85 protein-coding genes, 1 pseudogene and 2 riboswitches are annotated in these 86280 nt (G+C 72.2%); of the genes and pseudogenes, 48 read left to right on the top strand and 38 right to left on the bottom strand.

Going from position 1 to position 86280, the window contains the following annotated elements; genetic code table 11:
• Together FHG89_RS12735 and FHG89_RS12730 are read right to left on the bottom strand one after the other, a co-directional pair.
• Positions 1-744 (bottom strand): polysaccharide deacetylase family protein (locus FHG89_RS12735; protein ID WP_139584592.1); only part of this gene is annotated, 744 nt, incomplete at its 3' end.
• A gap of 393 nt (positions 745-1137) precedes the next feature.
• Positions 1138-1734 (bottom strand): hypothetical protein, encoded by a 597-nt coding sequence (locus tag FHG89_RS12730; RefSeq protein WP_244295399.1) that lies wholly within the window; start codon positions 1732-1734, stop codon positions 1138-1140.
• 252 nt (positions 1735-1986) lie between these two features.
• Here FHG89_RS12730 and FHG89_RS12725 point away from each other — a divergent pair, with 252 nt between their 5' ends.
• A complete protein-coding gene (locus tag FHG89_RS12725) occupies positions 1987-7593 on the top strand; it encodes a GH92 family glycosyl hydrolase (protein WP_139584591.1) in 5607 nt (1868 codons plus the stop codon).
• 201 nt (positions 7594-7794) lie between these two features.
• Here the strand turns inward: FHG89_RS12725 and FHG89_RS12720 are convergent, their stop codons facing one another.
• Genes FHG89_RS12720 through FHG89_RS12710 form a run of 3 tightly spaced genes read right to left on the bottom strand, consistent with a single transcriptional unit; the run spans position 7795 to position 9352 of the window.
• Positions 7795-8388, bottom strand: coding sequence for a histidine phosphatase family protein (locus FHG89_RS12720; RefSeq protein WP_139584590.1), 594 nt, complete (start codon positions 8386-8388; stop codon positions 7795-7797).
• Positions 8385-9158 (bottom strand): CbtA family protein, encoded by a 774-nt coding sequence (locus FHG89_RS12715; protein WP_244295398.1) that lies wholly within the window; start codon positions 9156-9158, stop codon positions 8385-8387. The genes FHG89_RS12720 and FHG89_RS12715 overlap by 4 nt, the downstream gene beginning before the upstream one ends.
• A complete protein-coding gene (locus FHG89_RS12710; RefSeq protein ID WP_139584589.1) occupies positions 9149-9352 on the bottom strand; it encodes a CbtB domain-containing protein in 204 nt (67 codons plus the stop codon). The genes FHG89_RS12715 and FHG89_RS12710 overlap by 10 nt, the downstream gene beginning before the upstream one ends.
• Before the next feature lie 58 nt (positions 9353-9410).
• Positions 9411-9489, bottom strand: a riboswitch (cobalamin riboswitch).
• 281 nt (positions 9490-9770) lie between these two features.
• Between FHG89_RS12710 and FHG89_RS12705 the strand changes: the two genes are divergently transcribed.
• The 5 genes from FHG89_RS12705 (at position 9771) to FHG89_RS12685 (ending at position 14994) form a co-directional block, all read left to right on the top strand.
• Positions 9771-10649, top strand: coding sequence for an amidohydrolase family protein (locus tag FHG89_RS12705; RefSeq protein WP_139584588.1), 879 nt, complete (start codon positions 9771-9773; stop codon positions 10647-10649).
• 435 nt (positions 10650-11084) lie between these two features.
• Entirely contained in the window at positions 11085-12092 is a 1008-nt protein-coding gene (locus tag FHG89_RS12700; protein ID WP_139584587.1) for an ABC transporter permease, read from the top strand.
• 40 nt (positions 12093-12132) lie between these two features.
• Positions 12133-13185, top strand: coding sequence for an ABC transporter substrate-binding protein (locus FHG89_RS12695; RefSeq protein WP_139584586.1), 1053 nt, complete (start codon positions 12133-12135; stop codon positions 13183-13185).
• Positions 13185-13997, top strand: coding sequence for an ATP-binding cassette domain-containing protein (locus FHG89_RS12690; RefSeq protein WP_139584585.1), 813 nt, complete (start codon positions 13185-13187; stop codon positions 13995-13997). The genes FHG89_RS12695 and FHG89_RS12690 overlap by 1 nt, the downstream gene beginning before the upstream one ends.
• A 34-nt stretch (positions 13998-14031) precedes the next feature.
• The gene (locus tag FHG89_RS12685; RefSeq protein WP_139584584.1) at positions 14032-14994 is read left to right on the top strand and encodes an aldo/keto reductase; all 963 of its coding nucleotides are present in this window, start codon (positions 14032-14034) and stop codon (positions 14992-14994) included.
• A gap of 10 nt (positions 14995-15004) precedes the next feature.
• Here FHG89_RS12685 and FHG89_RS12680 read toward each other — a convergent pair whose 3' ends face one another.
• The 3 genes from FHG89_RS12680 to FHG89_RS12670 all read right to left on the bottom strand — a co-directional run bounded on the left by FHG89_RS12680 (position 15005) and on the right by FHG89_RS12670 (position 18524).
• Entirely contained in the window at positions 15005-15727 is a 723-nt protein-coding gene (locus tag FHG89_RS12680) for a FadR/GntR family transcriptional regulator (protein ID WP_139584583.1), read from the bottom strand.
• A gap of 13 nt (positions 15728-15740) precedes the next feature.
• Positions 15741-17135, bottom strand: coding sequence for an enolase C-terminal domain-like protein (locus FHG89_RS12675; protein ID WP_139584582.1), 1395 nt, complete (start codon positions 17133-17135; stop codon positions 15741-15743).
• Between the two features lie 288 nt (positions 17136-17423).
• Positions 17424-18524, bottom strand: coding sequence for an ROK family transcriptional regulator (locus FHG89_RS12670; protein WP_139584581.1), 1101 nt, complete (start codon positions 18522-18524; stop codon positions 17424-17426).
• A 41-nt stretch (positions 18525-18565) separates the two neighbouring features.
• Between FHG89_RS12670 and FHG89_RS12665 the strand changes: the two genes are divergently transcribed.
• From FHG89_RS12665 to FHG89_RS12645, 5 genes are all read left to right on the top strand, one after another.
• Positions 18566-19792, top strand: coding sequence for an MFS transporter (locus FHG89_RS12665; protein WP_139584580.1), 1227 nt, complete (start codon positions 18566-18568; stop codon positions 19790-19792).
• A 75-nt stretch (positions 19793-19867) separates the two neighbouring features.
• Positions 19868-20084, top strand: a riboswitch (cobalamin riboswitch).
• 193 nt (positions 20085-20277) lie between these two features.
• Positions 20278-22596, top strand: a complete 2319-nt coding sequence (locus FHG89_RS12660; protein ID WP_244295402.1) for a ribonucleoside-diphosphate reductase subunit alpha — start codon at positions 20278-20280, stop codon at positions 22594-22596.
• 38 nt (positions 22597-22634) lie between these two features.
• Complete coding sequence (locus FHG89_RS12655) at positions 22635-23630, top strand: ribonucleotide-diphosphate reductase subunit beta (protein WP_139584601.1); 996 nt, start codon at positions 22635-22637, stop codon at positions 23628-23630.
• Between the two features lie 196 nt (positions 23631-23826).
• The gene (locus tag FHG89_RS33690) at positions 23827-24825 is read left to right on the top strand and encodes an SRPBCC family protein (RefSeq protein WP_244295397.1); all 999 of its coding nucleotides are present in this window, start codon (positions 23827-23829) and stop codon (positions 24823-24825) included.
• Complete coding sequence (locus FHG89_RS12645) at positions 24822-25997, top strand: zinc-dependent alcohol dehydrogenase (protein WP_139584577.1); 1176 nt, start codon at positions 24822-24824, stop codon at positions 25995-25997. Before FHG89_RS33690 ends, FHG89_RS12645 begins: the two co-directional genes overlap by 4 nt.
• Before the next feature lie 194 nt (positions 25998-26191).
• Here the strand turns inward: FHG89_RS12645 and FHG89_RS12640 are convergent, their stop codons facing one another.
• Positions 26192-27349: a glutathione-independent formaldehyde dehydrogenase gene (locus FHG89_RS12640; RefSeq protein ID WP_139584576.1), complete on the bottom strand. Its 1158-nt coding sequence runs from the start codon at positions 27347-27349 to the stop codon at positions 26192-26194.
• 157 nt (positions 27350-27506) lie between these two features.
• Between FHG89_RS12640 and FHG89_RS12635 the strand changes: the two genes are divergently transcribed.
• Positions 27507-28187: a TMEM175 family protein gene (locus FHG89_RS12635; RefSeq protein ID WP_208760948.1), complete on the top strand. Its 681-nt coding sequence runs from the start codon at positions 27507-27509 to the stop codon at positions 28185-28187.
• A gap of 145 nt (positions 28188-28332) precedes the next feature.
• Here FHG89_RS12635 and FHG89_RS12630 read toward each other — a convergent pair whose 3' ends face one another.
• Positions 28333-29175, bottom strand: a complete 843-nt coding sequence (locus FHG89_RS12630; protein ID WP_139584575.1) for an aldo/keto reductase — start codon at positions 29173-29175, stop codon at positions 28333-28335.
• Positions 29176-29414: 239 nt separating this feature from the next.
• Here FHG89_RS12630 and FHG89_RS12625 point away from each other — a divergent pair, with 239 nt between their 5' ends.
• The 5 genes from FHG89_RS12625 (at position 29415) to FHG89_RS12605 (ending at position 33223) form a co-directional block, all read left to right on the top strand.
• On the top strand, positions 29415-29996 hold the full coding sequence (locus tag FHG89_RS12625) for a type 1 glutamine amidotransferase domain-containing protein (protein WP_139584574.1): 582 nt from the start codon (positions 29415-29417) through the stop codon (positions 29994-29996).
• A gap of 155 nt (positions 29997-30151) precedes the next feature.
• A complete protein-coding gene (locus FHG89_RS12620) occupies positions 30152-30808 on the top strand; it encodes a DUF1345 domain-containing protein (protein ID WP_208760947.1) in 657 nt (218 codons plus the stop codon).
• A 195-nt stretch (positions 30809-31003) separates the two neighbouring features.
• Positions 31004-32017: a mechanosensitive ion channel family protein gene (locus FHG89_RS12615; protein WP_244295396.1), complete on the top strand. Its 1014-nt coding sequence runs from the start codon at positions 31004-31006 to the stop codon at positions 32015-32017.
• Positions 32018-32168: 151 nt separating this feature from the next.
• Positions 32169-32501, top strand: a complete 333-nt coding sequence (locus FHG89_RS12610) for a hypothetical protein (protein ID WP_139584572.1) — start codon at positions 32169-32171, stop codon at positions 32499-32501.
• A 125-nt stretch (positions 32502-32626) separates the two neighbouring features.
• Positions 32627-33223 carry a hypothetical protein gene (locus FHG89_RS12605; protein WP_139584571.1) on the top strand — a complete coding sequence of 199 codons (597 nt, stop codon included), beginning with the start codon at positions 32627-32629 and terminating at the stop codon, positions 33221-33223.
• Between the two features lie 43 nt (positions 33224-33266).
• On the opposite strand, the gene FHG89_RS34125 is transcribed toward FHG89_RS12605, so the two are convergent.
• From FHG89_RS34125 to FHG89_RS12575, 7 genes are all read right to left on the bottom strand, one after another.
• Positions 33267-33398 (bottom strand): hypothetical protein, encoded by a 132-nt coding sequence (locus FHG89_RS34125; protein ID WP_280116064.1) that lies wholly within the window; start codon positions 33396-33398, stop codon positions 33267-33269.
• A gap of 41 nt (positions 33399-33439) precedes the next feature.
• Positions 33440-34135 carry a cellulose binding domain-containing protein gene (locus FHG89_RS12600; RefSeq protein ID WP_139584570.1) on the bottom strand — a complete coding sequence of 232 codons (696 nt, stop codon included), beginning with the start codon at positions 34133-34135 and terminating at the stop codon, positions 33440-33442.
• Between the two features lie 91 nt (positions 34136-34226).
• Positions 34227-34610 carry a DUF742 domain-containing protein gene (locus tag FHG89_RS12595; protein WP_425280171.1) on the bottom strand — a complete coding sequence of 128 codons (384 nt, stop codon included), beginning with the start codon at positions 34608-34610 and terminating at the stop codon, positions 34227-34229.
• Positions 34585-35034: a roadblock/LC7 domain-containing protein gene (locus tag FHG89_RS12590; protein WP_139584568.1), complete on the bottom strand. Its 450-nt coding sequence runs from the start codon at positions 35032-35034 to the stop codon at positions 34585-34587. Before FHG89_RS12590 ends, FHG89_RS12595 begins: the two co-directional genes overlap by 26 nt.
• Positions 35031-36929, bottom strand: coding sequence for a sensor histidine kinase (locus FHG89_RS12585; protein ID WP_139584567.1), 1899 nt, complete (start codon positions 36927-36929; stop codon positions 35031-35033). The genes FHG89_RS12590 and FHG89_RS12585 overlap by 4 nt, the downstream gene beginning before the upstream one ends.
• Positions 36926-39502 carry a helix-turn-helix transcriptional regulator gene (locus FHG89_RS12580; RefSeq protein ID WP_208760946.1) on the bottom strand — a complete coding sequence of 859 codons (2577 nt, stop codon included), beginning with the start codon at positions 39500-39502 and terminating at the stop codon, positions 36926-36928. Before FHG89_RS12580 ends, FHG89_RS12585 begins: the two co-directional genes overlap by 4 nt.
• A gap of 5 nt (positions 39503-39507) precedes the next feature.
• Positions 39508-40776 (bottom strand): Hsp70 family protein, encoded by a 1269-nt coding sequence (locus FHG89_RS12575; protein ID WP_167517399.1) that lies wholly within the window; start codon positions 40774-40776, stop codon positions 39508-39510.
• 287 nt (positions 40777-41063) lie between these two features.
• Here FHG89_RS12575 and FHG89_RS12570 point away from each other — a divergent pair, with 287 nt between their 5' ends.
• From FHG89_RS12570 to FHG89_RS12540, 7 genes and pseudogenes are all read left to right on the top strand, one after another.
• The gene (locus FHG89_RS12570) at positions 41064-41957 is read left to right on the top strand and encodes an IniB N-terminal domain-containing protein (protein WP_139584565.1); all 894 of its coding nucleotides are present in this window, start codon (positions 41064-41066) and stop codon (positions 41955-41957) included.
• A gap of 115 nt (positions 41958-42072) precedes the next feature.
• The gene (locus tag FHG89_RS12565; RefSeq protein WP_139584564.1) at positions 42073-43920 is read left to right on the top strand and encodes a dynamin family protein; all 1848 of its coding nucleotides are present in this window, start codon (positions 42073-42075) and stop codon (positions 43918-43920) included.
• Positions 43917-45377, top strand: a complete 1461-nt coding sequence (locus tag FHG89_RS12560) for a P-loop NTPase family protein (RefSeq protein WP_208760945.1) — start codon at positions 43917-43919, stop codon at positions 45375-45377. The genes FHG89_RS12565 and FHG89_RS12560 overlap by 4 nt, the downstream gene beginning before the upstream one ends.
• Positions 45378-45457: 80 nt before the next feature.
• On the top strand, positions 45458-45727 hold the full coding sequence (locus FHG89_RS12555) for a metal-sensitive transcriptional regulator (protein WP_139584563.1): 270 nt from the start codon (positions 45458-45460) through the stop codon (positions 45725-45727).
• A 152-nt stretch (positions 45728-45879) separates the two neighbouring features.
• Positions 45880-47280 (top strand): MBL fold metallo-hydrolase, encoded by a 1401-nt coding sequence (locus FHG89_RS12550; protein WP_139584562.1) that lies wholly within the window; start codon positions 45880-45882, stop codon positions 47278-47280.
• A gap of 15 nt (positions 47281-47295) precedes the next feature.
• On the top strand, positions 47296-47892 hold the full coding sequence (locus tag FHG89_RS12545) for a rhodanese-like domain-containing protein (RefSeq protein ID WP_139584561.1): 597 nt from the start codon (positions 47296-47298) through the stop codon (positions 47890-47892).
• Positions 47889-48647, top strand: a pseudogene (locus tag FHG89_RS12540) (sulfite exporter TauE/SafE family protein); the annotation flags it as partial. The gene FHG89_RS12545 and the pseudogene FHG89_RS12540, both read left to right, overlap by 4 nt.
• 20 nt (positions 48648-48667) lie before the next feature.
• Here FHG89_RS12540 and FHG89_RS34420 read toward each other — a convergent pair.
• The 3 genes from FHG89_RS34420 to FHG89_RS12525 form a co-directional block, all read right to left on the bottom strand.
• Positions 48668-48985 carry a hypothetical protein gene (locus FHG89_RS34420; protein ID WP_208760944.1) on the bottom strand — a complete coding sequence of 106 codons (318 nt, stop codon included), beginning with the start codon at positions 48983-48985 and terminating at the stop codon, positions 48668-48670.
• Between the two features lie 106 nt (positions 48986-49091).
• A complete protein-coding gene (locus FHG89_RS12530; RefSeq protein ID WP_139584559.1) occupies positions 49092-49445 on the bottom strand; it encodes a TraR/DksA family transcriptional regulator in 354 nt (117 codons plus the stop codon).
• A gap of 43 nt (positions 49446-49488) precedes the next feature.
• Complete coding sequence (locus FHG89_RS12525) at positions 49489-50394, bottom strand: ion transporter (protein WP_139584558.1); 906 nt, start codon at positions 50392-50394, stop codon at positions 49489-49491.
• Positions 50395-50531: 137 nt separating this feature from the next.
• Here FHG89_RS12525 and FHG89_RS12520 point away from each other — a divergent pair, with 137 nt between their 5' ends.
• Positions 50532-51107 carry a DinB family protein gene (locus FHG89_RS12520; RefSeq protein WP_139584557.1) on the top strand — a complete coding sequence of 192 codons (576 nt, stop codon included), beginning with the start codon at positions 50532-50534 and terminating at the stop codon, positions 51105-51107.
• A gap of 56 nt (positions 51108-51163) precedes the next feature.
• Here FHG89_RS12520 and FHG89_RS12515 read toward each other — a convergent pair whose 3' ends face one another.
• Positions 51164-52021 (bottom strand): SDR family oxidoreductase, encoded by an 858-nt coding sequence (locus FHG89_RS12515; protein WP_139584556.1) that lies wholly within the window; start codon positions 52019-52021, stop codon positions 51164-51166.
• Between the two features lie 97 nt (positions 52022-52118).
• On the opposite strand from FHG89_RS12515, the gene FHG89_RS12510 reads away from it, so the two are divergent.
• Positions 52119-52505: a winged helix-turn-helix transcriptional regulator gene (locus FHG89_RS12510; RefSeq protein ID WP_139584596.1), complete on the top strand. Its 387-nt coding sequence runs from the start codon at positions 52119-52121 to the stop codon at positions 52503-52505.
• Here the strand turns inward: FHG89_RS12510 and FHG89_RS12505 are convergent.
• On the bottom strand, positions 52502-53449 hold the full coding sequence (locus FHG89_RS12505) for a DMT family transporter (RefSeq protein ID WP_139584555.1): 948 nt from the start codon (positions 53447-53449) through the stop codon (positions 52502-52504). The genes FHG89_RS12510 and FHG89_RS12505 overlap by 4 nt on opposite strands.
• Between FHG89_RS12505 and FHG89_RS12500 the strand changes: the two genes are divergently transcribed.
• Positions 53448-54854: an aminotransferase-like domain-containing protein gene (locus tag FHG89_RS12500; RefSeq protein ID WP_139584554.1), complete on the top strand. Its 1407-nt coding sequence runs from the start codon at positions 53448-53450 to the stop codon at positions 54852-54854. The two genes, FHG89_RS12505 and FHG89_RS12500, sit on opposite strands and share 2 nt — an antisense overlap.
• On the opposite strand, the gene FHG89_RS12495 is transcribed toward FHG89_RS12500, so the two are convergent.
• Positions 54851-55492, bottom strand: a complete 642-nt coding sequence (locus tag FHG89_RS12495) for a DUF6624 domain-containing protein (RefSeq protein WP_139584553.1) — start codon at positions 55490-55492, stop codon at positions 54851-54853. The genes FHG89_RS12500 and FHG89_RS12495 overlap by 4 nt on opposite strands.
• Positions 55493-55549: 57 nt before the next feature.
• On the bottom strand, positions 55550-55759 hold the full coding sequence (locus FHG89_RS32920; RefSeq protein WP_167517398.1) for a hypothetical protein: 210 nt from the start codon (positions 55757-55759) through the stop codon (positions 55550-55552).
• A gap of 77 nt (positions 55760-55836) precedes the next feature.
• Here FHG89_RS32920 and FHG89_RS12490 point away from each other — a divergent pair, with 77 nt between their 5' ends.
• Positions 55837-57345 carry a CehA/McbA family metallohydrolase domain-containing protein gene (locus tag FHG89_RS12490; protein WP_139584552.1) on the top strand — a complete coding sequence of 503 codons (1509 nt, stop codon included), beginning with the start codon at positions 55837-55839 and terminating at the stop codon, positions 57343-57345.
• 94 nt (positions 57346-57439) lie between these two features.
• Here the strand turns inward: FHG89_RS12490 and FHG89_RS12485 are convergent, their stop codons facing one another.
• A complete protein-coding gene (locus FHG89_RS12485) occupies positions 57440-58006 on the bottom strand; it encodes a MarR family winged helix-turn-helix transcriptional regulator (RefSeq protein ID WP_244295395.1) in 567 nt (188 codons plus the stop codon).
• Positions 58007-58108: 102 nt separating this feature from the next.
• Between FHG89_RS12485 and FHG89_RS12480 the strand changes: the two genes are divergently transcribed.
• The 3 genes from FHG89_RS12480 to FHG89_RS12470 are packed head-to-tail and all read left to right on the top strand — an operon-like array spanning position 58109 to position 61573.
• Entirely contained in the window at positions 58109-59674 is a 1566-nt protein-coding gene (locus tag FHG89_RS12480) for an LLM class flavin-dependent oxidoreductase (protein WP_139584550.1), read from the top strand.
• A gap of 49 nt (positions 59675-59723) precedes the next feature.
• On the top strand, positions 59724-60320 hold the full coding sequence (locus FHG89_RS12475) for an ArsR/SmtB family transcription factor (protein ID WP_139584549.1): 597 nt from the start codon (positions 59724-59726) through the stop codon (positions 60318-60320).
• Complete coding sequence (locus FHG89_RS12470) at positions 60317-61573, top strand: MFS transporter (protein ID WP_139584548.1); 1257 nt, start codon at positions 60317-60319, stop codon at positions 61571-61573. Before FHG89_RS12475 ends, FHG89_RS12470 begins: the two co-directional genes overlap by 4 nt.
• Positions 61574-61580: 7 nt before the next feature.
• Here the strand turns inward: FHG89_RS12470 and FHG89_RS12465 are convergent, their stop codons facing one another.
• The gene (locus FHG89_RS12465) at positions 61581-62276 is read right to left on the bottom strand and encodes an alpha/beta fold hydrolase (protein WP_139584547.1); all 696 of its coding nucleotides are present in this window, start codon (positions 62274-62276) and stop codon (positions 61581-61583) included.
• A 218-nt stretch (positions 62277-62494) separates the two neighbouring features.
• Positions 62495-62905, bottom strand: coding sequence for an MmcQ/YjbR family DNA-binding protein (locus tag FHG89_RS12455; RefSeq protein ID WP_139584546.1), 411 nt, complete (start codon positions 62903-62905; stop codon positions 62495-62497).
• Between the two features lie 140 nt (positions 62906-63045).
• Between FHG89_RS12455 and FHG89_RS12450 the strand changes: the two genes are divergently transcribed.
• Complete coding sequence (locus FHG89_RS12450; RefSeq protein WP_139584545.1) at positions 63046-64848, top strand: acyl-CoA dehydrogenase; 1803 nt, start codon at positions 63046-63048, stop codon at positions 64846-64848.
• Between the two features lie 16 nt (positions 64849-64864).
• Here FHG89_RS12450 and FHG89_RS32915 read toward each other — a convergent pair whose 3' ends face one another.
• Complete coding sequence (locus tag FHG89_RS32915; RefSeq protein WP_167517397.1) at positions 64865-65041, bottom strand: hypothetical protein; 177 nt, start codon at positions 65039-65041, stop codon at positions 64865-64867.
• Between the two features lie 91 nt (positions 65042-65132).
• Positions 65133-65846 (bottom strand): spermidine synthase, encoded by a 714-nt coding sequence (locus tag FHG89_RS12445; protein ID WP_139584544.1) that lies wholly within the window; start codon positions 65844-65846, stop codon positions 65133-65135.
• Between the two features lie 127 nt (positions 65847-65973).
• Between FHG89_RS12445 and eccB the strand changes: the two genes are divergently transcribed.
• Positions 65974-67359 carry a type VII secretion protein EccB gene (gene eccB, locus FHG89_RS12440; RefSeq protein WP_139584543.1) on the top strand — a complete coding sequence of 462 codons (1386 nt, stop codon included), beginning with the start codon at positions 65974-65976 and terminating at the stop codon, positions 67357-67359.
• Between the two features lie 12 nt (positions 67360-67371).
• Here the strand turns inward: eccB and FHG89_RS12435 are convergent, their stop codons facing one another.
• From FHG89_RS12435 to FHG89_RS12420, 4 genes are all read right to left on the bottom strand, one after another.
• On the bottom strand, positions 67372-67977 hold the full coding sequence (locus tag FHG89_RS12435; RefSeq protein WP_139584542.1) for a class I SAM-dependent methyltransferase: 606 nt from the start codon (positions 67975-67977) through the stop codon (positions 67372-67374).
• 73 nt (positions 67978-68050) lie between these two features.
• Complete coding sequence (locus FHG89_RS12430) at positions 68051-68917, bottom strand: carbohydrate ABC transporter permease (protein WP_139584541.1); 867 nt, start codon at positions 68915-68917, stop codon at positions 68051-68053.
• The gene (locus FHG89_RS12425; RefSeq protein ID WP_139584540.1) at positions 68917-69873 is read right to left on the bottom strand and encodes a carbohydrate ABC transporter permease; all 957 of its coding nucleotides are present in this window, start codon (positions 69871-69873) and stop codon (positions 68917-68919) included. The genes FHG89_RS12430 and FHG89_RS12425 overlap by 1 nt, the downstream gene beginning before the upstream one ends.
• Entirely contained in the window at positions 69870-71264 is a 1395-nt protein-coding gene (locus FHG89_RS12420) for an ABC transporter substrate-binding protein (protein WP_139584539.1), read from the bottom strand. The genes FHG89_RS12425 and FHG89_RS12420 overlap by 4 nt, the downstream gene beginning before the upstream one ends.
• Before the next feature lie 115 nt (positions 71265-71379).
• Here FHG89_RS12420 and FHG89_RS12415 point away from each other — a divergent pair, with 115 nt between their 5' ends.
• From FHG89_RS12415 to FHG89_RS12395, 5 genes are all read left to right on the top strand, one after another.
• Positions 71380-72417: a zinc-dependent alcohol dehydrogenase gene (locus FHG89_RS12415; RefSeq protein WP_139584538.1), complete on the top strand. Its 1038-nt coding sequence runs from the start codon at positions 71380-71382 to the stop codon at positions 72415-72417.
• Complete coding sequence (locus tag FHG89_RS12410) at positions 72418-73239, top strand: sugar phosphate isomerase/epimerase family protein (RefSeq protein ID WP_139584537.1); 822 nt, start codon at positions 72418-72420, stop codon at positions 73237-73239.
• 38 nt (positions 73240-73277) lie between these two features.
• Positions 73278-74612 (top strand): MGH1-like glycoside hydrolase domain-containing protein, encoded by a 1335-nt coding sequence (locus tag FHG89_RS12405; RefSeq protein ID WP_139584595.1) that lies wholly within the window; start codon positions 73278-73280, stop codon positions 74610-74612.
• Positions 74613-74668: 56 nt separating this feature from the next.
• Entirely contained in the window at positions 74669-75067 is a 399-nt protein-coding gene (locus FHG89_RS12400; RefSeq protein WP_139584536.1) for an NUDIX hydrolase, read from the top strand.
• A 61-nt stretch (positions 75068-75128) separates the two neighbouring features.
• Positions 75129-75536: a DUF2267 domain-containing protein gene (locus FHG89_RS12395; RefSeq protein ID WP_167517396.1), complete on the top strand. Its 408-nt coding sequence runs from the start codon at positions 75129-75131 to the stop codon at positions 75534-75536.
• 81 nt (positions 75537-75617) lie between these two features.
• Here FHG89_RS12395 and FHG89_RS12390 read toward each other — a convergent pair whose 3' ends face one another.
• The gene (locus FHG89_RS12390) at positions 75618-75950 is read right to left on the bottom strand and encodes a hypothetical protein (protein ID WP_139584534.1); all 333 of its coding nucleotides are present in this window, start codon (positions 75948-75950) and stop codon (positions 75618-75620) included.
• 210 nt (positions 75951-76160) lie between these two features.
• Between FHG89_RS12390 and FHG89_RS12385 the strand changes: the two genes are divergently transcribed.
• Genes FHG89_RS12385 through FHG89_RS12375 form a run of 3 tightly spaced genes read left to right on the top strand, consistent with a single transcriptional unit; the run spans position 76161 to position 77547 of the window.
• Positions 76161-76928 (top strand): DUF5753 domain-containing protein, encoded by a 768-nt coding sequence (locus FHG89_RS12385; protein WP_139584533.1) that lies wholly within the window; start codon positions 76161-76163, stop codon positions 76926-76928.
• The gene (locus FHG89_RS12380; protein WP_139584532.1) at positions 76919-77110 is read left to right on the top strand and encodes a DUF397 domain-containing protein; all 192 of its coding nucleotides are present in this window, start codon (positions 76919-76921) and stop codon (positions 77108-77110) included. Before FHG89_RS12385 ends, FHG89_RS12380 begins: the two co-directional genes overlap by 10 nt.
• Before the next feature lie 20 nt (positions 77111-77130).
• On the top strand, positions 77131-77547 hold the full coding sequence (locus FHG89_RS12375; RefSeq protein ID WP_139584531.1) for an NUDIX hydrolase: 417 nt from the start codon (positions 77131-77133) through the stop codon (positions 77545-77547).
• An 83-nt stretch (positions 77548-77630) separates the two neighbouring features.
• On the opposite strand, the gene FHG89_RS12370 is transcribed toward FHG89_RS12375, so the two are convergent.
• On the bottom strand, positions 77631-78869 hold the full coding sequence (locus FHG89_RS12370) for a hypothetical protein (protein WP_139584530.1): 1239 nt from the start codon (positions 78867-78869) through the stop codon (positions 77631-77633).
• Positions 78870-78895: 26 nt separating this feature from the next.
• The gene (locus FHG89_RS12365) at positions 78896-79411 is read right to left on the bottom strand and encodes an NUDIX hydrolase (RefSeq protein WP_139584529.1); all 516 of its coding nucleotides are present in this window, start codon (positions 79409-79411) and stop codon (positions 78896-78898) included.
• Between the two features lie 63 nt (positions 79412-79474).
• Here FHG89_RS12365 and FHG89_RS12360 point away from each other — a divergent pair, with 63 nt between their 5' ends.
• Positions 79475-79966: a type II toxin-antitoxin system PemK/MazF family toxin gene (locus FHG89_RS12360; protein ID WP_139584528.1), complete on the top strand. Its 492-nt coding sequence runs from the start codon at positions 79475-79477 to the stop codon at positions 79964-79966.
• Positions 79967-79973: 7 nt separating this feature from the next.
• Here the strand turns inward: FHG89_RS12360 and FHG89_RS12355 are convergent, their stop codons facing one another.
• Entirely contained in the window at positions 79974-80624 is a 651-nt protein-coding gene (locus tag FHG89_RS12355; RefSeq protein WP_139584527.1) for a flavodoxin family protein, read from the bottom strand.
• Positions 80625-80823: 199 nt separating this feature from the next.
• On the opposite strand from FHG89_RS12355, the gene FHG89_RS12350 reads away from it, so the two are divergent.
• A complete protein-coding gene (locus FHG89_RS12350) occupies positions 80824-81813 on the top strand; it encodes a phosphotransferase (RefSeq protein WP_139584526.1) in 990 nt (329 codons plus the stop codon).
• Positions 81814-81831: 18 nt separating this feature from the next.
• On the opposite strand, the gene FHG89_RS12345 is transcribed toward FHG89_RS12350, so the two are convergent.
• Complete coding sequence (locus tag FHG89_RS12345; RefSeq protein WP_139584594.1) at positions 81832-82482, bottom strand: GGDEF domain-containing protein; 651 nt, start codon at positions 82480-82482, stop codon at positions 81832-81834.
• 265 nt (positions 82483-82747) lie between these two features.
• Between FHG89_RS12345 and FHG89_RS12340 the strand changes: the two genes are divergently transcribed.
• From FHG89_RS12340 to FHG89_RS12320, 5 genes are all read left to right on the top strand, one after another.
• Positions 82748-82987 (top strand): DUF397 domain-containing protein, encoded by a 240-nt coding sequence (locus FHG89_RS12340; RefSeq protein ID WP_139584525.1) that lies wholly within the window; start codon positions 82748-82750, stop codon positions 82985-82987.
• Positions 82988-83113: 126 nt separating this feature from the next.
• On the top strand, positions 83114-84001 hold the full coding sequence (locus tag FHG89_RS12335) for a helix-turn-helix domain-containing protein (RefSeq protein ID WP_139584524.1): 888 nt from the start codon (positions 83114-83116) through the stop codon (positions 83999-84001).
• Between the two features lie 130 nt (positions 84002-84131).
• Entirely contained in the window at positions 84132-85175 is a 1044-nt protein-coding gene (locus FHG89_RS12330) for a LacI family DNA-binding transcriptional regulator (protein WP_244295394.1), read from the top strand.
• Between the two features lie 2 nt (positions 85176-85177).
• On the top strand, positions 85178-85372 hold the full coding sequence (locus FHG89_RS12325; protein ID WP_208760943.1) for a hypothetical protein: 195 nt from the start codon (positions 85178-85180) through the stop codon (positions 85370-85372).
• Positions 85373-85465: 93 nt separating this feature from the next.
• The coding region (locus tag FHG89_RS12320) for a serine/threonine-protein kinase (RefSeq protein ID WP_139584522.1) at positions 85466-86280 on the top strand (815 nt) is incomplete at its 3' end.

Raw genomic sequence — 86280 nt, 5'->3', positions numbered from 1 at the left:
GGGCGGTGGGGTGGTGCCGCCGGTGGGCGGGGTGGTGCCGTCGGGCGCGACCGCGCGTCCGGTGGACGGCGAGATCATTCCGGGGCACAGGTTGCGGCTGGTGAGGTTGGCCATGATCTGCGGAATGGCGTCGCGGGTGTTCTGGATCCCGTCGTGCATGAGGATGGCCTGCCCGCTCTGCAGCCGGCTGGCGTTGGACACGATCTGGCTGACGCTGGCGCCGTTCCAGTCCTGGGAGTCGACGTCCCAGATCACCTGCCGCATCCCGAGCGACGAGGCGACGGACTGGAGGGTGCCGTTGGTCTCCCCGTACGGCGGGCGGAACAACTGCGGCCGGCTGCCGGTGGCCGACTGGATCGCCGAGCTCGTCTGGGACAGGTCGGACTGCATCTGCGACTGGCTCATCGAGGTCATGTGCGAGTGGTTCCAGCTGTGGTTGCCGACCCACATGCCGGCGGCCACCTGGGCCTGCGCCGCCGACCTGTTGTTCTGCACGTTCTGCCCGACGTTGAACATCGTTGCCCGGACGCCGTTGGCGCGCAGCACGTTCAGCAGCGCGCTGGTGCTGCCGGTCGGTCCGTCGTCGAAGGTCAGCCCGACGTAACCGTTGCAGGTGGCGGCGCTCGACGGGGTGGCGGTGGCGGCGATGACGACGCCGCAGGTCGCGACGGCGGTGGCGAGGACGGCGAGCGCCGCGCGAAGTCGCTTCAGCCCTCCGACCGTGCCAGCGGAGACTGTGCTCATCTGGTGCCCCTTCGGCCAGGCCGCACGCGCCTGGACATGCGGCGGCGCGCGGCGACAGGTGGGTATGGGTGGGACGGTCGATAGACACCCGACGAGGCTCATCGCATCGACCTGAATAAATCGGAGTATTGCAGCGTGATTTCCGGGGCGTCAACAATTTCCGGAAGCGCTCCGGAAGCATCGGCGTCGGCCTCGGATCGATCGACCGGGTGTTCCGCAGCGGTCGGACCGTGTATCCGGACTGGATGATCAAGCGCTGACGCAGCTATTCGTCAGATGATCCGGAACGCCGTCGAAACTTTCGACGGGCCCCGACACGCGGGTGGCGCGCTGGCCGTCGGCCACCGCGCCACAGTGCTGTCCGGAGTTGTCGATAGTGGACGGTCCGGGTCGTCACCTGAGCCAGGGCAGGCGCCGCACGATGGGCAGCCGGGCCCACACCGTGCCGAGGCCGAGGGTGTCGCCAGCGCCGGTCAGGGCGAGGACGGCGAGGACGGCGGCGTAGATCAGGTGGTCGTCCATGACGGGGTTGTTCTCCGGAGGCAGCACCGCAGTGAACATGAGGACCAGCAGCAGCCCGCCGGCGACCGCGGCGACCCGCATGCCGATGCCGAGGATCAGGGCCGTGCCGATCGCGGCGAGACCGGTCATGAAGAGCCAGTCCGCCCAGGCGGCGCCGGCGAAGCTCTGGTAGACGTCGGCGAAGGGGCCGGCGACGGCGTTGCCGAGGAAGCCCTTGGTGGGGCTGCCGCCGTCGATCCAGCCGTTCCCGGCCTTGGTGGCGAAGCCGAGCCCGAAGACCTTGTCGACGAACGCCCAGAGGAAGATCCAGCCGAGGGCGATGCGCAGGCCGGCGAGGGTGTACCGGGTGGCCTTGCGGGCCGGGGTCTCGGTGGTGGCGAGGACGCTCGCGGGGGCGGTCAGCGGGGTGCCGTTGCGCCCTGTCGTGGTGTGGGGCTGCGCGGTCCGGGGGAGCTGAGTGGCGGTCATGGCGTCCACGTCCTTTCTCGTTCGTCGATGTCGTCCTCATTCCACAGTTCGCAGGCGTCGTCGAGCAGTGCCGCCGTACCGCAGTTGGCGGGACCTTCGGCCCCCCTGTCCCGCCGTCGGCCTGTTTCGCTGCGATCAACCCGTTGACACCGCTGTGCCCGGCCCGGAACCATCAGCGGCAGTCCACCGCTCCCGCCCTCATCGTCACGAGTTCCATGACAACGATGTCAGGCCAACTCCAAAGGAGAGCGCATGCCCCCTGCGCGTTCCCTGTCTCCCCGACTGGTCGCCGCGACAACCGCGCTCCTGCTGCCCGTGGGAGTACTCGTCGCCGCCCCCCTGGCCAGTGCCGCGCCCCCGCCACCGGGTGCCTTCAACTCCTCGTTCGAGTCGACCGATCCCCGCCCCGCCGCGAGCACCGTGGAGGTCGGCGCGAACGGACAGCCGGTCCAGGGCAACCTGAGCGGCACCCCCACCACCCTGCCCGGCAGCCTGCTCGATCAGGTCAGCGCGGTGACCGCGAGCGGTGAGAACGCGCCGAACGAGGTCGCCGCCAACCTCAGCGACGACGACTCGTCGACCAAGTGGCTGGTGTTCGACGAGACCGGCTGGGTGACCTACCGGCTGGCGAAGCCGGCGACGGTGCTGCGGTACTCGCTGACCTCCGCGAACGACGCCCCCGGCCGGGACCCCCGGGACTTCGTCGTGCAGGGGTCGAACGACGGCAGCACCTGGACCGACCTGGACCGGCGGACCGGTCAGACATTCGGCGGACGCTTCGCCACCAAGGTCTACAGCTTCACCAACACCACCGCGTACGGCTACTACCGCCTGAGTGTCACAGCGAACTCCGGTGACACCCTCGTGCAGCTCGCCGACTGGAACATCAGCGACGGCTCCGACGTCCGGCCGCCGGCCACCCCGATGGTCACCGAGGTCGGCGCCGGTCCGGAGGGCGGCTACACCACGAAGCCGGGAGTCGGGTTCACCGGGCTGGGCGCGCTGCGCTACTCCGGTGGCGCGGAGGGCGACGGCCGCTCGTACGGCACCAACCTGCTGTTCGACGTGGACATCCCGGTCGGCCCGACGACCCGGCTGTCCTACAAGGTCTTCCCCGAGTTCACCAACGGCGACGCACGGTACCCGTCCACCTACGCCGCCGTCGACCTGCGCTTCACCGACGGCAGCTACCTGAGCCGGCTCGCGCCCGTCGACCAGCACGGCTACCCGCTCACCGCCGCCGGGCAGGGCGCCTCGAAGGTGCTCTACGCCGACCAGTGGAACGCGGTGCAGGCCGATCTGGGCACTGTCGCGCGGGGCAGGACCATCGACCGCATCCTGCTCGCGTACGACAACCCGCAGGCCGCCGGGGTCACCCGTTTCCAGGGGTGGCTCGACGACCTCGCGGTGACCGCCGCACCGGCGCCGATCGACGGCTCGCGGCTGACCAACTACGTCGACACCCGGCGTGGCACCAACTCCACGGGCGGCTTCTCGCGGGGCAACAACCTGCCGATCACCGCGGTGCCCAACGGCTTCAACTTCTTCACGCCGGTCACCGACGCGACGTCCGACTCGTGGGAGTACGAGTATCACCGGGTCAACAACGCGGAGAACCTGCCCATGTTGCAGGGACTCGCGATCTCCCACGAGCCCAGCCCGTGGATGGGTGACCGGAACCAGATGTCGGTGATGCCGGTCGCCGGCGACCGCCCGCTCACCGGCGCGCCGTCCAGCCGGGCGCTCGCCTTCAGCCACGACGACGAGACGGCGCGGCCGGACCTGTACCGGGTCGCGCTGCGCAACGGCCTGACCGCCGAGATGGCCCCCACCGACCACGCCGGGATCATGCGGTTCACGTTCCCGTCCGGGCAGCCGACCGGCAGCCTCGTGTTCTACAACGGGACGTTCACCATCGGCGCGGACGGCACGTTCACCGGCTGGGTCGACAATGGCAGTGGCCTGTCGGCCGGCCGCAGCCGCATGTTCGTGTCCGGCGCGTTCGACAGGGCGCCGGCGACGACGTCCGCCACGTCCGCGACCTTCGACGTCACCACCGACCGTCAGGTGACGATGCGGATCGCCACGTCGTTCCTCTCCGCCGACCAGGCGCAGCGCAACCGTGACCTGGAGGTCACCGGCGGCAGCTTCGAGCAGATTCAGGCCGCCGCCACGGCGGCGTGGAAGGACCGGCTCGGCCGGGTCGAGGTACGCGGCGCCACCGAGACGCAACTGGTGACGATGTACTCCAACCTGTACCGGCTGAACCTGTACCCGAACTCGCAGTCGGAGAACACCGGCACCGCCACCGCCCCGCGCTGGCAGTACGCGAGCCCGGTGTCGGCGCCGACCGGCACGTCCACCGCCACCCGCACCGGCGCGAAGATCGTCGACGGGCAGATCTACGTCAACAACGGTTTCTGGGACACCTACCGGACCGTGTGGCCCGCCTACGCGCTGCTCTACCCGGACGTGGCGGCCCGGATCGCCGACGGCTTCGTCCAGCACTACCGCGACGGCGGCTGGATCGCCCGGTGGTCGTCGCCCGGCTACGCCGACCTGATGACCGGCACCAGCGCGAACGTGGCCCTCGCCCAGGCGTACCTCACCGGGGTCAAGCTGCCCGACCCGCTCGCGGCGTACGACGCTGCGGTGAAGGACGCGACAGTCGCGTCCGGACGCGGCGCGGTCGGCCGCAAGGGCATCGAGACCTCACTGTTCCTCGGCTACACGCCGACCTCCACCGGAGAGTCGGTGTCGTGGGCGCTGGAGGGCTACATCAACGACTACGGCATCGGCAACATGGCCGCCGCGCTGGCCAAGGACCCGGCCACGCCCAAGTCGGAACGCCAGCGGCTCACCGAGGAGTCGCGGTACTTCCTTGAGCGGGCCCGCAACTACGTGCACCTGTTCGACCCGAAGACGAAGCTCTTCCAGGGCCGCGACGCCGCCGGCACGTTCCTCGCCGGTGACCCGCTGGACTGGGGTGGCGTCTACACCGAGACCAACGGGTGGAACTTCGCCTTCACCGCCCAGCAGGACGGTCGGGGCCTGGCCAACCTGTACGGCGGTCAGAAGGCGCTGCGGGACAAGCTCGACACGTTCTTCGCCACCCCGGAGAACGCCGACCGCCCCGGCGGGTACGGCGGGATCATCCACGAGATGCTCGAGGCGCGGGCCGTGCGGATGGGTCAGCTCGGCATGAGCAACCAGCCGTCGCACCACATCCCGTACATGTACGACGTCGCCGGTGCCCCGGCGCAGACGCAGTCCGTCGTGCGGGAGCTCCTGCGCCGGCTCTACGTGGGCAGCGAGATCGGCCAGGGCTACCTGGGTGACGAGGACAACGGCGAGATGTCGGCGTGGTACGTCCTCAGCTCGCTGGGCATCTACCCGTTGCAGGCGGGCTCGTCGCAGTGGGCCATCGGCTCGCCGCAGTTCACCAGGATGACCGTGCGTCGCCCGACAGGTGACATCGTGGTCAACGCGCCGAACAACAGCACCAGGAACGTGTACGTGCAGGGCGTGACGGTCAACGGCAAGAAGCAGCGCGCCGTCTCCCTGGACGTGTCCACGCTCGCCCGGGGCGGCACCGTCGACTTCCAGATGGGCCCCAACCCGTCGTCCTGGGGCAGCGGGAAGAACGACGCCCCTCCGTCGCTGACCAAGGGCGACGCGGCGCCGAAGCCGTTGCAGGACACCACCGGCCCCGGCCTCGGCACCGCGACCGCGACCGGTGGGCAGGACGCGGCGAAGCTGTTCGACGACTCGTCGACCACGCAGCTGACCTTCGCCTCCGCGACCCCGCAGATCAGCTGGGCGTTCCGTGGCGGACGGCAGAAGCCGACGTCCTACACCATCACGTCCGGGGCGAGCGCCGGTGATCCGGCGGACTGGCGCCTTCAGGGCTCCAACGACGGCATCACCTGGAGCACCGTCGACTCCCGCAGCGGCCAGGTGTTCCGGTGGCGTAACCAGACCCGCCCGTACACGATCGACAGGCCGGGACGGTTCGCGCAGTTCCGGCTCGCCGTGACGAGGACCGTCGGCGGCGCGCAGACGAACCTCGCCGAGATCGAGCTGCTCGCCGGGGGCGACCTCGACCTGTCCGGCGGCGACGTCGCGGTGACCGCGGCGGACGACGTGCGGGCGACGTCCGGCGTGCCGGTCTCGGTGCCGCTGGCCACCGTCACCGGTGGCACCGCCAGCGGCTACCAGGCCACCATCGACTGGGGTGACGGCACGCCGGTCACCGAGGGCACCGTGACGCCCAGCTCCCGGGCCGTCTACCGGATCGGCGGATCACACACCTACACCACGCCGGGCTACCACCAGGCGAGCGTCACGGTGACCGACGGCGCCAGCCAGAGTTCCGCGACTGTCGGCGTCGAGGTGGCGTACGTCCCGAGTTCCGGCCTGACCGCCGCGTTCGACAGCGTCTGCGTGGGCGACGAGGGGGTCCTCGCGGCGGACTGCGACGCCAAGTCGTGGGCGTACTCGCGGGCCGCCCTGGCGGCGGCCGGCGTGACCCAGGGTGAGCGGCAGCAGGTGCCGGGCACCGAGCTGCGGTTCACGCTGCCGGTGATCCCGCCGGGGCAGCCGGACAACGCCACGGGCAACGGCGCGACGATCGCCCTCGACCTGCCGGCCGACACCCGGACCATCTCGTTCATCGGCGCCGGCACGCAGGGCAACCAGAGCACCACCGGCACGGCGACGTTCAGCGATGGCAGCACCGCCAGCATCCCGATCCAGATGAGTGACTGGACGTTGGGCGGCAACCCCAACGGCACCCCGTCGTACGACAACATCGTCGTCGCCAGGTCGGCGTACCGACTCAGTGGCACGAGCCGGGACGGCGCCCAGCCGTTCCTGTTCGCCACCGCGCCGTACCAGCTCCCACAGGGCAGGACGCTGGTCTCGGTGACCCTGCCGACGCAGACCGGCGACCCGCGCTCGGCGGGCCGGATCCACGTGTTCGCCGTCGCCGACGACGGCACGCCGGCCGCCGCCCTGGCGACCGTCGCGCCGAACGACCAGACGGCCACTGCAGGGCAGGCCCTGGCGGCGAAACTCGGCGCGGTGACCGGCGGCGTTCCCGGCACCGCCGGCTACCGGGCCCGGGTGCAGTGGGGTGACGGCACGGTTCCGGACGACGTGAGCGTCGACGCGTCCGGTGCGATGACCGGTCAGCACACCTTCGCGCGGGAGGGCACCTACACGGTGCGCGTCACGGCGTGGGACACGCGGTCGAGCGGCACCGCGAGCTTCACCGTGACAGTGGCCCGTGGCGGGGCGCAGCCGGCGATCGCGCTGGCCGCGTCCGCGACGGTCAGCACCGGGGACGCGATCACCGTCGACGGCAGCGGCTTCGCCGCCGGCGAGCAGGTGACCGTCAGCGTCGGGACCGACCCGTCGCGGAGCACGAAGGTCGCGGCCTCGGCGTCGGGCAGGGTACGAGTGTCGGTGCCGACGTCCGGTGACGCGCTGCCGGGTCGCTACGCGGTGACGGCCACCGGCGCGTCCTCGCGCACACCGGCGACGGCGACCGTCCAGGTCACCGGGGAGGCGCAGGCGCCGCCCTACCGGCCGCGGGTGGCGCTGCTGAGCACGTCCGGCCCGCGCGGCGCGTCGATCACTGTCGACGGTTCCGGGTTCGCCCCGAACGAGGCGGTCACCGTCACGTTCGGCGACGGCCTCGCGGTCAGCACCGTCCGCGCGAACGGTGACGGTGTGCTCGCCGGCGCGACGGTCAGTGTCCCGGGTGCGGCGAAGGCGGGCGCGACAGGTGTCACGCTCACCGGCGCGACGTCGGCGACGACGGTGTCCCGACCGTTCACCGTCACCGCCGCGAGGTGAGCCGCAGGTAGCGCAGCCGCGTCGGGCGGGCCGTGACCGCGGCCCGCCCGACGCGGGCGCGACGGGAGAGCCCGTGCCGCCCGGCAGTGGTCAGCGCGGCGGCGGCAGCGCGTTGACCAGAGTGTCGTCTCTCGCCCGCATCCGGCCGTGGCCATCGTCGCCGATGGTCACGGCCGGTCGCCGTTCGCGGGACGGTCAGGGTCAGGTGGAGCGGGCGGCCAGTCGCAGGTGCCATCGCGAGCCGTGGTCGGTGAGTCGGACGATCGCCAGCGGCTCGACGTCCACCTGCCGGTACGTCGCCACCGGCAGCCCGAGGGCGTGCACGACAGCGACCCGGATGACGAGCGGGTGGGTGACCGCGGTGATCCGCTGCCCGCGCCCGCGTTGCCCGTCCAACCAGCGGCCGACCCGCTCCCGCAGCGCGACGACGGACTCGCCACCGTGGGGCGCCGTCTCCGGAGCCGACAACCACTCGCGCAGCGCCCGGGGCTGATCGGCGGCGACCTCGTCGAGGGACCGGCCGGTCCAGTCGCCGTAGTCGCAGTCGCCCAGCGCGGCCTCGACGGTGGGGGCCAGGCCGAGCGCGCCGGCGGTCTGGATGGCCGCGACCGCCGGACTGGACAGACAGACGTCGGTGACGCCCAGGTGCCCCCGCCCACTGGTCTCAGCGGGGGCCAGGGCGAGAGCGGCCCGTAGGCCGCCCTCGTCCAGGCCGTCGTCTGTGCCGCCGAAGCGGGCCCGCCGTTGGGCGGCGGTGTGACCGTGTGCGACCAGCCGCAGGCTGGTGGCGGTCACCCGGTCGGCGCCGCGCCCGTGGCCCGGCGGTGGCCGTGCTGCATCAGGGCCGCGAACAGCAGGCCGATCCCGGTCCAGAGCACCACCTGGGTGCCGAGCGAGGCCAGCCGAAAGTCCCACAGCAGGGTTGCGGGGAAGTCGGCAGGGACCTCCTGGAAGGACGGCATCACCACATACGACACGACGGCGACCAGCAGGAATCCACCGACGGCCGCGGCGGCGCGCAGCCCCGACGGCGCCTCGGAACCGACCGCCCGGTAGCCCAACGAACCCGCCCAGACCGCCACCAGGCCGAGCGCCACCATCAGCAGGTAGGTGACCGTGCGCTGGTTGATGGTCGCCGGGTCACCGACCGCCGGTGGGTTCGCGGGATACTTGAGGAACGGCACGACGACCGCGCCGAGCAGCGCCGCGCCGGCCAGCGGCAGCCCCGAGCGGCCGTCGTCGTGGTCGCGCCGACGGCGGGCCAGCAGGACGTACGCGGTGGCCAGCAGACCACCCATCGCGGCGCCGAACAGGCCGGTGGCCAGGAACAGGCCGCCGCGCTGACCGTTCCGGCCGACCAGGGCGTCCTCGTGATCGTGCCCGCCGGCCGCCGGTTCGGCGTGCGCCGCTGCCGCCTCCTCGATCGCGATGGCCGCCTCGACGTGCGGTTCACCGACGACGTACGCGAACACCCCCGCGAGCAGGCCGGCCACCAGCCCGGCGAGCAGGCCGCGGACGAGGACGGTGACGAACGGGGGAGCGGTGGTGGTCGTGGTCAGTGGCACGGAACGCCCAGCAGGTGCCGGCCGTCGTGCATGAGCTCGTGCAGGAACATGCCACTGCGCGAGACGGCGCCCTGGTCGAAGGCGACGAGGTAGGCCAGCAGGGCGAGCGCGGCGACTGTCGCCAGGACCATCCACAACAGACGCGCGGTGCCAGCGGGAGAAACCAACGGCTGGCTGGACGTGGAACTGGACATGAATACACGAACCTCCCCAGGGATGACGCGTCCCCATCGCAAGGCTGCGGACGACCGAGCGTCCTGGCTCGCGGCCTCCGGTGACGCTGGAGGACCGCTCACAGTGGCGCGACCGCGCCGGATTCACACCGGCTTCCCTCGCGTCGCCGCAGATAGTGGGTCGACGGTATCGGTGCCGCCCCGGGCGGTCAACCCGCCCCCGAGAGCCAGGCCGCGCCGACCGGGAAGGTGCCTCGTCCAGGCGGACGGTCGGTCGACATTCGTCCTACCAAATCACCCGTCGGCACGGTGCCCATTGGACCGTCGGCCGGTGGAGGGGCACAAAGGTATGATGCTTGCCGGGCATCTGTTATCGCTAACATGGGCCAACCGAGCGAGCGAGGTCTGGGTTGAACGTGAGTGCGCCAGGACGGGGCCGATGACTCCCGACGAGCCGGTCCAGCGACCGGGCGTCGTCGACGCGCACCACCACCTCTGGGTCCGGGCGCGGCACCCGCAGCCCTGGATCGACCCGGACACCATGGCCGCGATCGACGCCGACTTCACCCCGGTGGATCTCGCCCCGGTCGCGCACGCCGCCGGAGTCACCCAGACCGTCGTCGTGCAGTCCGTCGCGACCCGGACCGAGACGCCCGAGCTGCTGGGCATCGCGGCCGACGATCCCCTCATCACCGGGGTCGTCGGCTGGGTCGACCTCACCGCCGCCGACGTCGCCGACCGTCTCGACCGGCTCCGGGCGGGCCGTGGCGGGGAACGCCTTGTCGGGATCCGCCACCTCGTGCAGTCCGAACCCGATCCGACGTATCTCGACCGCCCGGACGTCCGCCGGGGCATCGCGGCGGTGGGCGCCGCCGGCCTCACCTTCGACCTGCTGGTACGCGACCACCAGTTGCCTGCCGCCGTCCGGCTCGTGCGGGACCTGCCCGAGACGCGGTTCGTCCTGGACCATCTCGGGAAGCCCGCGCTGGGTCATGGCGACCTCGGCGACTGGCCCCGCGGCCTGCGCGCGCTCGCCGCCGAGCCCAACACGGCGGCGAAGCTCTCCGGCCTGGTGACCGAGGTGGACGGACCGTCCTGGACGACTGACGATCTGCGACCCGCCGTCGAGCACGCGCTCGACGTGTTCGGGCCGGACCGGCTGATGTTCGGTTCGGACTGGCCGGTGTGCCTGCTCGCCTCCTCGTACCTCCGCTGGATCGAGGCCCTCACCGACCTGCTGGAGCCGCTCGGCGACGACGAGCGGGCGGCGATCTGGCGACGGACCGCCCGCCGCGCGTACCGGCTGCCGACGTCGTGACACGGCGGATCTCGCGGCCCGCCGCGAGATCCGCCGCTCTTCCGCCCTCCGGCGGTCGCGTCGGGTGCGCCACGCCCCGGCGGCCCCGTCCTCGACGTCACGCCAGGGCATAGCGGTTTGTCGATAGCATGCTCTGGCTGGGCGGCGGTTCCGCTGTGGACCGTGGCCATTGTGGCGTGTGCCGGTTTGATCAGACGTATGCCGCTCGTGGATCGCATAACGAAGCCAAACATGGCGGTAAGACCTTGGCAACATACGTGAATGCATGGCATGGTAACGCCTGATCGATGGAAACATCCGACCTATCTCGACGGGTGATCCGGGCTGCCGCTCGTGCTCTCCCCTGCGGGGTGGCTCGGTTTCTGACAAGCGCCCCGCTCACCGGCGGTGATCCGTCGGGTGCCGGCGCCACGGTTGGGGAGGTCAGATCCGACGATGAGTACCGTCGAGGCAACCGCCGGCAAGCAGAGCGGCGAGCTCAGCGACTGGTTGCGGGAACGGCTCTCCCACGCCGTCTCCGAGTTCACCGCCGCCACCGCGCTCGTCGTCCTGTTCATCGCGCTGAGCGTCGCCAGTCCCTACTTCCTGACGGCGGACAACCTGTTCAACATCGGGGCGCAGACGGCGGTGATCGCCATCATCGCCGCCGCGCAGACGATGGTCATCATCACCAAGGGCATCGACCTGTCGGTGGGGTCGGTCGCCGCGCTCGCCGGCGTCGTCGGCGCGATGGTCGTGCGTGACCTCGGCTTCCCGCTCTGGGCCGCGACGGCGGTCGCGATCGGCGTCGGCGCGCTGGCCGGGCTGGTGAACGGGCTGCTGATCACCGTGGCCCGGATTCCGCCGTTCATCGCGACGCTGGGATCGATGTCGGTCGGTCGCGGCCTGGTCTTCATCATCACCGGTGCGGTCGGCGTGTACGGCCTGCCCCGGTCCTTCCAACTGCTGGGCAACGGCGAGATCATCGGCATCCCGTTCGCGGTGGTGATCACCGCGCTCGTGGCGGTCGGGGTCGCCTTCCTGCTCTCCCAGACCCGCTTCGGCCAGTACACCTACGCGATGGGTTCCAACCTGGAGGCGGCCCGCCGCTCGGGCATCCGGGTGGGTCGGTACCTCACCGGGGTGTACGTGCTGGCGGGCGTGCTGGTCGGGCTCGGCGGCATGATCGCCGCCTCCCGCGTCAACTCCGGTCAACCCAACTACGGCATCTCGCTGGAGCTCGACGTCATCGCCGCCGCGGTCATCGGCGGCGCCAGCCTGTTCGGCGGGCAGGGCCGGATCGTCGGGACCATCATCGGCGCGTTCCTCATCGCCCTGGTGCGCAACGGCGCCGTCCTGCTCGACATCAGCATCCACTACCAGCAGGTGATCGTCGGCCTGATCATCTGGGCCGCCGTCTACTTCGACCAGTACCGCCGCCGGCGGCTGGAATCACGGGGTTGACATGCCATTTCGAGAGTCCGAACGAGGAAGGACACACACCATGGCACACACCACCACCAGCCGGCGGGTCCGAGGCCGACTCCTGCGTACCCGGGCCGTGCTGGCCGCCGCCGCGGCGACCGCGCTGCTCAGCGCCTGCGGCGGGGTCGAGGTCCGCGACGGAGGCGACGGCGCGACCAAGGACGCGGCCGGGCCACTGAAGCTCGCCGTGGTGCCCAAGGCCGTCGGGGCCGACTACTGGAACACGGTCAAGGCGGGTGCCGAATGCGCGGCCCAGCGCGCCGGCAACGTCACCGTCCAGTGGGACGGGGTGACCACCGAGACCGACGTCGAGGGGCAGGTCAACCTGATCCAGAACTTCGTCACCAAGAAGGTCGACGGGATCGTCTACGCGGCCACCGACTCCCGGGCGTTGGCGCCGGCGACCGACCAGGCGCTCGGCGCCGACATCCCGGTCGCGATGATCGACTCCGGCACCAGCCCGCAGCCGGCGGAGGTGCCGCTCTTCGCCACCGACAACAAGGCGTCGGCCGTCGAGGCCGCGAAGTTGCTCGCCACCGAACTCGGCCCCGGCAACCACGACGTGGCGCTTGTCGAGTTCCAGCCCGGGTCGCAGACCAACACCGAGCGGGTCGAGGGTTTCAAGGCCGGCCTCGCCCAGTTCCCCAACCTCAAGCTGGTCGGCCAGCAGCCCAGCCGCAGCGACGTCAACGAGGCGCGGCGGGTCACCGAGAACATCCTCACCGCCAACCCCAACCTCGCCGGCATCTTCGCGGCCAACGAGCCGAGCGTGCTCGGCGCCGCGCAGGCCATCCAGGCCGCGGGCAAGTCCGGCAAGGTGGTCATCATCGGCTGGGACGCCGCTCCCGACGAGGTCGCCGGGCTGCGCAACGGCCAGATCTCGGCGCTGGTCGTGCAGAACCCCTTCAAGATGGGCTACTTCGGCGTCGACAAGATGGTCAAGCACCTGCGGGACAAGGCGCCGCTGGCGTCGGCCGACACCGGCGTCACGTTCGTCACCAAGGAGAACATCGACTCGCCGGAGATCAAGGCGGTGCTCGAACCCAGCTGCGCGAACCCTCCGGTGCAGTGATGGCCACGACTCCGACGGCCGTCACCGAGGCCGACGAACGGCCGCCGGCCGGGGAACCGCCGGTCCTGGAGGCCCGCGGCATCGTCAAGCGCTTCGGGCACGTGGAGGCGCTGCGCGGCGCCGACTTCACGGTTCACCGGGGCGAGGTCGTGGCGCTGATCGGTGACAACGGCGCCGGCAAGAGCACGCTGATCAAGACGCTGTCCGGTGTGCACCCGCCCGACGAGGGCGAGATCCGGGTGGGTGGTCGTCCGGTGCGGTTCTCGACCCCTGTCGACGCGCGTTGCGCCGGGGTGGAGACCGTCTACCAGGATCTCGCCGTCGCCGACGACCTCAGCGTGGCGGCCAACCTGTACCTGGGTCGGGAGATCCTGCGCTCCGGGCCCCTCGGGCGGCTCGGCCTGCTCGACAAGCGGGCCATGCGGCAGGGCGCCACCGCGGCCCTGGACGAGCTGGGCGTACGGATTCCCCGGGTCACCACCCCGATCGCCATGCTCTCCGGTGGGCAGCGGCAGTGTGTGGCGGTGGCCCGGGCGATCATCTGGGCGACGAACGTGGTCATCCTCGACGAGCCCACCGCGGCGCTCGGGGTCGTCCAGACCGGACGGGTGCTCGACGTCGTCCGGCGGGCGCGTGACGCCGGCATGTCGGTCGTGCTGGTGAGTCACAACATGCCCCAGGTGCTGGAGATCGCCGACCGGGTCGAGGTGCTGCGACTGGGCCGGCGGGCCGCCCGGCTGCGCGCCGACGAGGTCACCACCGACGACCTGGTCGCGGCGATGACCGGGAGCGCCGAACGGGAGGATCGGTGACCGCGGTCGTGGCCGACGGCGGCGGGGTCAGCCGGTGACGGGTCGTACGCCCCACCTCACCGCGCTGGGCTTCGGCGCCGCGCAGGGTGGCAATCTCTACCGGGCGACGTCCGACGAGGACTTCGCCGCGGCGGTGGACACCGCGTGGAACGGCGGCATCCGGTACTTCGACACGGCGCCGCACTACGGGCTCGGCCTGTCCGAGCGGCGCCTGGGGGAGGCTCTGCGTTCCCGACCGCGCGACGAGTACGTGGTGTCGACGAAGGTCGGCCGGCTGCTGGTGCCGTCGCCCGAGACCGCGCACCTGCGGGATCCGGAGGGGTTCGCGGTGCCGGCCGACCACCGGCGGGTCTGGGACTTCAGCCGCGACGGCGTACGCCGGTCGTTGGAGGCGAGCCTTCGGCGTACCGGACTGGACCGGATCGACATCGTGTACCTGCACGACCCGGACGAGCACTGGGAGCAGGCGGCGCACGAGGCGGTGCCGGCGTTGGTGCGGCTGCGTGAGCAGGGGGTGATCGGCGCGATCGGCGCCGGGATGAACCAGTCCGCGATGCTTGCCCGTTTCGTGGCGGAGACGGACGTCGACGTGGTGATGTGCGCCGGCCGGTTCACCCTGCTGGAGCAGGGCGCGTTGGTCGACCTGCTGCCCGTCGCGCGGGCCCGCCGCGTCGGTGTGGTGATCGCCGGGGTCTACAACTCCGGATTGCTGGCCCGGGACACCCCGCCGTCCGACGCGGTCTACAACTACCAGCAGGCCCCGGCGGAGGTGATCGAGCAGGCCCGGCGGACAGCGCGGGTGTGCCAGTCGTACGGCGTCACGCTGCCCGAGGCGGCGTTGGCGTTCGTCCGCCGGCATCCGGCCGTGGTCTCGACAGTGGTCGGCATGCGCGACGAGGCGCAGGTGACCGAGACGCTGCGCCGCTCGGCCGCCGAGGTGCCCGATCAGCTCTGGACGGTGCTGTACGAGGAGGGGCTGCTCGACGTGCGGTCGTGAGGGTGGGCGGTCACGGCCCGGCGGCCTCGCCGTTGGTGTCGGCGTCGTCGGGCAGCTCCTGCAACGACTCCTCCACCCCGATCAGGTGGTTGGCCATCCGGGTGCGGGCGCGTTCGGGGTCGCGTGCCACCAGGGCCTTGAGGATCGCGACGTGCTCGTCGTGGGTACGCCGGTCGGCGCCCTCCTCGTGCAGGCTGCGCCAGAGCCGACCGCGCAGGGTGCGCCCCGCGAACGCCTCGATCAGGCCGACGAGCACCGGATTGTCGGCGTGCACCGCGATGATCCGGTGGAAGGCGATGTCGATTTCCATGATGCGTTCGTGGTCCTGCGGCGATCGGCCGGCGATCCGGGCCGCCTCGTCGAGCAGTTCCCCCGCCTGGGCGAGGGCCTCGTCGGTGATCCTGGTCGCCGCCAACCGGGCGGCCTCGCACTCCAGCAGGCGCCGGACGGTGTGGATGTGCCGCGGGTCGCCCTGGCCCTGGAAGTCCACGACGAAGCCCATCGGCGCCAGCAGCTGCGGCGCGTCCAGGTTGGTGATGTAGGTGCCGTCGCCCTGCCGGATGTTGACGATGCCGAGGATCGACAGGGCCGACATCCCCTCGCGCAACGAGCCCCGTGAGACGCCGAGCGACTCGGCGAGGTCCTTCTCGATGGGCAGCCGATCCCCGGGCTTGAACGTCCCTTCGAGGATCATCCGCTTGATGCCGTTCACCACTTCGTCGGTGCGGGACACGACGCGACACCCCCTAGCGGCCGGCGGGGGTGGCCGTCCCACCCGCGATGACGTACGGCTCCGGAGATGACACGGTAGCCGGGTCCGTCGCCGTCCAGTAGTGGCCGTCGGGGAACCGGTACAGCGCGATCGACTCGGGACGCATCCGGGTGGAGTAGCCGGGCTGCCCGGGCAGGACGTAACCGCTGCCCGACCCGGTGTCCCGCACGACGCACGGGTCGGTGAAGTGCTCGTGCAGGTGGTCGACGAACTCGGTGACCCGGCCGGTGAGATTTCCGGAGACCGCGACGTAGTCGAGCACCGAGACGTGCTGGACCATCTCGCACAGGCCGACGCCTCCGGCGTGCGGGCACACGGGGACGCCGAACTTCGCGGCGAGGAGCAGCACGGCGACGATCTCGTTGATGCTGGCCAGCCGGCCGGTGTCCAGCTGGCAGAAGTCGATGGCGCCGGCCTGGAACAGCTGCTTGAACATCACCCGGTTGTGGCAGTGCTCGCCGGTGGCGACCCCGATGGGCGCGACGGCGCGACGGATGGCCGCGTGGCCGAGGATGTCGTCGGGGCTGGTGGGTTCCTCGATCCACAGCGGGTTGAACCGGGCGAGAGCGGTGACCCACTCGATGGCCTGACCGACGTCCCACACCTGGTTGGCGTCGATCATGAGGTGGCGGTGCGGACCGAGGATCTCCCGGGCGATGGTGCACCGGCGGATGTCGTCGTCGAGGTTGGCGCCCACCTTGAGCTTGACGTACCCGTAGCCGGTGTCCACCGCCTCCTGGCACAGCCGGCGCAGCTTGTCGTCGCCGTAGCCGAGCCAGCCTGCCGAGGTGGTGTAGGCGGGGTAGCCGGTCCGGTCGAGCTCGGCGAGGCGGTCGGCCTTGGTGCTCTCCTTGGCGCGCAGGATCGCGAGCGCCTCGTCCCGGGTCAGCGCGTCGGACAGGTAGCGCAGGTCCGCGATGTCGACGAGCTGCTCGGGGGACATGTCGACGAGCAGGCGCCACAGCGGTTTGGCGGCGAGCCGGGCCACCAGATCCCAGGAGGCGTTCAACACGGCGGCGAGGGAGAGGTGGACGACGCCCTTCTCCGGGCCGAGCCAGCGCAGCTGCGAGTCGGAGGTGAGCAGGCGGTAGACCGCCCCCATGTCCGCCGCCATCGTCGCCACGTCCAGGCCGACCAGGCGCTGGGCCTGGTGGACCGCCGCGGCGGCGACGATGTCGTTGCCGCGCCCGATGGTGAAGGTCAGCCCGTGACCGGCGAGCGGTGCACCTGTGCTGTCCACGCCGTCGGTGTGCAGGACGACGTAGGCCGCCGAGTAGTCACCGTCCTTGTTCATGGCGTCGGAGCCGTCAGCGGTCAGGGAGGTGGGGAAGCGGACGTCCTCGACGGTGACGGCAGTGATCTGCGGCATGCGCTCCTCGCCCGGCTACGAAAGATCGGATGATGGCTGGGAGTGTACGGAGGGTCGATCAGGCCCGTCAACGATGTCGATCGACGTATGGGTTCAGACATCCGATGTTTTCCCGGCTCGGCCTCGACAGGTGCGGGAGCTTTCTCGCACGTGGGGACGCAGTGCCAATCGCTGGACGTCGACGTTCTGTCGACATGAAGATTGGATGTTCCTACGGGCCGGTCGTCGGGCCCACAGATCACCGGCGGGCTTCGTTGCGTCCTCTGACCCGATACATCACACCTTTTGTCAGCCCTGACGCGGGACGAGACCCGGTACGCCGTACTGCCGGTCGAGGACCTGCATGGCCGCGCCCGCGGCGATCACGTCCGCGCCCAGGCTGGAGAGGGCGACGTCGGTGACGAGCCAGTCCGCGCGCGGCACCTCGGTGTGCACGGCCTCCTCGACCGCCGCGAGGTAGGCCCGCTGGTGCCGCAGGAGGTCGGCGCCCGCCAGCACCACGTGGGCGAGGTCGAGGGTCTGGAGCAGGTTGACCACGCCGACGGCCAGGACCCGGGCGGCCCGTGCGATGTCTCCGGCCTCGGCGGCCCGGTTGTGCACGACCTCCAGACACCCGTGGCGTCCACACACGCAGCGCGGCCCGTCGAGGTCGACGACGGTGTGGCCGAACTCGCCGGCGTTGGTGTGCGCGCCCCGGTGGGCCGTGCCGCCCAGCCAGAAGCCGCCACCGATGCCGGACTCGACCATGATCAGGACCGCGTCGCCGAACCTCCCGCCGCGCCGCCACGCCTCGGCCGTGACGCCCGCGGTGACGTCCTTGTCCAGGTGGACCGGCAGCCCCAGGTGGGCCTCCGCGAGCTCGCGCAGCGGTACGTCGTGCCAGTGCCGCAGGCCGTGGGCGTCGCGGACCAGGCCGTTCCCGTGGTCCAGTGGGCCGATCATGCCGATGCCGACGCCGGTGAGCCGGCCCCGCGGCTCCCAGTCCGCGGTGATCGCGTCGATGCCGTCGCGCAGGGCGTGCAGAAGGTGTTCCGGGGTGAAGTCGCGGGGGAGCGGGCTGACCGCTGAGTGGTGCACCCTGCCGGCCAGGTCGACAAGCGCCAGCCGCAGCGTGCGCCGGGCGACGTGGGCGCCGATGGCGTACCGGCTGTCGGGGACCAGTTCGTAGACGACGGCGGGCTTGCCGATGCCCGGACGGCGTACGCCTGCGGACCGGATCAGCCCGTCGGCGGTCAGGCGGGCGATGACCTTGGAGACCGCCTGCGGGGTCAGGCCGGTGGCGGTGACGACTGTCGACCGCTCGAACGTCGGCACGGTACGCCCCACCGCCATGACCAGTGCCTGGTTGTAGCCGCGCAGGAACGTCACGTCGGCTGTGGTGCGCGTCATCTCACCACCCTATTACGCAACGCTGTTGCTAAATTTTTCCGGTGGATGGACTGAGCAGAAATCGACGCCTCGCGGCGGTGGCCGCCCTGGCCCTGGGCGGCGTGGCGGTCGGCCTGACCGAGTTCGTGGCGATGGGCCTGCTGCCCGACATCGCGCGGGGACTGCTCCCGCACCAGTACGCCCAGTCGCCGTCCGACGCGGTGGCCCGGGCCGGCTGGATGATCACCGCGTACGCGCTCGGGGTGGTCGTGGGCGCCCCGCTGATAGCCGCGCTGAGCGCACGCCTGCCCCGCAAGAAGCTGGTGCTCGGGCTGCTCGTCCTCTTCGCCGTCGGGACCGTCGCGTCGGCGACCGCGCCGACGTTCGACCTGGTGCTTGTCGCGCGGTTCGTCGCGGCGCTGCCGCACGGCGCGTACTTCGGGGCGGCCGGTCTGCTCGCGGCGGCCCTGCTGGGCCCCGGCAACGAGGCTCGCGGTTTCGCCGCCGTGCTCAGCGGGTTGACCGTGAGCAACGTGGTAGGCGTGCCCCTGATCACCCGGCTCGGGCAGGAGGCCGGCTGGCGTACCGCGTACCTGGTCATCGCGGGGGTCTTCCTGCTCACCCTGCTGGCGGTCCTGGCGGTCGTCCCCGAGGTCGCCGCGGCGGTGGAGGGCTCGCCGGCCGCCGAGCTGCGGGCCCTGCGGACCCGGCAGGTGTGGCTCGTCGCGGCCATCGGGGCGGTCGGGTTCGCCGGCTTCTTCGCGGTCGACACGTACATCGCTCCGGTCACCACCGACGTCGCCGGTCTCGCCGCCGCGACGGTGCCGTGGGCGCTCGTCGCGGTGGGCCTGGGCATGACCGTCGGCAACGCGCTCGGCGGCTGGCTCGCGGACCGGGACCTGCGCCGCAGCATGATCGTCGGCTTCGTCGCGATGATCGTGAGCATCACCGTCTTCGGCCTCGTCGCGGCGAACCCCGTCGGCCTGTTCGTGGGGGCGTTCCTGGTCGGCGCGACGAGCCTCTACCTCGGGCCGGTCCTTCAGGCGCGCCTCATCACGGTCGCCCCGGGCGCCCAACTCATGGGCGCGGCCATGAACCAGTCGGCGATGAACGTCGCGAACAGTCTCGGCGCGGCCCTGGGCAGTGTCGCCATCGCCGCCGGATTCGGCTACCTCGCACCGGCGTGGGTCGGCGTGCTCCTGGCCGTGCTCGGGTTGGGCCTGGCCGGTGTCAGTTTCACAGTCGAGCGCCGCTCGCGCACCCCCGAGCCGGTCTCCGTCGGAGGCTGAACGCCGGCCGTGACGGCCGTCACCGACACGCCCGACACCGAGATGTGGGGTGTGACAACCACGGCGTCCCTATATATGGTGTCGAGCGCAGCTGGTTCGGCCGCTCATCCAGAGCGGCCGAGGCAAGAGGGAACCCGGTGAAAATCCGGGACTGTCCCGCAGCGGTGAGTGGGAACGACAGCCGTCATCAGCACTGGGCCACCAAGCGGCCTGGGAAGCGACGGCCAGTAGGAGACCGGCGTGACCGGTCGCGCCCGCGAGTCCGAAGACCTGCCAGCGCGCCGTACGCCCGCACCCGGGCGAACGGCGGTCCGAGGCCGCGTGGGACGGCCGACGCCACCTGACCCGCGCCGTGCCGGCGTGGCGTCCGCCGGTGTCTGTCTCCTCGTGTCCGGACCATCAGGTCTCGAACTCTTCAGGAGCGAGTGGTGACAGTCACCGAGGTAGTCCCGACCGCCAACGACACGGCGCCGCGCCGGACGCAGATGCGGGTCCGCAAGCGCGACGGCAACACCGAACCGGTGGACGTCAACAGGATCGTCCGGGCGGTCGAGCGGTGGTCCGACGACCTCACCGACGTCGACCCGCTGCGGGTCGCGACCCGCACGATCAGCGGCCTGTACGACGGCGCGACCACCGCCGAGCTGGACCGGCTGTCCATCCAGACCGCCGCCGAGATGATCGGCGAGGAGCCGCAGTACTCGCGCCTGGCCGCCCGACTGCTGGCCGTGTACGTCGACAAGGAGGTCCGCCGGCAGGGCGTCACGTCGTTCAGCGCGGCCATCCGGATCGGCCACGCCGAAGGCCTCATCGGTGACGACACCGCCGCGTTCGTCGCCGCGCACGCCGCGACGCTCGACGACGCCGTCGACCCGAACGGCGACCGCCGCTTCGAGTACTTCGGGCTGCGCACGGTGTACGACAGGTACCTGCTGCGCCACCCGAGCACCCGCCTGGTGCTGGAGACCCCGCAGTACTGGCTGCTGCGGGTGGCCTGCGGGCTGTCCACCACACCCGACGAGGCGGTCGGCTTCTACCGGCTGATGTCCAGCCTGGCCTACCTGCCCAGCTCGCCGACGCTGTTCAACTCCGGCACCCGGCACACCCAGATGTCCTCCTGCTACCTGGTCGACTCCCCGCGCGACGAGCTGGACTCGATCTACCAGCGGTACGCCCAGGTCGCCAACCTGTCCAAGTTCGCCGGTGGCATCGGCATCGCGTACTCCCGGGTCCGGTCCCGGGGCGCGCTGATCCGGGGCACCAACGGGCAGTCCAACGGGATCGTGCCGTGGCTGCGCACCCTCGACGCGAGCGTCGCCGCGGTCAACCAGGGCGGTCGGCGCAAGGGCGCGGCCTGCGTCTACCTGGAGCCGTGGCACCCGGACATCGAGGAGTTCCTGCACCTGCGGGACAACACCGGCGAGGACGCCCGGCGCACCCACAACCTGAACCTGGCCAACTGGATCCCGGACGAGTTCATGCGCCGGGTCGAGGCCGACGAGATGTGGTCGCTGTTCGACCCGCACGAAATGCCCGAGCTGCCCGACCTGTGGGGGGAGCGGTTCGACGTCGCGTACCGGGCCGCCGAGGCGCAGGGCCGCCACGTGCGGCAGGTGCCGGCGCGGGAGCTGTACGCGACGATGATGCGCACCCTCGCCCAGACCGGCAACGGGTGGATGACCTTCAAGGACGCCGCGAACCGGCTGTGCAACCAGACCGCCGACGACGGCAACGTGGTGCACCTGTCCAACCTGTGCACCGAGATCATCGAGGTGTCCAGCGACGCCGAGACCGCCGTGTGCAACCTCGGCTCGGTCAACCTCGCCGCCCACCTCGCCGACGGTGACGTCGACTGGGAGCGGCTGCGCGCCACGGTGCGCACCGCCGTGACGTTCCTCGACCGGGTCATCGACATCAACTACTACCCGACCCCGCAGGCGGCGGCGAGCAACCCGCGCTGGCGCCCCGTCGGGCTCGGGCTGATGGGCCTTCAGGACGTGTTCTTCGCGCTGCGGCTGCCGTTCGACTCCCCGGCCGCCCGGGAACTGTCCACCCGGATCAGCGAGGAGCTGTACCTGACCGCGCTGGAGACGTCCGCCGACCTGGCACGCCGCTTCGGCGCGCACCCGGCGTACGCGCAGACCCGCGCCGCGCGCGGGCAGTTGCAGCCCGACCTGTGGGGCGTCGAGGGTACGCAGACCGCGCGCTGGGCCGCGCTGCGCCAGCAGGTCGAGGCGTACGGGCTGCGCAACTCGCTGCTGGTGGCGGTCGCCCCGACGGCGACCATCGCGTCGATCGCCGGCTGTTACGAGTGCATCGAGCCGCAGGTGTCCAACCTGTTCAAGCGCGAGACCCTGTCGGGGGAGTTCCTCCAGGTCAACACGGCCCTGGTCCGCGAGCTGAAGGCCCGTGGCCTGTGGACCGAACCGATCCGCTCGGCGATCAAGCGCGCCGAGGGTTCGGTGCAGGACATCGCGCAGCTGCCGGCCGGCGTCCGGGAGCTGTTCCGCACCGCCTGGGAGCTGCCGCAGCGGGCGTTGATCGACCTGGCCGCCGCCCGCGCCCCGTTCATCGACCAGTCCCAGTCACTGAACCTGTTCCTGGCCTCGCCGACCATCGGCAAGCTCTCCTCGATGTACCTGTACGCCTGGAAGGCCGGCCTGAAGACCACGTACTACCTGCGATCGCGCCCCGCCACGAGGATCCAGCAGGCGACCGTGGCCGTCGTCGCGCCGCCCACGGCCGACGCCGAGGCGCTGGCCTGCTCCCTGGAGAACCCCGAGTCGTGCGAGGCCTGCCAGTGACCGCCGCCGACGCCACCACCGACACGAGGACCACGCACATGCTGCTCGACCCCGGGATGGACCTCACCCTGCGCCCGATGCGCTACCCGCACTTCTTCGACAGCTTCCGCGACGCCATCCGCAACACCTGGACGGTCGAGGAGGTCGACCTGCACGCCGACCTCGCCGACCTGGACAGGCTCTCACCGGCCGAGCGGCACCTGGTGAGCCGTCTGGTGGCGTTCTTCGCCACCGGCGACACGATCGTCGCCAACAACCTGGTGCTCAACCTCTACCAGCACGTCAACAGCCCCGAGGGCCGCCTCTACCTGTCCCGTCAGCTGTTCGAGGAGGCGGTGCACGTCCAGTTCTACCTCAACCTGCTGGACACGTACGTGCCCGACGAGACCGAGCGGTTCGCGGCCTTCGCGGCCATCGAGAACATCCCCTCCATCCGGCGCAAGGCGGAGTTCTGCTTCCGGTGGATCGACTCGCTGCACGATCTGCGCGAGTTGCGGACCCGCGAGGACCGGCGGACGTTCCTGCTCAACCTGATCTGCTTCGCCGCCTGCATCGAGGGGCTGTTCTTCTACGGCGCGTTCGCCTACGTCTACTTCCTGCGTTCCCGGGGCCTGCTGCACGGCCTGGCGTCCGGCACCAACTGGGTGTTCCGCGACGAGTCCATGCACATGGCGTTCGCGTTCGACGTCGTCGACACCGTCCGCGCCGAGGAACCCGACCTGTTCGACGACGACCTCGCCGACCAGGTCCGCGAGATGCTCACCGAGGCCGTCGAGTGCGAGGTCCAGTTCGCCGAGGACCTGGTCGGCCAGGGCGTGCCCGGCCTGACGCTCACCGACATGCGGGAGTATCTCCAGCACGTCGCCGACCGGCGTCTCGCCCAGCTCGGCATCTCGCCGCACTACGGGTCGGCGAACCCCTTCGCGTTCATGGAGTTGCAGGACGTGCAGGAGCTGTCGAACTTCTTCGAGCGGCGGGTGTCGGCGTACCAGGTCGGAGTGACCGGCACCGTGGCGTTCGACGACGACTTCTGACAGCCGCGGCGCATGAGCACGGGCGGCAAGTCCCGGCGAAGCACCAAGACCTGGGTACCCGGCACGACGTCGTGCTGAGCAGCGGGCAGTGGGCGGGTTGAGGTGGTTTCCGAGGGGTATCCCGGCCCCAATGGGTCCGGCACCGGCGCGGCCCTGGACCGGGACGCGTCGGTGCGACCGGATATGGAGGTTACCCGTGACTCGACTGGCAACCCGAGAGGCAGCGGAGGCCAGGAAGGACGAGGTGCAGCGGCGGGGGCGCGGGCTCGGCTGGATGAGTCTCGGTCTGGGCGTGGCACAGCTGGCGGCAACGGACACGGTGCGCCGGATCAGCGGCGTGGACGACTCCCCGACGTCCCGGGCGGTGGTGCCGCTGGTCGGGGCGCGGGAGCTGGTGCACGCGGCCGGGCTCCTGACGAGCCGGCGAAAGGGCATCTGGGCGTGGACCCGGGTAGCGGGCGACGCGATGGACCTGGCCTCGCTCGGAATGGCCATCGCCCACCGGGGCGGGCGCCGCCGGCGGCGGCTCCTCGGCGTCACCGGCGCCATCGTCGGGATCACGGTGGTGGACCTGCTGACCGCCGTACAGGCCACCCGGGCGAAGGAGATCGGCTCGATGCCGGCGGTACGAGGCTTACGCGGAGGAGGACCCATGGAGCTGACAGCCACGACAACCATTCGCAAACCGCCGCCCAAGGTCTACGCGTTCTGGCGCGATCTGGACAACCTCCCGACGTTCATGGCTCATCTGGAGGAGATCCGCTCCACCGGTGACCGCACGAGCCACTGGTCCGCCAGCGCCCCGTTCGGCACGAACGTCGAGTGGGACGCGGAGATCGTCGACGACTCGCCCGGCGAGAAGATCGCGTGGCGGTCGACCGGCAACGCCGACGTGCCGAACGCCGGTACGGTCCGGTTCGTACCCGCCCCGGATGGTGTGAGCACCGAGGTGCACGTCGTCCTGTCGTACGACATCCCGGGCGGCGCGATCGGCAAGGCGGTCGCCAGGTACTTCGGCGAGGAGCCGCACCAGCAGCTCGACGACGACCTGCGCCGGCTCAAGCAGGTGCTGGAGACCGGCGAGGTGGTCCGGTCCGACGGCGCCCCGTGGGGCAAACGGGCCCGCAAGGAGTTCCCGCAGCGTCCGGCGCAGCCGCTGTCGGATGCCGAGTTTGCGAAGGGGGCCCAGGCATGAGGGCGAACACCTGGGCCGGCCGCAACAAGGTCAAGGTCCGTGACGTGCCGGACCCGAGGATCCTGAACGAGCGCGATGCCATCGTACGGATCACTTCCACCGCGATCTGTGGCTCCGACCTGCACCTGGTCGATGGGTACGTGCCCACGATGCAGAACGGCGACGTCATGGGTCACGAGTTCATGGGTGAGGTGATCGAGGTCGGCCGGGGCGTCGATCCAGGCCGGCTGCGCGTCGGCGACCGGGTCGTCGTGCCGTTCCCGATCGCCTGCGGTAACTGCGGCGCCTGCGCCGCCGAGCTGTACTCCTGTTGCGAGAACTCCAACCCCAACGCCGGGATCGCCGAGAAGATGTTCGGCCATCCGGTAGCCGGAATCTTCGGCTATTCGCATCTGACGGGCGGCTTCGCGGGCGGTCAGGCGCAGTACGCGCGGGTGCCGTTCGCCGACGTCGGTCCCTTGAAGATCGAGTCTGACCTGACCGACGAGCAGGTGCTGTTCCTCTCCGACATCCTGCCCACCGGCTTCATGGGTGCCGACCTGTGTGACATTCAGAAGACCGACGTGGTGGCGGTGTGGGGCGCCGGACCGGTCGGCCAGTTCGCGATGGACAGCGCCCGGGTGCTCGGCGCCGCGAAGGTCATCGCCATCGACAAGGAGCCGTACCGGCTGCAGATGGCGGAACGGGCGGGCCACACGACGATCAACTTCGACGAGGTCGACGTGCGGTCCCGGCTGCTGGAACTGACCGGCGGGCGGGGACCGGACAAGTGCATCGACGCGGTCGGCATGGAGGCCACCCACGGTGCCGCGCACATCCACGCCTACGACCGGGTCAAGCAGGCGGTCCGCTCCGAGACCGAGCGCCCCCACGCGCTACGCCAGGCGATCATGTCGTGCCGCAGCGGCGGCATCGTGTCGGTGATCGGCGTGTACGGCGGCTTCCTCGACAAGTTCCCGGCCGGGGCGTGGATGAACCGGGCGCTGACCCTGCGTACCGGTCAATGCCACGTGCAGCGCTACATGAAGCCGCTGCTGCGGCGCATCGAACGCGGGGAGATCGACCCGACCCGGGTCATCACCCACACCCTGCCGCTCGACCAGGCAGAACGCGGCTTCGAGATTTTCAAGAACAAGCAGGACAACTGCGAGAAGGTCGTCCTCAAACCCTGACGACCGCTCGCATCCGGCCACCGTGGTGCGCGGTGGCCGGATGCGGCTTCCGTCCGAAGACGGCCGACCGCCATCCTCGTCATCATCATCACGCTCTACCGGCCGCCATGGCTGGTACCCACGTAACCAGCCCGACGGAGACCGCACCCACATCGGTGCCGCCTCCGCGCGTCATGCATGGGGCCAGGCCGTGGTCAGCGTCCGCCGTCCGGGTGCAGCAGCACCTTGGTCCAGCCGTCGTTGCGGGCATCGAAGTTCCGGTACCCCTCCGGCGCCTGATCCAGCTTCAGCTCGTGCGACACCAGGAAAGAGGGCTCAGCCTTGTGGTTCGCGATGAGGTTCATCAGCTGCCGGTTGTAGTTCTTCACGTTGCACTGACCGGTGCCCATGCTCTGCCCCTTGAACCAGAACATGCCGTAGTCGAACGGCACCTTGCCCTGTTTCTGCAGCGGGTCCGGAGATCCTGGGTCCTTGGGCAAGAACACGCCGACCACACCGATCGTGCCGCCGAACCGCACGGAGTGCACGAGGTTGTTCAAGGTCAGCGCCGACTTCTCCTGGCCACTCGGGTCGTGCGCCTGGTGACCGACGGCCTCGCAGCCCCGGTCCGCGCCCATCCCGCCGGTCTCCTCCAGGATCTGGTCCACCGGCGACACCTTGGAATCGTCGATGGGAATGGCGCCGATCTGTTCCGCCAGGCGCAGCCGGTCCGGATGCCGGTCGACCACCATCACCTTGTTGGCACCCTTGATGATGGCGGAGTACGCGGCCAGCAACCCGACCGGTCCGGCACCATAGACAGCCACATTGTCCCCGGGCCGCACGCAGGCGAGCTCGGTCGCGTGCCAGCCGGTGGGGAAGATGTCCGAGAGCATCACGTAGTCCTTCTGCCTGCTCATGTCCCGGGCGTCCGGCGGCAGGACCAGGCAGTTGAAGTCGGCCCACGGCACCCGCAACAACTCCGCCTGACCGCCGTTGTAAGGACCCATGTCGGCGAAGCCGTAGGCCGCGCCGGCCATGCCGGGCGCCGGGTTGGCCACCAGACAGAACGCGGTCAGACCCTGGTTGCAGTTGGCGCAGGACCCGCACGCGACGTTGAACGGCAGGCACACCATGTCGCCCACCTTGACCAGGTCGACCCCTTCGCCGACCTCGATCACCTCACCCATGTTCTCGTGCCCGAGCACCCGGCCGGGCTCCATGTCCGTGCGTCCTTCGTACATGTGCAGGTCGGACCCGCAGATGTTCGTTGTCGTGATGCGTACCAAGGCGTCCGTCGGTCGCTCGATCCTGGCGTCCGGCACCTCCTTGACGCTGACCGTCCGTGGCCCGTCGTACACGACTGCCTTCATTCACTACCCCCGCGTGAAGATTCCGCCCCTACTGCGGCTCCAAGACCGCCTGGCAGTCAAATTCTTGCAATCCGTTTCGCACCTCACCTCGTGATCCGCGCTATTCGTTTGGTTGATTGAGGCGGTTATCGCCGGCGCCGGTGGGTAGCCAGCGGCCGTGAGTAGGCCAACCGACGACATCGGCACCCGGTCGGACACCAGCCGTGCCATAGCGTTCAGCGACGCCGTTTTCGCCATCGTCATCACGCTGCTCGTGCTGGATCTCCGGGTGCCGGACGTACCGCCCGGTCGCCTGCTGTCGGGGCTGCTGCAGCAATGGCCGAGTTACGTCGCCTATCTCGCCTCATACAGCTACGTGGCCATCGTCTGGCTGAACCACAAGGGCGCGTTCAATCGCGTCAAGGAGAGTGATCGGGGCCTGCACGGGGTGAACCTCTTCGTCCTGTTCACCACCGCGCTGCTGCCGTTCCCGACCGCCGTCGTCTCGCACGCGCTTCAGGAGCACGACCGGCAGGACCAACGCGTGGCCGTCGCCTTCTACGCGCTGATCGGCGCGCTGCTCTGCGCGAGCTGGCTGGCGTTCTTCCACTACCTGGCCCGGCGCGCAGACCTACTCAAGGAGGAGGTGAATGAACAGCACTTCCCCGCCGAACGGGTGCGGGCACTCGTCGGGGTCATTCTCTATTCCGCTGCAGGGCTCATCGGGTACCTGGTGGCACCGCTCGCCGGCCTGGTGATCTTCGTCTTGCTGCCGGTGTTCTACGCCGTCACGAGCGCCGGCCTCTATCAGGTGCCTCTCACCCGCCGGATCACCCACCGCCCTCCGCCACCCGGCTGAGGGCGGGCGAACCGCTGGGAAGTTGCCCGATGAACGACCGGCACGCCACGGCCGCCACCATCAGCCCGCACTCACCACCCGCCCCCGCCGGACCGAGCGGATGGAGCGGACCTCGACCGGCCGTCCGCCGAAACGGTCGGTGGCGCTACAACATCTCCAGCGGTTGCGGACCGGCCGGCGGCGGGAACGCCGTGTCGAGCGCGGCTGCGTCCTCCTCAGTCAGCTGCAGGTCGCCCGCTTCCGCGTTCTCCCGGGTGTGTTCGGGATTGGACGATCGCGGGATGGCCGCGACCATCTCCTGCCGTAGCAGCCAGGCCAGCGCCACCTGAGCGGGCGTGGCCTCGTGTCGCGCGGCGACCTCCGCGACCTGGGGGTGGCCGAGCAGTCGCCCCTGCTCGATCGGCGAGTACGCCATCACCGGGATTCGATGCTCGCGTAGCCACGGCAGCAGGTCGTACTCGGGACCGCGGCGGGTGAGGTTGTACAGGATCTGATTCGTCGTGCAGGCGCTTCCGCCCGCCTCGAGGAGATCGGTCATGTCCGAAAGATCGAAGTTGCTCACACCCCACTGCCCGATGTCGCCGGCGTCGATGAGTTCGGTGAACGCCTCGATCGTCTCCGCGAGTGGATGGGTGCCGCGCCAGTGCAGCAGGTAGAGGTCGATGTGGTCGACGCCGAGTCGTTGCAGGCTGCGGCGGCAGGCCTGCAGGGTTCCCTGTCGGCTGGCGTTGGACGGCAGCACCTTGTCGACCAGGAAGACGTCGGCGTGTCGTCCGGCGATCGCCTCGCCGACGAGTTCCTCGGAAGCGCCGTCACCGTACATCTCCGCAGTGTCGATCATGGTCATGCCCAGGTCGAGCCCGGTCCGTAGGGCGGCCAACTCTTCCCGCCGCCTCGCGGGGCGCTCGCCCAGGTACCAGGTTCCCTGGCCGAGCACGGGCATGTTCTGGCCGGACGGTAGCTCGATCGCGGTGGTAGCGAGGGTCATGTCGACCTTTCCAGGAACCTGATCGCCAGTGGGTTGCCTGCGTTACCCGCTGCGACGGTCAGCACGCCTCGTCGCGGGAACTTTCTCCGTGCACGCTGTTGCTGTGCGGCGGGCGTGCGACCGGATTGTCTGCCTCGGCGGCGTTCGCTGGCCCGTTTGCCGGTGCCCGCACCGGGAAGGCCTGCGCGAGTGAGCGATGCGCTGCTGACGGGGCGGCGCCGCGAAGGGAGGCCGCAGAGATGGCGCAGAGCCAACAGCCACTGACGGGCAAGCGAGTCGCGTGCCTCGCCGCCGATGGGGTGGAGGATGTGGAGTACACCCAGTCCCGGGCCGCCGTGGAGCAGGCAGGAGCCGAGGTTCACCTGATCTCGTTGACATCCGGCGAGATCCAGTCGATGAACCAGGACATCAGTCCGGCCAACCACTATCGGGTGGACCGGACTGTGAACGACGTCAATGCGGCTGACTATGACGCCCTGGTGTTGCCGGGCGGCACGGTCAACCCGGATCGGCTCCGGATGAGCCCGCAGGCGATGGACTTCGTGAGGGCGTTCTTCCAGCAACAGAAGCCGGTGGCCGCGATCTGCCACGGCCCCTGGTCGTTGGTGGAGACCGGCATGGTCAACGGCCGGACCCTCACCTCGTTCCCCAGCCTGCGCACAGACATCCGCAACGCAGGCGGCAACTGGGTGGATCAACAGGTGCAGGTCGACGACGGCCTCGTCACCAGCCGCAACCCCAGCGACCTTCCGGCCTTCTGCGCCAAGATGGTCGAGGAGTTCGCCAAGGGTGAACACGTCCGCCAGATGGCGACCGCCTGACCCGATGGGGCTCAGGGGCCGGGAGGATCAGCCCAGCCCTGAGAGACCGTGGCCCGAGCGTGGATCGCCGGCGATTCGCCACCTCGACGCAGCCCGATCCGGTGATTGCTCGGCGTTTACCCCGCGTGACCCGGTCGAGCCGGAACGCTTAACGGGTGGAGCAGCGATCGGGACGACCGGCGCGGGGACGGGTGCTGTCCGTCAGGCGTGCCCTGTGGTCGCTGGCCGTCGGTGTCGTCGCCGGGACGGCCAGCGCGCTGATCGGGGCGCCGGAGCTGACGCCGCTGGTGATCTGGACGATCGCGGCGGGCACGATCCTCGTCTGGGTGTGGCGGGCCTGCTGGTCGGCGAGCCCAGGGCGTACCGAGCAGCTTGCCGAGGCGGAGCAGCACTCCCGTTCCACCGATGCGGCGATCCTGATCGCGTCCGTCATCAGCCTCGCCGCCGTGGCCGAGGGGCTCATCCGCGCCTCGAACCAGCAGGACATGGTGGCGGTCACGCTGGTGGTCCTCGGCGTCGTCGCGGTGGTCCTGGCGTGGGCGCTGGTGAACACAGTATTCGCATTGAAGTACGCCCGGCTGTACTACCGCGACGATGGCGGCATCGACTTCAAGCAGGATGATCCACCGGCGTACGCCGACTTCGCGTACGTCGCCTTCACGGTCGGCATGTCCTACGCCCCGGGCGAGAACGAACCGAGCAGCACCCGCGTGCGCCGGGTCGCGCTCGGGCACGCGCTGCTCTCGTACACCTTTGGAACTGGCATTCTGGCGGTCGCCGTCAACCTGGTCACCAACCTGGGCCAGTCGTGACCCACCTCGAGCGTCACGTCCCACACAATGGCGCTGGACGGCGCCTGCGGCGGATGAACGCGCTGGTCGCACCCGGGAGGGGCCGATGGTCCCCAGGCGGGTCGCCACTCCGACCGGTCCGGACGCGCCGCGTGACCGCGAGCGGATCGGATGGGAGCGCGCGATGACGGTCGCTGCCGGCTGGGAAGTCGGTTGATGACCACGAGGATGATCCTCGTGGTCGCGGTGGCCCTGGTTGTCGCAGCAGGCCTGCTGGCCAGCGTGCTGATCCAGCGTCGGGCCGGTGGTCGTCGCTACCGTTGGCTACTCGGGCCGCTGTACCGCGCATCCCGGCGGCCCGCCGTCGCCGTGCTGCTTCTCGCGGCGCTGTACGTGGGAGTCCGCGCGTACCCCGGCGCGGGACAGCACATCGTCCGGCGCGTCGTCGTGGTGCTGTTGATCGCGAGCGTGGCATGGCTGGTGCTTCGCGCCCTGCACATCGCCGAGAGGGTCGCGTTCAGCCGGTTGCCGGGCGAGACGCTTGCCGACCGCCGTATCCGGCGCGCCCGCACCCAGATCCGACCAGTACGGCGCCTCACCTCGGTCGTGGTGACGGTCGTGGCGATGGGCCTGATTCTCACCACCTTCCCTTCCCTGCGCACCATCGGGCTGTCCGTGCTCACCTCGGCGGGTGTCGTCGGCGCGCTGCTCGGCCTGTCCGCGCGCACCGCGCTCGGCAACGCCTTCGCGGGCATCCAGGTCGCGTTCGCCGACGGACTCCACGTGGGGGACGTCATCGTCGTCGACGGGCAGTGGGGGCGCGTCGAGGAGGTGAGGCTGACAAACGTCGTCGTCCAGCTCTGGGACGACCGGATGCTCATCCTGCCCACCACCTGGTTCACCGACCACCCCTTTCAGAACTGGACCCGCCACGAGACGCGGGTGGTCGGCGAGGTCCTCGTCCACGTCGATCACACCGCCGACCTGGACGACCTGCGCGCCGAGACGAGGCGGCTCGTCGAGTCGTCACCGCTGTGGGATCGGCACCAGTGGGTGTTGCAGATGGTGGACGCGACGCCGCAGACCGTCGTCGTCCAGGTCCAGGCATCGGCGGCCGACGGGCCGAGTGCGTGGGACCTTCGCTGCGACGTGCGCGAGAGCCTCATCCGGTACCTGCGCGACCACCACCCCGAGTGGCTGCCCCGCACTCGCAACGAGTACCACCCGTGAGCCCGCTCCGGGCCAGCGCCGGCAGCCGACCAGCCTGAACGAGCAGCTCACGAATGATCAGCTCCTTTTCCCTGCGGAATGGACGAGGTCCGGGGCTTGGGCACTATCGCTGAACCTGGCCGCGAGCGTCCGTGCGCTAGCGTGTGGCCCCATGGGATACGTGGACGTGGTGCTGGCCGTCGTGGTCGCTGCGGCCAACCTGGCCGTCGCCGCTGTGCTGCTCGCCGGGAGCCGTGGCGGCACGGCAGTGCCCCGGATCTTCGGCCGCCCGCAGCCCCACCCGCGCCTGCGGGCCGCGATGCACGCCTGTCTGGGACTGGGGGTCGGCGTCGGCTGGCTCGTCAGGGACGTCTTCCCGCCCCACTCCACGGGTGACACCGTGCTCGGCGCCGTGGTCAGGGGCCTGCTGGCGGCCGGTCTCGTCACCGCACTGCTTGTCGCCTTCCGGCACGTGCGACCCGTCCGCGACGAGACCGCCCGCTAAAGGGCGATGGCCGACGCGGGCGGCGTTCAGGGGTAGCTCGGTGGAAGACCTGGCACCAGAATCAGGGGTCAGCCCCGGGCATTACCGGAGGTCGGTCGGGCGTCGGCGGCCAGATGATGGCGGGCATGAAACACGCTGCGCTCTCCGTGGTCGCCGGTCCGGTCGGCATCGTGGCCTACGGGCTCATCCGCCTGTGGGGGCGGTCCGACGACGTGTACGGTCCCGGCCTCGACTGGCAGGCCGCGCACCTGGCCGGCCTCGCCGGCATGGTGTTCTTCGTGCCGGCCGTCCTCGCGCTGTCCCGCCTGTTGCCCCGCGGCCGGTGGCGCACCGGTGTGGTGGGGCTGACGCTGGTCGGGCTCGGCGCGACGATGGTGCAGTTCGGGGCCGACATCGTGGAGGGGCTGCTGGCCGCCGACCGGGCGGAGATGTCGGCGCTGGGCAGGGACTTCAAGGACATCCCCGGAGTCGAGATCGCCTTCTACGACGTCGTACCCCAGTTGTTCTTCCTCGGGTTGCTTGTCCTGACCGGCATGCTGGCGGCCCAGCGGCTGGTGCCGTGGTGGAGCGTCCCGCTGCTGCTCGCGGGCATCGTGCTGCCGGTGGTCACCCTCGACCTGCTCCCGGTCGGTGGCCTGCTCATGCTGGCGGCGTTCGCGCCGGTGCTGCCAACTCTGCGACCCGGGGCGGCGCATGAGGAACCGTCCATGGCGGTCCGCTGAGGACGGACGGGTGGCCCCGCGGAGAGCGGGGCCACCCGTCGGACTACTTCAGGGCGGGGGTACGAGCGTCGGCGGCGATGACGCTGGCGACCTCGGCCGGGACCAGCCTGCCGGCCTGCCGGTCGGTGTAGGTGGCCAGGTTGGCGTACTGCGCGTGGGCCAGGCGCGTGGTCATCGATCATGGCTGTCGCCGGAACGCCTGGTGGAGAAACGCGCTCAGTCCGGCATGCCGGCGCACGTCGTCCCGTCGATGGTGCACGCCGTGGGTGAGGCGCCCACCGGGGCGCCGTTCACCCGGAACGTCACCCGCACCGACGCGCCGGCGGGCACCTGCCCGGCGCCGCCGTCCGGCACGAACGTCCACACCGCACCGTCCTGCACGACCCGCGCGCCCTCGACCTGACTGACCCGCAGCGACTCCCGGGGCAGGGTGACCGCCAGCGTCCACTGCGGCACCGGCACCTGGCCGGGATTGCTGATCGTCACGCTGGCGCCGTAACTGAGCAGCGCGCTGTCCGCGATCGCGAACTCCGCGCCCAGGGCGGCCGGCGTCGGCGCCGTCGTCCCGGCCGACGGGGTCGACCCGCCGGTGGACGAAGCGGCGGTCGGCGGCGCGGCGGGGCCGCCCGACGGCGACGGAGGGGTGGTGGCCACCGGGATGGCGTGTGCCCGGGGCGTACCGGCCGACGGCGTCCCGACCTGGTCGACCGACGGTGGCGGGTTGAGGGTCACCGGCGCCAGCTTCTCCGGCGTACGCAGCACCACGACCACGGACACCGTCGTCGCGGCCAGCACCCCGATCGCCGAGACCACCGCGACCCAGGTGGCCCGCGAGACGTCGCTGCGACCGGTGAGCACCCGCCGTGTGGCCGAGGCGACCGCCACGACCCGGTCCAGCAGAATGATCGCCACGGTACGACGTGGCTGCGGCGGTGGTGCCGGCACTGCCTTTCTCCCCCTCACATCGTCACCGGGCGCGCGCGGCCGCGGTCCGTCCGGTCGCTCACAGAGCGCGGAGCCCGACGAGTATCGACTCGAGCAGCTCCGCGGACGGCAGCTCCGACAGCGTCGGCGGTTCGTGCGTCTCGATCAGGCCGGCCGCGAGCAGGTCACCGAGGAGCACCCGGACGGTCCCCAACGGCAGGTCCAGTTCGGCGCCGACCTCGGCCACCGACACTGGATGGTGACACAACTCCACGATCCTCGCCTGTTCGGGGAAGAGCGGTGTCCGCGGGGTGGCCGCCCGCCGGGCGACGACAAGCGAGATGAGGTCGAATTGGCCGCGCTCGGGCGCCGTACGCCCACCGGTCATCGTGTACGGCCGCGCCACCGGCCCGGCGTCGTCGTCGTACCACGCCTCGTCAGCGGAGTCGTTTGTGGACACCAGCGTCCCCGCTCCGTACCGAGGAGGCCGGTTCCAGGCTGACCGGCAGGTGCCGTTCGGCCTGCCCGACGAAGAGCGCCACCTCGTACGCCATGTCGCCGACCTCGGCGTCGTCCCCGGCGATCCGCACCGTGAGGATGGTCCCGTTGCGGATGGTGGCGACGAACAGGAACGCCCGCGACATCTGCACCACGATCTGACGCAGCTCGCCCGCGTCGCAGGTGCGGGTGGTTGCCAGTCCCAACGCCAGCAGGCCGGCGACGACGCCGGAGATCTGCTCGGCCAGCTTCGCGCCCACATGGCGGGAACCCCCGAGGGGCAGACCGTCCGGGGAGAGCACCACGGCGAACTCCGCGCCGTGGACCCGGTCGACCAGCCGGTCCAGGGCGCCGGTCAGGCCGTCCCCGGTCACCACTGCGTGCGTCATCGATGTCTCCTTGTTGCTCGCGCGACCGGCAGCTCGACGGTGTCGGGGCCGGCGCTGCCGGGGTTGGGCCCGATCGGCCCGGGTTGACGGATCCGCATCGGCAGGTCGCCGCCCAGGTCGATCCCGCCACGTGGGTGCGGTGCGCCGGGATGCCGCGGCGCGGGCCCGTCGTCGGTGGCGCTCGCCGTTACCAGGCCGTTGGGCAGCAGGACCACGGCCGCCGTACCGCCGCGCTGACTGCGACGCAGCGACACGTGCGCGCCGCAGCGGGCGGCCAGCACGGCGGCCGTGTACAGGCCCGCCGGACCGGTGGGCGGGTCGCCCGATGGCGGGTTGCCGAGCAGATGGTTCGCGTCGGCCAGCGCGTCCGCGTCGAGGCCGGGCCCGTCGTCGACGACCAGGACGGCGCAGCCCTGCGGCCACTGCTCACCGGCGACCCGGACGGTGGTGTCCTGCGGTGAGTGGGACAGGGCGTTCTCGACCAGTTCGGCAAGCAGGTGCACGACGTCGGTGACGGCGGGGCCGGAGAGGGACCACGGCCAGTGCGGCGCGATGAGCACCCGGTGGTAGTCGGCCACCTCGGCGACCGCGCCCCGTGCGACGTCGAGCAGCGGCACAGGCCGCCGCCAGCGACGGGCCGGCGTCGCGCCGGCCAGGGCGATCACCGTCTCCACGTTGCGGCGGACCCGGGTGGTGAGGTGGTCGAGCTGGAACAGTTCGTCGGTCTCCTCGGCGGACCGTTCCCGCCGCTGCATGGTGTCCAGCACACTTAGTTGGTCACGCAGCAGCGCCTGGTTGCGGCGGGTCAACCGCAGCACCAGTTCCCGCGCGGCGGCACCGTCCTGGACCGGCGCCGCCGGGGCCGGGGCGTCCTGGACCGGCGCCGCGTCGGCGGGGGAGTGGGCCAGCCCGTCGGTCAGCCGTCGCAGCAGGCCGGCCCAGCTCAGCAGGACCGCGATCACCGCGATGAGCCCGAGGCCCAGCACCGCGCCGGTACGGGCGACGAGCACGGCCGCACCCGGCGTGGCCCGCTCCACACTGCCTCGGGCCGACGCGGTCACCAACTCGTGCAGGGCGACGAGGACTCCGTCGACCGCCTCCCGCCAGCCCGCCCGGGTGATCCCGTCCACGACCGTGGCGGTGTCTGTCCGCGACAGCGCCTCCTCCAGGGCGAGCAGGTCCGTGAAGGGCGGACCGGCAGCCAGCCGCTGCTGCCGCGCCGGCAGAGCCGCGACCGCCTCGCCGAGCGCGTACCGCTGATTGCTCACCAGCGCGACCAGTCCACGCCGCTCGTCGCGGTCGAACCGGGCGCCGGCCAACGCGGCGCTGACCAGCGTGTCCTCCCGGGCGAGCAGTTCACGGGCGCGCGCCAGCGCGATCACCGTACGGGTGTCGGCGGCCAGGTCACTCTCGTACGCTCCCCACTCCGGGCCGTACACGGCGAAGGCGACATCGACGAGCTGGTCGTACCCGTCGACGGCTCCGGCGCGGTCGAGCCGCCCGGCGTCCACCTGGGAACGGATGGTGCCCAGGCCGTTCAGCCGCCGGACCAGCTCGTCGGCCCGGTCCCGTACGGCGCCGGCGGTGAGCAGTCGAAGGTCGTTGCCCTCGGTGAAGGCGCGAACCTCAGCCGCCGCCCGGTCGGTCCCCCCACGTGCCGCCGCCAGCGCGGGATCCGCCGACCCGGCCCCGGCTATCGTCTCGACGGTCAACCGGCGCTCGGTCTGCAACCCCAGGACCAGCCGGTCGATGGGCTGGCCCAGCGTCTCCGCCAGGGCCCGGACCCGCAGCAGGTCGACCGCGTCCTGACCGGTCAGGTAGGCCGCGTACGACCACAGCGTGAGCAGCACGGCCGCCAGCGCGACGAGTCTGGCCCGGATCCCTGGTCGGGTCATCGGGTCGACCGCCGTGGCCACGGCTGTCCGGCGGTGTTGCTGGCCCGGTCGGCGACGACGGTCCGCAGCAGCGCGAGCAGTTCCGCGCGGTTGGCGCAGTTGAGCCGGCTGCGCATCCGGGCCACGTGGTGCTCGACGGTCTTGGCCGAGATGAAGAGCCGGTCGCCGATCTCCCGGTAGGTCAGCCCGGCCAGGACCAGTTCGGCCACCTCGTACTCGCGGTCGCTGAGCCCTGGCTGGGTGGGGCCGGTGATGGCGTCGGCGACAGGCGCGGCGCCCTCGCCGGTTGCCGGCCGCTGCCCGCCGTCGACGCCGGCCGGGCGGCCCTGCAGCGCCCGCGCGCATTCCAGCAGCGTGGTCATGGCCCTCCGGTCGGCGGTACGGATCGCGGCCTGCCCGGCGAGTCGGGCGCCGTCCCACCACAGGCCGGTGTCGTGCAGCCCGCGCGCGGCGGTCTCCACCCGCACCGGGTCGACCGCGCCCCGCAGCACCTCCACCCAGCTCTCCGCCGCCGCGGCGACGACGGCGGCGTACCGGCTGTGGCCGGCGGCGGCGAGCAGCGCGGCGACCCGGTCGTCGGCGACGGCCGGCTCGTCGGCCAGGATCGCCGCGTGCAGGCCGCTCCAGTGCAGCGGCACGCTCCACAGTGGCGGATCGTCCAGCCGGTTCAGCAGGGATCGGCCCTCGCGCAGGTACGGCTCCAGGCGGGCCAGGTCACCGAGGCGGGCGCCCGCGATGGCGAGCTCACCCAGCGGCAGCAGCGTGAACAGGTCCACCGGGTGCCGCACCACGGCCTCCAGGGCCTGCCCCCAGCCGCCCTTGAGCGTTCCGAGGTCGCTGTTGCGCCGGGCGATGCCCATGCGCAGCGCGGCGGCGAAGAGCAGATCGCGGGACTCCAGCGGGCGCCCGTCGGCCGTGGTGGCGGCGAGACGGTCCGCGGCGGCGGCCGTCTGACCGCGGACCATCAGAATCCAGGCCTGCAACAGGCGGTGCCGGCGGGTCATCAACGGGCCGCCGACACCTGCCGCCAGCGCCCGGTGCAGCACCCGTTCGGCGATCTCCAGCTCACCACAGTGCACTGCGGTCAGGGCGGCCAGCGCCGCCGGGCTGTCCGGCAGGAGCGCCGCCCGGCCGTCCGGCTCCAGCAGGGCGGCGGCCTGCACGAGCGCGGAGAGAGCGGCGGTCGGCGGGCCGGTGACGCTCTCGCGTACCCCGTCGGCCATCAGTCGGGCCGCGCTGGCCCGCAACGTGGGCGGTTCGCCGGCCGGGTCGTCCGCCGGCGCTTCGCCGGCGGCGGCCAGGTCCCCGCCGGCCAGCCCGCCGACTGTGGCGAACGCGACCGACGAGGCGCTGCCCGACCACCGGTACAGCTCCACGCTGCGACCGACGTGCCCCCGGTGCGCCAGGGCGGTCGCGGCCACCACGGCCGCCTCGGCGCGTTCGGCCGGCGGGGCGGTGGCCAGCAGCCGGTCCGCCAGTCGCAACGCGTCGTCGAGGTTGCCGGCGAGGGCCGTGGCGAGCGCCTGCTGGGCGCTCGCCGGCGCGCCGGCCGCCGTGGCCGCCGCGAACAGGTCGGCGGCGAACGCCGGCTCGTCGGCCAGCGCCTCCGTGGCGGCGGCCGTCAGGGTCGTGGCCGGGCAGTCGGCGAGCGCGCCGGCCGCCCGCAGGGAACGGACCAGCGGCAGGACCGCGCCGCCGCGGGCCAGTTGCAACTCGGTGAGCCGGCGCCACACGGCGGCGCGGTCGGTGGCCGGGCTGAGTGCCGTGACGACCCGCCGGACGATCGGCGCGAGCCGGCCGTCGGCGCCGATCAACCCCGCCGCCCGGGTCGTGGCGATCAGCTCGTCCACGGCCTCCGGTTCCTGGTCGAGCAGCGCGCCGAGCATGCTCACCGGCAGGGGGACGCCCGCCGCGACCGCGAGCAGCAGACGCCGCACGGCGGTGGGCTGTGCCTCCAGATCCGGTCCGAACTCCAGCAGGACCGACCGGGGTGGCTCCACCGGAGCGCCGGGCGGGGCGTCCGCGCCGGCCAGCGCACGGGCCAGCCGCTCCACGTACCGGGGCACCCCGGCGGTCTGCGTGTGCACGAAATCCACCAGGTCGCCGCGTCCACCCAGCTCGGACACCGTGGCGAGGTAGGCCGCGGTCAGCTCCCGGGTGAACGGGCCGAGCAGCACCGCCTGCCCGTCCCGTCGCAGGACGTCCGCCAGGTCGGTGAGCGCCGCCGACCGGGGCCACGGGCGGTACGCCACCACGAGCCGGTGCCGGCGGCCGGCCACCAGGCGCAGCAGCGCGCCCAGGCGTGCGTCGTCGAGCAGGTGCGCGTCGTCGATGAGCACCAGCGCGTCCGGGTCGACGGTCTCACCCGGCTCGGGGGCGCTCATGCGTACGGCGAACCCGGCCCGCTGGTGCGCGCGGGCCACCTCGGTGAGCAGCGCGGTCTTGCCGTGCCCGCCCGGCCCGCTCACCCCGACGACGAGCGGACCCCGGGGGTCGCGGCCGACCAGGTCCAGAAGGGAGCCCGCCCCCCTGCCCAGCAGCAGTCGGGACTCGGCGACGTCATTCATGATCATTGCGGTCATCCTTCGCGTCCCCGACTGAGGGTCAACGCCAGACGGGACGCCTTCGGCAGGTCCAGTGGGAGGATCCGGACCGGCGGACGGGGAGGTGGGTCGGCCGGGACGGGAGTGTCGTGGTGCGGGCGGCGCGGCACCGGGAGGGCGGCCCGGGCGGGACCCGCCTGCTCGCGTACCGGAGCCGGGCCGCCGACCGGAGCGGGCCGGCGCGGCGACACCACCTGGCAGGCGGCCATCGCCGCACCGGTCGCGGCGGTCAACTGCGAATCGGGCTGCACCTCCACGGGCACCGCGACGGCCGCCCCGATCAGCTCGGCGACGAGCGGGATGCGGGCGGAGCCGCCGGCCAGCAGGACGGCGTCGAGCTGCGCCGGCGTCCGGTCGGCGCCGTGCACCGTGCGGAGCAGGAGGTCGACGGTGGCCTGCACCGTCGGGCGGATCATCTCCTCGAACTGTGCCCGGGTCACCGGAATCCGCGCCGGGCCGCCCGGCAGGCTCACCACCACGTCTGCCGTCAGGTCGACGGTCAGCTCGCGCTTGACCCGGGCGCACTCCGCCCGCAGGCCGCGCAGGGCGGCCTGGGTGCCCCGGCGCGCGCCGGCCGCCAACTCCCGGGCCAGCACGGTACGCACGTGCGTGGCCAGTGCCTCGTCGAAGTCGGCGCCGCCGATCGGGTCGAGACCCTGCGGGGTGCCGAAACCCTCGTACGTGCCGCGCGGGGTGCGTCGCACCAGCGCCGCCTCGAAGCTGTTGCCGCCCAGCGCGTAGACCGCTGCCGTCGTGCCGGCGAACCCGCGGGCCGCGTGGCTCTCCGCCACCGTCACCGTGCGGGGCAGGAGTGTCACGTGACGCAGGCCCAGGTCGGACAACGCCCGGTGCAGCAGATCCCGCCGGTACGGGCGCCAACCGGCCGGGTGACTGAGGACGATCGCCTCGGCCGGCGCCCCCTCCAGGGCGTGGACCCGGTCCACCACCCACCCCGCCAGCTCCGCGGTCAGCGTCTGCGGCGCGCACGCCTCGCCGCCGAGCAGCAGGGGCACGTCGTCGCCGATCCGGCGGACGAAGTCCCGGGTGGTGCGGCTGCCGTCGTCGGTCGGCGGCTCCCCGACGCGCAGCGAGCCGTCCTCCGACAGGTACAGCACCGACGGTACGAGATGCGAGTCGGCGCCGAGCCCGACGGGTTCCGGGCGCGTCCAGGTCGTGCCGTTACGCCGTGCGACGGCGGCAGCCGTGTTGGTGCTTCCGATGTCTATCCCCAGGACGTACCGCATCCGTCTCATCTCTCCCCGTGAGGTGGCCGGTCGGTGGGCGCTCGCGCCGACGACCACCCCCGGCGACCCCCGTGGGCTCCTACGTTCGTACCAGAGATCGCTCCCTGGTCGGGACCCTAATCTGGCCGGGACGGTTCCCCCTGTCCCCCTAACGTACGAAGCGGCGGAGCCCCTAGTTCAGTGGGATCGGATGCGGGCCGAACCCCGATGTCCGGGGGTGCCCCCGGTCGTAGCGTTCCTGTCGACGCAAGACGGTCGCTGACGCCACATCCGAGGAGAACCGGCACATGGACTCGCAACAGACCCTCCACGACTTCGTGCTCGACCTGCTGACCAACCCCGACGCGCGGTCGGCGTTCGACCTCGACCCGGAGGGGGCGCTGCACGCCGCGGGGCTCACCGACATCACCGCCGCCGACGTGCAGGACGTCGTCCCGCTGGTGGTCGACTACGCGCCGGGGCAGGGTCTCGCGCCGCTCGCCCCGGTCGTCGGCCAGCTCGGCCTGGACCCGCTGGTGACCGACACCACCGACGTCGTCGGCCAGTTGCAGAGCGTGGCCCAGCAGATCAGCGTCACCAGCTCGCCCAGCGGCCTGGACGTCAAGGCGGGCGTGCTGGGCGCCATCGCGGTCGACCCGAGCGCCGTCGCGGTCGGGGTCACCGTGCTGCCGGGGATCGGCCTGGGCGTCGGCCCGAGCGGTCTGGACACCGACCTGACCGGCGTGAACGACGTCGCGCACACCCTCGACGCCGACGTGGTGCAGCCGGTGGACGGCATCACCGACCCGGTTATCGGTGATGTCACCGGCACCGTCGGCAACACGGGCGGTCTGCTGGACACCACCGACCACGGCCTGCTCGGCGGTGACCTGACCGGCGGCGTCCTGTCCGGCACCCAGGGTCACCTCGGCGGTGTCGTCGGCTCGCTCGGTGTCGGCGACACTCTCGGCGGGCTGGGCCTGGGCGACGGCGGCGCGGTCGGCGGCGTCCTCCCGCCCCTGGACGTGCCGTCCACCGTGGGCGGTGTGACGCACCAGGTGGAGGGGCTCCTGCCCGGCGTCACCGGCACCGTCGGTGACGTGACCGGCGGTGTCACCGACGGTGTGCTCGGCGACACGCACGACGGGGGGCCCGCCTCGTCGGACCACGGTCTGCTGGGCATCACCGGGGGCCTGCTCTGACGGGGTCTCCCACCTGGAGCGGAAGGCCGGACCGTCTCGGGCGGTCCGGCCTTCTCCAGTTCCCCATCCGGTCCCTCTTGATAATTGAGCCGAAATCCGCACACTTGGTGCGGTGATGGCGGGGATCTGGTTGGACGCTCTGGACGAGATCGCCCGTACGTGCAGCGCGCACGGGCGAGACGACCTGCTCGAAACGGTGCGGCAGAAGCGTGCCCAACTGCTGGACCCGAAGCTGCGCGTCCTGGTCATCGGCGAGCCCAACCAGGGCAAGAGCCAGCTGATCAACGCGATCATCAACGCGCCCGCCTGCCCGGTCGGCGACGGGCGCACCACCGTCCTGCCGACAGTGGTGCAGCACGCCGAGGCCGCGTACGCCGCGGTGGCCCAGGCGCCGGCGCCGGGTCGAGGCGGCGGCACGGCCGTGGTCACCGTCGAGCGGACCCCGGTGGCGCTCAACCAGGTCGCGGCGGGTGTGGCCGGCACCGTCGGGCGCCGGTCCGGCGGCGGTCCGGCGTACGTCGAGATCGGGGTGCCCCGCGCGCTGCTCGGCGCGGGACTGGTGCTTGTGGACACTCCCGGCGCCGACGAGGTCGCCGCCGTCGGCGGGGCGGGCCCGGTCGCCTCGCCCGGTCGCGCGGACACGGTGCTGCTGGTCTCCGACTCCACCCGGGAGCTCTCGGTCACCGAACTGGACATGCTGCTGCACGTCATGCGCTCGCACCCGAACGTGCTGGTGGTGCAGAGCAAGACCGATCTCGTCGCGGACTGGCGCGCGGTGGCCGAGCGCAACCGCCAGCACCTGGCCGACGCCGGCATCCCCGCGCCGGTGATCCCGGTCTCGGCGACGCTGCGGCTGCGCGCGGCCACCGCCGACGACCGGGATCTCAACGCCGAGTCCGGCTTCCCCACGCTTATCGCCCGGCTGCGCCGCGACATGTCCGGCAAGGCCGACCAGTTGGCCCGTGGCGCGGTGCAGGCGGTGGCCCGGACGGTGGTGGAGCAGTTGGCGGCGCCGCTGCGGGCCGAGCTGGCGACCCAGGAGGCCGAGGAGCAGTCCGGGCCGATCTCCCGCCTGCACGCGGCGCAGCGTGAGGTCGACGAGCTGCGCCGCTGCTCCACCCGCTGGCAGAACACCCTGAACGACGAGGTCGCGGACCTGCTCTCCGACATCGAGTACGACCTGCGCGACCGGACCCGGCAGATCCTGCGCGCGGTGGACGACGCGTTCGACACGGCCGACCCGCTGGTCGCCTGGGACACCTTCCAGGACTGGCTGGAGCGCAGCCTGGTGGAGGCGGCGGAGGCGAACCACGAGTGGCTGATCCAGCGCTGCGACTGGATCGCCCGTCGGGTGGCCGCCAACTTCGCCCGGTACGGCTACGAGGTGCTGCCGCCGTGGTCGATGACGATGCCGGACGACATCGGCGAGCGGCTGCCGGAGCTGGAGCGGCCCAAGATCGACCGGTTCACCACGGGGCAGAAACTGTTCACCGGCATGAAGGGCTCGTACGGCGGGATGCTGATGTTCGGTCTGGCGACGACGCTTGCCGGAATGCCGATGATCAACCCGGTCTCGGTAGGTATCGGCGCGCTGTTCGGCGGCAAGAGCATCCGCGACGAGAGCAAGCAGCTGCTGCGTCGTCGGCAGGCGACAGTGAAGACGGCCATCCAGCGGCACGTGGACGACGTCTTCGTCCGCGTCATCAGGGACTGCCGCGACGCCGTGCGGCAGGTGCAGCGGATGTTGCGGGATCACTTCACGGGGCTCACCGAGGAGCTTCAGGAGGCCATCGTGCAGTCGTTCCGCAGCGCGAAGCAGGAGGCCGACACCGACGCGGCCCAGCGTGAGCAGCGCCAGCGCGAGATCCGGTTGAAGATGACCCGGTTGGCCGCCGTCTACGAGCAGGCCCAGCAGCTCAGCGGCGCCCGTGCCACCCCGGGGCTGTTGGAGCCTCGGGCGTGACCGTCGGCGTACGCCTGGACGAGGCGGCGTGGGGGTTGCTGCACCAGGCGCTCGACCTCTACCGGGCCAACCCGCGGGCGGTCGGGCAGTTGCGGCACCAGGTGGCCCGGCTGGAGGAGCCGCTGCGGATCGCGGTCGCCGGCCCCTGGCGTTCGGGCAAGTCGACAATGCTGAACGCGCTGATGGGTGAGGAGGTCGCGCCGGTCGAGGGAGCCGATGGCGCCTTCACCTGGTATGAGGACGCCCCCGCGCCGCACGCCACCGCGTACCCGGCCGGTCAGCCCCCGCAGGAGCTGACGGTGGTCAAGTCGGCGACCGGGATGCGGGTGGATCTGGGCTGGGGCGCGGGGGAGGTGCGTGACGTCGTGGTGCGGTGGCCGACGCGAGCGCTGCGGCAGGTCACGTTGATCGACACCCCGGCACTGAGCGGCACCGGTGAGCGGGGCCGCGTGTCCGTCATGGACCGGGTGCTGCGCGACGCGGACGCCGTGCTGTTCCTGACCCGCGACGGTCGCGACAGTGATCTGCGGGTGCTGGAGTCCGGCCGGGAGAGCGCCGTCGGCCAGGCCGCCCCGGTGAACGTGATCATGGTGCTGTCCCGGGCGGACGAGATCGGCGGTGGTCGGATCGACGGGCTGCTCACCGCCCGCCAGCTGGCGCGACGGCACTACCGCGATCCCCGGGTGGGCGCGCTGGCCGTGAACGTGGTGGCGTGCAGCGGGTCGGTAGGACTGGCCGGTCGGATGCTCAGCGAGTCGGACTTCGCCGCCCTCGCGACGCTGGCCGGGGTCCCCCGCGCGGAGTTGGACCCCCACCTGCTCTCCGCCGACCGCTTCCGCCGTGGCGACCTGCCGGTACGGATGGACCCGGACCTGCGTGCGGCCCTGCTGGACCGTTTCGGTCTCTTCGGGATCCGGTTGGCGACCACCCTGGTCCGCTCCGGTTTCGACAACCGGGTGAAGCTCTCCGCCGAACTCATCCGCCGCAGCGGCCTCACCGAACTGCGCGAGGCGGTGACCCGCTGCTTCATCGACCGCCGCGACACACTCAAGGCGAGGTCGGCGCTGGCCGCCGTGGAGGCCCTGCTCCGGGCCGAGCCGGTCCGGGGTTCCGCCGAGCTGGCCGCCACGATCGAGCAGATCCTCGCCGGCGCCCACGAGTTCCGGGAGTTGCGCCTGCTGGTGGCGTTGCGACACACCCGGCTCGGGTTCGACGCCGAGCTGGCCGCGGAGGCGCAGCGGCTGATCGGCGGCGACGGGGTGGGGCTCGCCGCCCGACTCGGTGTCGAGCACGAGGCGACCGTGCAGCGGCTCTGGGAGGTCGCCGCCGACGCGCAGTGGCGGTGGCGGGACCGGGCGGAGGACCCGGCGCTGCCGCTGGCCCAGCGCCGTGGCGCGGAGGTGGTCGTCCGCAGCTGCGAGGGGATGCTCGCGGAGTTGGCCGCGGGCGGCCGCTGAGCCGCGCTGATGGGTGGGACCCGTCACGGTGGCAGCGCGGATACCCCCTGGGGTATGGTTCGGTGCAGGAGGTGGCGAGGATGAAGCTTCGACCCGAGATGACCGGTGAGGCGCTGACCCGGCTCAAGCGAGCCCGTGGGCAGCTGAACGCGGTGATCGAGATGATGGAGGAGGGTCGGGACTGCCGGGAGGCGCTGACCCAGCTCGCCGCCGTGTCGAAGGCCATCGACCGGGCTGGCTACAAGATCATCGCCTCGGGGATGCGGCACTGCGCGGATGCGCGCGATCGGGGCGATCAGCCCGAGATGACCGAAGAGGAGTTGGAGAAGCTGTTCCTCGCCCTGGCCTGAGACGCCGGGGCTGAGGAGCCCTCTGGTGGGTGACCACCCTGCCCGCACCGCGTGATCCCGGTGTCGGCGGGTAGGCGTCGCGCAGTCGCAGACGTCTGCCTTCCACATACCCCGGGGAGTATTCCAGTATCTGGAGAAAAGGAGTACGCCACATGACAGTCCAGGTGTCCGTCATCGCGACCTCGTCACTGGGCGACCGCAGCTACCTGGCCTCGGACGGCCAGCGGGCGGTGGTGGTCGATCCGCAGCGCGACGTGGACCGGGTGCTGGCGCTGGCCGGCAGGCTCGGGGTACGCGTCACGCACGTGCTCGAGACGCACCTGCACAACGACTACGTCTCCGGCGGACTGCACCTCGCCCGGCTCACCGGCGCCGAGTACCTGGTGTGCGCCGACGACGAGGTGGCCTTCGACCGTCGGCCCGTGGCCGACGGCGACATCGTCACCGTGTTCGAGGCGTTGCGGATCCGCGTCGTCGCCACACCAGGACACACCTTCCACCACCTGTCGTACGTCCTCGACGAGGCCACCGACGGCGGGTGGTCGCCGGTCGGCGTGTTCACCGGAGGGTCGCTGCTGTTCGGCACCACCGGTCGCACCGACCTGCTCGGCCAGCAGCACGCGCACACCCTCGCCCACCACCAGCACGCCTCCGCCCGGCGGCTCACCGACCTGCTGCCCGACGGCGCGCAGGTCTGGCCCACCCACGGCTTCGGAAGCTTCTGCTCCGCCAGCCAGGCCGATGCCCCCGAGTCGACCATCGGTCGGGAGAAGCAGGCCAACCCGGTCCTGCGGCTGGCCGCCGACGAATTCGTCACCGACACCCTCGCCGGGCTCGACGCCTACCCCGCGTACTACGCCCACATGGGTGTCGCCAACGCGGCCGGCCCGGCGCCGGTCGACCTCAGTCCCGTGGCGCGCGCCGACGCGGCCGAGCTGCGGCACCGGATGGACGCGGGGGAGTGGCTGGTCGACCTGCGGCACCGCAGGGCGTACGCCGCTTCCCACCTCGCCGGGACGGTCAGCCTGGGCCTCGACGGACCGATGTCGACCTGGCTGGGCTGGCTGATCGACTGGGGTGTCCCGGTCACCCTTCTCGCCGAGACACCCGAGCAGGTCGCCGCCGCCCAGCGGGAGCTTGTCCGGATCGGCATCGACCGGCCCGCCGCGCGCGCCACCGGCACCCCTGACGAATGGGCCGCCAGCCGGGACGACCTGCGTGAGCTGGCCGTCGCCGACTTCGACGCGCTGGCCGCCGCCCAGGCCGGGAACACCCCCGCCGGGCTGCCTGACCCGCAGGTCGTCCTCGACGTGCGGATGGCCAACGAGTGGAGGGCCGGCCACGTGGCCGACGCCGTCCACATCCCCCTGCCCGACCTGCCCGGACGCCTGGCCGAGGTGCCCCCCGGGGCGGTGTGGGTGCACTGCGGCTCCGGATACCGGGCCGCGGCCGCCGCGTCCCTGCTGGCCAACGCCGGACGCGACGTCGTCCTGATCGACGACTCGTTCGGCCGGGCCGAGCGGGCCGGCGTCGCGATGACCACGACTTCCTGAACCGAACGAGGAGACATGAACCCTTCCCACCCGCACACCCTCGACGCGACCGCCCTGCGCGAACTGCTCGACTCGGGCCGTGCGCCCCGGGTGCTGGACGTGCGCACGCCGGCGGAGTTCGAGTCCGCGCACATCCCCGGCTCGTACAACGTCCCCCTCGACCTGCTCCGCGAGCACCGCGACGAGCTGCGTCGGCACCTCGACGAGGACGTGGTGCTGGTCTGCCGCTCCGGGGTCCGGGCCGCCCAGGCCGGACAGGCCCTCGACCGGGCCGGTCTGCCGAACCTGAAGGTCCTCACCGGCGGCATCCTCGCCTGGCAGGCCACGAACGCGCCCGTCAACCAGGGCCGGACCCGTTGGGATCTGGAACGTCAGGTACGCCTCGTCGCCGGCTCCATCGTGCTGCTCAGCGTCCTCGCGTCGGTGGTGCTGCCGGGCGCCAGGTGGGTCGCCGCGTTCGTCGGCGCCGGCCTGACCTTCGCCGCGATCAGTAACACCTGCGCGATGGGCATGCTGTTGAGCAGGCTGCCCTACAACCGGGGCGCGCGCTGCGACCTGGACACCGTCGTCGGTCACCTGCGCGACCGGAATCCGGCGGCGAGCCGGCCGTGACCTCTCTGGTCCTGACCCTCGCGCTGGCCGTGGCCATCGGCGTCAGCCTCGGCCTGCTCGGCGGCGGCGGCTCCATCCTCGCCGTGCCGCTGCTGATCTACGTCACCGGTCTGCCGGTCAAGGAGGCCATCGCCACCTCGCTGTTCGTCGTCGGCGTCACCAGCGCGGTGGCCCTCGTGCCGTACGCGTGGGAACGGCGGGTCCGTTGGCGTACCGGCCTGGTCCTCGGTCTGGCGGGGATGGCCGGCGCCTACGGGGGCGGGCGCCTCGCGGAGGTCGTCCCCGGAACGGCGCTGGTGAGCGTGTTCGCGCTGATGATGCTCGCCACCGCGGTCGGCATGATCCGTGGTCGTCACGCCGCGACGGACGAGCCCGGTGAGAGCGTCGGACGAGAACTGTCGCCGGTGCGGACCATCGCCGTGGGTGCGACGGTCGGGGTCGTCGCCGGGCTCGTCGGCGCGGGCGGCGGGTTTCTCGTCGTGCCCGCGCTGACTCTGCTCGGCGGTCTCCCGATGGCCGTGGCCGTGGGCACCTCCCTGGCCGTCATCTCGATGCAGAGCCTCGCCGGGTTCGCCGGTCACCTCGCCGCCGTTGCGGTCGACTGGACGCTCACCGCCGCGCTCACCGGCGCCGCGGTCGCCGGCAGCCTCGTGGGGAGCCGCCTCTCCCGCCGCGTTCCGGAGCGTCGCCTGCGTCCTGCGTTCGGCTGGTTCGTCCTGGCGGTGGGCGTTCTCGTCCTGGGCCAGCAGCTGCCGGCCCTGGCATCGTAGGACGCTCAGGATCGCGCGAGCGTGCTGGTTTCCCGGTGCACGCCCTCACCCCGGCCGACGGCCGGGTGGTCGTGGTGGTGCGGAACGCCGACGGTAGCGAGGCGTCGGTCACCGTCGACCGTATCGTCGCCGCCACCGGCTTTCGCCCCGACCACTCCATCGCCTCGGAACTGCGCCTGGACCTGGACGGCCGCCGCCCGCGACGTCCAGCTCGACCTGCCCGAGACCGGCGTGTGCAGCAGCAACGCCGCCGCCTCGGCGACCGGCGACGGCTGCTGCGGGCCGGCGGCGGAGCCCGAGCCGCCAGGCCGTGGCCTGGCCACCGGCGGCTCCGGTGGGCTCCGGTCCGCGCCGCTCAGCCTCGTCGCGCTCGACGCGGGTCAGAGCGGCGGCTGCTGCGCCAGCTGACGTCCGCCCCGGGCGTCACGGTCACCGTCGGCTGGCGCAGGCCACGCAGGTACGGGCCGACGGGCGGGCGGCGAGCCGTTCGGCGGGAATGGGGCGGGAACACCGTTCGCACACGCCGTAGCTGCCCGCGTCGACCCGGCTCAGCGCCACGTCCAGTTCCGCCAGGCGTCGACGCGTCGCGTCCAGGACGGCGGTGAGCTGGGCCCGTTCGAACGCGATGGTGCTGCCCTCGGGGTCGTGCTCGTCGTCGGCGTTGGACGACCGGGACGCCTCGAAGAGGCTCCGCAGGTCGTCCTCCAACGCGGTGGCCTGGGTGGCCGTCTCGTCGCGTCGCCGGAGCAGGTCGGCACGGATGGCGCTGGCTTCGGGGTTCATGGCGCTTCAACGGTACGCCGGACGACCGGGACCCCGTGCGCACTCACCCTCGGGAGCGGATGTCCTCGCGATGGGGGCGGGCGTGCCCGTCCGCACGGTCGATCCGCAGTTCCCGTTCCAGCTCGGCGACGACCGCGCGCAGGTCGTCCAGCCGTTGGGTGAGCGCGATCCGGTCCACCTCGTCGGGTACGCCGTCACCGTCCTCGTCGTAGCCGGGGGCCAGCCGCTCGGTCATCTCCAGCCGGCGTGCCTCCTCCATCGAGTTGACGATGACCGCGATGAGAATGTTGAGCAGCAGGTTGACTGTGATGATCACGTAGCTGACGTAGTAGAGCAGCGTCCACGGCGACATGGCCAGGCCCTGCTCGATGAGGTCGGGCAGGGTCTCCAGCGAGAGCAGCACGAACAGCGTCAGCAGCGACCGACCGATGTCGCCGTACTCGTCGGGATAGCGGTCGCCGAAGATCAGCCAGCCGGCCATCCCGTACACGTAGAGCGTCACCACGGCCAGGGCCAGGAACCCGGTGACGCCCGGCAGACTGCGCCACAACGCCGACACGATGGTCCGCAGGCCCGGTGAGAACCGCACCAGCCGGACCATCCGGGCGACCCGGACCACCCGCAGCAGTGCCGAGTCACCGTGCAGGCCCGGAACGAAGATGGCCGCGATCACGAGGAAGTCGAAGACGTTCCAGCCGTGCCGGAAGAAGTCCTGCGGACGACGGCCGTACGCCGCCAGCCGGATGGCGATCTCGACGACGAAGACCGCCCGGAATAGCCATTCCAGCCCGTGCAGGGCCGCGTTCGCGGGGATCAGACCGTCGTACGTCTCCAGGCCGAGGACGGCGCCGTTGGCGAGGATGGCGACGACGATGACGATCTCGAAGGGGCGGGACCGGGCGAGCCGCGCGCAGGCGTCGGCCAGCGCGGGCCGGCGGTGCGGGGGCATGGCGACCAGCCTAGCCAAGATCAAGGACGCCCGGCGAGCGGGAATGAGCGCGGGCTGGCGGTGCGGGGACCTGGGTACGGCCGGGTCGTCGACCATCCGGGGCCGCGCCGAAGGCCGCCGCATGCCATCGTGGCGCGATGAAGGCGGACCTGCACACGTACCTGAAGGGCGGCCGCGAGGCGCTGCTGTGGAAGCTCGACGGGCTCAGCGAATACGACGTTCGGCGCCCGCTGACACCGACCGCCACCAACCTGCTCGGTCTGGTGAAACACTGCGCGGCCGTGGAGGTCGGCTACTTCGGCGTCGTGTTCGGCCGGCCGTTCGCGCAGGAGCTGCCGTACGTCGGCGACGCGGCGGAGGCCAACGCCGACATGTGGGCGAGGCCGGATGAGGCCCGCGAGGAGATCATCGACCTGTACCGTCGCGCGACGGCACACGCCGACACCACCATCGAGGCCCTCGGGTTGGATGACGTGGGCCGGGTGCCGTGGTGGGGCGACGAGGCGGTGACGTTGCACCAGGTGCTGGTCCACGTCGTCGTGGACACGCAGCGGCACGCCGGCCACGCCGACATCGTGCGGGAGCTCATCGACGGCGCGGCCGGCCTGCTGCCCGGGAACGACAATCTGCCCGCTGTCGACGAATCAGGGTGGCTCGACCACCGCCAGCGGGTGGAGCGGGCTGCCGTCGAGGCCGGCAGGCGCGGGGATTAGCGTTCCCGGGCCGGCGACGAAGGCGTACACCGTCGCCCGGACGAGGTCGCGGCCGGTCAGCCCCGCGCGGCCCGGATGGCGTCGCGCAGCGGGGTGCTCGGTCGCCCGATCAGCCGGCTGAGGTCGTCGCTGTCGGTCGCCAGCTCGCCGAGCGCGATCGAGTGGTCGAGCGCGGCGACGAACCCGGCGGTGCCGGCGTCCAGTCCGACAGTCTGCAGGGTGTCGGCCAGGTCGGTGGCCGACATGTCCCGGTGTACGACAGTGGTGCTGGTGACCTCGGTGACGGCCTCGGCCAGTTCGTCGAAGGTGAACGCGGTTCCGCCCAGCTCGTAGACGGCGTTGCCGTCCTCGTCACGGGTCAGCGCCGCGGCCGCGGCGGCCGCGTAGTCGGCCCGGGTCGCGGCGGAGACCCGGCCGCCGCCGGTGGCGCCGAGGATGGCGCCGGTCTGGAGGTACTGCGGTAGCTGGTCGGTGTAGTTCTCGGTGTACCAGCTGTTGCGCAGCACCGTGTACGGCAGGCCCGACGCGGCGAGGACCGCCTCGGTGGCCTTGTGCTCCGGTGCCAGGGGGTTCGTCGTCGTGTCGGCCTTGAGGATGCTGGTGTAGACGACGCGCTCGACGCCGGCGAGCTTGGCTGCGTCGATGACCGCGGTGTGCTGGGCGACGCGCTGCCCGGGGGTGTCGCCGGAGATGAGCAGCAGGCGGCGTACGCCGGCCACGGCGCCGGGCAGGGTCAACGGGTCGTCGTAGTTGGCCTGTCGGATCTCGACGCCGCGCGCGGCCAGGTCGGCGGCCTTGTCGGTGTCGCGGACCACGGCGGCGATCTCGGTGGCGGGCACACCGGTGTCGAGCAGGCGCTCGATCACCAGGCGACCCAGTCGGCCGGTGGCGCCGGTGACGGCATAGGTGGGCATGGGAACCTCCGGAGTAGCGGTGATGATCTGTAAGCACTTACGAATCTACAGCACAAGCCTTCGTGTAAGCGTCGGGTAGGCTGGTGAGGTGAACGACATGCCGGCCCACGACCCGGCGGGGCCTACCCAGGAACTCGTCAGCGATGTCTTCGCGCGGGGCTGCACCTCGCGCGCCGCCTTCGAGGACGTGACCTCGAAGTGGGCCTCGCTCGCGCTGCTCGCCCTCGGCGAGGGTCGGTACCGGTTCAACGCGTTGCGCCGCCGCATCGACGGGGTCAGCGAACGGATGCTCTCGCAGACTCTCCAGACGCTCGAACGCGACGGGATGCTCACCCGCGAGGTGCTCACCGCGATCCCGCCGCGCGTGGAATACTCGCTGACGCCCCTCGGTGCCCGCGTCGCCGAGCAGTTGCGCGGCCTCGCGGACCTGCTGGAAGCCTCGGTGCCCGAATTGCAGACGGCCCGCGAGCGCGAGCGGGGCTAACGCACGCCCGACCTCTCCCGTCGCACCGCCGGCGTCGACCGCCGGGTGCGCTGGATCAACACGACGCACGCCAGCACCACCACGGCCGCCACGACCGAGGTCGGGGTGACGGTCTCACCGAGCAGCAGCGCCGACCACCCGAGGGTGAGCACGGGCTGCGCGAGCTGGACCTGACCGACCTGCGCGATGCCGCCCCGGGCCAGGCCCGCGTACCAGGCGAAGAAGCCCAGGAACATCGAGACGACTGTGAGGTAGCCGAACGCCGACCAGCCGACGGCGTCGGCGTGCGGCCGGTCGGCCAGCGCGGCGACGACAGTCACGGGCACGGTGACGGGCAGCGACAGCAGCAGCGCCCAGCAGATCGTCCGGGCGCCACCCAGATCGCGGGCGAGCGCGCCGCCCTCGGCGTAGCCCAGGCCGCAGAGCACGATCGCCGCGAGCAGGAACGCGTCGGGCAGGGTGATCGTGCCGCGTACCGCGCCGCTGGCGGCGAGGAAGACCAGCACCGCCAGCAGGCCGCCGGCGCTCGCGATCCAGAACAGCGGCGGCGGGCGTTCACCGGCGCGCAGCACCGCGAACACGGCGGTCATCGCGGGCAGCGCGGCGATGACCACCGCGCCGTGCGCCGAGGTCTGGGTGAGCAGCGCCAGCGAGGTGAACAGCGGGAAACCGACGACGACGCCCAGGGCGACGACCGCCAGCCGCCGCCACTGGCCGCGCGAGGGCCGTGGCGCGCCTGTGAGACGCAGGTACGCCCAGGCCAGCAGTCCCGCGCCGACCGCCCGCCCGAACGCGACGAACCACGGATCGAGTTGCTGGACGGCCAGGCGGGTCGCGGGCAGGGAGAGGCTGAACCCGAGCACGCCCAGCGCGCCGAGGGCGAGGCCGCCGGCCCGGCGCGTTGTTATCGTGCTGGCGGAAGTAGCGCTACTATCATCCTTCATGGAAGACGGTAACGCAGCCGCCCGCGTTATCCAAGATCTGCGCGTGCTGGTGGCTGACGCGGGTCCGGGCGCCCGACTGCCCTCGGTCCGGGAGTTGACCGCCCGGCACCAGGCCTCACCGGTCACCGTCGCCGAGGCCATCCGGCGGTTGGTGGCCGAAGGGCTGATCGAGGCGCGGCCCGGCAGAGGCACCTTCGTGGCCGCGGCGGCGGACGAGCGGCGCGTACCCGACCTGTCCTGGCAGACCGTCGCGCTCGGGCCCCGCCCGTCCGGCGAGAGCGAGATGCAGGCGCTGCTGGCGCTACCGCGCGACGGCGCCATCGCGTTGTCCGGCGGCTACCTGGACGCGGACCTGCAGCCGGCCGCCGCGTTGGGCGCCGCCCTCAGCCGCGCCGCCCGCCAGCCCGCGACCTGGCAGCGCGGGCCGGTCGAGGGACGCGAGGACCTGCGCGCCTGGTTCGCCCGCGAGGCCGGGAACGGGCTGCGGGCCGAGGACATGGTGATCTGCCCCGGCGGGCAGGCCGCGCTGTCCTCGGCGGTGCGGGCGCTCACCACCCCCGGCGACGCCCTGCTCGTCGAGTCCCCGACCTACCTGGGCGCGCTGGCCGTCGCACGGGCCGCCGGACTCCGGGTGGTGCCCGTGCCGGCGGACGCCGACGGGGTACGCCCCGACCACCTCGCCGCCGCGTTCGCCCGCACCGGTGCGCGGCTGTTCTACTGCCAGCCGCTGTACGCCAACCCGCACGGCGCGACGCTCGCGGCTGATCGCCGGGCCCGGGTCACCGACGCGGTACGCGACGCCGGCGCGTTCCTGATCGAGGACGACTATGCCCGCGACCTCACCATCGACGGTCCGGCCCCGCCACCGCTGGCTGCCGAAGACCCCGACGGCCACGTCATCTACCTGCGTTCGTTGACCAAGTCGACCGCGCCCGGGCTGCGCGTCGCGGCGATCGGCGCCCGCGGGCCGGCAGGCGCCCGGTTGCGCGGGGCACGGCTGCTCGACGACTTCTTCGTTGCCGGCCCACTGCAACAGGCGGCGTTGGAGTTCCTCACCTCCCCGGCGTGGTCGCGGCACCGTCGGACCCTCGCCACGTCACTCCGGACGCGCCGCGAGTCGTTGGTGGCCGCGCTGCGGCGACACCTGCCCAGCCTCTGTCCTCGGTCGGTCCCGCGTGGCGGCCTGCACCTGTGGATCCGCCTGCCCGACGGCGTCGACGACGTGGCGGTGGCCGCCGCCGCTGCCGCCGAGGGCGTCATCGTCTTTCCGGGTCGCCCCTGGTACGCCGCCGAACCACCGGCGCCGCACCTGCGCCTCACCTACGCCGCCGCCGCGCCCGACCTCATGGACGAGGCCGTCCGCCGCCTCGCCCGCGCTCTGCGCGGAGAACGGGCACCTGTCTAGTTGGTGTCCTGGGCGCAGATCGTGGTCATCTCGGCCAGGTAGCTCGCCAGCGTGGGCAGGCCGGCCTCGGCACGGCGTCGTTCGACATCGGCCTCGTCCCTGATCGGGGTGGCCGGGGCGGGGCCGGCGGGTCCACATCGGATCTGCGTCCCGTACTCCTGGGGCTCGCCCCTGCCGGTCGCGACCCGGTCGTGGAGGTAGGCGAGGTTGCCCGGCGATGCCTGGCCGGCGGCGACGGCCGCGCGTAGCAGGCCCAGCGCCTCCTGCTGGAAGGCGGGATCCAGGTCGGAGTGTTGGGCGATGGCCCAGGCGGCGTTGCCGCCGTCCTCGCCGACCAGGGCGAAGGTCGGCCAGCCGTGGGCCCGGATGATGTCCTTCAGCCGGGCGGTGCGCGCCTGGTCGGACTCGGTCTGCGGGGTGCCCTCGCGGTCGGCCTGGTCGCGTTCCAACATCGCGATCAATTCGTCGTGCAGCGCCTCGTCGAACGCGACGGGGGAGGCTGACGCGCTGGACGGGGCCGGGGAAGTCGTCGGTGCGGTGCCGCCCGTCGGCGGGCCGGCGGGCTCGGGCGCGGTGTCGCACGCGGCGAGGATCAGCAGGCCCACCAGCGCCAGCGCGACCCGCGAGGGGAGCTTCACGGGGCCGATTGTCGCCGGTGCGGGGCAGCGTCACAAGGCGTGTCCCGGGTCGCCGCGTCAGGCGTTGGGCGTCTCGCGGGGCGGTACGCGAGTCGCGGTCAGATCCGGCCGCAGCGAGCTGGTCCTTCCGGTCACCGGCCGGGCCGGGCTGCCCAGCGTCGCCGTCGCGCCGTCGGTGGTCACCGCGCCGGCCGAGCAGTCGTCGGCCCGGACGGCGCCGGACAACCGGCAGGTGCCCTGAATCAGTTCATCGTGGCCCCGCGCCACGTACAACGCCTGTTCACCACCCTCTCCGAGGCTTCTTGATCGAAAGAGCATCCGCTTGATCGAGGAGAGGCTCTCAGGTGAGAGACAAGCAATCCGAACAGGCCGAGCACGCGCAGCTGTCGCGGCGGAAGCTGGTCAAGTACGCCGGCGTCGGCGCCACGCTCGCCGCCGCCAGCCCTCTGGTGGGCGCCGGCGCGGCGTGGGCCGACGAGGAGCGCGGGCCCGGCGACGCAACGAGCGACCGGGGCGCCGCGAAGAACCGGTCGTGGCGTGCGGGTGACCACCACGTCCACTCCGAGTACAGCGGAGAGTTCGACACGACGAAGAGCCCGGTCGTCTTCCACAAGGGCGCGGACGCCGTCTACCCGATCGTCACGAACGCCATCATGGCCAAGAACTTCGGCCTGAGCTGGGCCATGTGCACCGACCACGGTGGACCGACGCACTCCAAGGTGAACATCGAGCAGGCGTACCCCGACCTGCTGCGCTCGCGCAAGCTGGTCCCCGAGGTGCTCCAGTTCTGGGGCATGGAGTTCGACGCGCCGTCGCTGGACCACCACACGCTGATGATCCCGCGCCACGACGACGAGGCGAAGCAGCTCTTCGAGTTGGAGAGCCGGTTCGCCAAGTACGACGCGTTCCCCACCGACCCGGCCCGCGACACCGAGGCCAGGATGGTGGAGTTCCTCAAGGTCGCGCGGGGGATGCCGCACCAGCCGCTGGTCATCGCCCACCACACGTCCCGCTCCGCGCCCGGCCTCGGCGTGTACGGCCAGGACACGCCCCGCGAGTTCCGCAACGGCAACAACGCCGCGCCGGACGTCTACATCGGCTTCGAGGGCGCGCCCGGGCACCAGGCCGGCCCGCTCAACGGCGGCAAGCGCGGCGGGTACGGCAACCACCCCACCTACGGCGGCTTCGACCAGATGACCGCGCGGGTCGGTGGCCTCTGGGACTCGCTGCTCGGTGAGGGCCGCCGCTGGTGGATCACCGCGACGTCGGACTCGCACGTGCACTGGACGCGCGGCGGCTCGGACTTCTGGCCGGGGGAGTACAGCAAGACCTACGTACACGCCCGTCAGGACTACGGCGACATCATGGACGGTCTGCGCAACGGCCGGATCTGGGTGACCACCGGTGACCTGATCCGCGGCCTCGACGTGACCGCCAGGTCGCAGGGGAAGACGGCAGAGGTGGGCGAGACCATCACGGTCAGCCGCCGCAGCCGTACCGACGTCGAGATCGAGATCCGGTTCCGCCCGCTGGGCGGTGTGAACGCCAACGGGGACCGCCCCGAGGTCCGCCGGGTCGACCTGATCGTCGGTCAGATCACCGGGCCGAGCGCCAACCTGGACGCCGACACCAACCCCACCACCGGTGTGGTGGCCCGGTTCGGCCCGCGCGACTGGCGTCGACAGGGCGACGAGTACGTCATCCGGCACACCCTGCGCGACGTCGAGGCCGACACGTACGCGCGGGTGCGCGGCACCAGCACCGACGAGGCCGAGCCGCTCGCCGACGGGCTGGAGAGCCCGTGGGACGACCTGTGGTTCTACTCGAACCCGGTCTTCGTGCACGTGCGCTGACGCAGCGGCACAGCGGGTCCGCCGAAGCCGCTCGACGCACCACGGTCGGGCGGCGCCGGCGGACCCGTACCGTTCCCGCCGCTGTCGGCGGTGGTCAGGACGTGCCCGGGCGACGTCCGGCCCGGCGCCCGCCGGTCGGCGGATCGGTCGGGTCCGGCTCTGGCCGCACCTGCTCGACCACCTCGCAGAGGTCCCGCAGCGGGTCGGTCGCCTGGGTCGAGCAGGCGACGCGTTGCAGCAGGGCCCGCAGCGTCGCCGACTCGGCCGGCGTGAGCGCCCCCAGCAGATGTGACTCGACCTGTCGCAGCGCTCGCCGTCGCTGCTCCCAGGCCGCCCGGCCGGCGTCGGTGACGTCCACCAGCCGGCTGCGCCGGTCGGCCGGGTCCGCCCGTCGGGCGACGAACCCGGGACGCTCCAGGTCGTCGATCAGGTACGTGAGCACTGTGCGGTCGATGCCGAGCTCCTCGGCGATCGCGCCCTGGTTGCGGGCCGGCCCGTTGACCGCGGCGGTGAGCACCTGGTAGCCGCGCGGGCCGCCGGGGAAGTCGGCCAGGGCGTGCTCGGCCGCCTTGACGTGGCCCCGGAACACGATCCCGAGCATCCAGCCCAGGTCGTCGTCGAGCGGATCGGGCCGGTCCGGCCGGTCGGTGGCACCCGTCATGGGACGACAATAGCGCAGCACGGCATACCTTGTTGGCAGTAGATGTTCTGTCTGGCATAAGGTTGAGCGCATGACGCATTGCGCGGAACGGGAGGCTCGCAGATGAGCGACTACGGCCACGAGGTGATCTTCGGCTCGTTCACCACGCCCGGCAACGACGACCCGGACCGCACCGTCGGTCTCGCCGTCCTCGCCGAGCAGGTCGGACTCGACCTCGTGACCTTCCAGGACCACCCGTATCAGCCCCGGTTCCTCGACACCTGGACACTGCTGAGCTTCGTGGCGGCCCGCACCAACCGGGTGCACCTGTCGGCGAACGTCACGAACCTGCCACTGCGCCCACCGGCGGTGCTCGCCCGCGGCGTCGCCAGCCTCGACCTGCTCACCGGCGGCCGGGTCGCCCTGGGTCTCGGCGCGGGGGCGTTCTGGGACGCCATCGAGGCGATGGGCGGTCGACGGCTGACCGCCGGGGAGGGCGTACGGGCGCTGGAGGAGGCCATCGAGGTCATCCGGCAGATCTGGGACGCCGAGGCGCGCGGTGGCGTCCGGGTCGACGGCGAGTTCCACCGGGTGGTCGGCGCCAAGCGCGGCCCGGCCCCCGCCCACGCGGTGCCGATCTGGCTGGGCGCGTACAAGCCGCGCATGCTGGCGCTCACCGGCCGCCGGGCCGACGGGTGGCTGCCCAGCCTGGGCTACCTCCAGCCCGGTGACCTGACCAGGGGCAACGCCATCATCGACGACGCCGCGCGGGAAGCGGGCCGCTCGCCCCGGGACGTGCGCCGGCTGCTCAACATCTCCGGCACGTTCTCGACAGTCGGACGCGGACCGCTGAACGGCCCCGCCGAGCAGTGGGCGCGGGAACTGGCCGAACTGGCGCTTGGCGACGGCATCGGCACGTTCATCCTGGCCAGCGACGACCCCGACGACCTGCGCCGGTTCGCCGGCGAGGTGGCGCCCGCCGTCCGCGAGCTGGTGGCCGCCGAGCGCAACCGGGGGGCCGGGCCGGCCGTGGTGCCACCGGTGGCCGTCGCGCCTGCGGCGCCCGCGGCCCGGGCGAGGGTGACGGCCGGCGCCTTCGCCGTGGTGCCGACCCCCGACGACGGCCGGCGGCTCAGTGACCGCCAGGTGTGGGACGAGTCGGCCCGCCCGACCGGGCCGGCGCCCGACCCGACGCGCACCTACACCGCGCACGAGCAGGCGACCGGTCAGCACCTGGTGCAGGTGCACGACGGACTGCGGGGCGAGCTGGCCCAGATCCACGACCTCATCGAGCAGGTCGCGGCCGGTGAGATCGACGCCGGTGCCGCCCGCTCCCAGATCAACACGATGACCATGCGGCAGAACCGGTGGACGCTCGGCGCCTACTGCGAGTCGTACTGCCGCATCGTCACCACCCACCACACCATCGAGGACCAGGCGCTCTTTCCGCGGCTGCGGCAGGCCGACCCCCGCCTCCGTCCGGTCATCGACCGGCTGGAGCAGGAGCACCACGTCATCCACGACGTGCTGGAGGGGGTCGATCGCGCCCTGGTCGCGTACGTCGGAGCGCCGGACGGCCTGGCCGAGCTGCGCGAGGCGGTGAACCTGCTGACCGACGCCCTGCTGTCGCACCTCAGCTACGAGGAGCGCGAGCTGGTCGAACCGTTGGCCCGGTTGGGGGTGAGCTGACCGCGCCGGGGGGTTGCGCCGGGATAACCTGAGAGACTACTTTCGAAACATGTCTCTCAAGAACCCGTACGGGGATTTCGAGATCACCGAGCCGCAGGCGCTGCGGGCACTGGCCCATCCGGTCCGGCTCGCCATCCTCGACCGGCTCCAGCGGCACGGCCCGGCCACCGCCACCGGGCTCTCGCCGCACGTCGGCGCCACCCCGTCGGTGGTCAGCTGGCACCTGCGGCACCTCGCCACATTCGGCCTGGTCACCGACGCCGAGGGCACCGCCAGCAAGCGGGAACGCTGGTGGCAGGCAGCGGCCCGGGGCTTCCGCTTCGCCCTGCCCGACGACGCCGAGGGGCAGGCCGCCGGACGACAGCTGCGCGGCGAGATGTTCGCCAGGTACGCCGAGACGCCGCAGCAGTGGTTGCTGCACGAGGAACCCCGGCTGGACGGCGAGTGGCGAGGGCTGGCCGGGGTCGCCGACACGCGGTTCGTCGCCACCCCCGACGAGCTGCGGGACGTGGAGAGCGCCATCGAGGAGCTGCTCGCCCCGTACGTGCGGCGCAAGGACGACGAGACGCCACCGGACGGCGCGCGGACCGTGCGGATGCTGCGCTACCTGCTGCCCGAACCCGGCGACGACACGTCCACGTCATGACCACCGTCGACACGGCGCCCCCGCCCGCCCTGCACCGCGACCGGCGGTTCCGCACCTTCTGGATCGGCGAGACGATCTCGCAGTTCGGCGACCGGATCAGCGAACTCGCGCTGCCGTTGATCGCCGTCTCCCTGCTCACCGCGACGCCCCTGCAGGTCAGCGTCCTCACCGCGCTGATCTGGCTGCCCAACCTGCTGGGCCTGTTCCTGGGTGCGTGGGTGGACCAGCGCACCCACAAACGGCGACTCCTGATCATCGCGGACCTGATCCGCGCGGCCGTGCTGTTCAGCCTGCCGGTGGCCTACCTGTTCGACGCGATCACCCTCACCCAGCTCTACCTGGTGGCGTTGCTCACCGGTGCCGGAGCGGTGCTGTTCGCCCTGGGACACCAGGCGTTCTTCGTCGCCCTGGTGCCCCGGTCGGCGTACGTGGACGCGAACAGCAAGCTGAGCATGAGCCGGTCGCTGTCCTTCATCGCCGGCCCGGCCGTGGGCGGCGGGCTGGTCCAGGCGCTCAGCGCGCCGGTGGCGATCGTCGTCGACGCGGTGTCCTTCCTCGGCTCCGCGCTGCTGCTGCGCCGCATCCCGGTGACCGAGGCGCCCCCGCCGCCGCGCCGGACGTCCACGCTCGGCATGGTCCGCGAAGGGCTGGTGCTGGTGCTGCGCCACCCGGTGCTGCGCGCCGCGCTCGGTTGCACCAGCACGGTCAACTTCTTCACCTTCATCGCCTCCGCCCTGCTGGTGCTGTACGCAAGCCGTGACCTCGGCCTGTCGGCCGGCGCCATCGGGCTGGCCTTCGGCACCGGGGCGCTCGGCGGGTTGGCGGGTGCGGCGCTGACCCCCCGCATCGCACGGGCCATCGGGCTGGGCCGCACCACGATGATCGGCGTGGTGCTGTTTTCGGCACCGCTGGCGCTGACCGCTCTGGTCACCGGCCCCACCTGGGCGAAGATCTCCATGCTGGCGGCCATCGAGCTGGTCTCCAGCTTCGGAGTGATGCTGATGGACATCAACCTCAACGCCCTGCTGGCCGCGGTCACGCCCGACGACGCGCGCGGCCGCCGGGCCGGCGCGTACAGCGCCGTCAACTACGGCATCCGGCCGCTGGGCGCGCTGGTCGGCGGCGTGCTGGGCACCGCCGTCGGGTTGCGGCCGGCCCTGGTCGTCGCCGGGCTGGGCGGCACGCTCGCCGTGCTCTGGCTGCTCGCCTCGCCGGTGCGCCGCATCGCCAGCCTCGACGAGGCGGCGCACTGACCGCCGGTCAGCCGGCCGCCTCCAGCAGCAACCGCGCCAGCTCGGTGGGCTGGGAGAACATCGGCCAGTGGCCGGTGTCCATCGTGACCAGACGCCAGTGCTCACTGGCCAGCAGGCCGGCGACCGTGTCGTTGGGCTCCGGGCCGTCGAGCAGACACTTGATGTACGTCGCGGGCACCTCGCCCAGCGGCCGGTCGAGCACGGCCGGCTCGGTCAGCGTCGCCCCCGGGTGCGGGGTGACGCCCTCGACCAGCCGGGCGACCTGCTCGTCGGTGAGCCCCTGGCCGTCGAACTCGGCCGCTGCCGGCGGCGGCCAGACACCGCCGTTGTCGGCGATCAGCGCCTCGAACACCGCCCGGCCCTGCCACCAGCCGGACGCGAACGACCCGCCGTCGACAGGCACCTCCGCGTCGACGAAGACCACCCGGGTCAGCCGGTCGCCGATCCGCTCGGCGGCCTGCCCCACCGGGATGCCCGAGTAGCTGTGCCCGACCAGCACCACATCGCGCAGGTCGCGCCGCTCGATCTCACCGACGACGTCCCGCACGTGGGTCTGCTGCCCGGCGGGCACATCCCGCCTCTCGGCGAGGCCGGAGAGGGTCAGCGGATGGGTGCCGTGCCCGGCCGCGCGCAGCGGCGGCACCACCTCATCCCACGCCCACGAGCCCAGCCACGCCCCCGCCACCAACACGAAATCAGCCATAGCCCGGGACCCTAGCGCCGACCTGTGACAGCCCGGCAGCTCAGGACCAGGTGCGGGCCTGCGCCGCGAAGACCTCCGGCGGGCTCTCCACCGGCAGCACGCACAGCAGGTGGCCACCGGGCGCCCGCAGGATCCGGCATTCCAGCCACCGCGTCACCTCGGCCGCGCCCAGCCCGACCCCGCAGGGTGGTCAACCCCCGCGAAACGGCCGCGGGCTCTCACGCCGGGCGGTCGACCAGGGCGGCGAGCCGTTTGGGCGCCAGCACGCAGTAGCTCTCGGTGAGCAGCTCGCCGACCTCGTCCCAGTCGGTGTCGTCGGCCAGGACCATGCCCATCACGTTCGGGCCCCAGTCCGGCTTGTAGAACGGGTGCCCGCAACCCAGGAGACCGGCGATCTCGTCGAGCGGCGAGCGGAAGACCAGCAGGCAGGCCGGACGGTCGAGCGCGGCGGCGCGCGCGTGCACCGCCTGCCGGGCCGGGTCGACGGTGAGCACGTGGGCGAAGGTGCGTCTGCGGATCCGCCAGCGCACGCCCACCCAGGCCGGCTCCTCGTACGTCTCCGGCAGCCCGCGGCAGATCGGACGCAGCCGGTCGAGGATCTCGGGGTCGACGTCTCCGGGCGCGCTCACGGGCAGGACCCTAGTGAACGGGTACGACACGTCCCCGAGTCACCGGCGGTGGTGTGCGCCCGGTCGATCCGCCAGTATGGGCCGGGGCGACGTCGGGCCGCCGCCCGCGCCGCCCCGCCCCGTGCCCGCCGAGGAGTACCATGTCGTCCACCCTGCTCTCCCGCCGTGACCTGGATTTCCTGCTGTACGACTGGCTGCGGGTGGCCCACCTCGTCGAGCGTCCCCGCTACGCCGAGCACTCCCGGGAGACGTTCGACGACGCGCTGGACCTCGCCGAGCGGGTGGCCACCGAGCAGTTCGCGCCGCACAACCGGGCGGCCGACCTCACCGAACCCACCTTCGACGGGCAGCGGGTGCGGCTCATCCCGCAGATCCGGGCGGCACTGGACAGCTTCGCCGACGCCGGCCTGCTCACCGCCGGGCTGGACGAGTCGGTCGGCGGCCTGCAACTGCCGCACGCCGTCGCCGCCGCCTGCTTCGCCTGGTTCCAGGCCGCCAACGTGGCCACCTCCGCGTACCCGATGCTCACCCTCGGCAACGCCAACCTGCTGCTGACGTACGGCAGCGCCGACCAGGTGGACACCTACGTCCGGCCCATGCTGGACGGCCGGTTCTTCGGCACCATGTGCCTGTCGGAGCCGCACGCGGGCAGTTCACTTGCCGACATCACCACCCGTGCCGAGCCGCAGGACGACGGCACGTACCGGCTCTTCGGCACCAAGATGTGGATCTCCGGCGGTGACCACGAGCTGGCCGAGAACATCGTCCATCTGGTGCTGGCCCGGATTCCCGGCGGGCCACCCGGAGTCAAGGGGATCTCGCTGTTCATCGTGCCCAAGGTGCTCGTCGGCGCAAACGGGTCGCTCGGCGAGCGCAACGACGTGGTGCTGGCCGGGCTCAACCACAAGATGGGCTTCCGGGGCACCACCAACACCCTGCTCAGCTTCGGCGACGGCCAGCACAGCCCGGACGGCCGGCCCGGGGCGGTGGGCCACCTCGTCGGCACCCCGCACCAGGGGCTGGCGCAGATGTTCCACATGATGAACGAGGCCCGGATCGGCGTGGGGGCCGGCGCGACCGCCCTGGGCTACACCGGCTACCTCAAGAGCCTCGCGTACGCCCGGGAACGGCCGCAGGGCCGGCCGGTCGGCGCCAAGGACCCGGCCGCGCCGCAGGTGCCGATCATCGACCACCCCGACGTACGACGGATGCTGCTGGCGCAGAAGAGCTACGTGGAGGGGGCCCTGGCGCTGGTGCTCTACTGCGCGCGGCTGCTCGACGAGGAGAGGACCGCCCCGGCGGACGCCGACCGTGAGCGGGCGCACCTGCTGCTGGAGGTCCTGACCCCGATCACCAAGAGCTGGCCGTCGCAGTGGTGTCTGGCCGCCAACGACCTGGCGATCCAGGTGCTCGGCGGTGCCGGCTACACCCGCGACCACGACGTGGAGCAGCACTACCGGGACAACCGGCTCAACCCGATCCACGAGGGGACCCACGGCATCCAGGCGCTGGACCTGCTCGGGCGCAAGATGACCATGCGCGACGGCGCGGGCCTGTCGCTGCTGACCGAGACGATCAGGGACACCGTCGCCCGGGGCCGTCAGGCCGGTGGGGAGCCCGCCGAGCTGGCCGACCGGCTCGCCGACGCGGTGGACCGGGTGGTCGCGGTGACGCGCCGGCTGTGGGCCGACGGTGACCCGGTGCTCGCGCTGGCCAACGCCAGCGTCTACCTGGAGGCCGTCGGGCACGTGGTGGTGGCGTGGATGTGGTTGGAGCAGGTGCTGGCGCTGCCGTCGGCGGACGGGGGCGACGCGTTCCACGCCGGCAAGCGGCAGGCCGCGCGCTACTTCCTCACCGTGGAGCTGCCCCGCACCGGCCCGCAGTTCGACCTGCTGGAGAGCCGGGACCGCACGGTCCTGGACATGCGTACGGAGTGGTTCTGAGTCGACCCGCGCGCCCTCAGCGCCGGCGGCTCTGGTGATGCATCGCCTGCCGTCCCTTGACGACGCCCAGCACGATCACCACGACGAGCGCGATCAGCCCGATGATGATCAGCCAGCGGACCGCTTCGAGGATCAGCCCGAGCAGGATCAGCACACCGGCGACCACGCCGACGACCCAGAGCATGGCACGCATCTCGACCTCCCGTGACGGGCCGCCGCGCGACGCGACGACCCCGGGACTCAACCTTCCCGCCCCCGCCGACCCCAAACCCGCTCGCGCGGGGTCAGGGTTGGGCCACGTAGACGGTGTTGGCGGACTGGCCACCCGTGAGGGGGTTGGCGAACGGAACGACGTGCGCCCGCGTGGTCGTGAACACCTCGCCGAGGGTCGCGGTGAACGCGGCGTCCGGCGGGTCGTCCGACCACAGCGCGAAGACCCCCTCCGGGCGCAGGAGCGCGGCCAGCCGGCGGAGCCCCTGCGGCGTGTAGAAGGCGGCGTGGCTGGGGTGCAGCACGTTGCGCGGGGAGTGGTCGACGTCGAGCAGCACGGCGTCGAACCGCCGGCCGGGCTCGTCGGCGTCGAAGCCGGTGTCTCCGGCGACCGCCGCGAAGAAGTCGGCCTGGACGAACCGGGTTCGCGGGTCCTCCGCGAGCCCCGCGGTGAACGGCAACAGCCCGCGCCGGTGCCAGTCGATGACGTCCTCGATCGCCTCGACCACCAGCAGCGACCGGACTCGCGGGTCGTCCAGCGCGGCCTTGGCCGTGTAACCGAGCCCGAGGCCGCCGACCACCACGTCCAACGCGTCGCCGGTCAGCGCGGCGAGGCCCAGCCGGGCCAGCTCGATCTCCGCGACCGGGAAGAGGCTGGACATCAGGTACTCGTCGTCGAGCTTGACCTCGTACACCTCGACCTGGAGTGCCGGGTCGAGACGCCGACGCAGGCTGATCTCGCCGATCGGAGTCTCCCGCCAGGCCAGCTCTTCGAAACGCGCGCCCACGATGCCCTCTCGCCGCCGGATTCGTCCCCGGATGGTACCCGTCGGGGCCGCGGCGGCCACGCAGGGTCCACGGGACATCGACGCACCGCATATCCTGTGCCCGGCCGATCCAGTGGGAAGGGACCTGATGCCGTCGCGGCAGGACCAGCTGCACTCCTACCAGTTCAGCGTCCAGCGGGCGGTCGCCGCCCTGGTCATGCGGGAGACCGACCCCGCGCAGTCGCCGTTTCGACGACTGGCGGGCGCCGGCCTGGCCAGCGTCCTGGTCGCGGCGATCGGGCTGGGCGGCTCGGCGCTGTACGGTCTGTTCGCCGGCGGCGGCAAGGGGTGGCGTGACCCGGGCGCGGTCATCGTCGAGAAGGAGTCCGGCGCCCGGTTCGTCTACCGCGAGCAGAAGCTGCACCCGGTGCTCAACTACGCCTCGGCGTTGCTGATCGTCGGCGCGGACACCTCGAAGACCGTGCTCGTCTCCAGGCGTTCGATCGACGGCGTGCCGCGCGGGCTGCCGCTGGGCATCGCCGACGCACCGGACTCGCTGCCCGCCGCGGGCCGCCTGGCGACGACGGGGTGGACGGTCTGCTCGGCGGTCCCGGCCGGTGCGGCCGGCGAGGGGCCCCGCTCCGCGTTGCTGATCGGCGCCGAGCCCGGCGGTGGGCGGCCGCTGGGCGACGACGCGCTGCTGCTGCGCCACCCTGACGGCGGGCTGCACCTGGTCTGGCACCAGCGGCGCTATCTGGTCCGCGACGCCAACCGGGTGCTGGCGGCCCTGGCCACCACCCGTACCCGCGCGGTGCCGGTGGCGCCCGCCCTGCTCAACGCCCTGCCCGCCGGTGTCGACCTGGCGCCGCTCGACCTGCCCGACCTGGGCCGGCCCAGCACCGGCGTGCCGGGCGCCACCGTCGGCCAGGTCTACCTCGTGCGCAACTCCGGCGGCGGTCGGCAGTACGCGGTGGCGCTCGACGCCGGGTTGGCGGGGATCACCGAGTTGCAGGCCGGCCTGCTGCTGGCCACCACCGCGCAGGGCGAGCCGGCGCCCATGACGCTCGGGCAGTTCGCCGCGCTGCCCACGGTGCCCGACCTGACCCCGAGCGGCCCGACGGCCCCACCACCGGTCCCGCCCCGGCTCGCCGCCGCCGACGGCGCGGGCCTCTGCACGCGCGTCGGCGACGACGGCGGGGTGGGCGAGGTGCGCTGGGGCGTACCGCTGCCGGACCTGGCGGCCGTGCCCCGGACCGCGCCGGCCGGCGGCGCGGTCCTGGCCGACCATGTGGTGGTGGAGCCGGGCCGTGGCGCGGTGGTCGAGGCCGCGGCGGCGCCCGGCGCGTCCGGCGGCACGGTGTCCGTGGTCACCGACCTGGGCCGGCGGTACGTGGTGGCCGATCGCGGTGTCCTCGCGATGCTCGGCTACCGCGATGTACGTCCGGTGCGGCTGCCGGCCGGCCTGGTGAGCCTGGTGCCGGCCGGCGCGACCCTGGACCCGGCCGCGGCGCGGGTCGTCGCCGCCCCCGGGTGAAAAGGCGCGGCGTCAGTCGGCCGGGCGGCGCAGGACGCTTACCGCGAAGTCCGCGTCGTCGCGCCACGGCCGCAGGTCCCAGGTGGCGAAGCGGTGTTCCAGGCGCAGGCCGGCGGCGACCGCGTCGGCGTCGAACGCGGTAAGCGGATAGCCGCGTTCGGTGCCGAAGCCGACCGCCAGAACGCCGTCCGGGCGCAGGTGCCCGGCCAGCCGGCGCAGCACCTCCGGCTCGGTGCCGACCGCGACGAACGCGAGGACGTTGCCGGCGAGCACGGCGGCGTCGAACGGCTCCGCCTCGCCCAGCGCCGGCAGGTCCAACTCGGCCAGGTCGGCGACGAGCCAGCGCGGGCCGGGGTGGTCGGCGCGGGCGGCCTGCACCAGCGCCGGATCGGCGTCCACGCCGACCACTGTGTGGCCGCGCTGGGCCAGCGCGGAGCCGACCCGGCCGGTGCCGCTGCCGGCGTCGAGGATGCGCGACCCGGGTGCGACGAGAGTGTCCACCAGGCGGGCCTCGCCAGCCAGGTCCGCGCCCTCGGCGGCGAGCTTGCGGAAGCGGTCGATGTACCACTGCGAGTGCTCGGGACCGGTGTCGGTCGCCCAGCGGGTCGGGTTGGCCATACGGTCACGGTAGCCGGGCCGGCGGGGGCGCGACGGGCGGCCCGGGGAGCCGGCCCGGCTACCGGTGGGTCGGTCAGCCCTTCTCCGCGCCGCTGGTCAGCCCTTCGGTGAGCAGCCGTTCGCTGGCGAAGAAGAGGATCACGATGGGCAGGGTGAGGACGACCGATCCGGCCATCAGCACCGTCTTGGGCACCTCCACCCCGTCGGCGAGCAGGGACAGCCCCAGGGACACTGTCCACCTGTCGGGTTTGTCGACCAGGAACAGCAGGGCGAAGAGGAACTCGTTCCAGGCGATCATGAAGTCGTACAGCGCGACCGCCATGATCGACGGCATGGCCAGGGGCAGGCTGACCCGACGGATGATGCCGAGCCGACCGGCCCCGTCGATGGCGGCGGACTCCTCCAGACTGACCGGGATGGTCTCGAAGTAGTTCTTCAGCATGTAGACCGAGACCGGCAGGGTCTGCGAGATGTAGACCAGGACCAGCCCGAACAGCGAACCGCGCAGACCGGCCCGGGTGAAGACCACGAACAGCGGGATCGCGATGACGATCGACGGGAACAGGTAGACCGCCAGGAACAGGAAGTCCACCTGTCGCCGGCCGAAGAACCGCAGGCGGGCCACCGCGTACGCGCCGGGGATCGCCACCACGAGGGTGAGCACTGTCGCGGCGACGGCCACCAGGCCGCTGTTGCGGATGAAGGTGAGGAACCCCTGGCCGCCGTCGGCGGTGGCCTTGAGCACCTCGGCGTACGTGGCGACGGTCAGCTCACCGAAGCCGACCACCAGCGCCCCGGGGTCGAGCAGCAGCCGCTCGATGGGGCGCACCGACAGGACCAGCATGTAGTAGAAGGGGAAGACGGTGACCACCAGGAACACGGCGATCACCAGGCGGCGCAGCCAGCGCAGGCTCACCGTCTCGACGGCGTCGCGGTCCATCAGCCCACCCTCCGTCCGAAGAAACGCAGGTAGATCAGCACGAACACGATGAGGACGACGGCCAGGACGACCGCCTGCGCGGCGGCGGCGCCGATGTCGGTACGCGCGGTGAGAAAGTCGTACACCCGGACGCTTACCACCTCGGTGCCGGCCGAGCCGCCGGTGAGCAGGTAGACGTCGTCGAACTTGTTGAACGTCATGATGAAGCGCAGCACCCCCAGCAGGGCGATCACCGGGAGCAGTTGCGGCAGCAGGATGTGCCGGAACCGCTGGGTGGGGGTGGCGCCGTCCACCCGGGCGGCCTCCTCCAGCTCGCCGGGCACCGCCTGGAGCCGGGCCAGCAGGAACAGGAACGCGAACGGGAAGTACCGCCACGCCTCGAAGGCGATCACCGTGGCCAGGGCTGTCGACTCCTGGCTGAGGAACGGCACCGGGGCGTCCCAGCCGAGCAGCCGTTGACCCCAGTGGTTGACGATGCCGAGCTGCGGGTCGAGCATCACCTGCCAGACGAACGTCACCGCGACCACCGGCGCCACGTACGGCAGCAGCATGGACGCCCGGACCAGGGTGCGGCCCCGGAACGGCCGGCGGACGACCAGGGCGGCGACGAGGCCGAGCACTATCGACCCGACGGTGCCGCCGAGGCTGTAGATCAGCGTGACCCACAGCGTGTCGGCGAAGCCGGGGGTGTGCAGCACCCGGTCGATGTTGTCCATGGTGAACTCGCCGAACAGGCCGGTCTTGCGCAGCGTGGCGAGCCGGACCCGCTGGAAGGCGAGCACCACGGTCCACACGATCGGGATGCCGATGACGGCGATGGTGACGAGCAGGGTGGGTGCGACGAGCGCGAGTCCGGCACGGGATTCGCGGCGGCGCAGGGTCAGTGGCCGGCGCCGTGGGGGCGCCGGCCGCTCCCGGGTGGGGGAGCGGCCGGGGCCGGGCGCGGTGGTGGTCAATTGACGCCCGACTTGATGGCGTCGACGTCCTTCTTGGCGCGGTTGGCGGTGGCCGCCGGGTCGGACTTGCCGGCGATGAGGTCGCCCAGCACCTTGGGCACCGGCAGTTCGCCGAGCATGGCGCCGACCAGCTTGCCCTGGCCCTGGGTGAGCCCCCACCGCCCGAAGGTGTCCGGGCTGCGGCGCAGGGTGGCGAGCACCTCGTCGCCGTACACGTCGGCGAGGGGCTTCTTGGCGTCCACGCCGGCCTGGCTGGTGTTCCAGGCGGTGAGGTACGCCTCCGGCTCGGCAGGGGTGCCCTTGCGCACCGGGAAGCGGCCCTCGGGTGACATGCCGAACCAGCGCGGGTAGCCGTCGCTGAGCATGTACTCCACGAAGGACTTCGCCGGGTCGGCCGCCGCGCCGTCCAGCACGGCCCACGAGCTGATCTCGCCGTACTGGGCCGGTTCGGTGCCGTTCGGTCCCTTGATCGCGGTGACGAACCCGCTGTTCTTCGCGAGGAACGTCGGGTCGGCCTGGCACTGCGGGCAGGTCGGCTTGGCGTCGTTGCGCAGCCCGGCCAGCTCGTCGAGGATGAACGGCGACCAGATCACCATGGCCGCCTTGCCGGCGAAGTAGGTGGCCCTGGTGGTGTCCACGTCCTGCGCGCCCTTGATGGAGCTGGTGCGGATCAGGTCGCCGTAGAAGCGGAACGCCTCGACGCACTGGGGCGAGTCCAGGGTGACCGTGCCGGAGTCGTCGGTGAGCTGGCAGCCGTTGGCCAGCGCCAGGTGCTCGAAGGTCTGCTGGGTGAACACGTCGCTGGGGGCGGTTGCCGCGGTGATCCCGGCGACGCCGCCGGTGTTCAGTTTCGCCGCGGCGTCGGTGATCCGCTCGTACGTGTCGGGGGCGGGCAGGCCGGCGGCGGCGAACAGGTCCTTTCGGTAGACGAGCAGCTGCCCCCACCCGTCGCTGGGTACGGCGAGTTGCGTGCCGTCGTCGGAGGTGAGCTCCAGCGCCCGGGGGGAGAACGTCTGCCGGCCCAGCTTGTCGACGACCTCCGCGTTCGCCGAGGCGTGCAGCAGCTCGTTGCCGGCGAGCGTGCGGATGCCGGCCAGGGAGACGGAGCCGACCACGTCGGGCAGGTCGCCGGCGGCCGCGTTTGCGGCGATCAGCGAGGGGAACTGGTCCTCGTTGACGGTGACCAGGTCGACCTGGATCCCGGTCTTGGCGGTGAAGTCGGCGATGATCGACTTGGTGGCGGTGACCCGGTCGGCGACGTCCTCCAGGCTCCAGACGGTGATCTTTCTGCTGTTGCTGTCGGATCCGTCGTCTCCGCAGGCCAGCAGGGTGGACGCGGTCAGTGCCAGGATCAGGGTGGTGGCGAGTATCCGCCTCGGAGGTGCTGACATCGGTGGCACTCCTCTCGAAGGGTACATACGGTATCCAACACCTTCGATAGATCAATGACAAGACATATAGCGATTTTTTGCTATCCTGGAGCCCAGTGCTACCGGGATGTGACACATGGGCAACTGGGTGGTCTCTCTCGCCGGGCCTCGACGGATCAGCCTCGAGCCCTGCCCCCCGGATCCGCTCGGCCCCGGCCAGGTCCGCGTCCGCACCTGCTACTCGGGCATCTCCGCCGGCACCGAGCTGACCCTCTACCGCGGCAGCAACCCCCGACTCAGCAAGGACTGGGACGACACCGCCCGGATGTTCGTCCCCCGACAGACCCCGGTGCCCTACCCGCTCGTCGGCTTCGGTTACGAGGAGGTCGGCGAGGTCGTCGAGGTGTCGCCGGAGGTCACCGACCGGCACCCGGGGCAGCTCGTGTGGGGCATCTGGGGGCACCGGGCCGAGGCGGTGCTCGCCGCCGACGCGGTCCGTCCGCTCCCCGCCGGGCTGGACCCGCTCGCCGCCGTCTTCGCCCGGCCCGGCGCCATCGCGCTGACCGCCGTGCTCGCCGGCGACCTGCACCTGGGTGACTGGGTCGGCGTCTTCGGGCAGGGCGTCATCGGTCTGCTCGCCACCCGGCTCACCGTGCTCTCCGGCGCCCGGGTGGTCGCCGTCGACCGGGTGCCCGACCGGCTGGAGCACGCCGCCCGCTACGGCGCGTGGAGCACCGTGGACGCCGCCGCCGAGTCGGCCGCCGCCGTGCTGCGTCGTGCCACCGGCGGCCGGGGCGCGGACGTCTGCCTGGAGCTGTCCGGCGCGTACCCGGCCCTGCACGAGGCCATCCGCTCGACCGCCCACGCCGGTCGGGTCGTGGCCGCCGGCTTCTACCAGGGCCAGGCCGACGCGCTCGGCCTCGGCGAGGAGTTCCACCACAACCGCATCCAGTTGGTGGCCGCCCAGGTCTCCGGCCCCACCCCCGCGCCGAGCATGGCCGGCCGGTGGACCGGAGAACGGGTGGCGCAGACCTTCATGGACCTGGTGGCTGAGCGCAGCGTCGACCCGTTGCCGCTGGTCAGCCACATCGTCGACGCCAGCGCGGTCGCCGACGCCCTCGCGCTGCTCGACCGCGGCGCCGGTGACGTCCTCCAAGTGGTGTTGAGGTTCTAGATGACCACCATCGCGCTGGCCTGCCAGGAACAACTCCTGCCGGGCACCAACCTGATCCAGAAGTACGCCCTCGCGTCCGCCCTCGGCTACCAGGGCATCGAACTGCGCGGACGAGGCGACCTCGCGTTCGCCCGCCGCCTGCCGGAGCTGCGCCGGGCCCGCGCCGCCGGGGTGGTGATGCCCACCGTCTGCGTCGAGATGGACCACTTCATCGGCGACTTCGACCCGGCCCGGTCCGCCGACGCCGTCCGCAACCTGCGCTCCCAGCTCTCGGTCATCGCCGAGCTGGGCGGCGTCGGGGCGATGACCCCGGCCGCGTGGGGCATGTTCTCCCGGCGGCTGCCGCCGTTCGAGCCGCCCCGCCCGCCGGCCGGCGACCGGCAGGTCCTCCTCGACGCCCTGGGCGAGCTGGGCGAACACGCCCGGGCCGAGGGGGTCACCCTCTTCCTCGAACCCCTCAACCGGTACGAGGACCACATGGTCAACCGCCTCGACGAGGCGGTCGCCCTGTGCGCGGCGCTCGCGCTGCCCTCGGTGCGGGTGGTCGCCGACACCTTCCACATGAACATCGAGGAGGACGACGTGCACCGGGCGCTGCGCGCCGCCGCGCCGTACCTCGGGCACGTGCAGGTCAGCGACTCCAACCGGTACCAGCCCGGTGCCGGGCACCTGGACTGGCCGGCGCTGATGCGGACCCTGCTGGAGCTGGACTACCAGGGCTGGTTGGCCCTGGAGTGCCGGTTGCGCGGCGACCCGGTCCGCGCCCTGCAACAGGCCGCCACGGTGCTGCGGCACGCGCTGCCCCGGCGGGCCGCCGCGTGAGCGCCGAGGCCGGGCCGACACACGTCGGCGGGACCGCCGTGGCCCGTACCGGTGGCCCCGCCGACCTGGGCGGGCTGCGTCGACTCGCCGTCGACACGCTCGACGCCAACTGGGAGCACGACCACACCGTGCCGTCGCGCACCCTCTACCCGCACCAGTGGAGCTGGGACTCCGCGTTCATCGCGATCGGCCTGGCCCAGATCCGCCCCGAGCGGGCATGGCGGGAGCTGACCAGCCTGTTCCGGGCGCAGTGGGCCGACGGGCGGGTGCCGCACATCGTGTTCAACCCGGCGCTGCGCGTCGGCGCGTACTTTCCTGGGCCGGAGCTGTGGGGCTCGGCGAACGCCGAGGGAGCGCCGGCCGTGCACACCTCAGGTCTGGTCCAGCCGCCGGTGCACGCGCTCGCCGCGTTGCTGGCGTACCGGCGGGCGCCCGGGCGGGCCGGCCTGGCCGCGTTGCGTCGGCTCCACCCGGCGCTTGTCGCCCAGCAGCGCTACCTGGCGAAGCGGCGGGACGTGGCAGGCGACGGGCTGGTCTGCGTCGTGCATCCGTGGGAGTCCGGACTGGACAACAGCCCGGCCTGGGACGAGCCGATGGCGGCGGTTCCTGCCGAGGCGGCCGTCATGCGCGCGTACCGTCGGCACGACACCGCGCACGCCGACGCCGCGCACCGCCCCACGGACCTGGACTACGCGCGGTACCTGGCGATCGTCGCCGCCTACCGGGACTGCGGCTACACCGACCGGGGCCTCGCCGAGGGCCACCCGTTCCTGGTGGAGTGCCCGCTGTTCAACGCGGCGTACGGCGCGGCCGAACACGCCCTCGCCGAGATCGCCGCGCTGATCGGCGCCGACCCCGGGCCGCACCGGGTCCGCGCGGCCCGGATCACCGACGCCCTGGTCCGCCGGCTGTACGACCCGGACACCGGTACGTTCCAACCCCGCGACCTGCGCACCGACCGGCTGCTCGGCGCGCGGACCGTGCTGGGGCTGACGCCGCTGATCCTGCCCGACCTGCCGGCGCGGCACGCCGACGCGCTCGTCGTCGAGGCGACGTCGGCGCGCTTCGGGGTCGCCCGGCGGATGGACCGCCCGCTGCCCAGCCACGACCGCACCGCACCGGAATTCGAGCCGCTGCGCTACTGGCGAGGGCCGAGCTGGCTGAACATCGGCTGGCTGGTACGCCGGGGGCTCGCCGCGCACGGGCGTCCGGACCTCGCGGCCGGGCTGCGCGAATCGATGATCGGCCTCGTCGCCGACGCCGGATGCCACGAGTACTTCCACCCGGACACCGGCGCGGGGCTGGGCTCCCCGGCGTTCGGGTGGACCGCCGCGCTGCTGCTCGACCTGCTGGCCGACGGGCCGGCGCGCTGAGCGGCCCCGCCGCAAGTGGTAGCGTGCCCGCCCAAAACGGTCCGGGGAGGGGCGGCGTGGCGGAGATCGACAAGGTGGCCTGGATTCTCGTGCGGGACGGGCTGGTGCTCAGCACCCGCTCCCGGGGCAAGGACGTGTGGTACCTGCCAGGCGGCAAGCGCGAGCCGGGGGAGACCGACCTGGAGACCCTGCGTCGGGAGATCGACGAGGAGTTGAGCGTCGCGGTGGACGTGCGCGACGCGGTGCACCTGGGCACGTTCACCGCCCAGGCGCACGGGCACGCGGCCGGCACCACCGTCCGGATGACCTGCTACCGGGCCGGGTACGAGGGACGCCTGCGGCCCGCCGCCGAGATCGCCGAGATGGCCTGGCTGGGATACGCGGACCGGCACCGGACCTCCCCGGTCGACCAGGTCATCTTCGCGCACCTGCGGGCGGCGGGCCTGCTGCGCTGACCGCCGTTTGCCGAGCGCGTGCCCGGGTAAGCGCGGGACCCGTGGCGGACAGGAGGGCGGCGTGCGGTTCCCCCGCTTCATCGACGCGGTGTCCCGGCGCTCCGGGTTGCCGACCGAGCAGGCTGCCGTGGTGGCGCGTGCCGTTCTCCAGACGATGGCCGAACGGGTCACCGGCGGCGGGAACCACGACCCCGCCGGGCAGCTCCCGGACGAACTGGACCCCTACCTGCGCGGCCCGGACCGTGCGCCTGCTGCGTCGGCTGCCACCGCCGGGCCGGCGGAGTTCCTGCGACGGGTCGCCGATCGGGCGGGCGTCGACGAGGCGACCGCCCGGGCCGGCACCGGCGCCGTGTTCGCGACGCTGCGCGAGGCCGTCACGGTGCGCGAGTTCCGGCAGATGGTGGACGCCCTGGCCCGTGACCAGGACGGTGGCGTGACCCCCGCCGTCCCGCCGTCCGTCGGGGAGTGAACGCGCGCAGGACTCCCCGTCCGGTCATCGGGCCGATGCCCAGCCGGTGAACCGTTCGAGCAGGTCGGCCGACGCTGCCGGTCACACCGCCACCCGCCGGGGTACGACTGGTCGGCGGCCCCGCGGGACGGGGGTACCCGCCAACCGGTGCGCGCCGGCGGGCATCAGGAACAGCTCCCGTCGGGCCACCGCGTCCCCGTTGCGCCCCAGCTCGTAGCACTCGATCCAGACCCAACCGTGGTAGGTGTGCCGCTCGGCCAGCACCCGGATCACGCGGACCGTGATCGCCCGGGCGAACTGCGGGCTCGCCTCCCGGGTCAGGCGCAGCACCTCGCCGGACCGGATCATCCGTGCCTCCACCTCGACGGTCGGCCTCGCCAGCGTCGCGTCGGGCGTCTTCGGTGTGTCCGGCATGGATTCCCCTCGCATCCTGTTGGGAAGGGGGGCCCGGCCTCGGTGCTCGCCGTCGGGTCGGCCGGGCCCCCCGCTACGAACGCGCTCGGCGGGCTTCGTCGCCTCCACCGCTCACGCCGTCACCAACACCCTGCCGAGGGTTGCCTGACAATCACACAGCGTTAGATGATTTCTTCGGAACGCTCCATTGGCTCCCGAAGGGACGCAGGCATGAACCATGCATTCGTCGCGGCGCTCGCCGAGGCCTCCGAGACCGCCGAGAGCCTGGCCGGTCGCATGGGGATCCACCCGAAGACCGTCGCCCGCTGGGCAAACCCGGGACGCGTCCCGCAGACCCGCCACCGCGCCGAGGTGGCAAAGATCCTCCACAAGGACGTGGCGGACCTGTGGCCGGACGTCTTCAACCGCCGCGAGCCGGTCTGGTTCAGGCCATGGGTCGACATCGAACGCGAGGCGGTCGCGCTACGCGCGTTCCAACTCGCCTGGGTGCCGGGCCTGCTCCAGACCGAGGCGTACGCCCGCGCCACGTTTCGAGGTCAGCCACTAGCGCCCGACGAGGTGGACGAATTGGTGGCAGCGCGCATCGATCGGCAAACAATTTTGACCCGTGAGCGGGGGCCGCTCTTCGTCGCGGTGCTGGATGAAGGGATCATTCGCCGGCCAGCCGCCGGAGACCGGGCCCTCATGGCCGAGCAACTGGCTCATCTCGTGGGCTGCGCCAACCTACCCAGCGTCCAACTCCACCTCGTACCGCACGACACCGCCACCTATCCAGGACTCGACGGGCCGTTCACGCTCGCCGAGTTGCCCGACGGCACGCGTGTGGCACATGTGGACAGTCAGGCGCGCGCGCAAATCCTCGACCAGCCATCCGACATTGCTACCCTGGAGCGGCGCTGGGAGCGCATCCGAGGCGAGGCCCTTCCCCGAGGTCGATCCCTGGAACTTCTCGAAGAGGCGGCGAGATCATGGACGTGACCGGCGCGCGGTGGCGCAAGAGCACCAAGAGTGGTGGCAACGGCGGTGACTGCGTCGAGGTTGCCGACAATCTGCCCGGCGTCGTCCTGGTCCGTGACACGAAGAACCGCGACGACGGCACCCTGGCGTTCGCCCCGAGGTCCTGGCGGGCGTTCGTCACCCAGATCGCCGTGCGCTCCTAAAGCGTCTCTGGCCTGGCGCAGTGGCCACCTACGAGGTCGCGCTCGTGCTGCTTGTCGATCCGTCGGGCGCGGTGCTGATGCAGCACCGCGACGAGGACGCACCGGTCTCGCCGAGCCAGTGGAGCCTGCCGGGCGGCCACGTTGAGCCTGGTGAGACGCCCGAGGAGGCAGCCCGTCGCGAGCTGCTGGAAGAGACCGGTCTGACGGCGGACGTCCTGCGTCCGCTCTGGAGTGGTCCGCGTCCGTACGAGGCCGGATTCCCGCACACCGTGACGGTGCACGTGTTTCAGGGCACCACGACGGCCCGCCAGGTGGACGTGGTCCTCGGCGAGGGCCAGGCTGTGGTGTTCGTTCCTCGGGGCGAGGTACTTGACCGTGAGTTGGCAGTCTCCTCCGCGATGGTCCTGTCGTCGTATCTGCGGGGCGCGGCCCGGTGATCGACTCCGTATCGGCGATGTGGCGGTGTCCGCGTGGCCCGGATACCGCCACATGGCCGACGTTGAGTTGATCATGCGGGCGGCTATGCGTCGGCGTCGGGTAGTTCCTCGGGCTCGGCGATCCAGGCGGAGAAGACCGGCACGCCGTGCCACGGTCCGGTGGTCCCGTCGGAGCGCCGGTCGGTGGCGACGGCGACCACCGCGTACGGGTGGCCGAAGCGCAGTTCGGCGGTGCGGCGGACACCCTCCGGCGGCAGGCTCGTCAGCCCGAACATGCCGGTGACGGCCGCCGCCTCGAAGCCGTACCGCCCGAACCGCGCCATCGCCACCTGCCGCGCCTCGAAGCTCCGTACCGGCAGGGCCAGTGCCTTTGCCAGGGTCGCCGACGCGGCGGCGAAGCCGAGCGCCGGCCCGGTCAGGTCGTGTTCGCTGCGTGCCGACCAGCAGGGCAGCACGGCCGTGTGCCGTTCCTCGCGGCCGTCGCGGGCGCGGGTCCGTACCCTCTCCTCGCGCACCGTCCAGAGGGGAGCGTCACCGAGCGGCAGGTCGAACAGCGAGCGGTGACCGGCCGGTTGCGCGCCGTCGGCCGCGCCGGCGCTGATCCGGTACGCGGCGGCCAGCACATCGGCCGCCGGCACCTGCGGCGCGGCGGCCACCGAGAGGACGACCAGGCCGCCGCCGTCGTCCACCTGGGCCGACGCGGCGTGCGTGATCACCTCGCCGGCCTCCGGGGTCGTCGCGATGGCGCATCGGTGACCGTGGTCCGGGGTGCGCAGCGCGCGGCGCAGCCGGCGTGCCCAGGGGCTGTCCGCTCCGAACGCGCGGGCGTCGGCGACGTCGAACGGCTCGGCCCAGGAGATGCGGGTGGCCAGGGCGCTGGCGAGGGCCAGCACCACGTCCGGCCCGACGTTCAGCGGGAACCGCTCGATCAGGCCGAGCGTGTGCTCGCGCGCCCAGGCGTCCAACCCGGCCTGGTCTGGCAGCGCGCCGACCTCGGTCGTCGTGGGCAGGGCGGCCCGCCAGTCGGCCGGTCCGCCGTCACCCTGACCGGGCCGGTGCCACAGCGCGGTGGCGGACGCGACAAGCGGGTGCGGCGCGTCGAGCAGCGCGCGGGCCGTCGCGGCGGCGCTGGCCAGGTCGGTGCCCAGGGCGTCGGTGAGCGCCTCGGCGAGGGGGCGGTCGGCCCGGTCGGGTCCGGTCGCGGCGGCCAGCGCGAGCAGCAGCCAGGCTCCGAGCGGCGAGGCGACGTGGTGCCGGTCGCCGATCGTGGTGTGCAACCGCGCGGCGTACGCGGCCAGCGGCCCGTGCAGGTCGGTCGTCATGCCTCCACTCTGCCCGCCGGCCGGCTTCACGACCACAGCTCGAAGGGCTCGTCGATCTCCTCTCCGGCCAGGAAGCCGCTGATCAGCCGGGGGAGTTGGCCGGGGTAGAAGCGTTCCGGACTGGCCACCACCTCCGGCAGCGGCCACCAGCGGAAGCCGAAGTAGTCCTCCAGTTCGTAGTCGAGCCGGTGCGCCTCGTCCACGTCCGGGCCGGGGCCCCTCAGTCGTACCGTGACGACAACCTCGTCCTGGACGTGCCGCACCTGCCGGTGCAGGAAACTGGCCCGTCGCCGCCAGGTCGGCTCGCCGATCTGGTCGGCGGGGACGACGAGGCCCGTCTCCTCGCGCAGCTCCCGCACGGCCGTGTCGCGGTAGGTCTCCCCGGCGTCCATACCGCCGCCGGGCAGCTCCCACCAGGTGCCCAGCCGGGGATGGTCCGGGTCGCGGGTGTGGAACAGCAGTATCCGGTCGGTGTCGTCGAGGACCACCACCCGCACGGCACGCCGTTCGAGGATCGGCAGGTCGTCGGGCAGCTCGCTCATCGGGCCAGTCTGCCGCAGCACCGCCCGCGCCGGTGCGCCGCCGTGGCCGGTAGGCTGCCCGCCGTGGCTGGACTGTTGAGGAACGTGGCGGCGCGCATCTCCCGGGTCGGCGCGGTGATCCCGTCACCCCGTCGTACCGGGCCGGGTCCGGCGCAGGTGGCCCGCCGTCGCCAGGTGAGCGCCCTGCAGCGGCGGGAGCTGACGTACGCCCCGGAGCGGGACGGCCAGGCCGACCCCGGCGAGATCGTCTGGACCTGGGTGCCGTACGAGGACGACCCTCGGCAGGGCAAGGACCGGCCGGTGCTGGTGGTCGGGCGGCACAGCCGGACGCTGTTCGGGTTGATGCTGTCCAGCCAGAGCGAACGGGACGGGCAGCGGCACTGGTTGGCGCTGGGCCCCGGCGAGTGGGACCGGGACAACCGGCCGAGCTGGGTACGGCTCGACCGGGTGCTCACCATGCGCGAGGACAGCATCCGCCGCGAGGGTGCCATCCTGGACCGGCCCCGGTTCGAGCGGGTCGGGCAGGCCCTGCGCGCCGGCTACGGCTGGCGCTGACCCTCCGTCAGGCCGGTTCGCGGCTCGGGCCGACCGCGGCGCCGCGCGCGTCCGGCGGCGGGTACGGCTGTTCGGCGAGCAGCCGTGCCAGGTGCGCGCTGTTGAGGGCGAGGGCCTTCGTCGTACGGCCGGTGGTCTCGTCCTTCGGGCCGGCGTCGCGGTAGTCCACCTTGTGCAGTGCTTCGCCGACCCAGTAGGTCGCTCCGGCGGCGGGGCAGGTGAAGCCCACCTCGTTGAGCGCCTGCTGCACCTGGCCGATGGTGTGGTGTGCGCCGTCCTCGTTGCCCACGACGGCGACGCCTGCCACCTTGTCGTAGGTCAGGAGTCGACCCTCGGCGTCGGTCTCGGAGAGTTCGGCGTCGAGGCGTTCGAGGACCATCTTGCAGACGCTGGACGGCTGACCGAGCCAGATCGGCGTGGCGATGACGAGGATCTGGGCGGCCAGCAGTTTGGCGCGGATCGCGGGCCAGCCGTCGCCGTGCCCCTCGTCGGTGGACACCCCGAAGCGCACATCGTGGTCGACGACCCGGACCATTTCGCCGTCCACGCCCTGGTTGGCCAGCTCGGTCAGGACCTCCCGGCCGAGCTGTTCGGCGCTGGACGGGGCCGGTGACGGCTTGAGGGTGCAGTTGAGTACGAGGGCGCGGATGCTCGCCACGTCTGTTCCTCTCTGGCCGTCGTGCGGGCTGACCGTCACCCCATACCCGGCCGCCGGCCCGAATCACCCGGACCGGCCTGACCAACGGGCACCGCACGCAACAGGAGAAAAGCGGCAAACGTCGCCCTTGTGTCGCTGCCACCCCGCACCGAGCGGTTATTCGGTGGGACGGCCATCCACCCGGTGGCAGGGTGTGCGCATGTCTCCCGAGGTGGCCGACTGGGTCCGTACCGACTTCGGCCTCGACGTGACCACGATGGACGCCGTCACCCACGGCGCCGACCAGTACGCCCAACTGTGGCGGGCGCGAGCCGTCGACGGAGCCCGGTACGCCGTCAAACTCAGCGGGGGCGGCACCTCGGCAGGGTTGGTCGTGGCCGCGTACCTCGTCGGGCAGGGGGTGCCGGGCATTCCCGCGCCGCTGCGTACCCGGAGCGGGCGGTTGTGGGCCGACCGCGACGGCCGCCGCCTCACGGTGGTGCCGTGGGTCTCCGACACCCGGGCGCTCGACGGTCCGATGACCGCTGCGCACTGGCGCTCGTACGGCGAGGTGCTGGCGGCGGTGCACGGCGTACCGGTCACCGACGAGCTGGCGCGGCTGCTGCCGCGCGGCGGGTCCGCGTACCCCCGGATCGTTGCCGCGACCCGGGCGGTGGCGCGACGGCTGCGCGACCCGGCACCGGATCCGGTGGCCGCCGAACTGGCGGCGGTCTGGTCGGCGGCGGCCGACCAGGTGTCCCTCCTGACCCGCTCGGTCGAACGCCTCGCCGCCGACCAGCGGCCGGGGACGCCTGTGGTCTGCCACGGCGATCCGCACCTGGGCAACCTGCTGCTCGGCCCGGACGGTCAGGTCTGGCTGATCGACTGGGACGACGCGGTGCTCGCCCTACCCGAGTGCGACCTGATGTTCGTCACCGGTGGGGTGCTCGCCTTCGCGCCGGTCACCGCCGAGCAGCGGAAGGCGGTGCTCGCCGGCTACGGCGGGACCGACGTGGATCCGACGCGGCTGGCCTGGTTCCTCGCGGTCCGCGCGCTCGACGATCTCAGCGACTGGACCCGCCAGGCCCTGGATCCGGGCGCTGACGAGGCCGAGCGGGCCTTCGCGGGCCGGATCGTGCGGGGACTGGTGTCGGCGGACGGCCTCGTCACCCTCGCCGAGGTGGCGCTGGGCGACCTCGACCGGCGGTGACCGCGCCGCTCTGGTGGCTCAGTGCTCGGCCAGCGGGACGCTGTCGACGAGCTGCCGGGGTGAACGGGCGCCGCCGAGGCTCTTCGCCTGGTACATGGCCGCGTCGGCGCGACTGAGCGCGTCGGTGAGCTGAGCCGGGCCGGTCACCGGCGCGAGCCCGACGGAGGCGGTCACCCGCACGCTGCATCCGGCCAGCCGGATCGGCGCGGCGACGGTCTCGCTGAGCCGTCGCGTGGCGTGGTCGATCCACCGCCGGTCGATGGTGGGGCTGGCGAGCAGCCCGGCGAACTCGTCCCCGCCCAGGCGGGCGACCAGGTTGTCGCCAGCGAACCCGGCCAGCCGCTCGGCCACGCTGATCAACACCTGGTCGCCGGCGGCGTGACCGTACCGGTCGTTGATCTGCTTGAAGTCGTCCAGGTCGAGCACGACGGCGATCAGCGGCTCCCCGGCCGCGTCGGTGAGCAGGGCGGCCGCGAGGCGGTAGAAGGCGCGCCGGTTGGGCAGGCCGGTCAGCGGGTCGTGGCTGGCCGCGTGCCGCTCGGCGGCCAGCTCGGCCTGGAGGTGCCCGATCTCGGCCTCGGCGCGCACCGCCCTGCGACGCAACTGCCAGGAGGAGAGCAGCGCACCCGCCGCGCAGATGCCGGAGGCGACACTCATCGGATCCGGCAGGAGCCCTCCCATCAGCGCGACCGCCTCCAGTCTCCGGCCGACGCGGCGCACACCATGCCGGGCCCGTTTCCCCTGGTGGTTGCCCAGCCCAGGGTTACTCAACGTGAACGGATGCGCACCATTCACGTGCGTTATCATGCTCGCCGTCCGGTGCAGATGCAATAGCAGATGCACGTGCAGAATCGTCCGACGTCGCTACCGCACCCCTCGCCGTCACCGCTCCTCCCACGGGCACCGGCGGGCTCGTGAGCAGAAAGACTTCCTCATGCAGCAGCCACCGAATGGTGTGCCGATCCATCAGTTGCCCCCGTTGACCTGGCAGAAGAGTCGTCGCAGCAACCCCAGCGGCAACTGTGTCGAACTCGCCGAACTGCCCGGGGGAGCCGGCATCGCGGTCCGCAACTCCCGACATCCGGAGGGACCGGCGCTGATCTACACAGTGGACGAGATCGCCGCGTTCGTGCTCGGCGCGCGGGACGGCGACTTCGACCATCTGATCAACTGACCGCCCCTCCCGGGCCGATCCGAATCACCGGTCCGGAGGAGTTCACCTCACTGTCGGTCCATGGCATGCTTACACGTCGGTCGGGCCGGGTTCCCGTCCGCGAGGTCGGTATCCGGAGGTCCGCACGTGACGATGGTTCCCGCCGAGGGAGGCCCGACAACCGGGCCCACCGTGCTGCGCATGCTGCTCGGCTCCCAACTGCGCCGGCTGCGGGAGTCCAGCGGGGTGACCCGGGAGGGCGCCGGCTGGGAGATCAGATCCTCCGAATCCAAGATCAGTCGGATGGAGTTGGGCCGCGTCGGCTTCAAGGAACGCGACGTGGCCGACCTGCTCACCCTCTACGGCGTCACCGACGAGGGTGAGCGCGAGGCGCTGCTCAAGCTCGCGCGGGACGCCAACAGCCCCGGCTGGTGGCACCGCTACGGCGACGTGCTGCCCAGCTGGTTCCAGTCGTATCTGGGCCTGGAGGCGGCGGCCGCGCTGATCCGTAGCTACGAGGTGCAGTTCGTCCCCGGGCTGTTGCAGACCCGGGAGTACGCTCGCGCGGTCGTCCTGCTCGGGCACGGCACCGCCGGCTCCGCCGAGATCGACAGGCGGGTCTCGCTGCGGATGCAGCGCCAACAGTTGCTGCACCGGGACAGGCCGCCGCAGCTCTGGGCCGTGGTGGACGAGGCGGCACTGCGTCGTCCGATCGGCGGTGCCGAGGTGATGCGTGGCCAGCTCACCGCGCTCATCGAGGCGACCAAGTCACCGCACATCCGCCTCCAGGTCATCCCGTTCGCCGCCGGAGGGCACGCCGCGGCCGGTGGCGCCTTCACCATCCTGCGCTTCGGTGACCAGGAACTGCCCGACATCGTCTACATCGAACAGTTGACAAGCGCGATCTACCTGGACAAGCGCGACGACCTGGAGTATTACGCGGTCGCGATGGAACGGCTCTGCGTCGAGGCCGAGCCGCCGGAGCGTACGCCGGAGATCCTCGGGCGGCTGCTGGAGGAGCACTACCAGGCGTGACCCCTGCCCGCGGCGCCGTAACGTTCGCGGGCCTGTCGTATTGACCGCCGCCGACCCGTCGAGCTAGTCTCTGTATCGATACAGTCTGAATCGATACAGAGGGGTGCCGGTGAAGCCAACACTGCAAGCCGTGGCGGACGCCGTCGGCGTCTCCCGCAGCACCGTGTCCAACGCGTACAGCCGTCCCGACCAGCTCTCCGCCGCCCTGCGCGAGCGGATCCTGGACGCCGCCCGCCAGCTCGGCTACCCCGGCCCCAACCCCACCGCGCGATCCCTGCGGCGTGGCTTCGTCGGCTCGATCGGGGTGCTGTTCACCTCACAACTCTCGTACGCCTTCACCGACCCGTTCGCGGTCCGCTTCCTCGCCGGCGTGGGCGAGGCCGCCGAGCGGCACGGCACCAGCATGCTGCTCGTGCCGCTGCCCCAGGCGCAGACCGACGCCCGGCGGGCGGTGGAGAACGCCGCAGTCGACGGCTTCTGCGTCTACTGCGTGGCCGACGAGGAATGGGCGCTTGACGTCATCCGGGCGCGCGGCCTGCCGTACGTCAGCACCGCCCCCCGCGACGACGCCGGCGCGGACGAACGGTTCGTCGGCATCGACGAGCGGGCCGCGGCGTACAGCGCCGCCGCGCACGTGGCCGGTCTCGGTCACCGCCGGGTGGCCCTGCTCGCCGACGCGGTGCTGCCCGACGCGCCGGCCGGGCCGCTCACCCTCTCCGGCCCCCAGGAGGTGTGGCATCCGACGACCCGGGGCCGGCTCACCGGCTTCGCCGACGCGTTCGCCGAGGTCGGCGTCGACTGGGCCGGGCTGACGCTGCTCAACGCCCCGGGCAACAGCCGGCGGGCCGCGGCCGCCGCCGTGGCCGGGCTGTTCGACGGGCCAGCCCCGCCGACCGCCGTGCTGGCCGGCTCCGACGTGCTCGCCCTCGGCGTGCTGGACGTCCTGGCCCAGCGGTCCGACGGCCCAGTCCCGCCGGTGTCGGTGACCGGCTTCGACGACGTCCCCGAAGCAGCGGCGGCCGGCCTCACCACCGTCCGGCAACCGGCGAAGGAGAAGGGCCGCATCGCCGCCGAACTGCTGCTCGACCCACCCGCGGACGCCGCGGCCAACCACGTCCTGCTGCCCACCGCACTCGTCGTCCGGACCTCCACCGGACCTGTCCCGAGGAGCTGACCATGGAATACCCGACCGGATACGTCACCGCTCTCGACGCCATGAGCCGACACGTCAACTCGGCCCGCCCGGACGCCCCCGTCCAGGTCGAGCGCGCCCGCCGGCCGCTGCTCGCCCCGACCCGGCAGGCGACCGCCGTCGCCCTACGCCGGCTCGCCGACCGGATCCAGCCCCGACCGCTGCCCCGCTGCTCCTGACCACCGCCCATTTGGGCACGAGCGGGACGACCGGTGCCGGCCCGGGCACGCAGGGTGGTCGAGCGGCAACTCGCCAGGCAGACTGGTGAAGCCATGTCACCCTTCACGCCCACCCTCCGTCTCCACGACCGCTACGTACTGCACGAGCGGATCGGTCTCGGTGGCATGTCCGAGGTGTGGCGGGCCGACGACGAGGTGCTCGGCCGGCCGGTCGCCATCAAGGTGCTCGCCGGGCAACTCGCCGCCGACCCGCAACTGCGGGCCACCATCCAACGCGAGGCCCGCGCCGCCGCCCGGCTGACCCACCCCCACGTCACCCAGGTGTACGACTACGCCGAGGCGACCCTCGCCGGCGGCGTCGTCGTCCCGTACCTGGTCATGGAGCTGGTCGACGGGCACAACCTGGCCGACCGGCTGCGCACCGGCCCGCTGCCCTGGCCCGAGGCGGTCCGGGTGGCCGGGCAGATCGCCGCCGCGCTCGCCGCCGCGCACCGCATCGGGGTGGTGCACCGGGACGTGAAGCCGGGCAACGTCATGCTCACCGACACCGGGGCCAAGGTGCTGGACTTCGGCATCGCAGCGCTCGGCGGTCTCGACAGCCAGTCCGGCGAGCCGCTGATGGGCACCCCCGCCTACTTCGCCCCGGAACGCCTCAGCGCCGGCCCACCAGACCCGGCAAGCGACGTGTACGCCCTCGGCGCGCTGCTCTACCGCACCCTCACCGGGCAGGCGCCGCTGCCCGTGCGGAGCTGGGAAGACGCCCTCGACGTGCACCGGCGGGGCACGCCGGTGCCGCCGCTGCGGGTGGCCGGCCTGCCCGCCGACATCGCCGAGCTGACCCTCGCCTGCCTCGCCGCCGACCCGGCCCACCGCCCGTCCGCCGCGCACCTGGCCATCCGCTTCGGGGC

This window comes from Micromonospora orduensis (genome assembly GCF_006228125.1).
Classification (GTDB): Bacteria; Actinomycetota; Actinomycetes; order Mycobacteriales; family Micromonosporaceae; genus Micromonospora; species Micromonospora orduensis.
Note: the sequence above shows the minus strand (reverse complement) of the source record. Positions and strands in the feature narration are given on the sequence as shown.

Excerpts from the sequence above, each read along its gene's own strand:
- eccB (WP_139584543.1), top strand. The coding sequence starts at position 65,974 with ATGCCGTCGCGGCAGGACCAGCTGCACTCCTACCAGTTCAGCGTCCAG.
- FHG89_RS12485 (WP_244295395.1), bottom strand. The coding sequence starts at position 58,006 with ATGACGGGTGCCACCGACCGGCCGGACCGGCCCGATCCGCTCGACGAC.
- FHG89_RS12420 (WP_139584539.1), bottom strand. The coding sequence starts at position 71,264 with ATGTCAGCACCTCCGAGGCGGATACTCGCCACCACCCTGATCCTGGCA.
- FHG89_RS12605 (WP_139584571.1), top strand. The coding sequence starts at position 32,627 with ATGAAACACGCTGCGCTCTCCGTGGTCGCCGGTCCGGTCGGCATCGTG.
- FHG89_RS12580 (WP_208760946.1), bottom strand. The coding sequence starts at position 39,502 with ATGATCATGAATGACGTCGCCGAGTCCCGACTGCTGCTGGGCAGGGGG.
- FHG89_RS12655 (WP_139584601.1), top strand. The coding sequence starts at position 22,635 with ATGCTGCTCGACCCCGGGATGGACCTCACCCTGCGCCCGATGCGCTAC.
- FHG89_RS12410 (WP_139584537.1), top strand. The coding sequence starts at position 72,418 with ATGACCACCATCGCGCTGGCCTGCCAGGAACAACTCCTGCCGGGCACC.
- FHG89_RS12555 (WP_139584563.1), top strand. The coding sequence starts at position 45,458 with ATGAAGCTTCGACCCGAGATGACCGGTGAGGCGCTGACCCGGCTCAAG.
- FHG89_RS12625 (WP_139584574.1), top strand. The coding sequence starts at position 29,415 with ATGGCGCAGAGCCAACAGCCACTGACGGGCAAGCGAGTCGCGTGCCTC.
- FHG89_RS12675 (WP_139584582.1), bottom strand. The coding sequence starts at position 17,135 with ATGCCGCAGATCACTGCCGTCACCGTCGAGGACGTCCGCTTCCCCACC.
- FHG89_RS12590 (WP_139584568.1), bottom strand. The coding sequence starts at position 35,034 with ATGACGCACGCAGTGGTGACCGGGGACGGCCTGACCGGCGCCCTGGAC.
- FHG89_RS12645 (WP_139584577.1), top strand. The coding sequence starts at position 24,822 with ATGAGGGCGAACACCTGGGCCGGCCGCAACAAGGTCAAGGTCCGTGAC.
- FHG89_RS12325 (WP_208760943.1), top strand. The coding sequence starts at position 85,178 with ATGGAATACCCGACCGGATACGTCACCGCTCTCGACGCCATGAGCCGA.
- FHG89_RS12670 (WP_139584581.1), bottom strand. The coding sequence starts at position 18,524 with ATGACGCGCACCACAGCCGACGTGACGTTCCTGCGCGGCTACAACCAG.
- FHG89_RS12380 (WP_139584532.1), top strand. The coding sequence starts at position 76,919 with ATGGACGTGACCGGCGCGCGGTGGCGCAAGAGCACCAAGAGTGGTGGC.
- FHG89_RS12585 (WP_139584567.1), bottom strand. The coding sequence starts at position 36,929 with ATGACCCGACCAGGGATCCGGGCCAGACTCGTCGCGCTGGCGGCCGTG.
- FHG89_RS12545 (WP_139584561.1), top strand. The coding sequence starts at position 47,296 with ATGAACCCTTCCCACCCGCACACCCTCGACGCGACCGCCCTGCGCGAA.
- FHG89_RS12510 (WP_139584596.1), top strand. The coding sequence starts at position 52,119 with ATGCCGGCCCACGACCCGGCGGGGCCTACCCAGGAACTCGTCAGCGAT.
- FHG89_RS12700 (WP_139584587.1), top strand. The coding sequence starts at position 11,085 with ATGAGTACCGTCGAGGCAACCGCCGGCAAGCAGAGCGGCGAGCTCAGC.
- FHG89_RS12430 (WP_139584541.1), bottom strand. The coding sequence starts at position 68,917 with ATGGACCGCGACGCCGTCGAGACGGTGAGCCTGCGCTGGCTGCGCCGC.
- FHG89_RS12630 (WP_139584575.1), bottom strand. The coding sequence starts at position 29,175 with ATGACCCTCGCTACCACCGCGATCGAGCTACCGTCCGGCCAGAACATG.
- FHG89_RS12390 (WP_139584534.1), bottom strand. The coding sequence starts at position 75,950 with ATGCCGGACACACCGAAGACGCCCGACGCGACGCTGGCGAGGCCGACC.
- FHG89_RS32915 (WP_167517397.1), bottom strand. The coding sequence starts at position 65,041 with ATGCGTGCCATGCTCTGGGTCGTCGGCGTGGTCGCCGGTGTGCTGATC.
- FHG89_RS12475 (WP_139584549.1), top strand. The coding sequence starts at position 59,724 with ATGTCTCTCAAGAACCCGTACGGGGATTTCGAGATCACCGAGCCGCAG.
- FHG89_RS12480 (WP_139584550.1), top strand. The coding sequence starts at position 58,109 with ATGAGCGACTACGGCCACGAGGTGATCTTCGGCTCGTTCACCACGCCC.
- FHG89_RS12340 (WP_139584525.1), top strand. The coding sequence starts at position 82,748 with ATGCAGCAGCCACCGAATGGTGTGCCGATCCATCAGTTGCCCCCGTTG.
- FHG89_RS12690 (WP_139584585.1), top strand. The coding sequence starts at position 13,185 with ATGGCCACGACTCCGACGGCCGTCACCGAGGCCGACGAACGGCCGCCG.
- FHG89_RS12695 (WP_139584586.1), top strand. The coding sequence starts at position 12,133 with ATGGCACACACCACCACCAGCCGGCGGGTCCGAGGCCGACTCCTGCGT.
- FHG89_RS12465 (WP_139584547.1), bottom strand. The coding sequence starts at position 62,276 with ATGGCTGATTTCGTGTTGGTGGCGGGGGCGTGGCTGGGCTCGTGGGCG.
- FHG89_RS12365 (WP_139584529.1), bottom strand. The coding sequence starts at position 79,411 with ATGAGCGAGCTGCCCGACGACCTGCCGATCCTCGAACGGCGTGCCGTG.
- FHG89_RS12470 (WP_139584548.1), top strand. The coding sequence starts at position 60,317 with ATGACCACCGTCGACACGGCGCCCCCGCCCGCCCTGCACCGCGACCGG.
- FHG89_RS12500 (WP_139584554.1), top strand. The coding sequence starts at position 53,448 with ATGGAAGACGGTAACGCAGCCGCCCGCGTTATCCAAGATCTGCGCGTG.
- FHG89_RS12525 (WP_139584558.1), bottom strand. The coding sequence starts at position 50,394 with ATGCCCCCGCACCGCCGGCCCGCGCTGGCCGACGCCTGCGCGCGGCTC.
- FHG89_RS12705 (WP_139584588.1), top strand. The coding sequence starts at position 9,771 with ATGACTCCCGACGAGCCGGTCCAGCGACCGGGCGTCGTCGACGCGCAC.
- FHG89_RS12415 (WP_139584538.1), top strand. The coding sequence starts at position 71,380 with ATGGGCAACTGGGTGGTCTCTCTCGCCGGGCCTCGACGGATCAGCCTC.
- FHG89_RS12615 (WP_244295396.1), top strand. The coding sequence starts at position 31,004 with ATGACCACGAGGATGATCCTCGTGGTCGCGGTGGCCCTGGTTGTCGCA.
- FHG89_RS12520 (WP_139584557.1), top strand. The coding sequence starts at position 50,532 with ATGAAGGCGGACCTGCACACGTACCTGAAGGGCGGCCGCGAGGCGCTG.
- FHG89_RS12575 (WP_167517399.1), bottom strand. The coding sequence starts at position 40,776 with ATGCGGTACGTCCTGGGGATAGACATCGGAAGCACCAACACGGCTGCC.
- FHG89_RS12660 (WP_244295402.1), top strand. The coding sequence starts at position 20,278 with ATGCGGGTCCGCAAGCGCGACGGCAACACCGAACCGGTGGACGTCAAC.
- FHG89_RS12385 (WP_139584533.1), top strand. The coding sequence starts at position 76,161 with ATGAACCATGCATTCGTCGCGGCGCTCGCCGAGGCCTCCGAGACCGCC.
- FHG89_RS34125 (WP_280116064.1), bottom strand. The coding sequence starts at position 33,398 with ATGACCACGCGCCTGGCCCACGCGCAGTACGCCAACCTGGCCACCTAC.
- FHG89_RS12550 (WP_139584562.1), top strand. The coding sequence starts at position 45,880 with ATGACAGTCCAGGTGTCCGTCATCGCGACCTCGTCACTGGGCGACCGC.
- FHG89_RS12570 (WP_139584565.1), top strand. The coding sequence starts at position 41,064 with ATGGACTCGCAACAGACCCTCCACGACTTCGTGCTCGACCTGCTGACC.
- FHG89_RS12505 (WP_139584555.1), bottom strand. The coding sequence starts at position 53,449 with ATGAAGGATGATAGTAGCGCTACTTCCGCCAGCACGATAACAACGCGC.
- FHG89_RS12530 (WP_139584559.1), bottom strand. The coding sequence starts at position 49,445 with ATGAACCCCGAAGCCAGCGCCATCCGTGCCGACCTGCTCCGGCGACGC.
- FHG89_RS12710 (WP_139584589.1), bottom strand. The coding sequence starts at position 9,352 with ATGTCCAGTTCCACGTCCAGCCAGCCGTTGGTTTCTCCCGCTGGCACC.
- FHG89_RS12435 (WP_139584542.1), bottom strand. The coding sequence starts at position 67,977 with ATGGCCAACCCGACCCGCTGGGCGACCGACACCGGTCCCGAGCACTCG.
- FHG89_RS12350 (WP_139584526.1), top strand. The coding sequence starts at position 80,824 with ATGTCTCCCGAGGTGGCCGACTGGGTCCGTACCGACTTCGGCCTCGAC.
- FHG89_RS12730 (WP_244295399.1), bottom strand. The coding sequence starts at position 1,734 with ATGACCGCCACTCAGCTCCCCCGGACCGCGCAGCCCCACACCACGACA.
- FHG89_RS12725 (WP_139584591.1), top strand. The coding sequence starts at position 1,987 with ATGCCCCCTGCGCGTTCCCTGTCTCCCCGACTGGTCGCCGCGACAACC.
- FHG89_RS12565 (WP_139584564.1), top strand. The coding sequence starts at position 42,073 with ATGGCGGGGATCTGGTTGGACGCTCTGGACGAGATCGCCCGTACGTGC.
- FHG89_RS12515 (WP_139584556.1), bottom strand. The coding sequence starts at position 52,021 with ATGCCCACCTATGCCGTCACCGGCGCCACCGGCCGACTGGGTCGCCTG.
- FHG89_RS12370 (WP_139584530.1), bottom strand. The coding sequence starts at position 78,869 with ATGACGACCGACCTGCACGGGCCGCTGGCCGCGTACGCCGCGCGGTTG.
- FHG89_RS12450 (WP_139584545.1), top strand. The coding sequence starts at position 63,046 with ATGTCGTCCACCCTGCTCTCCCGCCGTGACCTGGATTTCCTGCTGTAC.
- FHG89_RS12640 (WP_139584576.1), bottom strand. The coding sequence starts at position 27,349 with ATGAAGGCAGTCGTGTACGACGGGCCACGGACGGTCAGCGTCAAGGAG.
- FHG89_RS12610 (WP_139584572.1), top strand. The coding sequence starts at position 32,169 with ATGGGATACGTGGACGTGGTGCTGGCCGTCGTGGTCGCTGCGGCCAAC.